Origin of the sequence: Blautia sp. An46 (assembly GCF_002161645.1) — a bacterium.
In the GTDB taxonomy this organism is placed as follows: Bacteria; Bacillota; Clostridia; order Lachnospirales; family Lachnospiraceae; genus Blautia; species Blautia ornithocaccae.
The window spans coordinates 1-87169 of record NZ_NFIF01000019.1 but is presented as its reverse complement, the minus strand read 5'-3'; the positions used below and the strand labels follow the sequence as shown (position 1 = coordinate 87169).

Genomic DNA, 87169 nt, shown 5'->3' with positions numbered 1-87169 from the left:
CTATAAACAGATAAGTAATTCGACAGCCAAAAAGCAGAAGTTCCGACAAGACAATTATACATATCTGTTTCTTATCAAAGAAGAATTTTTCCCATAGACACAGAAAATTTTACGCCCTCTTCCATAACGACAGCTTTCAATTTCAAATCCTGCATCAATGTCGCTTTTTCAGCTTTAGATTATCTATTTTTCCAATTCTGCATTAATCTCATCAATCCATCTGCTGTCTTCACTTTCAAACAGCTCCATAAACTTTCCAAAATTGCTGCTTCCGGCAACTGTATCAGTTGTTTCTAATCCGTCCACCCGGTGACGCATAATCCACTCCATGAAACTCATTAACTTTTCGTTTGATATCTGCATACTGTTCGTGAGGTTTCTTTTCTGTATCGCAAAATATAAGCACTAATTCATATGTACCATTCTGGTAACGATCCTGATATCTTGCCGGAATATTTCCATTTCCGCCTGCATTGTCAAGGGAAATTTCGTACTGATCATTCCATACGTTCATGGACTTTAATTTGTCCAGATAAGCATACTCCTCATTTCCTTCACAGATAATACATATCTTTTGCTTGTCAGAAAAAACAGGAAGCCTATTTATCATCCGTAACGCCTCCCTTTTCATTTCCCTTAATGTTTAAAAGAGAATTAATTAAATCAGGATCTGGAAGTGCCCCTAATGCTCCTTTTCTATATTTTTCCATAATATCTGTAGTATCACGCACACCCTGCTGCGCAGTAAAATCTGCCAGTGAGTACACATATACCCCTTCTTTATCTTTGTGCACAAACCAGATCTGCTCTTTTCGGAACATTTTTTTACAATCCATGAGATTTATATCATGAACAGTAAATATCATCTGTGCATTTACGTTTAGTTCATTATTAAACATTGCTACGATTGCTCTGGTCAGTTTAAAATGTATACTGCTGTCAAGTTCATCTATTACAAGAATCCTTCCCTGTTCAAGTCCTTCTATCACATACCCTGCCAGTGCAACGATTTTCTTTGTTCCGGTAGAATCAAACAGCATACTTGGAACATGGACACCTTTATAGGTAGATACAAGCCGAATTTGATCCATAATTGTCTCTGGAAGCTCCAGAACCTTCTCATCTGGCTTTTTTCCTTCATCTTCTGCCCTCAATTTAATCTGATCCATATCCACGTATTCATAATTATCCATATAAAGATCCGCATTTTTAATAAAATCAACAATCTTCTGCTGAAGCTGATCTCGATTTTTCATCAGCTTAATCGTATGCTCCATAGGAATATTATTCATATTAATGATGTCGATTTTTTCTGCAAAAGCAATAATAATCTTTTTCATCTCTTCCAGATGTTCAAATTTACTGGTATCAATCAAATAACACAGCAAATTATTTTTTGCCATTAAGGGCATCATCTGAATAGCATCTTTATCGGCGCAAAAATACTGCTCTTGTATAGAATCCTTTACCAGCCAAGATACTTCTTTTTCATTTCCATACTGATCTTTTAATAATTCAGAGAAATTTTCATAGACAAATTCTTTTTTTTCAGCATCATATTTAAAATCATATGAAAACTTCCTGCCAAATCCAAGGAAAGTCACACCCAACTCGCAGATTGAACTGTCTGTAAAAATATTCGTCATTAGTCCCGGTTTTTTATTAAGTAAAATTTGTCTGATTGCCTTTATACATTTTATAAGACAAGTTTTTCCAGCGTTATTAGGGCCATAAATCCCAGCCGTTTTCAAAATGTTAAAATTGTTTTCTTTATGCACATTCGAAGCAAACTTCCTATTTCTCATATCAGCTTTCATAGAAAAGGCAATCTGTTCATCAAAGGCAAAACAGTTCTTTGCTCTAATCTCTATAATCATAAGTATTTCCTCCGTACTACAATTTTGTCGTTCTTTATATATTATATACCATTCTTTATTTTTTATGCAACTTTTTTTCATAAAATATATATTTTGTCAATAATTGTTCTTTTTCTTATTATATATATTACAGTACATACATTGGAGTAGATTGCAAAAGTGTTCCAAAGTTGTTGCTACACTCCCGAAAGTGCAAAAAGAGAACGGCCAATCTCTCAAAATGCTTGGCCGCTCTCTTTCCAATTTTATTTATCATCTCAAACCAAATGCTTTTTCTACCAAGGTCAGTGTTTGCTCAATGCTTCTGCTTTCGTCTCTATGTATCACATGAAACCCAGAATATAAAAAACGGTCATACCGCTCTTGAGAATGAATCCTCATTAAGCTCTGCCGATAGTTTTCCAATGCCTGCTCCGGGTCAGGTTCTTCCATGGTCGGCAATAGCTCTCAGCGTTTCAATGGAAATATTGGTATCTACAAAAATCGGCTTTTCTTCTTGGCTCATATCCGATAATATTTTCAATTCTAAGGTTTCGCATTCTTTCGATGCCCCATCAATCCATGCTTCATATTCTTCTGGCGTTCTTCTGATAAAATCATGCCAATCAGTTAAATCTCGTGTATACGTCAGACAAGGAAAATCTTCTTTGCTCAATTCAGGTAATAGCTTGTCATGATAATTTTCTTCGCACGCAATTCTTGGAAAGTATCTGAAAATGGCACTTCTGGATGACCTTGTAGGCATTCTGGATATTATCCAGGTTGTGGATGCCGTGGCGGAACGGACCCGTTTTCCTTTATCTCCTTACAGCAGATTTCCCTCTTCTAAAATCCTGCGGATTTTCTCTGTCTCTTCTTCTGTAGCCGCCAGCAGAGGCTGGGCGCAAAGAGGCTCCATCTCCACTCCTCTTAAAACCATAGCCTTCTTAATGATAGGAATAAACTGAGGCGCCACGTCATAAATAGCCATAAGGCCGTCGATCTGCTGCTGACACTTCTTCATTCCCTCCAAATCATCTGCTCTTGCCGCAGCGGCATAGGCAGAGGCCACATCCGGAGCAAAGTTAGACAGACCGGCTACACAGCCGTCTCCTCCGGATAATACATTGTGACCGAAAAACTCATCAAATCCCGAATAAACCAGAAAACCCGGAAACTCTTTTTTCACTTTCTGGATAATCCCTCTGGTATGGCCCATAGTAGCTACCGTATCTTTGATTCCCACAATATTTTTATGTCTGGATACCAAAGTATAAATCAGGTCCGGCGACAGGTCATGTCCCGTCCTGTCGGGAAAATTATATAATAGCAGCGGGCCATTGACCCGGTCTGCCAAAGTGTCATAAAAATTCAGCAGAGCGCTGTCAGGAAGGCTGAAATAGTAAGGAGAGATCACCATCACCCCGTCCGCACCTTGTGCCAGTGCATAGTTGGACAGTTCCACACACTGCTCAAACTCCATATGGCAGGTTCCCACATATACGGTCACCCGATGGCTGATATGAGCTATAGCCTCTTTTATAAGCGCCTTTTTTTCTTCCATGGAAATAGCAAAAAACTCTCCGATACTGCCGAAAAGCAGGATCCCGTCCATTCCATGATCAATCAGGAAGTCATAAATTTTTTTATTGGCTTCAATATCCACATGTCCCTCTTTATCCAGCGCCGTCACTGCCGGCGTGATCCATTTTGATTTCATCTTCCTACTCCTTTTCTCTAACAGTCATAGCCGGCCCCTTCCATCGCGGAAAGAGCGTGGCTGGTATAACGCTTCAGCAGACCTTTTCTCTCTGGTCTTGGCAGTATTCCTGCTTTTCTTCTCTCCTGAAGTATCTCTTCAATCTCTTCCAGAGACTTTTCTTCTCCCCGGATTCCTACAATATCCAGGCTCCGGTTTTTTACACTGTAGGCCAGGATATCCCCGTCCTCTACAAAAGCCAGAGGACCTCCTGCCGCAGCTTCCGGAGAAACATGACCGATGGCCGCCCCTCTGGTCGCACCAGAAAACCTTCCGTCTGTAATAAGCGCCACTTCTCCATTTAACTCTTCATCGCAGACAATAGCTTCCGTAGTCATCAGCATTTCCGGCATACCGGACCCTCTCGGCCCTTCATACCGGATGATCAGCATATCTCCCGGAGCTACTTTTTTATCCACTACTGCCTGATAGGCATCTTCCTCACAGTTAAATACCCTGGCAGGGCCCTTCCGTTCCCGCATGGCTTCTGTGCAGGCTGAATATTTGATCACCGCCCCGTCCGGAGCCAGATTTCCTCTTAAGATAGCCACCGAGCCCTTTTCTCTGGCTTTTTCCACTGGGAAGATCACCTGTTCTCTCTCCAGACCGTAATTGTGGAGATAGCCCAGATTTCTCTGGAAAAAGTTTTCTTTTTCCAAGTCTTCCAGGTTTTCTCCCAGGGTCTTTCCTGTAACCGTCATCACATCCAGATGGAGCATATCCCGCAGCTCCAGCTCTACCATGGGAATTCCTCCTGCAAACCAGAATGCCTCGGTAAGGTGTTCTCCGCTGGGTGTAATATTTCCCAGATGAGGCACCTGATGATTGATCCGGTCAAAAAGTTCCGGCTCCAGAATAATTCCCAGTTCTCTGGCAATCGCCGGAAGATGGATGGTTGCATTAGTGGAACCTCCGATGGCGCTGTGAATGATCACTGCATTTTCCAGAGCCTCTCTGGTCACAATATCGCTGACCTTGATCCCCTTATCCACCAGTTCCATGATCTTGCGCCCTGCCATTCTGGCGCTTCCCAGAATATCCCGCATAGTAGCCGGCATAAGAGCCGCTCCTGGCAGGGTCAGTCCAAGAGCCTCTGCCATACACTGCATGGTGCTGGCAGTTCCCAGGAAGGTACATGCCCCACAGGAAGGGCAGCCGGTCAGTTTATAGTCCCGTACCTCCTGAGGAGTAACTGCGTCCTTCCTCTTCTGCCGCAGAGAAATATCCCCTGCCACCAGAGAGGTGGTCATATCCGGTCCCGGACGCATACTTCCTCCGGGAATAAAAATCGTAGGGATATCCAGTCTGGCCGCTGCCTTTAGCTGTGCAGGAATCGATTTGTCACAGGAGGCTGCCAGGATCATGCCGTCCCAGGGATAGACCGAACCATGGACTTCGATCATATCGCAGATAGCCTCTCTGGAAGCCAGAATATAATTCATGCCGTCATGGCCCTGAGCGCAGCCGTCACAGATATCTGTGGTATGGTACTGGGCGGGAAAACCTCCTTTTTCAAATACCCCGTACTTTGCCTGTTCCATAAGCCCCGCCAGGTGAACGCTGCCTGGATGGCTGTCTCCAAATACATCCTCCAGGAGTATCTGAGGCTTTGTAATGTCCTCTTCGTCCCAGCCTGATCCCATCTGCAAGGCGTCAAACTGGGCCCACAAAAGCCGCTGAGGCGCGCTTTTCTGTCTGTTTTTCATTTTTCCAGTCCTCACATTACCTTAAAATTTTATCTTTATTGTACTACGGAAGATCGGGTTCCTCTATACAGTTATTGCTGAATTAAAGCAAAAAACGGGACATGGAAATGCCTTCTCTTCTTTCCGGCTGTCCATGTCCCGTTATCCTGTATGCCTTATTTATTTTACCAGATAGCCGCCGTCTACAGGAATCACTGCTCCGCTGACATAGTCGCTGGCATGGGAAGCCAGAAAAATAGCGGTTCCCTTCATATCCTCGCCGGTTCCCCAGCGGCCTGCCGGAATCCTCTCTGAAATACTTTTGAACCTGGGGTTCTCCGGATCCATCAGTGCTTTGTTCATTTCTGTGGCCATATAACCCGGGGCAATGGCATTTACATTTACTCCTCTTCCCAGCCAGTCATTGGTAAGCTCTTTGGTAAGCTGAGCAACACCGCCCTTCGCCGCCGCATAGGCCGGGATGGTCTGTCCTCCAAAGAAAGAATTCATAGAGGCAATGGTAATAATTTTCCCATACCCTTTTTTCAGCATGATCTTTCCTGCTTCCTGACAAAGAATAAATATAGAAGTCAGATTGACATTAAGTACTTCATCCCATTCCTCTACTGGAAATTCCTCAGCGCTGTGACGTCTCTGTATTCCATGGGCCGTAAGGAGAATATCCACATCGCCGCCCAGCTTTTCCAGGCACTGATTAAAGACTGCATAGACTTCTTCCCTCACACCAAGGTTTCCCTTTACACCCTGGCAGTCAAAGCCTCTGTTCCTGAAGTCTTCTGCTACGTCATAAACCTTATCAGAAGTTCCGACGATCACCACCTGTGCGCCGGCTTCCAGATAGCCCTCTGCAATCCCATAGCCCAGCCCTCTGGTGCCTCCTGTGACAATAGCCTTTTTTCCTTTTATGTCAAACAGGTTCATCATTCCATGTAACCGCCCTTCATAGGAGATACAGCTTTTTCGGAGAAAATCTTCAGCACGCCTTTCTCATATTTGGCTGGTTTAGGGCTCCAGCGTTTCTTTCTCTCTTTTAATATCTCTTCAATTTCTTCCGGCGTCTTTTTCTCCCCGGCGATTCCCACGATCCGCAAGATACGTTTGGGAATGTTCACTTCGATCAGATCCCCTTCTTCCACCAGAGCAATAGGGCCTCCTGCCGCCGCCTCGGGAGAGATATGTCCGATAGCAGGGCCTTTGGAAGCTCCTGAGAATCTTCCGTCAGTAAGAAGAGCAATGGAAGCTCCCAGCTCAGCGTCAGAGGCAATGGCTTCTGTGGTATAGAACATCTCCGGCATACCGCTGCCCTTTGGTCCTTCGTAACGGATAATCACCGCATCACCTGGTTTGATCTCATGAATCAGAACTGCATGGATAGCGTCCTCTTCACAGTCAAAAGGACGGGCTTTCAGAGTCGCCTCAAACATTTCTTTAGGCACTACTGTGTGCTTCACCACGGCGCCATCAGGGCAGAGATTTCCATACAAAATGGCAATACTTCCGTCTGTTCCAAACGGCTTGTCAAAGGGACGGATCACGTCTTCTCTTTTCAGACCTACCTTTGCCAGATAAGCGTCGCACTTATCGTAAAATCCGTTTTTCTTCAAGTCCTCCAGATTTTCTCCCAAGGTCTTACCTGTAACGGTCATCACATCCAGATGAAGCATATCCTTGATCTCTTCCATGATCGTAGGAACTCCTCCTGCATAGTAGAAGAACTGTGCAGGCCATTCTCCTGCAGGACGGATATTCAGCAGGTAATGGGCTCCTCTGTGCAGTCTGTCAAAAGTATCGCCGTCAATTTCAATACCAAATTCATGGGCAATGGCCGGCAGATGGAGAAGAGAATTGGTAGAGCCGGAAATTGCTGCATGTACCATTATAGCGTTTTCAAAAGATTTCATGGTCACAATCTTGTCCGGAGTCAGGTCATGAAGAGCCAGCCATACGGCCTGTTTGCCGGCTTTTCGTGCCACTTCTCTTAAATCCGGGCTCGTGGCAGGCATCAGAGCGCTTCCCGGAAGCATCAGTCCCAGAGCTTCCGCCATGATCTGCATAGTGCTGGCCGTTCCCATGAAAGAGCATGCGCCGCAGGAAGGGCAGGCATTGTGTTTATAATAAGTCAGCTTCTCCTCTGTGATCTCTCCTCTTTCACACATAGCGCTATATTTTCCAATCTGTTCCAGGGTCAGAAGGTCCGGGCCGGCATCCATAACTCCTCCGGTCACAATGATGGAAGGAATATTGACTCTCCCCACACCCATAAGATGGGCAGGCATTCCCTTATCGCAGCTTGCAATAAACACCCCGCCGTCAAAAGGCGTAGCATTTGCATGAATTTCAATCATATTGGCGATCATATCTCTGGATGCCAGAGAGTAATTGATGCCGTCGTGTCCCTGGGCTTCTCCGTCACAGATATCAGTGGTAAAATATCTGGCTCCGTGTCCTCCGGCCTGAGCCACCCCTTTTCTGGCCTCTTCCACCAGTTCCAGCAAATGTCCGCTGCCTGGATGACTATCTCCAAAAGTGCTCTCGATCATAATCTGGGGTTTTGACAGATCCTCCAGTTTCCATCCCGTTCCCAGACGCAGCGGGTCCAGTTCCGGAGCAATTTTTCTTAGTTCCTGACTTCTCAGCTTCATAACTTTTCTCCTTTTCTTTTATCATATCAAGATCAACTGTTTCTGTATTTCATGGTTACATAACAGACATGAAAACAGTCTATGTCATAACACGTATGACGTCTTATGTTAAGAATAAACCTTTTATCCTTCTCCGTCAATAAAAGTTTCGGATTTATTCTCCCATATCTTCTCCTGTATTTTTTTCTGATTCAGGAGAAGATGTTCCTTCATAGCTTCTCTGGCCCCCTGGGAATCATGATCCTGTATAGATGTCACGATCTTCCGGTGGGTCCTTAAAGTTTCTTCCGCCAGAGAAAGCTCCGTGACTTCTATAAACAGGGAAACACCCTCCTGAATAATAGGCACTAATCTGGGCATTACATAGTTTCGGCTGATCCGGGCCAGCAGTTCATGAAACTCCATATCTTTTTTCAGATAAGATTCTCCCTGCCTGCAAAGTTTTTCGATCTGTTCCTGGATCACCTCCAGTTTCCGGATCTCTTTTTCTCCTGCTCTTTTGGCCGCCAGGGCCGCCAGTTCCGGTTCCAGGATCAGACGGACCTCACACAGATCCAGAGCCAGTCTCTCCTTATCTTCCACCAGGGCAAGGCCCAGAGGATCCTCCATCAGTCCCGGATGCTCACATACAAATGTCCCCCTTCCTCTTCTAATCTCCACGATATTTCTGGATTCCAGGATTTTCACAGCCTCCCGGATGGTTCCCCTTCCCACAGAAAGCTGCTGGGCCATATCAAATTCATTAGGCAGCTTTTCCCCTGCCTGAAGCTGGTTTTCCCGGATCAGTTTTATGATCTGTTCCGCAGCCTGCCGGGGAAGCAGCTTTTTATTGTTATTTAATGATTCAAGCATAGTCCTAACCTCTCTTGGATTCTTATCTGTATTATAGCAGGACCGAGTCTCGGATTCCAGAATTAAAATACATACCAGATACTCAAACCTTCCACAAAAGCCAGAAGGAAAATGATAAAAAAGATTCTAAAGTAATACTGGCTCTCATTCCCTTCCATCCCCGTTTTATTAACCAGGCACCACTGTTTTACCCCAGGGATCCGGCTCACAAGCAAGATTCCTGCCTGAAGAGCCGGGAAGAGAAAAACCGCCCATTTTCCCGCAAATCCGTCTGCTGTTCCGGCGCTCCAATGCACCGGTATCTGTTCCGGCAGAAAAGGGAAAGCCACCCCTGCGGCCAGGAGAGTGATTGCCCACAGGATCCAGGATTTTTTATTATTAAAAAATAACATTGCAAGATTACTCCTCTATTTCACATAAAATCCCGCACATTTCATATCGGTGTCAAAGGAAATGGTAAACATGACTTTTCCGTCTTCATAAGCCGCCAGGACCATAACTGTGGCATAAGGAGTTCCTGTGTCCCGATCTGTGATCCCCCGGACCTGGATCCTGTCAAAGTCCTGAAATTCTCCTTTATCCTTCATATAATAGTCAATATTTTCCTGAAGTTCTTCCGGATCTGTCCCATTCTGCATGACCACATTAAAGGTATCTTCCCATACTCCTTCCAGTTCCCCGGCATTGATTCTTTCTACCATTTCTTTCGCTTCTGCAATGACCTGGTCTTCCTGAAACTCATCTGAAAGAGATTCCTGACAGCCGGACAAAGCAGCCAGTGCCAGAATCCCCAAAAAGCCTGCCAGGATCTTTTTTCTCCATTTTCCTTTTGTCATAAACTTTCTCCTTTCTGCCCCTACTCCAGCCCGGACGCCGCCAGGATCTTCTCATACAGCGTTCTGGTCTCTTCCGGAGTTTTCCCATTTATCACCAGCACGCCGTCTGTTGTTTCCATCACCACAAAATCTTTACATCTGACATAGCTGTATATGGTGTACTCTCCAAACTCTTTGTTTTGAAAAGTTCCCTCATTAAGCTGCAGGCTGTTGACTCCCATACGCTTACTGCCTGTTTCAAAGTCCTCCCGGTAAGTAACGGCCTGTATTTCTGAAAGAGGCAGCTCATAGTCTGACCAGTAAGACCCCTGGATTTCCAACTGGTCATTCTGGATCACAACCTCCACATTTCCGGTAAAAAGCAGTACTGTCGAAAACACCAGAGCAGCTCCGGTAATGAGGATGGTAATGATAGTCCCTGTCTTCCGGGCCTTTTTCCTTTTTAATTCCTTTTCTGGACTTTCCTCCAGCAGGATTTCCTCTTCCGGTTTTATCCTGCAGCCCAGATTTGCATAGAGGAGAGTGGGGATCAGCCCGATAAAAACGCCTCCCATGGTCAGTGCCAGATACCAGTCCGGTATATTATCTCCCATGATCTCTGCCCCCAGGACCAGGACTGTGATCAGAGCCAGATAAATTCCTGTGGTCCTGCACAGTTTTTTCTCATTATATTTTCTCTTCTCTTTTTCTGAGGCTGTATTATACCCTGCTATGAGAAAACTACCCTTTCCCATCAGGAGCACCAGAGAAATCCCTCCTCCGATCAGGATCGTCAGCAGAATCACGATTCTATCCATCATTTACTCCGCACCTCCTCTGTTTTCCTTCTTCTCCATAACCAGTCATATGACTGCCGTATTTTTTATCCCTAGACTATATCCGTCCATCTTTTTTCGCTGTATTGGGGATAAGGATCACTGCCTGAAACCGTTTCTCCTCATCTGTAATGGTGCAGTTCCCTTCATATGGTTTTATGGCTTCACTTACGTTTTCCAGCCCCAGTCCCTGATGGCCTTCCCACTTTTCCGGGTGCCTGGACTTGGAATTTTCCACCTGGATCATGAGAAACTCTTTTTCTCTTTTTGCCAGGATCTTCAGATACTTTTCTTCCGGTTCCTTATCCCTGCCCATGGCCTCAATGGCATTATCCAGAAGATTTGCAAAGATCGTTGTAATATCGATCTCCTGTATTCTGTCCAGACAGTTCTCCTCTATATCAAGCTCCAGTCTGGCATCCCGGAGATTTTCATGGCAGAGTTTTTCATTCAGGATAATATTCAGCATCCGGTTCTCCGTATACCAGGCATGATTGTTCTGATTCAAAAGATGGAAAACTTCTTCTTTATATTTTTCTGCCACTTCTGTCTGGCCTTCCTCATAAAGCTTTCCCAGGGCCTGGATATGGTTCTTTACGTCATGAACGATCTTTCTGGACTGACGATAGCTTTCTTCCAGCTTCTGATAATGCTGGTACACCAGCATTTCCTTCTGCCGGTAAAGCCTGGACTTCTTTTCTGCCTCATTGCTCTGGACCGCTGTAATATAAAAATATACCACAAATATATTCATAAACAGAAGGAGCAATACATTTACCAGCACCAGCAGATAGCCGTTCCAGCTTGCATAGTAATCGCTTAAGGTCAGAAAAGAGAGCATCATCACCAGGGAGAGCATAGGCATGACCAGACAGATAAAAAACTGGCCTTTGCTCAGATGGCCCCTCCTGCCCCGTTTCAGGATACTGCTAAGGAACCATGCCCAGCCCCCTTGAGCCGCCCAACGGATGACTCCTGCGATCAGCTGGGCATTTCCATAGGGATTCAAAGTAGTGTTAAATCCGGAAAAGTTCAGCATATATCTGGTATAGATCTCATAGAGCAGTACCCGGGACAGGGCCCAGATCAGGACGATCCCTGCCAGATACAGCAGTCCGCTGAAAACATAATAGCCTTTGGACCGGACATTTTTCTTCCGGAGACGAAATATAAACCAGACAGAAACTCCCAGAATGGTCAGAATATCCGGCAGCCATAAACTATACAAAGTACTCCTCCCCTTTCTCTTCTTTTCTCCTGCGGCAGGTCAGGCAGCCCCCTTAAAAAGAGCTCCCGTTTTTTTCTGCCAGAAATCTTCCCAGACATTCCTTAAAAGAAACTGCCTGTTTCTGGGACAGCGGAAGGATTTCCCCGCTCATCATGTAAATATCGTAGCCTTTGATATTCCGTATCTGATCCAGGTTTACCACAAAGCTTTTATGGGGAGAAGCAAATCCATAGTCCTTCATTCTTTCCCGAAGATCACCGATCTTTCCCCGCATTTCATAGCAGCCCTTTTCCGCCGCCAGCTTAATCTGTCTTCCCCGGATCTCAAAGTAGTAAATATCTGCTGTATGGAGCCTGGTCCTTCCCTGGGAAGTCTCAAACTCCAGAACTGGACTGGGCTTCTGCTCCTCCTCCCGGTAAGCCAGGGCATCTGCCACCTGCTTGAGCACACTGGTCTTCTTCACCGGTTTGAGCAGATAGCCGAAAGCATGGACGGAGAAAGCTTTCCCTGCATATTCACTGTAGGCAGTCACATATACGATCTTTACTTTTTTATCCTTCAGCCGGATCTTTCTGGCGGTCTCTATGCCATCTATCCCTTCCATATCAATATCCAGAAACAGAAGATCATACTGTTCTGTTGACCGGAGAAGTTCTTCGCCGCTGAAATATACGTCTGTTTTCTCTATAGGTTCCGGGCACTCTTCAAGGATTTCCAGAAGGGCCTCCGAAGCTTTTTTCTCATCATCACAAATTGCTATCTTCATTTTCTGTTTCTTTCCTTTGTTTTCTTTATTATAATTGAAAATATTCTCATAACACAAGAAATCTTCCCTCAAATACAGAAAAGACTGCACAACATACAATGCAGTCTTTTCTCTTTTTTTACATCTGTTTTCTCACTACTGCGTATTCATCCTGATTCCGGTAATAGGGGCACTGATAGTACCGGTCCGACAAAATCCTCACATAGTCATCCTCGTCCATATTCATGTCGCACAGATAGGCTTCGTATTCCTCATCATAGACATAGAAGGTGCAGGTCTCACAGCTTCCCCGTTCTTTTCCCTTTTTCATGGGCCTCATTCCTCCCTGCTCTTTTTCTCCGGCTCTGTCTGCAGGATCCCGTTTCGGACTTCCTGCTTTTAGAGCTCCTCTTCAATATTTTCCAGCTCTTCCAGGATCTCTCTCTGCTCCTGGTCGAAAAGGAGTTTTTTGTTATATTTATAATAACTGTCGCAGCCATTCTCACTGATAAATTCCATGCTGTAGGGGTTGGTATTCAGTTCTGTAACAAAGACCACCAGTTCCTGTCCTTCCTGGAAAGCCAGCTCCAGGAAGTCAAAAGTATTCTGGAGCTTTTCTCCGGTGTCTTTTATCAATTCCTCACGCTCCCCGGCCTGGTTCTGGAAGGCTTCTTTAACTTTCTGGAAGATTTCTTCTTTTCCTTCTCCCCGGGCCTCTCCTTCTTTTGCCAGATCCCGGTAAATTCCCAGAAGTTTCAGGATCTCCTGTTTCAGATGTTCTTCCTCCCGTGTAAGAAGGTCTGCCTTCTTCTTTTCTTCCAGATCCTTTTCTCTCATAAAGATCCGGTCCTCTAAAGCCTGCCAGGGATGTTCTGCAGATTCCAGAGCCTTTTTCCATCCTTTCAGGACTTCAAAAAGTTCTGTGACCAGAAGGTCTTTTTCATGATAAGCTCGGCACCTTTCTCCCAGTTTTCCCATAAACAGTCCCACTACTGCAAACCGCTCGTCCATAGAAGCCAGCCGGAGCTTTTCCACGGCAAATTTTTCAAAATGTCCCGCCAGGACCTGATCCACCTGGTAATCTGTCTGATATTTTTCAAACAGCTCCAGATAATTGGCAAAATCCTTTGCCACCTTCCAATGCTGGATATACTGGCAGACTACCTCCCGGTCCGGCCTTTTTCCCAGCTTTTCATATACATACAGAAGCTGGGAAAGATCCTCCCATCCTCTGGGGGTGGCAAACATTCTCCCCTCAATACTGGTTTCCATACAGTAAAAGTTTTCTCTCCGGATATCCAGATAGGAAAGCACCGCCGGGTGGATCCCTGCCTCATAGGCATATTCTTTCCAGACTCCGAAGTCTTCCCGCACATCGATCTTCTTTACCCGGTCCAGAGTCACCACGTCAAAGTCCCGGACAGATTTATTGTACTCCGGAGGATTTCCCGCAGCCACAATGATCCAGCCGGAAGGCACCTGCTGGTTTCCGAAGGTCTTGCACTGGAGGAACTGGAGCATGGCAGGAGCCAGAGTCTCCGAAACACAGTTGATCTCATCGATAAACAGGATTCCCTCCCGGATTCCCGTAGCTTCCATTTTGTCATACACGGAAGCAATGATCTCGCTCATAGTATACTCAGTGACTGACCGGGCCTCTCCCCCGTAGCTTTTCTCTTTAATAAAAGGCAGCCCTATGGCGCTTTGCCTGGTATGGTGGGTAATGGTATAAGACACCAGATTAATGCCGCATTCTCTGGCTGCCTGCTCCATGATCTGAGTCTTTCCGATCCCCGGAGGTCCCATGAGCAGTATAGGCCGCTGCCTTATAGCCGGGATACAGTAATCCCCGTAATCGTCTTTTAAAAGATAGGCTGCCACCGTATCTTTGATCTCCTGTTTTGCTCTTTTTATATTCATTCTTCTGTCCTCTCGTTCCTCTCTAAAAGTTCTTCCTCATCCAGATACAGCTTCATGGCCCAGCAGGGCACTTCAATCTCTTCATATTCCTTCTGCATCAACAGAAAAGCCACATCATAGGGAGGCATACGCTCCGGGAAGATTCCTTTCCCGTCTGTAAAATACAAAAGCCCTTTTAGCCCCCTGAGTTCTCCTTTTCTCTGTTTTTCCTGAATGTATTGAAACACCGGACGAAAATCTGTCCCGCCCTTTCCTGCAAGCTCCAGGTTTTCCATATATTCTTTCAGTTCTTCCTGGCTGGTGATCAGCCGATCACTCTGGATCCTCTCGTCACACTGGATCACATGGATCTGCATTCTCCTGAAAAAGCATTCCTGCTCCCGGAGCACGGAATAGGTTTCTCTTAAAAATCCCCGGACCAGTTCTCCGGAACAGGACATGGAAGTGTCAATGGCAATGACAAAGTCCTGGATCTTTTTCACTTCCCGGGTCTCCTGAGGTTCCAGGAGAGGCATATTTCCGTAAAGGGACATGCCGTAGCTGTAAAAAATATAGTCAAAGCTATCCGGATCCACCATCTGCTCTTCCCGCAGCACTGCAAACTTGCTAAGAAACCGCCGATAGTCTCTGGTGTCCCGGTTTTCTGCCTTGATCTGTTCCTTCAGGCCGGCCTGGCCCCGTGCCATATCCTGGCCAAAAGTTTCCATCTCAGTCTCCATACGGTCCCGGATATCCTCCCAGTTTTTCTCCGGCCTCTGGCTGGGAGGATTTTTCCTGCCTCCCTTCCAGAGTCTGTGGTCGTCACAGTGAAACTCCCTTTCCCAAAGAAGGGCCTGCTCCTGGGAAGGCTGCATTTTCACCAGTTCTTCAAAAATCCCCTCTGCATTCAGGGTCTTCCTTTTCTTTCTGAGACTGGCATAGAGATTTCTCCGGTCTCCGGACATAGGCTTTCGCACACAATGAAGAGCCAGGCCGTCAATAATAGATTCCACACTGATATCACATGCCAGATCCCAGAGAATATCTGTCAGATCCTCTTGCCCATTTTCTCCATCTTCCCGGGAAATCCCCAGAGCCTTGGCCGCTACCTTCTTTCGGATCCTCACCTTTTTCCACAGATGGGCAAAAAGGCAGTGGAGCATCATATGGAGATAAGCCCGGTTCACTTCCCGCCGTCCCTGGCGGTACAGGCCTCCCAGATATCCGGGATCATAATAGATCCCCACGCCGTCGGTACCCAGTTCTCCATTCTGTTCTCCCATCACATATGTAAAGGCTGACAGTGCCACATCAAAGAAACGCAGATGGATATAGAGTTCATTTCTGGAAGATATAAGAATCCTGCTGCAGACATCCTCTATTCTCTTTTCCATTTCCCTGGCCATATTTTCTCTCTCCTATAGGTCAAAAGTTTTCTTTCGTTTTGCAAACAATCTCCGCTTCTCTTCCATGAGATAGCTGACCATCTCCGCTCTTCCTTTACCGGAAGCTTCCTTGATCACCTGATCCATGGCCTCCTCTGTCCACAGCTTCCGCTGTCCAAGATAAGAAAAAGCCCGGTTCCATTCTTCCTGTTCTATGTAATAAAGGCCGCATTCCAGTATATGTTCTTTCACATATTCCAGATACTCTTCTTCTGCCTGGCTGCCAAGTTCCCAGGGCCAGAGCAGTCTTCCCATAGCCATAGGCAGAAGGATCTCCGGTTTTTCATTGATCTTTGCCAGATAAAACAGCCGGTCATATCCCTGGTAATCCACTTTCTTTTCCAGAAAGCACTGGCGGTATTTGTAGCCGCAGCCATGATAATGGGTCTCCAGGATCCTGGCAGGAGTGTTCTCCACTCCTTCCTCATAATATTCCGGGAAGATCAGCTCTGCTCCCTCCCTGCTGTCCCGAAACCTGATGGAAACATAGACTTCATGGAAAGTTTCACTGACCACATCCCGGATACAGGAGGTCCCTCCCGATTCCATAAGCACATGAAGTTTCCGCAGGGCTCCGCAGCCGGTAAAAGAACCGCCCCCAATAGTTTTCACAGAATCTGTCATTTCCAAAGTCACCAGATTCCTGCATCCGTAAAAAGTATAATTTCCCAGCTCCCGGACCCCGTCGGGGATCCGGATCTCCTGGATCTCCTGAAGTTCCCTCTGCTCCTCTTTGCTCCGGCCTTCCTTCCATGGAGACCAGGCGTAAGAGGGCAGGGAAACCCTGTTCTCTTTCTTCTCACACATATGTATCCTGTCCTTTATCTGATTCTAACTCCCATACCAGTTCCAGATTGTCCTTTTCTTCCTTCTCGTTACAGCCTGTAAAAGCAGTTCCCAGAACTGCCAAAAGCAGCAGCATTATCCCAATTCTTATTTTCATCATAAATCCTTTCCGTCCTGCAGTTTTATGTGTACTTCTGCATTTCTATACGCCTCAGCATTTTGTATGCCATTGTATCTGAGTACAGTATGCATGCTTGACGGGATTTTTATACATCCCGGCTAAATTCACCTGCAAAATAGTTCGAAATAGATAGCTCGCTCTGCCGGCTGCATATTATCATGTATAAAGGGAAATGGCTGCAATCCTGCAAGCGGATCACAGCCATTTCCCCGGATAAGCTGAAAATGGGACTCGAACCCACGACCCCTTCATTACGAGTGAAGTGCTCTACCAACTGAGCTATTTCAGCAATTCTCTGCAAGAATTGATTTTACTGGATTTTTAAAGATATGTCAAGAATTTCTTTCACAAAAGAATCGCCAATGCCTTAGAATATTTGTTCTTAAGTCTTTCGGTCAGAGTGTCCCGCTGGCTTAGATGATCTTTCATATCTGCCAGCTTCACCCACCATACCTCCGGATAAATGGTCTGGGCATTTTTGATAGAGATTATGTAGTCCTCATAGGATTCTTCATTTTTCCCATGAGTGATGTAATTCATATACTTTACCAGCCTCCTGGTTTCATCCAGGGCAAGTATCTCTGCTGTTCCGCAGTCGGAGTCCTCCCACACATCATGGATCCAGGCCAGGGCAATACACCGCTCCCTCAAGTGTTCCGGTATCATGCGGTTCTGTTCTGTATACCTGGCTACTCTCTCTGAATGCTGGTAGGTTTTCTCATCAAGATACTTTTCGGCAAGTTTTTTCGCTTCCTCTATCACCCTGACCACTCCTTTTCTGAAGGACATCTTTTTATCTGATTTAACAATACCTTATATTTTCGCATTTTGCAACTTGTGATTTTCACGAATTTCACATTTTTAATCCTCTTGCTAAAATATCTGACAAAAGACATTTCGGGTTCAAATGCTGATGATGCAGCGGGAAAGGGTATGGCAGTAATATTCCTCACAACCGCCTGTAAATGGACGACTCAGATAAAAATCTTCCGGGTAAAAGATTTTTAAGCTTATAAATTGCATATAAAAAGACCATTTCTCAAAGATCCAGGCCTTAATCTAAGCCTGCATCTCAGGAAATGGTCTCTTTTTTACTAATTAGAACATCAAAATCGGCATTAGCCTATAACCTTAACTTTTTTTCACAAATTCTGCTCCGCATTTCGGACAGCGGATACTGATCTTCCCTTTTCCTCTGGGAATCCGAATCTTCTGTCTGCACTGAGGGCAGGTATAGATATGAAAGTCTTTTCTCTGTTCCTGTATGTATTTCTGTTTTCCGAAAAATCTTTTCACCTTATTTTCCAGCACCAGATACTTCTGATTTTCTGCATATCTTTTGCTGATATTTTTAGAAAACATCCGGTAATAAATCAATATCAGCAGCAGAAATTCCCATGAAGTAAGAAGGACGCTGAAATATCCGGTCCGCACAAAGAGATTAATCACTGCGCAGACCAGAAGCACGATCACCATAAATATATTCAGTCGGTCACTTCCATAGCGTCCATACATAAATCTTGAAAGCTTTTCTTTTAACTTATCCATTTTCCTGCTCTTCTTTCTCTATTTTTTCAAAGACTTCTTTTACAAATTTCCTCGCTCCCTGAAGATCCTGTTCATCAGGATGAAGCATCGCCATATCAAATTTCTGAATCATAGCCTCCACCTGCTTCTTATTGCTGGAATTCTTCATATGCTCATATTTTTCCCTTACAGTCATCGGCATCTTTCCCTGGCAGATATAGGCTCCCATATATTCATTATCATCCTCTATAAAAACCCGTATATTATCTTCGATCTTTTTATAGTAGTCTGGACTCTGGCCCATACCGCAGGTGCCGAAAAGTGCGATCCGCTTTCCCTGAAGGCTGCCCAGATAGTCCAGCACATCCATGCTGGCGCTTCCCCGGTCTGTCCAGAATCCTATGAAGTATATATCTCCCATATCATAATCTGTCTGTCCCTGAAACGGAGCAATATCTTTATTTTTTCCGGGTATTGCTTCAAAAATGGCTTTTGCCAGCTTCTCTGTGTTGCCCGTTCTGCTTTTATAGAGTACTTGTGTTCTCATTTCACTATTCCTTCCTGGTATCTGATAATTTGTCCTAAAGTATATTCTAACACCAAGTATTTCGAAAAAGTATTTCTGGAATCTTAAAAATTATAAATTCTCTATAAAGCAGAATCTGTAAAAAGCCCCTATTGTTTTATATGCACATCCATCTGAGTATATGGCAGTTCAATACCTTCTTCGTCAAATGTCAGCTTAATCTTTTCATTTAGTTTCCATCTGGTAGGCCAGTAATCATCAGATCCTACCCAGGCTCTGAGTCCAAGCACTACCCCATCTGCTGCAAGCTGATCTACAAAAACCTGGATCCCGTCATCATGTAAAATACAGGCTTCTCCATAAAGCATGTTCTCCAAGATTCCTTTTGCCTTTTTCAGATCCGAACTGTAGGAAATCTGAACTTTCAAGTCCAGCTGCCGCTTATCCTGGGCAGTTACATTTACAATACTTGCACTGGTAAGCGTTCCGTTTGGGATCGTGATCCGGCGGTTGTCTACTGTAGAAAGTGTGGTATAAAACAAATCAATCCTGACTACAGTTCCTTCCTGCTTATCTGTATTCTCAATAATATAATCTCCCACCACAAAAGGCTTTAGTGCCAGGATAATAACACCTCCGGCCAAATTGGATAGACCTCCCTGGAGGGCCAGACCAATGGCAACACCACCAGAAGCAACTAATGCAGCAATGGAAGATTCTTTCACCCCGAAGCTGGTAGCAATGGATACTACCAGCAGACAGTACAGTGCCGCCTTCACCACTGATGAAACAAACTGGGTCACTCCCGTATCCACATTTGCCTTTCGCATGGAAGCGACAATAAATCTGGTAAGTTTCTGGATCAGTTTACTGGCTATGATGTAGACTACAATAGCCAGGATCACTCTGCCCACAAAGGTTCCGATGACCGGGAGCTGCTTTTCCCAGAAAGCCCAGGTAAAATAGTGGTGAAAGAAGTCGCGGATACTTTCAAATTCCAGCGTTTCTGATAAAAAAATGTTCATAGTCTTTATGTTTCCCTTTCCTTGTTTCCTTTCGCATAGAAAGGGACTGTTGCAGAATTCCTTTTTATTTTTAAGATTTATTCTGCAAAAGCCCCTCTCCCTGTAATTCTATTTAACTATTTTTTCGTAGTTCCTCTGGACCTTGTCCCGGTTTTTTTACCAGAAGCTTTTTTCTTCTCCTGTACTTTTTTCTCCACCTCTGGTTTATATGTTTCTTCCTTACTTGTCTCTAATTTTTCCGGTTCCTTCTTGCTGGTCTCCAGTTTCTCCGGTTCCTTCTTGCTGGTCTCCAGTTTCTCCGGTTCTTTCTTGCTGTTCTCCAGCTTCTCCGGTTCCTTCTTGCTGGTCTCCAGCTTCTCCGGTTCCTTCTTATTGGTCTCTAATTTCTCCGGCTCTTTTTTCGCTGTCTGGAGTTTTTTCTGAGGTTCTTTTGGAAGAACAATTTCCTGTTCCTTCTCTGCTTTTATTCTTTCCTCTTCAATCTTCTGCTCCAGTTTCCTGCGCACTGTAGATACAGTTGTCTGTTCTTCTTTTTCTGCTTTCTTTCCGGTCCTCTTTGTCTCATTCTTTGTATAAGAGAAAATCTGTACGGAAAGGGGCGCCACATTGATTACAATAGAGTTCTTTCTCTCATCCCACTCTTCTTTCTTGGAGACCTTGACTCTCGGATTCCCTACACCTGTTCCTCCATAGACTTTTGCATCACTGTTAAAAATCTCTTTATACTTTCCAGGATAGGGAACTCCCATCTGATATTTCTCATAGGGAAGTGCAGAAAAATTACAAACCACCACCAATGTACTGTCCTTTTTCTTACCTTTTCTGATAAAGGTAAGCATGTTTTTCTCAGTCTCCATAACATTGATCCACTCAAATCCTGCTGGATCGTAGTCTTCTTCATAAAGAGCCGGCTGTTCTTTATACAACTTCAGCAGAGCTTTCATATAATCCTGCATCTGCTTGTGGTCTTTCTCCTCCAGAAGATTCCAATCCAGTTCTCTTTGTTCAGACCATTCTCTTTCCTGAGCAAATTCCTGTCCCATAAACAGCAGTTTTTTGCCGGGATGGACGATCATATAGCCAAGAGCTGCCCGAAGATTTGCCATCTTCTTCTCCTTTTCTCCTGGCATTTTATTCAGGAGAGAACATTTTCCATGAACCACTTCATCATGAGACAGACTTAAAAGGAATTTTTCACTATACGCATAAATCATGCTGAAGGTCAGCTCATCATGAGCCCCGCTTCTGTATATAGGATCTTTCTTCATATAATCAATGAAGTCGTTCATCCATCCCATGTTCCATTTATAATCAAATCCAAGGCCATCATCTTCTACATCTCCGGTAATCTTCGGCCAGGCTGTAGACTCCTCTGCTATCAGAAGCACATCTGGGTGTTTCTTCTTGAAAACAGAATTCAGATGCTTCAGAAATTCGATAGCTTCCAGATTCTCATTCCCGCCGTAAATGTTGGCTACCCATTCTCCGTCATTCTTTCCATAATCCAGATAGAGCATAGATGCCACAGCATCCATACGGATTCCGTCCGCGTGATACTTCTCTGCCCAGAACAGAGCATTGGAAATCAGGAAGTTTTTCACCTGAGGACGTCCGTAATTATAGATTAAAGTTCCCCAGTGAGGATGCATCCCCTGTCTTGGGTCCAGGTGCTCATAAAGGCAGGTGCCGTCAAAGTTGGAAAGTCCAAAAGTATCTTTTGGAAAATGAGCAGGAACCCAGTCCAGAATCACACCTATTCCCTGCTGGTGCATGTAATCCATAAAGTACATAAAATCTTCACAGCTTCCATAGCGGCTGGTAGGCGCATAATATCCTGTTACCTGATATCCCCAGGACTCGTCCAGAGGGTGTTCCATAATGGGCATCAGTTCCACATGGGTATATCCCATCTCTTTAATATAATCAGCCAGAATAGGTGCAATCTCCCTGTAATTGTAGAAAAGTCTTCCTTCCTCCTCCGGTTTTCTCCAGGAGCCCAGGTGCATCTCATATACCGCCAGAGGTTTCTTCTCATCTTGGAGCTGCTTTCTGGATTTCATCCAATCTCCGTCACTCCACTGATAACCTTTCAGATCTGTAACAACAGAAGCTGTCTTTGGCCGAAGCTCTGATTCGTTTCCATAAGGGTCTGACTTCAGATAAACCAGAGAGCCTTTTGCCTTAATTTCATATTTGTACAAAGATCCTGCCTTGACTCCGGGAATAAAGAGCTCATAAATTCCCGAAACACTGAGGCGGTTCATCTGATGCCTTCTGCCATCCCAGTGGTTGAAGTCTCCCACGACACTGACACGCATAGCATTAGGCGCCCAAACAGCAAAATAAACACCGGACACTCCATGGATAGTCATGGGATGCGCACCTAATTTTTCGTAAATATCATAACAGATTCCCGCACAGAACTGCTGCTCCTGTTCCACGGTAATCTGTTTATCAAAGGCATAGGGATCATAAAATTTCTCTACAACGCCTTCATCATACACTGCTTCATATTTATACTTGGGAATTTTATCCCCTGGGATCAGAACAGCAAAATATCCAGCCTCATCTTCCTGTTCCATCTCATATTCCTGTTTTCCCTTGGTGAGAACTACTTTCACCTGCCGGGCATCAGGAAGAAAACACTGGATCAGAATTCCCTCAGGGGTGACTCTGGGTCCCAAAAGCCTTCTTGGTTCACTTTCCTCAGAATATACAATGGCCTCAATTTCCGGCCAGTCCATCATCTCATATAATTTTTCAGACATAATGCTCCTCCTTTGTTTTATTTTATCATCAAATTTTGGGGTTGTAAAGTTTCAAACTGCCGCGGTAAAGGGGATATCTGTAAATTGTATAAATTTTATTTTTCTTCTACAAAAATGTTGTGCATTTTACACACATAAAGTATAATTAGGATAACTTCGCATATAAATTTTTCTTAACAGCGATTTTACAATCACGAACAAGGAGGTACTAATGCATGCTCGACCAAAGCTACTACGAAAAAGCCGATGAGATCATTGACTACTATGGACGGAAAGCAAGTTCTCTGATTCCCATTATGCAGGATATCCAGGGAGAATATCGTTATCTTCCCGGAGAACTTCTCACTTATGTAGCCAAGGAAATCGGCGTGACAGAGGCCAAGGCCTACAGTGTTGCAACCTTTTATGAAAACTTTTCTTTTGAGCCAAAAGGAAAATATATCATCAAGGTCTGTGACGGAACTGCCTGTCATGTGCGTAAATCTATCCCTATCCTGGAGGCCCTGCAGAAAGAGCTGGGACTGAGCCGGAAAAAGCATACCACAGACGATATGCTGTTCACTGTAGAAACTGTGTCTTGTCTGGGCGCCTGCGGACTTGCTCCTACCCTGACAGTAAATAATGAAGTCCATCCTTCCATGACGCCTGAAAAAGCTCTGGAACTGATCACAGAACTGCGAGGTGACAATGTATGATAATTGAAAACAGAGACGCTCTGTTAAAAGAGCGGGAACTTGCCCAAAAAGAAATCGATTCCTTTGACTGCCGTATTCTGGTATGTGCAGGAACCGGCTGTGTTGCTTCCGGTTCAGAAAAAATCTATGAAAAAATGAAAGAATTATGCCAGGATTTACCTGGAGTATCTGTAGAATTCCAGAAAGATGTTCCTCACATCGGTACCGTAAAGACCGGATGTCAGGGAATCTGCGAATTAGGACCATTGGTGCGTATTGAGCCTTTACACTATCAGTATGTAAAAGTAAGCGAAGAAGACTGCCTGGAAATCTTCCAGCGAACAGTGCTGAATAAAGAGCCTGTGGAGCATCTGTTCTATAAAAAAGGCGGACAGTCTTACGCCTCACCTGATGAGATTCCTTTTATCGCTAAGCAGACCAGGATTGTTTTGGAAAACTGTGGAAAATTCGATGCAGAATCTCTGGATGAATACATAGCTTCCGGTGGATATGACGCCCTGACAAAAGCTCTTTTTGATATGACTCCGGAAGATGTTCTGGAAGAAGTAGACAAGTCCAAATTAAGAGGCCGTGGAGGCGGCGGTTTTCCGGCAGGAAGAAAATGGAAACAGGTAGCTGCCCATAAAGAAGAGCCTGTGCATTACATCGTCTGTAACGGCGACGAAGGAGACCCTGGCGCATTCATGGATGGAAGCGTAATGGAAGGGGATCCCTACCGTCTCATCGAAGGTATGACCATAGGGGCCTATGCCACTGCCTGTCATGATGGCTATATCTATGTACGTGCAGAATATCCCTTATCCGTAGCCCGTTTGCGCAAGGCTATCCGCCAGGCAGAAGAAAAGGGGCTTTTGGGAGAGAATATCCTGGGAAGCGGCTTTTCCTTCCGCCTCCACATCAATCGGGGAGCCGGTGCCTTTGTATGCGGCGAAGGTTCTGCACTTACCGCCTCTATCGAAGGCGACAGAGGTATGCCCCGTGTGAAGCCTCCCAGAACTGTAGATCATGGTCTCTGGGCGAAGCCTACAGTTTTAAATAATGTTGAAACCTTTGCCAACGTGCCTGGCATTATCTTAAAAGGCGCTGACTGGTTCCGCACTATCGGAACAGAAGGCAGCCCGGGAACCAAGACCTTCTCCATTACCGGAGCTATTGAAAATACTGGTCTTATCGAAGTTCCCATGGGTACTACCCTCCGGGAGATCATCTATGATATCGGAGGAGGCATCAAAGGGGGAGGAGACTTTAAAGCTATCCAGATCGGCGGCCCCTCAGGAGGATGTCTTACCAGTGAACATCTGGATGTAGGTTTGGATTTTGACAATGTTAAGAAATACAACGCTATTATGGGTTCCGGCGGTCTGGTTGTCATGGATGAAAATACCTGTATGGTGGAAGTGGCCCGTTTCTTTATGAGCTTTACCCAGCGGGAATCCTGCGGTAAATGTGTTCCCTGCCGTGAGGGAACCAAGCGCATGCTGGAAATTCTGGAACGGATCGTAAACGGGGAAGGAAAGTTGGAAGATCTGGATACTCTGGAAGAGCTGGCTGCTATGGTCAAAAATATGGCTCTGTGCGGTCTTGGAAAGAGCGCTCCTCTTCCTGTTATCAGCACTTTAAAAACCTTCCGTAAGGAATATGAAGAACATATACTGGAACACAAATGTGCGGCAAAGAGCTGTACGGCTATGCGCAAGTACATTATTAATCCGGAATTCTGTAAAGGCTGCGGCAAATGTGCTAAGAACTGTCCTGTAGGCGCCATTTCCGGTGTGCGCAAACAGGCCTACCACATCAATCCGGATGTATGTATCAAATGTGACGCCTGCCGTGAAAACTGTGCATTTGATGCGGTATACGTTGAATATTAGGAGGGATAATTTATGGGATTTATGACAATAGACGGCAGAAAAGTTGAATTTACAGACGAGAAAAATGTCCTTTCTGTCATTCGGAATGCCGGTATCAATCTGCCTACGCTTTGCTATCATTCAGAAGTGTCCACTTTCGGCGCCTGTCGCTTGTGTACTGTAGAGGATGACAGAGGAAGAACCTTTGCCTCCTGCTCTGAGGTGCCGAGAGACGGCATGGTGATCTATACCAACTCCGGCAAAATAAAAAAATACAGAAAACTGATCGTAGAGCTGCTTCTTTCCGCCCATTGCCGTGACTGTACTACCTGTGTAAAAAGCGGCGAATGTGTGCTTCAGGACCTGGCTCACAGAATGAATATCACCACAGTTCGATTCCAGAATACCAGAGAGATCCGTCCTCTGGACACCAGTTCTCCTGCATTAGTCCGTGATCCTAATAAATGTATTCTCTGCGGTGACTGTGTCCGTGCCTGCAGCGAAATTCAGGGATTGGGTGTTTTAGGCTTTGCTTTCCGAGGCACTGATGCCATGGTTATGCCGGCCTTTAATAAGACTCTGGCTGAAACGGACTGTGTAAGCTGCGGCCAGTGCAGGGTCTACTGTCCTACAGGCGCTATCAGCGTAAAGACCCACATGGATGAAGTATGGGAGGCCATTGCCGACCCCGATACCCGGGTAGTTGCACAGGTAGCTCCTGCTGTCCGGGTAGCCGTAGGGGACGCTTTCGGACTGGACAAGGGTCACAGTGTTATGGGCAAACTGGTAGCTGTACTCCATCGTATGGGATTTGACGAGGTATATGATACAGCCTTTGCCGCTGACCTGACCATCATGGAAGAATCCAAAGAATTCCTGGAACGTCTGGGACAGGGCGACAAACTTCCTCTCTTTACCTCCTGCTGTCCGGCATGGGTAAAATTCCTCTGCGACCAGTATCCGGAATATAAAGATAATCTTTCTACCTGCCGTTCTCCTCAGGGAATGTTCTCCGCAGTTATGAAAGAATATTACAGAGGCTATGAAAAAAATCAGGGCAAAAAGACCTTTGTGGTTTCCATTATGCCCTGTACTGCAAAGAAGATGGAGATTCTCCGTCCCAACAACTTTACAAAAGGTGAGCAGGATACCGATGTGGTCATCACTACCACAGAAGTTATCCGCATGATCCGCAACTCCGGCATTGAGTTTGCTACCCTTGTGCCGGAAGCCTGTGACATGCCCTTTGGTTTCGGTTCCGGGGCTGGCGTGATCTTTGGCGTAACCGGTGGTGTTACGGAAGCTATGCTTCGCCGCTTTGCTGACAAACATGACAAGGCTACTATGGACTCTGTAGCAGAGGCCGGAGCCAGAGGCGATGAGGGAATCAAAGAATTCTCCGTTACCTACCAGGGAATTCCTCTTAATGTCTGCGTAGCCAGCGGTCTGGCTAATGCCCGGACAGTTATGGAAAATATCAAGAGTGGAAAAAAACATTATCATATCGTAGAGATCATGGCCTGCAGAAGAGGCTGTATCATGGGAGGAGGACAGCCCCCAAGAGCTGGCAACCGCACTAAATCCGCCAGAAGAGACGGCTTGTATCAGGCAGATAATGTTACCAGCATCCGGAAAGCTGATGAAAATCCGCTGATTCTTTCCCTCTATGACGGTCTGTTAAAGGGCAAAGTGCATGAACTTCTTCATGTAGACAGCTATTAAATCAAACGATAGGCAGCAGGTCTTTGAAACTGTCTGTTATAATAAAAAGGAGCGGGACTCTGGTTTCACAATCCAGAATCTCCGCCCCTTTTCTTCGTTATATCCTGTGGATAAACAGGCCGCTTCTCAGCTTCGGCTCAAACCAGGTAGACTTTGGAGGCATGAGCTTACCCTCATCTGCCACTTTCACCAGTTCTTCCATACTGGTGGGATAAAGGGTAAAGGCAGCTCCATCTGTCTGGTCTGCCTCCTGCTCCAGTTCCTGGAGGCCTCGGACCCCGCCTTCAAACCGAATTCTGGGGTCTTCCTTGGGATTATGTATTCCCAGGACCGGTTCCAGGAGATAATCCTGAAGAATCGATACATCCAGGCTTTTTACAGAATCAGAAGAACGATATTCTTCCTTTATTTTCAGATTATACCAGGATTTTCCCACATAAAGACCAAAAGTACCTTTTTTCTCAGGCTTCACCGGTGAGTCTCCGTTTTCCTTTACGAAAAAGTATTTTTCCACCTCACTTAAAAACTCTTCTCTGGTTTTTCCTGCCAAATCTTTCACCACGCGGTTATACTCAATAATACGCAGCTCATCCCAGGGAAAAAGTACACTCATGAAATAGTTAAAAGGCTCTTTTCCTGTATACATTGGATTCTTTTCTCGCTGTTTCTGGGCAATCTTTACTGCTGCCGCCGCTCTGTGATGACCGTCAGCAATGTAGATACTGTCCATTTTTCCAAAAAGCTTCTGGATTTTTTCTATCACATTTCCCTGATATATGACCCAGACTTTATGGCGCACTCCATCCTCTGCCAGGAAATTATAAGAAGGGTAGCTCCGTTTCCGTATATCCAGAAGTCTTCGAAGTTCCGGGTCAGGACGATGGGCCAGATAAATAGGCCCTGTCTGGGCCTGACATCCCTGGATATGACGGATTCGGTCCAACTCCTTTTCCGGACGGGTATTTTCGTGGCATTTGATCACATGGTTCAAATAGTCATCCACAGACACACAGGCAGCCACCCCTGTCTGAACATGTTTTCCGTTATCAAGTTCATAGATATAGTAGCATTCTTCCATGTCCTGGCATAAGTCTCCTTTATCCAGGAGTTCCCAGAGATTATCTCCGGCTTTTTTGTAGACTTCCGGACTGTACATGTCTGTCTCATCAGGAAATTCTGTTTCCGGACGGTCAACCCGCAAAAAGGACAGGGGATGTTTTTTAATCTCTTCTCTGGCTTCCTCTTTGGTCACCACATCATAGGGAAGGGCCGCGATTTCTGCCGCTTTCACTGCCTGAGGCCGAATTGCGGAAAATGGTTTTACTACTGCCATAAAAACCTCCTAATCCTTGTGAATTTTCAATTTTTCAAGGAATTTTATCGTTTTGCCGATTCTTTTACGGTTCCTCCTTATAGAACCAAACAGTGTTTTTGCTTTCTTCATCTGTTTCAGCTTTCTTTGAAAAGATGTTTTCGTTTTCATTACTACCCCGTTTTATTTTACAATACGAACTCTGTATACGCCTTTAATGTTCTTTAAGGCTTTTGCCACCTCTTTGGAAATAGGGGAGGATACGTCGATCATTGTATAAGCGTAGTCTCCCTTACTCTTATTAGTCATATTTGAAATATTCACTCCGGCATCTCCCAAAGCTTTTGCAAACTGGCTGATCATATTTGGGATATTTTTGTGATTGATCGTCACACGCCCCACATCTACACAGGCTCCTGCATCGCAGTTGGGATAGTTTACGGAATTTTTAATATTACCGTTTTCCAGATAATCCATAAGTTCCTGGACCGCCATTACAGCACAGTTGTCCTCAGACTCTTCTGTAGACGCTCCAAGATGAGGGGTCACCAGGGTGTTCGGTGTGCTGGCCACCAGAGGATTGGCAAAGTCTGTCACATATTTCTTTACTTTTCCTTCCCGGAGGGCTTCTGCAAGAGCCTCCTCATCTACCAGCAGATCTCTGGCAAAGTTCAGAAGGACCACGCCCTCCTTCATCTGAGCGATTTCGTCTCTTCCGATCATATTTCTGGTACTGTCCATAAGAGGCACATGTATGGTTATATAGTCGCAGTCACGGTAGATCATATTCACATCATTGATATGATGGATGCTCCTGGACAGGCTCCAGGCTGCATCTACAGAAATAAAGGGGTCATAGCCGTAAACTTCCATGCCAAGATGAACTGCTGCGTTGGCTACTCTCACGCCGATGGCTCCCAGGCCGATGATTCCCAGCTTTTTCCCGCTGATCTCACAGCCGGCAAATTTTTTCTTCTGCTTTTCTGCCTTCTTGGCAATATCCTCAGAAGCCTCCTGCTGTTCCAGCCACTCAATACCGCCTACAATATCTCTGGAAGCTAAAAGCATACCTGCAATGACCATTTCCTTTACGCCATTGGCGTTTGCACCGGGAGTGTTGAAAACAACTACGCCCTTTTTAGCCATTTCCTCCAGGGGGATATTGTTTACGCCTGCTCCGGCTCTGGCTACAGCTACGGTCTTATCTGCAAGCTCCAGGCTGTGCATATCTGCACTTCTTACCAAAATAGCATCTGCCTGGGCAAGTTCCTCTGTATTCTCATATTTTCCCGGAAATTTCTCCAGGCCCACCGGTGAGATGGGATTTAAGCAATGATACTGAAACATGATCATCCATTCTCCTTTTCAAAGTTCTTCATAAAGTTCACAAGGGATTCCACCCCTTCTACCGGCATAGCATTGTAAATGCTGGCTCTCATGCCGCCTACAGTCCGGTGTCCCTTCAGATTTTCAAATCCTGCTTCCTGGGCTTCTTTTACAAATTTGGCGTCCAGTTCCTTATTTCCTGTGATAAACGGTACGTTCATAAGGGATCGGTCTTCCGGCACCACTGTACCTTTAAACAGGCTGCTGGAATCCAGGAAATCATAGAGGATTTTCGCTTTTCTCTCATTGCGCTCTTTCATTGCAGAAAGGCCGCCCATTTTCTTCAGCCATTTAAATACTTTGCCGCACATATAGATACAGTAGCAGTTTGGCGTATTGTACATTGAGCCTGCGTCAGCATGGGTTTTAAAAGTCAGCATAGTAGGCGTTCCCGGCAGAACATCCTCGGTGATCAGGTCTTCCCGGATAATGGAGATTACCATGCCTGCAGGGCCGATATTTTTCTGTACTCCGCCATACAGAATGCCGTATTTGCTCACCTCTACCGGTTCGGAGAGGAAACAGGAAGATACGTCTGCTACCAGGGTTTTTCCTTTTGTATTTGGAAGCTTTTTGAACTTTGTTCCATAGATAGTATTGTTCTCACAGATATATACGTAATCCGCATCAGGACTGATGGGAAGGTCAGAACAGTCCGGTATATAAGAATATGTTTTATCTTCGGAAGATGCGATTTTATTTGCCTTTCCGTATTTCTGGGCTTCCTGCCATGCCTTTTTTGCCCACTGGCCTGTAACAATATAATCTGCCACCCGATTCTTCATAAGGTTCATGGGAATCATGGCGAACTGCTGGCTGGCTCCTCCCTGAAGAAACAGTACCTTATAATTTTCCGGAATTTCTAGCAGGTCTCTTAAGTCAGACTCAGCTTCCTGGATAATGTTTTCAAACATTTTGGAGCGGTGGCTCATCTCCATAACGGACATTCCGCATCCCCTGTAATCCAGCATCTCCTCTGCTGCTTCTTTTAAAACTTCCTCCGGCAGTACTGCCGGACCTGCTGAAAAGTTATAAACTCTGCTCACGACTCTTTCCTCCTCTTAGCTTTATTATAAAAGAATGAGGTGCCGCAGTCTCTCATGACTTGCTGCTGCGTCACCTCATATCTACGTGCTGTACTTATTCTAATCCTTTGATATATTTTTGTCAATAAAAACATCTGTCTTTTTCAGGAAGACATTAGTTGTCCGTTTTCAGATCCTCTGCATCAAAGGCGTCTTCAATGTTGGCTCCCGGTGACACCATAGGGAATACCTTATCATCACTGTCAATCACGCAGTCGATCAGAACTGTGGTGTTTAAATCAATAGCTTTGCGGATAGCGCCTGGAAGATCTTCCTTCTTTGTGACCCTTATACCTACAGCTCCCATGGCTTCTGCCAGCTTCACATAGTCTACTTTATCCTGAAGTATGGTATTGGAATACCGTTTTTCATAATAAAGAGTCTGCCACTGGCGCACCATGCCCAGGACCTGATTATTGATGATCACCTCCACCAGAGCCATATTGTTTCTGGTGGCTGTTGCCAGTTCATTCATATTCATACGGAAACATCCGTCTCCTGCCACATTAATGACTACCTTATCCGGATTTGCCATCTTGGCTCCAATAGCTGCTCCCAGGCCATATCCCATAGTGCCTAAGCCACCGGATGAAAGAAAAGTCCTTGGATTCTTAAATTTATAATACTGGGCCGCCCACATCTGGTTCTGCCCTACCTCTGTAGTGATAATGGCATCTCCCTTGGTCTGTCTGTACAGCTCTTCGATGACTGCCGGACCTGTAAGGCCCTGAGGATTATAAGTAAGAGGATATTTTGCCTTCAGGCCTTCGATTTCTTCTATCCATTCCTCATGTTTTGCCGGCTGTACCATAGGCAGAAGCTGTCTCAGCACTTCCCTGGCGTCTCCAATAATACGGCAGTCCACTAAAACATTTTTATTAATCTCTGCTCCATCCACATCAATATGGATGATCTTGGCATTCTTTGCAAAATTTTTGGCATTTCCAATTACACGGTCAGAAAATCGCACGCCTACAGCTACCAGAAGATCACATCTTGTAACGCCCAGATTGGAGGTTTTGGTTCCGTGCATCCCCAGCATACCTGTGTAGTAGGGGTCCTCTCCTGAGAAAACACCTTTCCCCATAAGGGAATCTGTCACTGGTGACTGTATCTTATAAGCCAGTTCCCGGACTTCTTCCCAGGCATTGGAAGCTACTGCCCCTCCGCCTACAAAAATATATGGCTTTTTCGCTTTATTGATCATATCTGCTGCTGTCTGAAGATCTTCCTGTGTGATTTCCTCTACAGATGGCTTCACTTCCTTTGGAACAGCAGGGATAAACTCTGTTTTATTCGCAGTCACGTCCTTGGTAATATCTACCAGAACAGGGCCTGGCCTGCCTGTTTTTGCGATTCTGAAAGCTCTTCTGAGTGTCTTAGCCAGAGCTGCCACATCTTTTACAATAAAGCTGTGTTTTGTAATGGGCATGACCACTCCTGCAATATCTACCTCCTGAAAGCTGTCTTTTCCCAACAGGGGGAGACCAACATTACAGGTAATAGCCACCAGCGGGATAGAATCCATATGGGCTGTAGCGATTCCAGTAACCAGATTGGTAGCTCCCGGACCACTGGTAGCCATGCACACGCCTACCTTTCCTGTAGAACGGGCATAGCCGTCTGCCGCATGGGCGGCTCCCTGCTCATGGGATGTCAGGACATGATGGATTTCATCCTGATGTTTGTATAATTCATCATATATATTCAGGATGGTACCTCCCGGGTAACCAAAGACCGTATCCACCCCCTGTTCTTTCAGACATTCAATAACAATTTCCGCTCCTGTAAGCTGCATAGAAATCTCCTCCCCTTTTTCTATCTTTTTGGTACCTCCAGTACAGCTCCTCTGTTTCCGCTGGTCACCATAGCTGCGTATCTTGCCAGATAGCCGGTAGTCACCTTCGGCTCTCTAGGCTGCCATTTTTCTTTTCTCTTAGCCAGTTCTTCTTCTGAAACTGCCAGTTCCAGTTTATTTTCCGGAATATTGATCCGGATCAGATCTCCTTCTTCTACCAAAGCAATGGGGCCGCCCACTGCTGCTTCCGGAGAAATATGTCCGATAGAAGCTCCTCTGGAAGCTCCTGAAAACCTTCCGTCTGTGATGAGAGCAACGGAAGAGCCCAATCCCATTCCCGCTATCGCTGAGGTTGGATTCAGCATTTCTCTCATGCCAGGGCCGCCTTTTGGTCCTTCATAGCGGATGACTACCACATCTCCAGGCACGATTTTGCCGCCTTTTATAGCGGCAATGGCGTCTTCCTCACAGTCAAAGACTCTGGCAGGACCTTCATGTACCATCATTTCCTCACATACAGCACTTTTCTTTACTACTCCTCCGTCAGGAGCCAGATTTCCTGTAAGCACAGCCAGTCCTCCGGTCTGTGTATAAGGATTGTCAACCGGGCGGATAACCTCTGGATTTCTGTTCACACATCCTTCAATATTTTCTCCTACGGTCTTTCCTGTTACTGTGATGCAGTCCAGGTTCAGCAGGTCTTTTTTTGCCAGCTCGTTCATTACTGCATAAACTCCTCCAGCCTCGTTAAGGTCCTCAATATAAGTGGGGCCTGCTGGGGCTAAGTGACAGAGATTGGGGGTCTTCTCACTGATTTGGTTAGCAAAAGTAATATCAAAATCCCAGCCGATTTCATGGGCGATAGCCGGCAGATGGAGCATACTGTTTGTAGAGCATCCCAGGGCCATATCTACCGTGAGGGCATTTAAAATAGCCTCCTTTGTCATAATATCTCTGGGACGGATATTCCTTCTGTACATTTCCATAACCTGCATACCAGCATGTTTTGCCAGTTTAATACGCTCAGAATATACAGCAGGAATGGTTCCATTTCCTTTCAGTCCCATTCCCAGGACCTCAGTCAGACAGTTCATACTGTTGGCGGTGTACATTCCGGAACAGGAACCACAGGTAGGACATACTTTGTTTTCAAATTCTTCCACTTCCTCTTCTGTCATAGTCCCTGCACTGTAAGAACCTACTGCCTCAAACATGGAAGAAAGACTTCTCTTCTGTCCGTGAACTCTTCCTGCCAGCATGGGGCCGCCGCTTACAAATACTGTTGGAACATTAATCCTGGCTGCTGCCATCAGCAGTCCGGGTACATTCTTATCACAGTTAGGCACCATGACCAAAGCGTCAAACTGATGGGCCATAGCCATAGCTTCTGTGGAATCTGCGATCAGGTCTCTGGTAACCAGAGAATATTTCATGCCGATATGGCCCATGGCAATGCCGTCGCACACAGCAATAGCCGGGAACACAATCGGAGTTCCTCCTGCCATAGCCACTCCCAGCTTCACGGCTTCTACGATTTTATCCAGGTTCATATGTCCCGGTACAATCTCATTATATGAGCTGACAATTCCCACCAGAGGCTTGGATAATTCCTCTTTTGTCAGTCCCAGTGCATTAAATAAAGAGCGGTGGGGTGCCTGCTGCATCCCTGTTTTTACGGCGTCACTTCTCATAATCTCTTTTCCTTTCTATGTATACTATATGCGTTCTGCGATCAGATCTCCCATTTCTTTTGTGCCGACCTCTTTCATGCCTTCTGACATAATATCCACCGTACGGTATCCTTCTTTCAGCACCTGCTGTACCGCTGCCTCCACAGCGTCTGCTTCTTTATCCAGGTCCAGGGAGAACCGAAGCATCATAGCCGCAGAAAGAATAGTGGCAATGGGATTTGCGATTCCTTTTCCGGCAATGTCCGGAGCAGAACCATGACTGGGCTCATAAAGGCCAAACTTTGTCTCGTTCAGGCTGGCAGAAGAAAGCATTCCAATAGAACCTGTGACCATGCTGGCTTCGTCAGATAAAATATCTCCAAACATATTCTCTGTAAGAATCACATCAAACTGTCCCGGATTATGTACAAGCTGCATAGCACAGTTGTCTACCAGCATATGCTCCAGGGTAATGTCCGGATAATCTGAAGCCACCTCTTCCACCACTTTTCTCCAGAGTCTGGAAGAATCCAGCACATTAGCCTTATCCACACTGGTAACTTTCTTTCTTCTCTTTCCTGCAATTTCAAAGGCCTTTACAGCAATTCTGCGGATTTCTTTCTCGTCGTAGGTCAGGGTGTCAACAGCTTTTCTCACCCCGTTTTCTTCTACCGTCTTTCTTTCTCCAAAATAAAGACCTCCTGTCAGTTCCCGGACAATGATCATATCAAATCCGTCTCCTATAACCTCTTCTTTCAAAGGGCAGGCGCCTTTCAGCTCCTCATATAAATAAGCAGGCCTCAGATTCGCAAAAAGATTCAGAGCCTTTCGGATAGCCAGGAGACCAGCCTCCGGTCTTTTGGAAGGTTCCAGCTTATACCAGGGAGAAGTTTTGGCATCTCCGCCGATAGACCCCATCAGCACTGCATCAGAACTTTTTGCAGTATCAATAGCTTCCTGGGTAAGAGGCACTCCACAGGCATCAATGGAAGCTCCTCCTAAAAGAACCTCTTCATAATTAAATTTATGCCCGTACTTTTCGCAGACCCTGTCTAATATTTTTTTAGCCTCGCCTACGATTTCCGGGCCAATCCCATCTCCGGGAATCAGAGCAATTTTATATTCCATAACTGATGTTCTCCTTTCCTATCCTTATCTCAATGTGCAAAGAGCCAAAGTGTAATTAGTAATATGATAATCCTTTTCTAAGTACAATTCAAGTCATAATACGATAACCAGCTATGAATTTTCGTTATGCCTTCCATTCTTTTCAGAGGATTTTCCATACATTCATACTTTTTTATCAGACTTTAGAAATCCTTTATTTTCCAGACACAGAGCCGTCACAATTATCCCCTATACTCATAAGTGTTCAGAAAGAAGACAGCGGCTGCACAGTCTGAAGCTGTTGTGGCCGCCGGGCTTCGCCAAAAAGTTCTCCTGCCTTACCGGCAGGTTTATATACAATATTTTTTCTCCTTTCTTTCCCAAATGCGGGGCTTTCCCCCTTTGGGAATTTTTTTGTGCCGTAAGGTCGGAACAGGTATCTCTTTTCTTGCTCAGCCTGCGCTCCCTTGAGTCTTACGTCTCAAGAGATGCTCGGCAAATTCGCAGAAAAGAGATACCTGTTCCTACGTTTCTGGCAATCCTATGAGCCTTATGTCTCAAGGGATGCTCGGCAAATTCGCAGAGAAAATCTCACAGACCCGGGCGCAGGCGGCGGGGGTCTGGGCGCAGCCGCCCAGGGCGCTTTCCCTCAGTTCAAAGGGGAGGCTCCTTCCTACGTGATACATGGCCTCTGCCATCTGGTCAAAGGGTATTACCTGGGTAATTCCTGCCAGAGCCTGCTGGGCACAGATCATAGCGTTAGCCGCCCCTACGGAATTTCTGTTCTGACAGGGGGCTTCTACTAAGCCTCCGATTGGGTCGCAGACCAGGCCCAGAAGATTTGCCAGAGCACCAGAAGCTGCATGGAGACACATGGCTGGGGTCCCTCCCATAACCTCTACAGCGGCAGCGGCAGCCATTGCAGAAGCTGCTCCTACCTCTGCCTGACAGCCTGCTTCGGCTCCTGCCACTGAAGCATTCCGCATAAGCAGATATCCTACTGCTCCTGCAGTATACAGACCCTTTATGATTTCTTCATCTGACAGATCATATTCCTCCTGAAGAGCCAGAAGCACCCCTGGCACTACCCCGGCGGAACCTGCCGTAGGCGCGGCTACGATAACGCCCATAGATGCGTTTACTTCCAATACAGCCATGGCATAGGTAATGGCTTTTGACATCAGGCCCCCACAGACACTTCTGCCTTTCTCCTGATATTCCTTCAGCTTTTTCGCTTCTCCTCCGATCAGGCCTCCAATGGAAGGCACTGGATCTTTTAATGGCTTTCTGGCAGACTCTTTCATGATTTCCAGAGCCTTTTTCATTTTTTCTTCTACTTCTTCCTGAGTAATGCCTGAAAAGTCTGCCTCTCTCTTTTTCATAACCTGGGAAATGGGCAGTTTTTCTTTTTCACACAGCTTTAACAATTCTGTTCCATGATTAAAATCCATTTTTCTCTCCTCCTCTAAAGCTGTACCAGCATAATGTCAGAAACCAAAGGATTTTCTTTGATCTTTTCCGGAATGTCTTCAGGTATCTTTTCATCGGATTCCACCACTGTATAGGCAGCAGCCCCCTTTTCTTCTCGAAACAGCCGCATAAAGGCAATATTCACCCCAGCTTCGCTCAGGACCTTGGTAATATGAGCCACTACTCCAGGCTTATCTGTCTGACTGACGATCAAGGTGCTGTATTCTCCTGTAAAATCCACAGAAATATTATTCAGCTTCACGATTTTAACCTTTCCCCCTCCTAAAGATTCTCCCCGGACGAAAAGCTTCTCTCCCTTTGTTCCCTCAATATCCATGTCTGCCGTATTGGGATGGATACCATCTGTCTCTTCTGAAGTTGTAAAGGTAAATGCAATCCCTGCTTTTTCTGCCAGTGAAAGAGAATCCCGTATTCTCAGATCGTCCGTCTCAAAGCCCAGCATGCCTCCCATCAAAGCCCGATCAGTGCCGTGTCCCCGATAGGTTTTTGCAAAAGAACCATAGAGGGTAAAATCTACCTTTCTGATTTCTCCGGGAAACAGCTTTCTGGCCAGAAGGGCCATAGAAGCTGCACCTGCTGTATGAGAGCTGGAAGGTCCTACCATATTTGGACCGATTACTTCAAATAAACTGATAAACGCCATAATTAACCTCCGGATATGAAAAAAGACTGCTGCATCCACATATATCAAGATATATTCCAGACTAATGTAAATGCAGCAGCCGCAAGTTTTCATTCTTATTCTTCCATTTTTTTATTCTGCTATTCCATCGCTTGCTTTTTCCACTTCTGCGATAGCGGATTTTCTCATGGGAATTCTGCAGTTTCTGTTATTTCCGAATTCAACGATCACGTCTTCCTCAGTAATATTGATCAGGACTCCATAGAAGCCGCTGGTAGTCACTACTGTATCTCCTACTTCCATAGCGGCCAGCATATTCTTTACTCTCTGCTGTTCTTTCTTCTGCGGTCTCATGATCATGAAATACATTAACAGAAAAAATACCGCAAGAGGCAATACCAGACTCAGCATTGCACCGGCACCGCCTGCTGTTGATGTTGATAATAACATGTTGCTTCCTCCTAAAACTAAATACTAAACTTTCTCTGCCCACAAATAGACACTATGGCTATCATACACAATTTTTCCTTTTTCTTCAAGTCTTTTCTGGGATTTTTCGCAAATCCCTTCAGTCCCTGGGACCTGCAGCCATACCTGCCAGCTTCTGCGCCTTATATTCCTCATATCTTCCCTGGTCCAGAGCATCCCGGATTTCTTCCATCATGGTATTATAAAAATAGAGATTGTGGAGCACACAAAGGCGCATTCCCAGCATTTCCTTTGCCTTCAGCAGGTGGCGGATATAAGCTCTGCTGTAATGCCGGCAGGCAGGACACTGACAGCCTTCCTCAATAGGCCTGGAATCCAGCTCATATTTTGCATTAAATAGATTGATTTTGCCAAAGTTTGTATACACATGGCCATGGCGTCCGTTGCGGCTGGGATATACGCAGTCAAAAAAGTCCACGCCTCTTGACACAGCTTCCAGAATATTGGCCGGCGTTCCCACACCCATGAGATAAGTTGGCTTATTTACCGGAAGATGAGGAACTACACTGTCCAGTATCCGGTACATTTCCTCATGAGTCTCTCCTACAGCCAGACCGCCTACAGCATAGCCGTCCAGATCCAGTTCTGAAATCTCATCTGCATGAGCGATACGAATGTCATCATAAACTCCTCCCTGATTAATTCCAAAGAGAAGCTGATGAGGATTCACCGTATCCTCCAGGGAATTCAGCCGGGCCATCTCTTCCTTGCACCGCTTCAGCCAACGGGTAGTACGGGCCACAGAATTTTCCACATACTTCCGGTCCGCCTTGCTGGGCGGGCACTCATCAAAGGCCATGGCAATAGTAGAGCCCAGATTGGACTGAATCTGCATACTTTCTTCCGGACCCATAAAAATCTTTCTTCCATCTACATGAGAATGGAAATAGACCCCTTCTTCTTTAATCTGTCGGAGCTTTGCCAGAGAAAAAACCTGGAATCCACCGGAATCCGTAAGAATAGGGCGGTCCCAGTTCATAAACTTATGCAGTCCTCCGAGCTGCTTCACTACCTTGTCTCCTGGTCTTACATGAAGATGATAGGTATTGGAAAGTTCCACCTGGGTCTTTATCTCATGGAGGTCCATGGTAGATACTGCTCCCTTAATAGCGGCAGCTGTTCCCACATTCATAAAGACCGGAGTTTCAATTGTTCCGTGTACGGTTTCCATCCGGGCTCTTTTAGCCCGTCCTTCCTGTTTCAATACTGTATACATAAATTCTTTCCTCTTCTTACTTTATTTTTACATCTTTTCTTTCTCTCAGAAAAAATAGTCTGTAACATTAGAGAATCTGACCAAAAATAGTCCTGTTTCTTCCTATTACCCGACCATTCTATCATATGGGCTTCTCAAAGGCAATGGCTGACAAATATTTGTAATTGTTTTTTTTCATACTTTGTCGTATAATGTACTGTGATTTTTCACAAACAATAAAAATAGGAAGAAACCCAAAAACAAAGCCAAAGCCCACGAATTGCTGCATGCTTTGAGACTGGGCTTTTAAAGTAAATTAAGAGGAGGTCTTCTGACTATGTCAGCAGATAATACAATGAAGCAAACTCTATACCCATTAGGTATCGACATTGGCTCCACCACTGTAAAAATCGCAGTATTAAACGAGCAGCATGAGCTGCTGTTTTCTGATTATGAGCGTCATTTTGCCGACATTCAAAATACTCTGGCAGAGCTGTTAGATAAGGCTTATCAGGAATTAGGTGAAATCCAGGTATCCCCTGTGATCACCGGTTCCGGAGGTCTGACCCTGGCTAATCATCTGGAGGTTCCTTTTGTTCAGGAAGTTATCGCCGTATCCACTTCTCTTCAGGAAATGGCTCCAAAAACAGATGTTGCCATTGAGCTGGGAGGCGAAGACGCCAAGATCATTTACTTTGAAGGAGGCAACGTAGAACAGCGCATGAACGGCATCTGTGCCGGCGGTACCGGTTCCTTCATCGACCAGATGGCGTCTCTCCTTCAGACAGACGCTCCAGGGCTGAACGAATATGCAAAAAATTATAAGGCCCTTTATCCCATTGCAGCCAGATGCGGTGTTTTTGCCAAAACAGATATCCAGCCCCTGATCAATGACGGAGCTACGAAAGAGGACCTGGCTGCTTCCATTTTCCAGGCAGTGGTAAATCAGACCATCAGCGGTCTTGCCTGTGGTAAACCTATTCGGGGACATGTGGCTTTTCTGGGCGGTCCCCTTCACTTCCTTTCCGAGTTAAAGGAAGCCTTTATCCGTACCTTAAAACTGGATGAGGAGCATACCATTGTTCCGGAAAATTCTCATCTGTTTGCAGCCATCGGCTCTGCTCTTAATGCAAAGCCAGAAGCTCAGGGAATTTCCGTAACTGCCATGAGAGACCGGCTGAAAGCTTCCATAAAAATGGATTTTGAGGTAAACCGTATGGAGCCTCTCTTTGCCACAGAAGAGGATTATGAAGAATTTAACCGCCGCCAGAGCCAGTACAATGTAAAGACCGGCGATCTTTCTACATATGAAGGAAACTGCTACCTGGGCATCGATGCCGGCTCTACCACAACTAAGGCAGCCGTAGTAGGGGAAGACGGAACTCTGCTTTACTCTTTTTACAGCAACAATAACGGAAGCCCTCTGGCTACCTCTATCAAGGCTATCCAGGAAATCTATTCCCAGCTTCCAAAAGGCGCCAAAATCGCTTACTCCTGTTCCACTGGATATGGAGAAGCCCTTATCAAAGCGGCTCTCATGCTGGATGAAGGAGAAGTAGAGACTGTGGCCCACTATTATGCTGCATCTTTCTTTGACCCAGAAGTAGACTGTATCCTGGACATCGGCGGTCAGGATATGAAATGTATCAAAATCAAGAATCAGACTGTAGACAGCGTACAGCTTAACGAGGCATGCTCCTCAGGCTGCGGTTCTTTCATAGAAACTTTTGCCAAATCCTTGAACTACAGCGTTCAGGACTTTGCCAAGGCTGCTCTCTTTGCTGAGCATCCCATTGACCTTGGAACCAGATGTACAGTATTTATGAACTCCAAGGTAAAACAGGCACAGAAAGAAGGAGCTTCTGTGGCAGATATCTCCGCCGGACTGGCCTATTCTGTCATTAAGAATGCTCTTTACAAAGTTATCAAGGTTTCGGATGCCTCAGAACTTGGAAAACATATTGTGGTCCAGGGCGGTACATTCTACAATGATGCCGTACTCCGCAGTTTTGAAAAAATCGCAGACTGCCATGCCATCCGTCCGGATATTGCAGGAATCATGGGAGCCTTTGGTGCCGCTCTCATCGCCAGAGAACGGTACGAACGTGGAAAAGCCACCACTATGCTCCCAATTGAAAAAATCAATACACTGGAATATAAGACTACCATGGCCAACTGTAAAGGCTGTACCAATAACTGCCGTCTGACCATTAATAAATTCTCCGGCGGACGTCAGTATATCTCCGGCAACCGATGTGAGCGGGGTATTGGAAAAGAAAAGAATAAAGACCATATTCCCAACTTATTTGAATACAAATACAAGAAACTCTTCTCCTACACGCCTCTCTCTGAGGACAAGGCCGTGAGAGGAAAAGTAGGTCTTCCAAGAGTTCTGAATATGTTTGAAAACTATCCTTTCTGGTATACCTTCTTCACAAACCTGAAGTACCAGGTAGTTTTATCTCCTACCTCTACCAGAAAAATTTATGAGCTTGGCATTGAGTCCATTCCCAGTGAATCTGAATGTTATCCGGCCAAGCTGGCCCACGGTCATGTAAGCTGGCTGATCAAGAAGGGCGTTAAATACATATTTTATCCCTGTATCCCTTACGAACGTCCGGAATTTGAAGATGCTGTAAACCATTACAACTGCCCCATTGTTACTTCTTATGCTGAAAATATAAAGAACAATGTGGATGAATTAAAAGATCCGGATATCCGGTTCCACAATCCTTTCCTGGCTCTTACCAGTGAAGAGGCGGTCACCCAGAGACTGGTGGAGGAATTCCCGGATATTCCTGAAGAAGAAGTCCGCCATGCAGCCAGAGAGGCCTGGCTGGAAATGGACCGGTGCAGAAAAGATATTATGCGCAAAGGTGAAGAGACTCTGAAATATCTGGAGGAAACAGGAAGGCGTGGTATCGTTCTGGCAGGACGTCCTTACCACATTGATCCGGAAATCCACCACGGTATCCCGGATTTGATCAATTCCTATGGACTGGCTGTGCTGACAGAGGATTCTATTTCTCATCTGGCGCCTATTGACCGCCCTCTTCGTGTCAACGACCAGTGGATGTATCATACAAGACTATATGCTGCCGCCAACTTCGTAAAGGAAAAAGAGAATCTGGACCTGATCCAGTTAAATTCTTTCGGCTGCGGTCTGGATGCAGTAACTACTGACCAGGTAAATGAAATCTTATCCGACAGCGGCAAGATTTATACCTGTTTAAAAATCGATGAAGTAAATAACCTGGGTGCAGCCCGTATCCGTATCCGCTCTCTTATTGCTGCAATCCGCAATAAGGAAAAACAGCATGAAAAGAGAGACGTTGTTCCTTCTTCCATTGAAAGAGTACCTTTCACAGAGGAAATGCGGAAGAATTACACCATCCTTTGTCCTCAGATGTCACCTATCCATTTCTCCATTCTGGAGGCTGGCTTCAGTGCCTGCGGATATAATCTGGAGGTACTTCCTAATGATAACAAAGAGGCTGTAGATGTAGGTCTGAAATACGTAAACAACGATGCCTGCTATCCTTCCCTTATGGTAGTGGGGCAGATTATGCAGGCCCTGTTATCAGGAAAATACGACTTACATAAGGTTGCCATCATCATGTCCCAGACAGGAGGAGGCTGCCGTGCTTCCAACTATATCGGCTTTATCCGCCGTGCCCTGAAAAAGGCAGACATGGACTTTATTCCTGTAATCTCTATTAACTTAAGCGGTCTGGAAGAAAATCCCGGCTTTAAGATTACGCCAAAACTGGCAATCCGTCTTGCCTACGGAGCTGTATTCGGAGATATCCTGATGAAGTGTATCTACCGCATGCGTCCCTATGAGAAGGTAAAGGGTTCTGCCAATGCCCTGCACAAAAAATGGGAAAAGAGATGCAAATTCTTCCTTTCTGGAAGACACGCCTCTTTTGCTCAGTTTAACCGTATCTGCCGGCAGATGATCCGGGAGTTCGATTCTCTGCCTATTACAGACGAGAAAAAGCCAAGAGTTGGAATCGTAGGAGAAATCCTGGTAAAATTCCTTCCTGCTGCCAACAATTATCTGGCAGAACTTCTGGAAAAGGAAGGAGCTGAACCTGTATGCCCAGACCTTATCGACTTTATGTGCTACTGCTTCTACAATCTGAACTTCAAGTCTAACTATCTGGGCTTTAAGAAAACTTTGGCAAAAGAAGGAAATCTGGGGATTGCCGCTATTGAATTTGTAAGAAGTGCAGCCAATAAAGAGTTTGCCAAGAGTAAACATTTTACCCCTTCCGCCAAGATTTCAGACCTTGCGAAAATGGCAGAGCCTATTGTATCTCTGGGCAATCAGACCGGAGAGGGTTGGTTCCTGACAGGGGAAATGATGGAACTGATCCATGGAGGCACTCCCAATATTGTGTGTATCCAGCCTTTCGGCTGCCTGCCGAACCACATTGTAGGAAAAGGCGTTATCAAGGCCATCCGCAAGGATTATCCGGAGGCCAATATCGTAGCCGTGGACTATGACCCAGGCGCCAGTGAAGTAAACCAGCTGAATCGTATCAAGCTGATGCTCTCCACGGCCTTCAAGAAATTGAGTTAAGTATCTCTAAAAAAATCCCGTGAAATCCAGGCTTTTCAGCTTTGGATGCTCACGGGATTCGTCCATCTATCTATTCAGTATATGAAGCTTTTCCCCGATTTCTGCCAGCTTTCTTCCTCCAGGAAGTCCTGCCAGGTCTTCCTCCTTTGGATTAGAGATAAGCAGATAAATCAGGAAATAAATACATGCAGCAATTCCTATGGCAGGTATAAGAGCGATCAGATTTCCTCCTGGAAGATTTCTTGTAAGGAAATACACGCCTCTGTACACCAGAAATGTTGCCGCTCCCATAGGCAAAGATGCCAGGAAAGGCATCAGATAAGCTTCTTTCCATGGGTTCCTGTAGTCCAATTCCTTCCGCATAGACATATGGTTCAGAATGCACATCACCAAAGCATAAGCGATCATTGCGATAGGGATACTGTAAATTCCAAGATTTGTAGCAAACATCAGCACTACCATGACCACAATGTCCACCACCAGAGCTGCTGCCGCATGAATCATAGGCAGATGGGCCTTCCCGATACCCTGAAGGACGCCATTGGAAATATTGGACATTCCGTTCATGATCACTGTAACAACGCCGATCATCATCAGATATCCTGCCACTCCGTCTGTTGCAGGAAACAGCAGTCTGGTAATGGGGCCTGCCAGAACAAACAAACCTACCGAACAAGGTATCGAAATAAACATGCTCAGCCAGGTTGCCTTGTTAATCTTTTCCTTGGCCTCTTTGATATTTCCTGTGGCGTATGCACCAGAAACTTCAGGCAGCATAGAAGTAGGCGCCGTACTGGCCAGCGTCAGAGGGATATTGATCAATGTCATAAAATATCCGCATTCTGCATATAAGCTTTCGATAAGACTGCTGTCCAATCCCTGCATACCTGAAATCTGGGAATAAATCCGGCTGTTCAAATAAGTATTTACATTATATAAAAAAGAGCTGAGGATAATAGGGGACACTATCAAGATGATATTCTTCATTACAGAAGAATAACTCTCATTTACAGATACTGTATCCTTCTCTATTTTCTTCCCAATAATCTTTCTGTTGACCCAGTAAACCAGAAGCATAAAGATCAGGGCCGTAGCCACTCCTGCTCCGGTTCCCATGGTAGCCCCCGCCGCACTCCAGCTTCTCAGCACGTCTGTTTCCGCATCGGCGAAGTAATTCACCATAAAGTTTGCCATGACCAGGGCCACTACTGCCACTGCGATCTGCTCAAAAATCTGTGACAGAGAAGTTGGCAGCATATTCCTGTATGCCTGGAAATATCCACGGAAAACTCCCAGAATACCAGACAGGAAAATAGTCGGTGAAAGGAACTGAAGGGCCAGTCTTGCATTGGCCATACTATCCGGTATAAGGATAGGCGCTCCTACCACACAAAAAATCGCAACTACGCCGCCTACGATCACAGCGTAAAGAAGGGCTCCTTTAAAAATCCTCTGAGCGTCTCTGTATCGTTTAAAGGCAATCCTCTCTGCCATAATCTTTGACACTGCCTGAGGGATGCTGTAAGAAGCGATCATCAGAAGGATCAGGTACACATTCTGTGCAAAACTGAAGCACCCGAAGCTCTCATTCCCAAGTGTGGCTGAAAGAGGACTTTTATAGATCAATCCGATAATCTTAGATACCAAAGCCGCCACCATAAGGAAAGAAGCATTTTTTAATAAAGTATTGTCATTTTTCTTTTCCATGTATCTTAGTTCCCCTGTCTGTTTTCTATCTGCCAGTCAATAGGCTCCAATCCGTGCTCTTTCAGGAAAGCATTGGCCTTGCTGAAATGCCGGCAGCCAAAGAATCCCCGAAAAGCAGAAAGGGGACTGGGATGAGGGGCCTCAAGGATAAGATGTCTGGGATTATTCAGCATGCTTTTTTTCATCTGAGCAGGCCTGCCCCAGAGCATAAAGACTATAGGCCTGTCCTGCTCATTCAGCACCCGGATAGCCGCATCTGTAAAGTCTTCCCAGCCAATTCCTCTGTGAGAATTGGCCTGATGAGCCCGGACAGTCAGGACTGTGTTTAACAGAAGCACTCCCTGCTGGGCCCACTTTATCAGATAACCATTATCCGGGATATAACATCCGCAATCGTCATGAAGTTCCTGATAAATATTTACCAGAGAAGGAGGAATTTCCACCTCCGGTTTCACAGAAAAGCAAAGCCCGTGGGCCTGTCCCTCATTATGATAAGGGTCCTGCCCTAAAATTACTACTTTCACCTGATCCAAAGGAGTCAGATGAAAGGCGTTAAAAATATCATCAGGGGCGGGAAAGATCCTTCTTTGCTGATATTCCTGCCCCACTTTTGTAAATAATTCTTTATAATAGGGTTTCTTAAACTCCGGCTTTAACGCCTCAAGCCATTGTCCCTGTAAAGGCGGCATATTCCATTCCTCCTAAAAAGATATCTGCTTATTTTCATCCTTTTAGTTTAACAGAATACTACCAAAAATGCAAATTTCTCCTACAGATTTTTACAATCACTCAGGGAAAATAGAGATTTCTGCCGGCCCGGCGCTTTGGAGTTCAAACCAGAATTCCACCCCATTATCATAATTCACCACACCGCACTTCTGATTCATGCTGTCCATAATGGCCTTTACAATAGACAGGCCAATCCCGCTGCCTCCATAGGCTCTGGTCCTTGCCTTGTCCACCTTATAAAACTTAATCCAGATTTTATCCAGGTCCTCCTGAGGAATAGGATCTCCTGTATTAAAAACAGATACCCTTACCAGGTTTCTCTTCTGAATAATCTTTACTTCAATTTTTTTATCATAATCCACATGATTCAGAGCATTGGATACATAGTTTGTAACAACCTCTTCAATCTTAAACTCATCTCCCCAGACATAAACCGGATCTTTCTGGACAAAACGCAGCTCTGCTTCTTTCTGGGAAGCCAGCAGCTGTGCAGAGTGGATAACGCCCTGAATCAAATCGGTAATATTAAACCTCTCCATAGTCACCTGGTCATTTCCGAATTCCAGCTGATTTAAAGTAAGAAGCTTCTTCACCATATTATTCATTTTTCCAGCCTCATCAATGATTACATCACAGTAAAATTCTCTGCTCTCAGGATCGTCATTGATGCACTCCTGAAGTCCCTCTGCGTAACCCTGGATCAAAGCGATAGGGGTTTTCAGCTCGTGGGACACATTGGATAGGAATTCTTTCCGCATTTCGTCAATCTGGGTCTTTCTTTCAATATCTTTCTGCAGCTCATTATTGGCTGTCTTTAGTTCCGAAATAGTCCGCTCCAGTTCCTCTGACATTTTATTCAGGTTATTCCCCAGAACTCCTACTTCATCCTGACTGGGACTGTCATATTTTACGTTGAAGTTCAGATTTGCCATCTCCTGAGAAAGCTCAGACAGCTTATGAAGAGGACTTGTAATTCTTCCCGAAAGGAGCAACACTACTACGGAGCTCAGGACAATCATCACACCCCCAATAGCCACATAGAACAAATTAGAAATCCTGGCACTTTCCTTCAGACTTTCTATAGGGGTAGTAATCAGAAATTCATCTCCGTTGTCCAGATTTCCATACATATTGATAGAATCTGTAATACTGGGAGTATTTACTCTTCTCTCCAAAATATAATTCTGGGAAGACCGGAGAATCTGCTGCTCTCCTTCAAGATTGAGCCGCAGACCAAAAATCAGCCGGTCTCTCATATCTTCCGCATCCTTAGCAAAAGATACGATCAAGGAAGCGTCTTCATCCAAAATGATCAGGGAAAGATTGTTTTCCAGAAGATAGTCTATAAAATCCCGGTTAGATGCCAGGCTGCTGTAGTTTTTCACATCATTGATCATATCATAAGTCTCAAAGAAACACTGCTCTCTGCTGATCGTATAAACTCTTTCCAAGAAAAAGGTATTGATCAGGATTATAACCACCAGAAACAGCGCCATCATTCCAATAAAGGTCACTGCCAGCCGGTTCCTGATGGATTTTCCCATAAAGTTCTTGATAAATTTCATGGCTTACACCTCGAATTTGTAGCCCATGCCCCAGATTGTCTTGATATACTCTCCTTTTTTCCCCATTTTGCTCCGCAATTTCTTTACGTGAGTATCGATAGTCCGGGCATCGCCGAAATAATCATAATTCCACACTGAATTGAGGATTTTTTCCCTGGACAGGGCAATGCCCTGATTTTCCATAAAGTAGGTGAGAAGTTCAAATTCTTTGTAGCTCAGCTCCATAGGCTCGCCGTCAATAGTGGCAATATGAGCGGATTTGTTGATTTCAATCCCCCCTGCCTGCAAAATATCCTCTGTACCTCTGGCGTTAGTCCTTCTCAGGATAGCTTCCACTCTGGCCACTAAAATCTTGGGGCTAAAAGGTTTTGAAATATATTCATCAACTCCCAGTTCAAAGCCTAAAAGCTCATCCCGCTCATCTCCTCTGGCAGTAAGCATGATAATCGGTACTTTAGAATTCTTTCTTATCTCTCTGCATACTTCCCAGCCATCCATTTTCGGCATCATTACATCCAGAATAACCAGAGAAATATCCTTCTCTTCATAAAAAACATCCAGAGCTTCCTCTCCGTCACCGGCCTCCAGGACGTCAAAATCCTGCTTCACCAGGAAGTCACGGACCAGTTTTCTCATTCTGCTTTCATCATCTACTACTAAAATCTTACACTTATCCATAATAAACTCCGCTCCTTTATTTAGCTATACCATAAAGCAAGGAGCCAAGCGAGCATTGAATCTCAATTTGGCGACTGCTGATGATATTAGTGTACTGGCAGTACCATAATTCATTCAATGTCATTAGTTGAATTATAGTCGCAGCAGTACACTAGCTACTATGTAGTTAGTATACCAGAGAATTTTGTCTGAAGTGTGAACTTTTTATACAACGCAATAGAAAAAAAGCCCAGCAAACACTGAGCTCTTTCCTATGGACCTGAGGGGAATCGAACCCCTGTCCGAAAGTCTATCCCTTGAAGCATCTCCCATCACAGTTATTCTTTTAATTTTCCCTTACCCCAACGCCGAATAACAGGCTTTCGGGCTCGGTAGCTTCATAAAATCTTCCCCAATCTCAAAGCTTTGAAAGTGAAGTTCCCCGCAAGGTCGATGCCAGATTCCCGGACAGCGGGTGATCCAGGGCTGACAAGCTGCAATTAGGCAGCTAACGCTACTCTATTATTGTTTGCGTTTATATTTAAGTTCCAGGTTGATACGCAGTCCCGGAGTCTGCGGATGGCTTCCTCAACTTCAAAACCCCCGTCGAAACCAGTACAAGCCCTCATATAAAAAGCTTTTCCTGTAACGCAAACCGGCAGTTTCAAGCATCCTTATCTTATAATTTTTTTTCTCCTTTGTCAAGGCGTAGCCGGTATTTTTCACGGAAGCATGAAATCAGAAAAGCATGAAATCCATGACCTTCGGACCCTGGTATCATATGATAAAGAGAGGGGATTTTTTGAAGGGAGGATTTTTTATGGCTTTAAATGGAATTGATGTTTCTCAGTATCAGGGGAATGTGGACTGGAATCAGGTGAAGGGGGCCGGTATTGCTTTTGCTATGCTCCGAGGCGGGTACGGAAAGAATAATGTGGATCCCTATTTTCATCAGAATGCCTCTGCCTGCCAGAAGCTGGGAATCCCCTTTGGCATTTACTGGTTTTCTTATGCATATAATGCCCAGATGGCAGCACAGGAAGCAGAATATTGTGCAGCTCTGGCAAAGCAATATAAAGTTACATGGCCCCTGGCCTATGACTTAGAGTATGACACTGTCCGCTATGCTGCACAGCAGGGTATAACTATCGGAAAAGCTCTCGCCACTACCATGACCGCAGCTTTCTGCGACAAGGTGAAGGCTTCCGGTTATATTCCTATGTATTATTCAAATCTGGATTATTACCGTACAATGTTTGATACAGAGCGTCTGCCCTATGACTTATGGTTCGCCCAGTACGCATCTGCCGCTTCTGTATCGGATATGGCAATGTGGCAGTATACTTCCACAGGAAGCGTTCCTGGCATTTCAGGAAACTGCGACAGGAATTATAGTTACAAAGACTACGGAAAGGGCACCGTATCACCTGAACCTGCCCCCTCTGTTCCCGATATATATACCGTTCAGTCCGGGGATACTCTCTCAGGTATTGCCCTTCGTTTTGGCACTACAGTCAGCAGTCTTGCAAAAATAAACGGAATCTCAGATCCTGACGTGATTTATCCAGGACAGGTGCTCCGTCTCAGCGGCAGCCCCGTCTCCGGCCAGACTATCTACACTGTAAAAGCAGGAGACACACTCTCAAAGATTGCCGCAGATTTTGGCACCTCTTATCAGACTCTTGCACAACTAAACGGCATCTTGAGTCCTGACCTCATTTATCCCGGTCAGAAGCTTAGTATCCCATCAGGCTCCTCGACCAGTATTTCCTACTATACCATACGTCCGGGAGACACACTCTCAGGAATCGCCCTCCGTTTTGGCACCACAGTCAGCCGCCTCCAGAGTCTGAACAATATTTCCGATCCGGATAAAATCTATGCAGGAACTAAAATCCGTATAAACTGATAAATATTTCAGCAGAGAACGAGTAGTTTATTTAATTCCCTAATAGCAAAAATCCCCAGAGACTGGATGGAACCAAATTTTCCAGTCTCTGGGGCAAGTTATGTAGCAAGGCTGAAATCCTTATGACTGGATTGCCTCTGCAATTTCTGCCATATTACTGATATTCAGATAACTGACCTGTCCTTTCTCGTCGGTCTGGGCGCTTCCCTCAATACCAATACTCTCTTCACTTTCCTCCCCACGGAGCTTAAGTTCGCCGCTGATTTCGTAGTCTCCCTGTACCTGCTGGACATCCAGATGCTCTAAAGACATTTCCCAGTTATTTTCACAGGCTTTCACAGAAATCTCATAAAATGCTGTTCCCGTCAGGTCTTCATATCCTTCTTCTGTCATATATTCCTGAAATCTTTCCTGAACCCATTGAGGAAGTTCTGCCGTAACAAGATTTTCTGAAGCAGCTTCTCCACTGTCTGGGCTTATCAGCTCTTCATACTCTGATTCTTCCAGATTTTGAAAAAGATTTTCTACTACTGCTTCCACATTTTCTGTTCCGTTGTTCATCTGCCCTTCACTGCATCCTGGAAATGCCAGACACAGGGCCGCTGCCGACAGTATTGCCAATATTTTTTTCATATTCACCGCCCCTCTCTTCTTTTCCTTTTTATATACATAATCTTCCATGAGAGAAAACCTCTCAAGTATTTACACACATTTCATTAGTTACACTATCTATACAGCCAGTATACCCTATTCCACCCTCTGTTACAATATACATGGGAGTATATTTCTTGCATTATTCCTACAGCTTTTGCTATACTGTAAATACCGGCTGTTCCTATTATATTTTTTAGAATATCCGGGTTTAGAAATAAAGGAGAAATCCGGATATGCCACCGGAAGAAAAGACAAATGCTGACACGAAAAGAATTGAAACAACGCGGAAAACACTCTCTGAAAAAACATTACCTGATTTTTACAGCCATATGCCTGATTTCCGCTTTTCTGGCCTCAGAATTCAGAGGATCCCTAAATTTTTCTACCCTTAGAAATTATGAGGAGTTTATAGATAATCCTGTATTTGAGGAATGGAGAGGCTTTCTTTTAAATATAATCCAGCAGATCAGTCCCGGGTCAATCCTGGTCACTATGTCTGCCTCTGTCAATTCCCTTGCAGTAACGGAAAAAGGCGGAATTGTTCTGCTGATCCTAACAGGCACTGTGGCCATGTTTGCATTCTGGGTGTTTATCCAGAATACCTTTGGCGTCATACTGCGGCGTATTTTTCTGGAAAGTCATACTTATGAGTCTGTTCCAATATCCAGGGTCCTGTTTCTTCTGAAAATAAAAAAATGGATGAAAGCCGCCTGGATCATGCTGGTAAAATCTGTTTTTCAGCTTCTGTGGTCTTTAACTATTATAGGAGGGATCATCAAACACTATTCCTATTTCCTGGTTCCTTACATTACTGCAGAAAATCCAGATATGACCGCCCGCCAGGCTGTCACCCTGTCCAGAAAAATGATGAAAGGCCATAAATGGGAATGTTTTGTATTTGAGCTGTCCTTCCTTGGCTGGGAGATCCTGGGCATTCTGACTCTGGGAGTCTTCAATATCCTATATACGAATCCCTATAAGACTGCTGCTTTTACAGAATATTTTGTGCAGCTGCGTCAGGAATCGAAAAAAGCCAAAATTCCAGGCACAGAGCTTCTCAATGACATTTATCTTTATGAAAAAGCTGATGCACTGCTGCTTATGGAAAAGTATGTAGATATCCTGGATATTATGGAAACACCATCTCCTCAGGAACCGGAACTTCCAGGTATCAGAGGCTTTTTTGCCAGGAATTTCGGTATTCTTTTGTTCTGGGGCAAACAGGAAAAACGCTATGAACAACTCCAGGCCCAGCATGTCCGGAATGCTGAATTATATGAGGCATTAAAAGGTACTGTGTATCCCACCCGTCTCCATCCGATTCCTGAAGAGAGTAAACGAAATCAGATTGAGTCTCTCAATTATATGCGTCAGTACAGCATCTGGTCTCTGATCCTCATTTTTCTTGGGCTTTCCTTTTTCGGCTGGCTCTGGGAGGTAACCTTCCATTTGCTCCTCAGCGGAGAATTTGCAAACCAGGGATTTCTGAATGGTCCATGGATTCCTATATATGGCAGCGCCTCTGTTTTAATCCTGACTTTACTGTACAGGCTGAGAAAAAATCCCGGCATGGAATTCCTTGCCTCCATTATTCTCTGCGGTTTTCTGGAATATATGACATCTCTGGTCCTGGAAACAATATCCGGAGGCATAAAATGGTGGGATTACAGTGAATATTTTCTGAATCTCAACGGAAGAGTCTGTGCAGAAGGGCTTCTTGTCTTCGGAGCAGGGGGGATAATCGTTGTATATGTACTGGCCCCCTTGGCAGACAATCTTCTCCATGCAGCAGACCAAAAGCTTCTGAAACTTTTTACCCTTGTCCTTCTGGTCCTGTTTTGTGTGGATGCAGCATATTCTCCCTTTCATCCTAATACAGAAACAGGCATCACAGAAACCAGTTTTTCCATTCCTATCAGAAAAGGGCTTTCCTAATAAAAAATCTGCCTTACAGCCGGTGTACTGACACCAGAGCTGTAAAGCAGATTTTTTATTATTCCATATCCAGATGACAGGATACAAAGTGTCCTGGCCGTGCCTCTCTAAGCTTCGGTGATTCTTTATGGCACTTCTCTGTGGCATATTTACACCGGTTAGCAAATGGACAGCCTGGTTTTGGATTGATCGGACTGGGTACGTCTCCGGAAAGAACACTGGCTTCTTTCTGTGCTTCCTTATCCGGATCCGGAATCGGAACAGAAGCCAACAGAGCCTGGCTGTAAGGATGGAGAGTATGCGCATAAATCTCATCACTGTCTGCCAGCTCTACAAGATTTCCAAGATACATAACTGCAATACGGTCAGAAATATATTTTACTATATTCAAGTCGTGAGCAATAAACATATAGGTAAATCCATGCTTATCCTGAAGTTCTTTCAGCAGATTGATGATCTGGCTCTGAATGGAAACGTCCAGAGCAGAAATCGGCTCGTCACAGACAATAAATTCTGGTTCTACTGCCAGAGCCCGGGCAATACCGATACGCTGACGCTGTCCGCCGGAGAACTCATGAGGGAAACGGTTGGCGTGTTCCCTGTTCAGTCCTACAGTTTCCAGAAGTTCATAGACTCTCTGGGTACGTTTTTCCTTATCGTACATTTTATGGATCTCCATACCCTCGGCAATAATGCTTCCAACCGTCATACGGGGATTCAGAGAAGCATATGGATCCTGGAAAATGATCTGAGCTTTCCGGGAATAATTGTAACGGTCCTTTGTATGCTTCATGTTTACTTCTTTTCCATCGTAAAGGATTTTCCCGCTTGTGGCAGGGTAAATTCCCATTACCACACGTCCAAGAGTAGATTTACCACATCCGGACTCGCCTACCACACCCAGAGTCTCGCCTTTATAAATATTAAGGGAAATATCATTGACTGCCACCAGAGTTCGTCCTTTTCCTACGTGGAAATGTTTGGACACATGGTCTAATGTGATGAGCTTATCCATTTACCTTTCCCTCCTTTGCTCCCGGAAAATCCGGGTGAAGTCTCCAGCAGGAAGCGGAATGTCCCTCTCCCAGCTCAAATACCGGCGGCTGATTTGCCTTGCAGATCTTCATGCAGTGTTCGCACCGGCTGGCGAATCCACAGCCCTGAGGCGGTGCATAAAGATCCGGTGGAGTACCTGGGATAGAAACCAGTTCTTCCTCTTTTTTTGTATCAATGGTAGGAAGGCTTCGCAGAAGGGCGATGGTATAAGGATGTCCCGGATTGTAGAAGATATCTCTTACGGAACCTCTTTCCACGATCTTTCCTGCATACATGACAGACACTTCATCCGCCAGATTTGCCACAACTCCCAGGTCATGGGTAATCAGGATAATGGCAGTCTTTGTCTCCTCTTTGATCTTTGCCATAAGCTGCATAATCTGGGCCTGGATGGTCACATCCAGGGCTGTGGTAGGCTCATCGGCAATAAGGAGCTGAGGATTGCAGGCCAGAGCCATAGCGATCATGGCTCTCTGCCGCATACCGCCGGAAAACTCATGGGGATACTGTTTTGCCCTCTCCTCCGGGTTAGGAATCTGCACCAGCTTCAGCAGGCGGACAGCTTCTTTTTCCGCCTCTGCCTTAGAAATCTTCTTTTTCTTTACCAGAGTCTCGGTAAGCTGCTTTCCAACCTTCATGGTAGGATTCATACAGGTCATAGGATCCTGGAAGATCATGCTTACCAACTGTCCCCTGATATTCTGCATTTCTTTCTCACTGGCAGCTACGATATCCTTGCCGCAGAGATCAATGCTTCCTTCTTTGATACGGGCAGGAGGCATAGGATTTAATTTCATGATCGTCTGGGCGGTAACACTTTTCCCACAGCCGGATTCTCCAACAATGGCCATTACCTCCCCTTTCTTAACCTCCAGGCTGACCCCGCGGACTGCGTGGACCTCTCCTGCATAAGTATCAAAGGAAACATGGAGGTTGTCTATCTTTAAGACATTATCATTTTCCATAGTTCTTTACCTCCTTAATTTCGGGTCGAATGCGTCCCGGAGCTGGTCTCCCAGCAGGTTAAAGGACAACATAGTTACACAGATGAACAGGGCTACCACTACCAACTGTGTAGGATACATCTGGAATACCTGAATGGCTGCATTGGCCATCATACCCCAGGAAGACTGAGGCGGTGCGATACCAAGTCCCAGCATAGACAGGAAAGCCTCTGTAAAAATAACATTTGGAATGTCCAGTGTGATATTGACAATGATGACACTCAACACATTTGGAACCAGATGCTTACCGATGATACGGGCGGGAGATGCACCCATGGATTTGGCTGCGATAACAAACTCCTGCTCCTTCAGGCTGACTACCTGGCCTCTTACCAGACGGGCCATACCGGTCCACCCGGTAAGTGAATAAGCTACAATGATAGTCCCCAACCCTCTGTCCATAACGGTCATCAGAAGGATAACGATGATCAGATAGGGAATACCGCTGATGATCTCCAGGATACGCATCATCACCGTATCTACTGCACCGCCGAAATATCCGGAAACACCGCCATAGATAACACCTACGAAACAATCGATCAGAGCCACGGCGATAGCGATGGTCAGAGAAATCCTGGCGCCATACCATACTCTGGCGAACACGTCGCGTCCAAGGCTGTCCGTTCCGAAAATATGCATCTGCCCTGTCACAGAATCCGGGGACATGATAGGTTTATTCTGAAACGCTACATTCTGCTGCTCATAGCCAAACGGACAGATCATGGGGAGAAAAATAGCCCCCAGAATGATCAGCGCCAGAATCGTCATACATACAATCGCTACTTTACTTTTTCTGATGCGGTTCCAGGCATCCTTCATAAAACTGATAGAAGGACGGGCAATGGCCTCCATGGAGGAAGCATCGGATCCGATCACCTCAAAGGCGTCCGCTCCGATTTTTCCGCTGACATCATAAGGAGTGTACTTTGGGGCCTGTACTGCTTGGGGTTGTTTCTTTTTTGCCATAGTGCTTTTCTACTCCTTTCTTCCTGTCAGTTTGATACGGGGATCGATCAGGCCGTAGATAATATCTACCACCAGGTTGGCCAGGATCAGGAAGGTACCGTAGAATACAGTAGTTCCTGCGATCAGCGTATAATTATTAGTCTGTACACTGGTTACAAAGTATTTTCCAAGACCTGGAATCGCAAAAATATTTTCTACAACAAAGGCTCCCGTCAGGATCGCTGCCACCAAAGGTCCCATAACCGTGATGACCGGCATGATGGCATTACGGACAGCATGCCTCCAAATAATCTGTCTCTGGCTCAGTCCTTTTGCTTTTGCTGTCTTAATATAATCCTGGCTTAATACATCCAGCATACTGGTACGCATAAGACGGCTCACGGTAGCCATGGAACCGAAGGCCAGAGCAAAGGCGGGCAGAATCTTACTGTGCCAGTCTGTCCAGCCCACAATAGCGAATACCTGAGTTCCTGTAGCCTGACCCAGCTTCAGAGCCAGGAAGTACTGAAGGATGGCACCCATAATGAAGGAAGGTACGGACACACCTACCAATGCCAGGAACATAGCGCCGCTGTCCCAGGCTGTACCTCTTTTTACTGCTGCAACGATACCCAGCAGGATACCCATGATAAATGCAAAGAGCAGTGCCCGGATGCCCAGGTCAAAAGAAACCGGGAAAGCCTCCCGGATAATATCGGTAACTTCTCTTCCGTCAGGTATGGAAATACCAAAGTCCCCCTGGAGGGCATTGCCGATGTACATCAGCAGCTGCTGGAGTACAGGTTTATCCAGACCATACTTTGCTTTCAGAGCTTCCATAACCGTATCGGGGATATCTTTTCCGCCGGTAAAAGGATCTCCCGGAAGCAGCTGCATCAGCAGGAAGGTGACGCTGGTCAGGACCAGGATCGTAATAAAGGAATAGACGATTCTCTTTAAAATGTAGCGTATCTGATTCGCCAAGATAACAGCTCCTTTCTCTTGTGTTTTCTTTTTTTACTGTTTATGTAAATCGCAAAGATCCTTTGCGATTTACATAAACAGACAGGAGCCCTGCCGGGAACATCTCTATTCCCTGGCAACGGCTCCTATCCGCTAAATCACTTTATACCTTTGTCAGCCGTATAACTTTCTATTATTCTGCTGCATCTGTAAAGTCGAATTCCTGGAATCCTGTACGTGTCATGTTCTGAACTTTATCAGATACGGCGTAAGTAACACCGCTGAAGTACAGAGGATAAATCGCAGCGTCATCATAGGTTACGATCTTTTCTGCCTGAGCCAGCATATCCTGACGGGCAACTACATCGCTTTCCTTCAGAGCATTTGCAATAAGTTCATCATACTGGGCATTGGAATATTTACCGTAGTTATTTCCGTTTGTAGTAGTGAACATATCCAGGAAAGTCATCGGGTCATTGTAGTCTGGTGACCATCCTGCATAAACCATATCGAAGTCGCCGCTGTCCATGGAAGCCAGACGGGATTTGAATGGCTGAGGTGTGATCTCAACGTCGATACCCAGAACTTCTTTCCACTGTGCCTGATAGAACTCTGCAGTTCTCTGTGCCTGTGACTGGTCGTCGCAGAGGATCGACAGATTCAGATCTTCTGCAGAAAGTCCTGTCTCCTGAAGTCCCTGTTCGAAAGCTTTCTTAGCTTCTTCTGCATTGTAGGAAACCACATCGCCTACGGCGTCACGGTATTTCTCGCCGTTAGCTCCGGCGATCGTTGTAGGTACAAGACCTGTAGCCGGTACAGAACCGTCTTTCAGGATGTCGTTGCAAAGGCTCTCTGTATTGATTGCCATACCAAGACCGCGGCGGATATTGGCATTGTCAAGGCCCTTGTCTGTTTTCTGTGTATTGAACTGAATGTACCAGTTTCCGTTGTCTACATAGCTCTCTGTTTTGATGCCAAGTGTCTCAGCCTGTGCAGTCTGGTCTGCTGTGATGTTGATACAGTCAACCTGTCCGCCCTGGAAAGCGTTCATACGTGTGTTGGCATCGTTCATCATTGTGTAGCGGATAGTTCCTGCTGCACATCTGTCCGGATCATAGAAATCAGGATTCTGTGTCAGAGTGATATGATCGTTGTGTACCCACTCAGAGATTGTATAAGCACCGTTTGTCACAATCTTATCAGCGTCGTCTCCATATACATCTGCACCGATCTCCTCATATGCTTTCTGGTTCATTGGATAATAGGAAGCAAAGGAGAACAAATGCTCAGCGTATGGAATCGGGTTTTCAAAAGTCACTTCCAGAGTGTAATCGTCAATAGCTTTAACACCCAGTTCAGAAGGATCCATAGTTCCTTCATATACTTCATTGCCGTTTAACAGGTTATCGTAAACAATGAAGGCATAGGAAGAAGCTGCTTCCTTGCTGCAGATAGTCTGATAAGAGAACACGAAATCGTGTGCCGTCACAGGCTCGCCGTTTGTCCATTTTGCGTCCTGACGGAGCTTCATGGTGTATACACGGCCGTCTTCGCTGACCTGTGTATCCTCAGCCAGGTCGGCAACCGGTGTATCGTTGGCGTCTAGTTTATACAGACCTACCATAACCTCACGGAGAATATCTCCGGAAGCAACGTCTGTTGTCAGAATACTGTTCAATTCAGGGGGTTCTGCACGAAGGTCCACTACATAAGTATCATCTTCAGCAGTTCCCGGAAAAGCTGAACTAGCTGCTTCTGTTCCATCGCTGGCTGCACTGGAATCTGAACCGGAAGTACTGCCGGAATCAGAGCTTCCACATGCGCCTAAGGACAGAACCATGGCGCTGGCTAAAGCCATTGCTAAGATTTTCTTCATTTTCATCTTAGAATTCCTCCCTTTCTGATGTCTCAATCCTGAAGTCAAAATTAGTCTTCTCCACTTCTTCGCTTTACTATAGAAAACCAAACCATACCAGTCTGCTATAGCGATTGAGCAATCCTCTTTATTATAATTGAATCTGCATTTTTGTCAACCATTTATGACGAAATTGTGTATTTTGTGTGTTTTTACCAAAGACAAATATCTTTTCTTGGCAATATAATTCATACTTCTTTTTCCAGATTTTCCACGATTTTACCTATGGTTCCGTCTGCAAAGGGAGAATCAATTCCTGCTTCCTTGAGAAGCTCTGTATGAAACTTTGAAGCGGACATCCTGCATAATTTCAAATAGCTCTCCCACGCTCTTTTATAGTCTCTGTCCATCCATGCCTTATATTCAAAGGCACAGAGCTGGGCGATCACATAATCAATGTAGTACAGGGGGAAGCTGTAAATGTGATGCTGTTTCTGCCAGAAACATCCTTTTTCAAAGAAGGGCAGTCCATCATAATCCATATGAGGTTTATAGATTTTTTCCAGATTTTTCCACACTTCTTTCCGCTCTTTCGGGCTCATTTCCGGATGATCGTATACTTCATGCTGGAATTCATCTACCATACAGCCGTAAGGCACGAACATCACCGCTTCTTCCAGATGCATTCTGGTGTAGTCCTCTGTAGTGTCTTTATCAAAGAACAGATGGTACCAGGGCTCTGTAAAGAATTCCATAGACATAGAATGGATCTCTGCTGTCTCCATACCGATATCCGCATGTTCTCTGATAGGATCTGAAGCCGCCAGATAGCCCTGGAAAGCATGGCCGCACTCATGGGTCATCACATCCACGTCGCCGCTGGTGCCGTTAAAGTTTGCAAAGATAAAAGGAGCCTTGTAATCCGGCAGATAGGTCATATACCCTCCCACTGCCTTTGTCTTTCTTCCAAAGACATCCAGCAGTTCGTTCTCCATCATAAAGTCAAAGAATTCTTTTGTTTCCGGGGAAAGCTCTTCATACATCTGCTGGCCTGCTGCCAGGATTTCTTCCGGTGTTCCCTTAGGGCTTGGGCTTCCCTCAGGGCCATATACCTGCTCATCGGAATAAGTCATATGAGAAAGCCCCAGCCGCTGCTGCCTTCTTTCATAAAGGCTTTCTGCAAAGGGAACAAAGACCTCTTTCACCTGACGGCGGAGATTTTCCACTTCTTTCCTTCCGTAGCAGTTTCTCTGCATTCGGAGATACCCCAGAGGCGTATATGTCTCAAACCCCAGTTTTTCCGCCTGGAGCGTCCGGTTCTTCACCAGTTTGTCATAGAGCTCGTCCAGTTTCTCTTCTATACTGAGGAAAAATTCATTCTGCTTTTCAAAGGCCTTTCTTCTCACTTCCCGGTCTTTGCTCTTCAAATAGGGAGTAAGAAGAGAGAGATTCAGTGTTTCTCCCTCCCATTCTATTTTGGCTCCCGCCAGCAGCTTTTCGTATTCTGTCACTAATGCGTTCTCTTCCTGCATGAGAGGAATGACCTCATCAGACACAGATTTCATGGCAATTTCGATATTTTTGAAGGCCACAGGTCCGATCTTCTCTTCCAGGACCTCCCTGTACGGGGAAGCAAACAATTCTTTCTGATAAGCCACACATAAATTGGAGTAAGCCGGGGTTTCCTGGTCGTAATAGTCCTGCTCCTCCTGATAAAATTTATCTGTGGTGTCTATGGAATGGCGGATGGAACAGAGGGTAGCCTGGGTGGACACCCGGTCTGTTAATGCATAATATTTTTTATGGATTTCAAACTGCTCCTCTCCGCTTTTGGCCTCTTTTAAGGCCTGGATCAATCCTGCAAGCTCTTCTTTTGCCTTTTCAAAATCAATCCTCTCATAAGGCATATCCTTAAATTTCATAAATTCTGACTTCCTTTCTCCAGTAGTTTTCTCCACAATATCATATAAAGACTTATAAGGCATTAATAAAGATTTTTCACCTTAAACTCTCTTTCTGCCTCCCGTCTCTGGTCTTTCTTGGCAATATCCTGGCGTTTGTCATAGAGTTTTTTACCCTTTGCCACACCAATCTCCACTTTTACAAGGCTGCCTTTAAAATATACTTTTAAAGGAACCAGGGTATAGCCCTTTTCCCGGATCTTCCCTTCGATTTTCCGGATTTCATAAGAATGAAGAAGAAGTTTTCTCACTCTCAGCGGATCTTTGTTAAATATGTTTCCCTTTTCATAGGGACTGATATGCATGCCCCAGACAAAAACTTCACCTTTTTCGATCTGGACAAAGGACTCTTTAATACTGCACCTTCCCATGCGCAGGGACTTTACCTCAGTTCCCACCAGCTCGATGCCTGCCTCATAGGTGTCTTCTATAAAATAATCATGATAAGCCTTTTTATTATTGGCGATCAGACGAATCCCTGATTCTTTGGCCATTTTCTAAACCTCCTGTTAATCTGCAAGGACAAAATCCACGGTCCGCTCCCTGGCATCTGCCTGGGCTACCCGGACCTTTACTTTCTGTCCAATGGCAAAACTTCTTTTCTTTTTTTCTCCTGTCAGCGTGTAATGGGCACTGTCATAGACATAATAGTCATCCATAAGAGAATTTACATGTACCAGACCTTCCACTGTATTAGGAAGTTCCACATAAAGTCCCCAGTCTGTCACGCCGGAGATCACACCTTCAAAAGTCTCTCCGATCTGGCTCTCCATGTATTCTGCTTTTTTCATCTTAACAGTTTCTCTCTCTGCCTCTTCAGCCCTTCTCTCCATGGCGCTGGACTGTCTGGCCACCTCATCCAGGATTTCCTCGTAATGGCTCATCTTAGCCTCTGTCATCTTTCCCCGGAGATTTTCCTTGATGATCCGGTGGATCTGAAGATCCGGATATCGGCGGATAGGAGAGGTAAAATGACAGTAATATCTGGCTGCCAGCCCGAAATGTCCTGTACACTCTGTTGTATACTTGGCCTGTTTCATGGAACGGAGGATCAGACGGGAGAAAAAGTCTTCCGAATCTTTTCCCTCCAGCTCTTTCAATATCTTCTGGACTTCTTTTGGCCGAATCTCCTCTTTGCTCTTCTTTACCTTTACTCCGGCTCTGTGTACCAGTTCCAGTACAGGTTCCATTTTTTCCATATCCGGAGTATCATGGGTCCGATATACAAAAGGAATCCCTGCCTGGGCATACTCCTGGGCAACTGTCTCATTGGCAGCCAGCATAAAGTCCTCGATGATCCTGGTAGCCACATTCTGTTCATAGGGATAAATCCTCACTGGTTTTCCATTTTCATCCAGCTCTATCTTGCTCTCCGGAAAATCAAAGTCTATGGCTCCTCTTTTCTTTCTCCGCTTTCTCAGAAGGGCAGAGAGCTCTTCCATCTGGAAAAACATGGGCAAGAATTCTCTATATCGCTCTGCCAGCTGCTGGTCCTCTTTCCGAAGGATTTTCTTTACGTCTGTGTATGTCATCCTTTCATTTACATGGATCACAGTCTCCGCAATCCCATGGGAAACCACTTTTCCCTTTTCATCAATATCCATAAGGCAGCTAAGGGCCAGACGGTCCTCCCCGGCATTTAAGGAACAGATTCCGTTGGAAAGCTTTTTGGGCAGCATGGGAATTACCCGGTCTACCAGATAAACGCTGGTTCCTCTCTTTAGGGCCTCCCGATCCAGAGCGCTGCTGTACTGGACATAATTGCTCACATCTGCAATGTGGACGCCCAGGTGGAAAAGATTTCCCTCTTTTGAAAGAGAGACTGCGTCATCCAAGTCCTTGGCGTCTTCCCCATCTATAGTGACCATAGGCACATCACGAAGGTCCAGTCTGCCATAGAAATCTCCTTCGTTAAGAGATTCTCGTATCCTCTCCGCCTGATTCAGTACCTTTTCCGGAAATTCCATGGGAAGTCCGCAGCTTTTGGCTACACTGAGCACATCAATGCCTTTCTCCTCTGAATTTCCTAAAACCTGAATGATCTTTCCTTCGGGAGATCTTTTTCTGGTCCCATAGTCCCGGATCTCCACCACTACTTTATCCTGATTCCTGGCTCCGAGAAAGTTCTCCTTCTGTATAAAAATATCCCGCAGAAATCTCTGGTTATCTGGAACTACAAAGCCGAATCCGGCAGATTCCTGAAAAGTACCTACGATTTCCCTGGTTCCTCTTTCCAGGACCTTTATCACCCGGCCTTCCCGTCTTTTTCCAGGTTTATTTTCTTTTTTCAGAGCAACCTGCACCTTATCTCCGTGAAAAGCTCCTCCTGTCTCTTCCTCAGGAATATAGATATCCTCTCCATTTTCATCCAGCAGCTCTACAAATCCAAATCCCTTTGCATGTCCCACAAATATTCCAGTAAGATACTTCTGGGCTTCTTTCTTTTTCTTCTCTTTTTTATCTCTTTTTCCTTTTTTCTCTTCTTTTTCCTGTTCCTTTTGGGAACCTCTCACTGCTTCATATTTTCCTCTTTTATTTATAGTGATCTTTCCTTCCTCCAGGAGCATATCCAGGATTTCATGAAGCTCGTCTCTCTTTCCTGCCGGCACCTGAAGGAGCACGGCCAGATCTTTGGCCCGCATGGGCTGATACTCTTTACAGCATATAAGATCATATACGATTTTTTTTCTTTTTTTAGTCTGTTGATTTTTCTTCAATTTTGCCTCCTAGGGGTATCAAACAATAGACAGCACGCCCGGCGAACTGTCTATTGTCGTGAACAAAAAGGCCGCCCCACTAAACCTCTCTCGTTTAATGCAGCAGCCTCATGCTTAAAAATTCAGATTTAATACTAAAGCCAGCACGAAAAACAAAACACCCATGATCCGTGTAGCCTTTACTAAAGCACCTTCCATGGAGCGGCCCTTGTTTTTGCCCCAGTAGGTTTCGGCCATTCCGGCGATGCTTCCAAGTCCCTGAGATTTTCCTTCCTGCATCAGAATGATCACAGTCAGTCCTATACAATCAATAACGAAAAGGATCGTTAATACAATTCTCAATATCTCCACTGTAACACCTCCTACCTGTTAAACACATCAAGTTTAACACATGCCTGGAAGGATTTCAACCGTTTTTCTCAATGTTTTTCCAGGGGCTTATATAGAGGCTGTGACTGCCCAAACGGTCTTCAATGGCCAGAAGCCGGTTATATTTTGCCGTTCGTTCTCCTCTGCAGGGAGCTCCGGTTTTAATCTGCCCTGCTCCCATGGCTACCGCTAAATCTGCAATAAAAGTATCCTCGCTCTCCCCTGAACGGTGGGAGATCACTGGATTCCACCCTGCCTTCTGTGTCATCCTCACAGCCGCCACGGCCTCTGTAAGGGTGCCGATCTGGTTTACCTTGATCAGCACTGCATTACCGGTCTTCTGACAGATACCTTTTTCTATTCTCTTTACATTGGTCACAAAAAGGTCGTCTCCCACAAGCTGTACTCTACTGCCCAGTTTCTCTGTCATCAGTTTCCATCCATTCCAGTCCTCTTCCCACAGACCGTCCTCAATAGAAACTATGGGATATTCCTCCAGAAGTTTTCCATAGTAGTCCACCATTTCCTGGGCAGTCCTCAGGATTTTTTCTCCTGTCATAGAAGATTCCCCCGGAAAGTAATATGCTTTTTCCTCTTCCAGATACAGCTCGCTTGCTGCTGCATCCATAGCAAAAGAAATATCCTTTCCCGGTTCATAGCCTGCCTCTCTGACTGCAAGGCTCATAAAGTCCAGTATCTCTCTGGCGTCTTTTACATCTGGAGCAAAGCCACCTTCGTCTCCTACTGCGGTGGACAGGTTTCGTTCCTTTAATATAGATTTCAGTTTCTGATAGGTCTCTGCACACATCTGCAGAGCCTCTTTAAAACAGCAGGCCCCTGTGGGCATGATCATAAATTCCTGGAAATCTACCGTATTGTCTGCATGTTTTCCGCCGTTTAGGATATTCATCATAGGCACAGGCATTCTGTCTGTGATACAGCCTCCCAGATACTGATACAGAGGCAGGCGGAGAGCTTTTGCAGAGGCGTCGGCCACTGCCAGGGAGACCCCCAGCATAGCATTGGCTCCCAGATGTTCCTTATTCTCTGTGCCGTCTGCCTCCAGGATCAGTCTGTCAATCTGGCTCTGGTCCAGGGCATTCTCTCCCAGAACAGCGTCAGCCAGCTTGGTATTTATATTGCTCACCGCCTTCTGTACGCCCTGACCTCCATAACGTTTTTCACCGTCCCGGAGCTCAAGAGCCTCAAATTTTCCAGTTGAAGCGCCGGAGGGCACAATTGCTTTCCCCGTATACCCGTCTTTCCCCACAACGCCTTCTCCGACTGTAACTTCCACTTCCACAGTGGGATTTCCTCTGGAGTCCAGCACTTCTCTTCCATATACTTTTCTAATTGGCAAATACCTTTCCATAGCAATACCTCCTGATCATTTTGGACTTCTTTTTTGTTTCCACGCCAGAGCCAGCAGGCATGTCTCACTGATGGTCCACAAAAATATCATCTCCATCCATTGAGCTCTGCCCTCTGCCTCCATAGTCTGTATTTTTTCCGTCTCCTGTTCATCCGGGGTATCTTCCATCCTGAGTTCCAGGGCTGACATCTGTTTTTTCTTATTGATCTGTATTTCTGTCTTATATTTTTTCTGGTCCAATGCATAATATTCCCCGGTTTTTATGTCCCAAACCAGGTATTTTCCTGGAAACTTATCTATGAACCTTCCTCTGACAGCTTTTCCAGCCAGTATTACACAGCACAGGGATAAAAGCAGCAGCAAAAATATCTTTTTGATTTCATTTTTTCTTTTTTTGCTTTTTTTCATACACAGTCCCCTTTCCCAGGGAACAAAAAGGTGCAAGCTCCCCAGAAACCGGCTGTTCTCTTTTCCCTGTTCATATTCAGTTTCTCTGTCTGCATTGATTTGGAATTTTGGCCGAATGGCCGGATTTAGAAATTATGATATCTGAAGTGTGATTTTATCTTAGCACTGCCTTCCGCAGAAAACAATACCGGAATACTTTACAAAATCCATTGAATTTTTCTCCTGGAAATTTAGTAAGTATTTTAGATGGAAAAAGGAGCCTTCACACCAAGCAAAAGTGTGAAGGCTCCAGTCCTAAACATCTTATTTTTTGATCAGTAAAGATTTTCCTGTCATTTCAGCAGGCTGCTCCATTCCCATCATCTCGATAAGAGTAGGCGCGATATCTGCCAGGCAGCCTCCTTCTCTTAATGTATAAGAAGGATCTGCATTCACCAGGATAAATGGTACAGGATTTGTTGTATGTGCAGTGAAAGGAGCTCCTGTTTCATAGTCAACAAGCTGCTCTGCGTTTCCGTGGTCTGCACAGATAAACATCTGTCCACCTACTTCTTTCACAGCTTCTACAGCTCTTCCCACACACTCGTCTACAGTCTCAATAGCTTTGATAGCTGCTGCTTCCACTCCAGTATGACCTACCATATCAGGATTTGCAAAGTTGATGATGATCACATCATATTTTTCGGACTTGATCGCTTCTACCAGTTTGTCGCATACTTCATAAGCGCTCATTTCCGGTTTCAGGTCATAGGTAGCAACTTTCGGGGATTTTACCAGGATCCTGTCTTCTCCTTCATTTGGCTCCTCAACACCGCCGTTAAAGAAGAAAGTTACATGCGCATATTTCTCTGTCTCTGCAATACGGGCCTGTTTCAGTCCGTTGGCAGCAAGAAATTCTCCAAAAGTATTCTTAATGGATACCTTGTGGAAAGCTACCTCTGTATTAGGAATTGTAGGATCATACTCTGTAAAGCATACATAGGTAAGGTCCAGTCTCTTCTCTCTCTCAAATCCTGTAAAATCATCTGCGCAGAAAGCTCTGGTGATCTCTCTTGCTCTGTCAGGACGGAAGTTAAAGAAGATAACGGAATCTTTATCCTGGATCCTTCCCACTGGCTGTCCGTCTTTTACGATCACGGTAGGAACAACAAATTCATCTGTCTTTCCTTCTTCATATGAAGCTTTTACAGCGCATACCGGGCACTCAGCCTGAATGCCTTCCCCTTTTGTAAGAGCTTTGTAAGCCAGTTCCACACGGTCCCAGCGGTTATCTCTGTCCATGGCATAGTAGCGTCCCATTACAGATGCAACCTGTCCTACGCCGATTTCTTTCATCTTATCATTTAATTCCTGGATGTAGCCTTTTCCCCCTGTAGTAGGTGTATCTCTTCCGTCCAGGAAACAGTGCACGAATACTTTCTCCAGTCCCTCTCTCTTAGCCAGTTCAAGAAGTCCGTACACATGAGTATTATGGCTGTGAACGCCGCCGTCAGAAAGGAGTCCGAAAAGGTGAAGAGACGCATTATTTTCTTTTGCGTTGCGAACTGCTTTTAACAGCGCTTCATTCTTAAAGAAATCCCCGTCCTGAATCTCTTTTGTGATCCTGGTAAGCTCCTGATATACAATACGGCCTGCGCCCATGTTCAGATGTCCTACTTCAGAATTTCCCATCTGACCTTCAGGAAGTCCTACGGCCATGCCGCTGGCATTTCCTTTTACAAATGGGCACTGAGACATCAGCTGGTCCATAACAGGTGTCTTGCCTTCGCATACAGCATTGGCCTCACAGTTATTGTTCAGACCATATCCATCCAGAATCATTAATACGGTTGGTTTTTTACTCATGACGATTTCTCCTTTATCTCAAATTTCTCTTGTTCCTTATGTCCGTTTATTATTTTAACAGAATTGCAGGATTTTTCAATAAATTTATAAGACCTTAGACAGAAATTCCCGCAGTCTTGGATTTTTCGGACAGGCAAAAAATTCCTGAGGCGGAGCGTCCTCCTGTATATTGCCTTCGTTGATAAAAAGCACCCGGCTGGCTACTTCTCTTGCAAATCCCATTTCATGAGTCACCACGACCATGGTCATGCCTGACTGGGCCAGTTCTCTCATAATTTCCAGAACCTCTCCCACCATCTCCGGGTCAAGAGCCGACGTAGGCTCGTCAAAAAGCATTACGTCTGGATTCATAGCCAGAGCCCGTGCAATGGCTATCCTTTGTTTCTGTCCCCCTGAAAGACTGCCGGGATAAGCGTCTGCTTTATCTGGAAGCCCTACTCTCTTTAAAAGCTCTTCCGCTCTCTGAGAAGCTTCTTCAGGAGTCATAAGCTTCAGAGTCACAGGAGCCAGCATGATATTTTCTTTTACTGTCTTATGGGGGAACAGATTAAACTGCTGAAATACCATTCCAATCTTCTGGCGGTGGCGGTCAATATCCACCTTCGGATCTGTAATATCTACATTCTCAAACAGTATTTTTCCCCCGGTAGGTACCTCCAGAAGATTCAGGGAACGAAGAAAGGTAGATTTTCCTGAGCCTGAGGGGCCGATAATGGCAACTACCTCTCCTTTATGTATCTCTGTACTAATACCGTCCAGAACTTTATTTTCTCCAAAATGCTTCTGAAGATTTTCTACCTTTATCAATACTTCACCTTTAGTGGTCACTTCTGCGCAGCCTCCTTTCCACCTTGCCCATGAAATAGGTCAGCAGCATTACCAGCACCAGATAGAAAATCGCTGCTGAGATCAGCGGTACAAAGGCGCTGTAAGTACGGCTCTGCACTAAAGTAGCTGCTTTTGTAATATCTATTGTGCCGATATAACCAATGATAGCCGTTTCTTTTAAAAGCACGATCATTTCATTGATCAGTGCCGGTAGGACATTTTTAAAAGCCTGGGGCATAATGACCAGTTTCATGGTCTGACCTGAACTCAGACCCAGGCTTCTGCCTGCTTCCATCTGCCCCTTGTCAATAGACATAATACCGGAGCGGACAATTTCTGCCACATAAGCCCCTGAATTGATTCCAAAGGCAATACCGCCGATAATAATATTATTCAGGGGTATACTGGCAAAAACTACAGAATAAAAAATCAGTATCTGAATCATAGACGGGGTTCCTCTGATGACTGTCAGATAAACCACACATATGGCATTCAGCAGCTTCAGTTTTCCGGTCTGCTCATGGGCAGAACGGATAAGGGCCACCAGAAATCCCAGGACCACACCGATGCACAGGGCCAGAAGGGTTACTAATATTGTGGTCTTTAATCCGTTGATCCACCACTCAGAGGCGCCGTTGTCTACAAAATACCGCTGAAACCCATGCTGGAGATTTTCCCACATAATTTCATATCCTCCTTAGTCAGATATTCTGTCATTATTTTCTTACGATAACAACCTGGGTAGCTTCTGCATAGGTATCTGTAAACTCTACGCTCTCTTCTCTCTCCGGTGTAACTGTCATACCCGCTGCGCCAAAATCTGCTTTTCCTGTATCTACAGAAGTAAGGATAGCTTCAAAAGCCATATCTTCGATTTTCAGCTCATATCCCAGTTTATCACAGATTGCCTGGGCAATATCAGCGTCGATTCCTACAATTTCATCTCCCTCTTTATACTCCCAGGGTTCAAATTCCGCATTGGTAGCCATGGTCAGAGTTCCATTGGAACGGTCCACATCTGCCGGAGACTCATAGGGATGTTCTCCAATCTCATCACCAATATAATTGCTCTGGATTTCATCCAGGGTTCCCTCTTCTTTTAACTCTGCCAGGGCCTCATTAAAGGAATCTCTCAGTTCTGTATTGCCTTTTTTCATACAGATAGCATATTCTTCTGTTTCAAAAATCCCGTCTACGATCTTAAGATCATCATTTGCCTCTACAAACTTCTGGGCAGGAAGGGAGTCGATAACCACACAGTCTACCTTTCCGTTTTTCAGAGCCTGGATAGCGTCTGCTCCCTTATTGAAACGGTTCACCTGGGAATCCTCATTTACAGCTTCTGTAGCTGCTGAGTCTCCTGTGGTCCCGATCTGGACACCAATATTAAGCTCTGCCAGATCTTCTACAGAAGCTACCTCTACAGGTTCTGAAGATGCCTGGTTTCCTCCGGAACAGCCTGCTGCAGTGAGAACCATAGCAGCGGCACAAAATGCTGCGAATACTTTTTTCTTCATCTTTTTCCTCTCCTTTTTATAATTATTCATTTCATCTTCCGGTTTTTCGGAAAACACTGAAATAATCACATGGCAATGCATATTTATTCAGTTTCATGAATTATATCAGCTTTTATAAGAAATATCAATATACCACTACCGGAGTATTTACCTCTATATTTTCATAAATGGTTCTGGCGTTCTCCAAAGGTGTATTAATGCACCCATGAGAGCCATTATAGAGATAAATGTCTCCCCCGAAGCTGCTCCTGGTTGTCAGGTCATGAATACCTACTCCACCGTTAAAGGGCATCCAGTAGTTTACAGGAGTTTCATATTCAATGGAACCGTCAGGGTTTCTGCCTACAAGAGTGGAGGGACTTGCCTTATCTTTCAGTCTCCATACTCCTCCTGAAGGAGTTCCATTTCCTGCATTGGGATTTCCCGTTACCACAGGGGTATCTACAAGAAGCGTTCCGTTTTTATAAAACCACATTCTCTGCTCACTGATGGAAATTTCCACGTAGGTTCCGTCTATATCATTGCCCCCATGCTTTTGTCCAGAATAAAGCCAGGTAGGTTCCACGGCTCCGCTCTGTCCGGCATTCAGCATATTTACCAGGGACTCTGTAGTCTTATCCTGCCACAATCTCCATCCATAATCTCCCTGAGTCAGATGCACTGTGTTTCCATTGGAAGTAACAAAATCCCTGGGCTGTCCAATGGTATTATATTTTTCAGACCAGGCAATGACTGTCTGCTTTACTGTCTCTGTGTCGAAATAATAATTTCCGTCCCCGCCCTTTTTCAGCCAGGATTTCAACTGGTCTCTTGTCACCGTCTCTGTTCCCGTTCCAAAATTCAGGCTGGCCTGGAGGCTTGTAAATTTATTCAGCTGCTCTGCCTCTTTTTTCAGATTTTCATCATCCTGGTATACTGCCGGCTTCACATAACAGTCTGTTTCTTCCAGAGAAACCTCTGTCTGTCGCTGGTCTACTGCAGATTTAATGGCTGCAAGTGTCTTTTCTTTATCCAGAGTCGTTCCCTCTACTTCCGGAATAATTTCATAGGAAGTTCCATTATCCTCCACTCTGGCGTCCTGTACAGGCGTCATGTTGGCATCCTGCATACAGGACAAGGCAGCTACTGCCTGGTTCAGACTTTCTTCATTATAAGAACTGTCTGCATTTACTGTATAATTTTTATCCCCAAAAATCTGTACAGGCCAAAGCCAGGAGTTTTGTTCTGCCTTTACCTGCTGGGCTCCGTTATCATCCTGGTAGGACAGCTGGATCGTAGTTCCATCGATAGTCTCTGTCTGCTCTCCTCTTTCTTTAATTGTCAGAGAATAGGTCTCAGCACTGTTTTTCAGAAGTTCTCTGACATATTCCGTATCCTTTCCTCCACAGTCAATACCGTTGATCATGGTCCCGGGGTAAAACTTATCCTGATAATAAACTCCTACCCCTGCATATCCTGCAAGAACCACTGCAGCTGTCAGTCCCAGACCAATTCCCAGAGCTTTTTTAGATTTCTTTTTACTCTTCTTACCGTTTCCCTTCTTCAGCTTTTTGTCAGCCTTTTTTAAAGCTTTCAGTTTCTCTTTTTTATTGTCTTTCATTTCTATTTAAACATCCTTGCCTATTTACTTTGGTATATGGAGCTGTGGCGTTAAGCCAAATCAAGAATATTTATACATTTTATTGCTCAGTCTCCGTCGCTTTGAGCCTAAGGTCTCAAAGCTATACTCGACAAATTCGCATAAAATATATAAATATTCCTGGCATATCCTTAATGCCGCAGCTCTACTTTTTTTCACAGGCCCATTCTACTCCAAAAGTCCAAAAAATAAAAGGCTTTTCTTCCTTTCTGTTGAATTTCACCAATTTTTTTACTATCATAAGAAAAGATATGAACATTTTTAAGGGAGAACTTTTTCATGAAATGGGATAATTCTTTGCTGGACATGACCAGCTGCCGGCTCTGCCCCAGGAACTGCGGTGCAGACCGTACCAAAAGAAGGGGATACTGTGGAGAAAAAGCAGTTCTAAGATGTGCCAGAGCCGCTCTCCATCACTGGGAGGAGCCCTGTATCAGCGGTACCCGTGGAAGCGGCACAGTATTCTTTTCTGGCTGTAATCTAAGATGCTGTTTCTGCCAGAACTACAAAATCAGTCAGGAAGGTACGGGAAAGGAGCTTTCGCCGGAAAATCTGGCTGACATTTTTCTCCGCCTTCAGGAACAGGGGGCTCATAACATTAATCTGGTAACTGCCGGACATTTTCTTCCGGCAGTGCTGAAAGCTCTGGAGCTTGCAAAGCCCCGTCTCCATATTCCCGTGGTTTATAACTGCGGAGGCTATGAAAAACCAGAAGTCATTGAAATTTTAAAGGATTATGTGGATATTTACCTGCCAGACCTGAAATATTTTTCCCCGGTCCTTTCCTCCAGATATTCAGGGGCCGGAGATTATTTCTCCGTAGCTTCCCAGTCAATCGCTACCATGATATCTCAGACAGGAAATCCTGTTTTCGATGAAGAGGGACTTCTGAAAAAAGGTGTGATCATCCGCCACATGGTACTGCCTGGCTCCAGGAAGGACTCTTCTGCTGTCCTTCACTGGATTAAAGACAATCTTCCGGAAGGCAGTTTCCTTCTCAGCTTATTAAGTCAGTACACGCCTTTTTACAAAAGCAGCCAATATCCGGAAATCAACCGGCGGCTCACCACCTATGAATATAACAAGGTGTTGGAAGAAGCAATTTCTCTGGGACTTACCCAGGGATTTATGCAGGAAAAAAGCAGCGCCAAAGAAGAATACACCCCTCCATTTAATCTTGAAGGGCTAGAATAAAGTGGGCAAGCCCACTTCAGCTCCCCCTTTCCTCAATCTTGAGGGGCTTGAACACTTTGTGCGCCCCCGCAATACCGCAAGGCGGTAACATACCTTATTGCGGCGTGTGCATCCCGCCCAGCGGGCTTTATATTCTATAGGGCAGTCCGGAGGACTTTCCTATAGAATATAAAGGACTGCCTCCGGAGCAGTGGGGAAATTCCTGCAGGATTTTCCCTTAACTGTCCCGGAGGCAGTTCTTTTTCAATCACTTTTATTTATTGTAGTTTACAATGGCGCCAAAGTCTGGTTTCAGAGCGGCTCCGCCTACCAGTCCGCCGTCGATATCCGGCTGAACAAATAAGTCTGGAGCTGTTTTAGCATTTACAGAACCGCCGTACTGAATACGGATAGCATCTGCAGTTGCCTGATCATATACCTCTGCGATACACTCACGGATAGCCTTGCATACTTCCTGAGCCTGTTCTGTTGTAGCAGTCTTTCCTGTACCGATAGCCCAGATAGGCTCGTAAGCGATAACTGCTTCTTTAGCCTGATCTGCTGTGATTCCCTGGAATCCAACTTTTACCTGCTGACGGATAAAGTCCATGGTCACGCCCTGCTCTCTCTGCTCCAGTGTCTCGCCGCAGCACATGATAGGTGTTAAACCATGCTCAAAAGCTTTCAGCATTTTTTTGTTAATATCTTCGTTTGTCTCACCGAAGTATTCTCTTCTTTCAGAGTGGCCCAGGATCACATATTTTACTCCTGCATCTACTAACATGTTTGGAGAAATCTCACCTGTATAAGCGCCTTTTTCTTCAAAGTACATATTTTCAGCGCCAACCTGGATATTAGTTCCCTTTACAGCTTCCACTACAGGAACAATGTCAATAGCTGGTACGCAGAAAACTACGTCTACTTCTTCGTTTGCAACTAATGGTTTTAAAGTGTTTACTAATTCCACTGCCTCGCTGGGAGTCATGTTCATCTTCCAGTTTCCGGCAATAATTTTTTTCCTTGCCATGGGAATTACCTTCTTTCTTATTCTTTATAACTTGCAGGTGCAGACGGAGGGGTATGTTCACCTTACTAAGTTCGGACTGCGTCCTATGGACTTGCCTCACTAAGTGCGGTGAACTAAGTGCGCACTAAGCTCTGTCTGCGCCTGCGGCTTGCCAATCGCTAAGTGCTTACTTATCATTTGCAGCTGCTACGCCGGGGAGTTCTTTGCCTTCCAGGAATTCCAGGGAAGCGCCGCCGCCGGTGGAGATGTGGGTCATCTTGTCGCCATATCCTAAGATGTTTACTGCTGCTGCAGAATCACCGCCGCCGATAATGGTGGTAGCATCTGTTTCAGCCAAAGCTTTTGCAACGGCTTCTGTACCATGAGCAAAGTTTGGCATTTCAAAGCATCCCATTGGTCCGTTCCATACAACAGTCTTGGCATCTTTTACAGCTTCGCAGAACAGCTTCTCTGTTTCTGGTCCGATATCCATGCCTTCCCATCCGTCAGGGATCTGACCGGTAGGCACTACCTGGATATTGCAGTCATTAGAGAAAGCATCACCGATTCTGTTATCTACAGGAAGAAGCAGTTTCACACCTTTCTCTGCTGCTTTTTTCTTCATATCCAACGCATACTGTAAGTAATCATCTTCACAAAGAGATACACCGATCTTACCGCCTTCTGCTTTAGAGAAAGTATAGGCCATACCGCCTCCGATGATCAGAGTATCTACCTTATCCAGCAGGTTATTGATAACAGAAATCTTACTGGAAACTTTCGCACCGCCCAGGATTGCAACAAATGGTCTCTCAGGATTGTTTACAGCATTTCCCAGGAAGTCGATTTCTTTCTGCATCAGATATCCAACTACTGCGGTATCTACATATTTTGTAACACCTACATTTGAGCAGTGTGCTCTGTGGGCTGTACCAAAAGCATCATTTACAAATACATCGCAAAGGGAAGCCAGTTCTTTAGAGAATTCATCTCCGTTCTTTGTCTCCTCTGCACGATAACGGGTGTTCTCCAAAAGGATTACATCTCCGTCTTTCATGGCCTCTACAGCAGCTTTTGCATTAGGACCTACAACTTCCGGATCAGCAGCAAACTTTACTTCCTGTCCCAGCAGTTCAGTCAGACGTTTTGCAACAGGAGCCAGGGATAATTCCGGTTTCGGTTCTCCCTTTGGCTTTCCTAAATGAGAGCAGAGAATAATCTTCCCGCCGTCAGCGATCAATTTTTTAATAGTAGGAAGTGCAGCTACCAGACGGTTCTCATCTGTGATCTTTCCATCCTGAAGAGGTACGTTAAAGTCACAGCGCACCAGCACTCTTTTTCCTTTTACGTTGATATCATCTACTGATTTTTTATTAAGCATTGGAAATGCCTCCTTTTCTTTATATAGCCGAAAAGGGCCCGGTCCATACCGTAGTAGACCGGACCCTTAAATGAGCCTTTATAATACTTTCAGCAGCAAATTATTATTTGTTTAATAATTTACCGAAGTATTTGATTGTTCTAACCATCTGGCTTGTGTAGGAGTTCTCGTTGTCATACCATGATACAACCTGAACTTCTGTTGTTCCGTTGTCCAGAGGCAGAACCATTGTCTGTGTAGCATCGAACAGAGAACCATATCTCATACCAACGATATCGCTGGATACGATTTCATCTTCGTTGTATCCGAAGGACTCTGTAGCTGCTGCTTTCATAGCGTCATTGATCTGCTCTTTTGTAACGTTTCCTTTAACAACTGCTGTTAAGATTGTTGTGGAACCTGTAGGAGTAGGAACACGCTGTGCAGCACCGATCAGTTTTCCGTTTAATTCAGGAATAACTAAGCCGATAGCTTTTGCAGCACCTGTGCTGTTTGGAACGATATTAACTGCTGCAGCACGGGATCTTCTCAGATCGCCTTTTCTCTGTGGTCCATCCAGAGTCATCTGGTCGCCTGTGTAAGCGTGGATTGTACACATAATACCGGACTGGATCTCAGCTAAGTCATTTAATGCTTTAGCCATAGGTGCCAGGCAGTTTGTTGTACAGGAAGCTGCTGAAATGATGTTATCATTTTCTGTTAATGTTTCATGGTTTACATTGTAAACGATAGTTGGCAGGTCATTTCCAGCTGGTGCAGAAATAACAACTTTCTTAGCGCCGGCATCGATATGAGCCTGTGCTTTTGCCTTAGATGTATAGAAGCCTGTACACTCCAGAACAACGTCTACACCGATTTCTCCCCAAGGAAGTTCAGCGGCATTAGCCATTGCATAAATTTTGATTTCTTTTCCGTCTACAGTGATAGAATCTTCGCCAGCTGTAACTTTATCAGCTAACTCATATCTTCCCTGTGTAGAGTCATATTTCAGTAAGTGAGCTAACATTTTGGGAGATGTTAAATCGTTGATTGCTACGATTTCAAATCCTTCTGCTCCAAACATCTGTCTGAATGCAAGACGTCCGATACGTCCAAAACCATTGATTGCTACTTTTACTGCCATGATTTTCATTCCTCCTAAAAGTGATTGATTTTCTGTGAGTTCTTTAACTGTTGTAAGCTACATTGTTAAAGAAACATCAACCTTGTCCATATTGTACTCGTTTTTGTCCAAAAATTCAAGCCTAATTTCATATTTCCTAAGCGTTTTAACTCTAATTTAACCTCTTTCCTCTTGCTAGAGCCCTAAAATTTCCCTTATAATGCTTATATTAAGTAAAAAACATCTACAAAAAGGAGTTGCTTTTATGTATTGTGATTATCATCTTCATTCTTCTTTCTCCGGGGACAGTGAAGTTCCTATGGAAGAAATGATACAAAAAGGAATCCAGCTGGGCCTTCCCGCCATGTGCTTTACAGAGCATCTGGACCCTGATTTCCCCGAAGGGGATTATTCCTTTGACCTGGATCTTCCTGCCTATGAAAAAAAGCTGAGAGAGCTGAAAGAAAAATACCGGGACCGTATCCAAATTTATTTTGGCATGGAAATGGGGCTGCAGCCCCATCTGACAAAGGTAATCCCAGAGATTGCATCCTCTGCTTCCTTTGACTTTCTGATCGGTTCCACCCATGTAGCAGATCACATGGATCCTTATGACCGGACATTTTTTGAAGAAAGGAGCGAATATCAGGCTTATCACCGCTATTTTGAAGTGCTCCTGGAAAATCTGAAGACTTTTTCCTGCTTTGACACCTGCGGCCATATCGATTATGTTGTACGCTACGGTCCAAATCAGAACCAGGATTATACCTACGAAAAATATCAGGATATCCTGGACGCCATTCTGAAAACGCTCATAGAAAAACAGATAGGGCTGGAATGCAACACCGCAGGCTTCAAATATGGCCTGGGACATCCCAACCCTACAGAAAAGGTACTGGCACGCTACCGGGAGCTGGGAGGAGAAATCCTGACACTTGGCTCTGACGCCCATGCTCCAGAACATATTGCCTATAATTTCAAGGAAACCGGCGAGCTCTTAAAAGCCTGTGGTTTCCGATACTATACTATCTTTAAAGAAAGAAAGCCAGAGTTCTTAAAGCTCTAGTGCAGGCCCTAATATAATGCCGCCGCCAGCTACATACTCTCCCCGGTACAGGACTACAGCCTGTCCCGGGGTTACAGCTCTCTGGGGCTCCAGAAAGTCTACCTGCACTCTGCCATTTTCCAGTTTTTTTAGGGTACAGGGGGCCCCTGGATGATTATATCGGATCTTACCAGAAAGGATTTCCCCTTCTTTAATCTCTTCCATTGCCATGTAATTCATCCGGTCACAGACCAGGCTTTTCACAAAGAGCTCTTCATTTTCCCCTATGACCACCTCATTTGTTTCTGGCCGAATTTCTGTAACAAACACCGGATGCCCCATAGAAAGATTCAGTCCCTTTCTCTGACCAATCGTATAATGGATAATTCCTTTATGTTCCCCGATAACAGTCCCGTCTTTTTTCACATAATTTCCCCGAAGGATTTTTTGTCCTGTACTTTTTTCGATAAAACCCGCATAGTCATTATCCGGCACAAAACAGATTTCCTGACTATCTTTTTTATGTGCTACAGGAATTCCCGCTTCTGCGGCAATCTGACGTATTTTCTCTTTTGTATACGCCCCAACAGGCATCAGAGTATGAGCAAGCTGTTCCTGAGTAAGATTATATAAAGCGTAGGTCTGGTCTTTTCTGGCAGTCACCGAATTACGAATGGCATAACGTCCGTTTTCCAGCTGTTCTACTCTTGCATAATGTCCTGTAGCAATATAATCTGCTCCTATATCCAGACTCCGCTTCAGAAGGGCCTCCCATTTCACATAACGGTTACAGGCAATACAGGGATTTGGCGTTCTTCCCTCCTGGTATTCCTTTATAAAATAGTCGATGACATTTTCCTTAAACTCTTTCCTGAAATTCATCACATAATAAGGGATTTCCAGCTTCGCCGCCACTCTTCTGGCATCGTCCACAGCGCTGAGGCCGCAGCAGCCCCCGTTTTCTTCCTGAAATTCAGGCTCTTCTTCCTGCCAGATCTGCATGGTGACTCCAATGACCTCATATCCCTGCTTCTTCAGCAGATAGGCTGCCACTGAAGAATCTACTCCTCCTGACAGACCTACTACCACTTTCTTCTTTTCCATCAGTACTCTTCCTCTTCTTCCTCTTCGCCTTCATGGATATCAGACTTTGGTTTAGAAAGTCCTTCGATTTTAATCCCATTCTTTTCTGCATAGTCCCACAGAGCTGCATGAATGGCTTCTTCTGCCAGCAGAGAACAGTGGACTTTTACTGGAGGCAGGCCGTCTAAAGCTTCCATTACTGCTTTATTAGTAACCTGAAGGGCCTCCTGTATGGTTTTTCCTTTTACCAGTTCTGTAGCCATGCTGCTGGTGGCTACGGCTGCGCCGCAGCCGAAAGTCTTAAATTTACAGTCACGGATAATCTGATTTTCATCAATATCCAGGTAAATTCTCATAATATCTCCACATTTTGCATTTCCTACTGTTCCTACTCCGCTGGGATTTTCAATCTCTCCTACATTTCTGGGATTCTGAAAATGATCCATAACTTTTTCACTGTACATTATTCCTTCCTCCATTTTTCTTTTATGAACTTTTTTATTTATTTTCCGCTTTTTCCTGTTTTCTTATAAAGTCTTCATATAAGGGAGACAGATTTCTCAGTTTCGCCACAATCTCTTTAATCTGCTCCAAGGTATAATCTAAGTCCTCTTTAGTGGTGTCTGCTCCCAGAGTCAGTCTCAGGGAACCATGGGCAATCTCATGAGGCAGTCCAATAGCCAGAAGTACATGGGAAGGATCTAATGACCCTGAGGTACAGGCAGAACCGCTGGAACCTGCAATTCCCTTCATGTCCAGCATGATCAGGAGTGATTCACCTTCAATAAACCGGAAGCTGAAATTGGCATTATTGGGAAGACGTTTTACCGGGTCTCCGTTCAGGCGTACATAAGGCACTTCCTCTAAAACCCGGCGGATAAAGTAGTCTCTCAGCTCCTTCTCCTTCTTTGTCCTCTCTTCCATGGTCTCAGCTGCCATCCGTGCCGCTACCCCATATCCTACGATTCCCGGAACATTCTCTGTGCCGGCTCTTCTCTTTCTCTCCTGAGCTCCGCCGTGTACGAAAGAACGTATCTTTACCCCCTTCCGGATGTAGAGACAGCCAATCCCTTTGGGGCCGTTGATCTTATGAGCGCTGGAGCTTAACATATCAATATTCATTTCATCTACATCTATAGGCACCTGGCCAAAGGCCTGGACAGCGTCTGTGTGAAAAAGAATCCCATGCTCTCTGGCAATCATTCCGATTTCCTTTACTGGCTCAATGGTACCGATCTCATTATTTGCAAACATAATGGTAATCAGTATGGTCTCCGGGCTAATGGCTTTCTGAAGCTGCTCCAGATCTACCAGTCCATTCTCATCTACATCCAGATAAGTGACCCGGGCGCCCTGTTTTTCCAGATATTGACAGGTGTGAAGGACTGCATGATGCTCGATCTTGGTAGTGATAATATGATTTCCTTTATTCTTATAAGCTTCATAAGCTGCCTTTATGGCCCAGTTATCCGCTTCAGAACCCCCTCCGGTAAAATAGATTTCTTCTGTCTTTGCCCCGATAACCCGGGCAATTTCTTCCCTGGCATTAGTGATAGCTTCTTTGCTTCTCTGTCCCAGCTCATAAATACTGGAAGGGTTTCCATAACTCTCTGTAAAATAAGGGAGCATGGCGTCCACTACTTCCTGAGCGGTTCTTGTAGTTGCTGCGTTATCTAAATAAATCCTTGTCTTCATAGCTTTCCTCTCCTATTTTCACATTTTTCAAAGAGTTCAGATATATGACTGAACTGCTACATATCAGATCCGGTTTTTTCCTGGATGCGGCGGCTTTCTTCCACCAACTGGCTGATCATAATAGAATCTACGGTCTCCTGAATGCTTTTATTCACTTTCTCCCAGACATATCTGGCTACACAAAGGTCCTGCCCCAGGCAGTTGGCGTTATTCTCGTCTCCGCAGGAAACCGCCTCAATACTGCCTTCTAAAGCCCTGAGAACATCCCCCACGGAAATCTCCTGGGCAGGTTTTGCCAGCCTGTAGCCTCCCTGGGCTCCCCGGACGCTGGTCACAAGACCTGCTTTTTTCAGTTTCCTTACCAGCTGTTCCAGGTAACTGTCTGAAATCATCTGTCTGGCAGAAATACTCTGGATGGAAACGGCTTCTTTCTCACCATACAGTGCCAGGTCAATAAGGGCCCGCAGTCCATATCTGCCTTTTGTAGATAGCTTCACTGTTATCGCCCCTTCTTAATTCCGACTATTTTACTCGGATTTCTATTCTGGATGTAGAATATCACCTTTAGCATGTTCTGTCAAGGAGAATTTTGGAATATATTATGGAAAAAGCAAAAGGAAATCTTATGGAAAATAAACACGTGCTTCTGAAAGGAACTCTCCTTCTCACAGGAGCAGGATTTATCACCAAAATCATCGGCTTTATCTATAGAATATTCCTCTCTCAGACAATTGGTGCAGAGGGCATGGGAATCTACCAGCTTATCTTCCCTATCCACACCCTCTGCTTCGCCCTGTCTGTAGGCGGGATACAGACGGCCATCTCCCGCTTTACCGCTGCCAGGGCAGCCTTAAAAGACGAACAGGGCGCCAGGGACATTTTTGTTCTCTCAGGAGCCCTTTCCACAGCCATTGCCCTGGTAGTTTCTGCGGTTCTTTATCAGAATGCTTCCTGGTTTGCCCTTCATATTCTTCTGGAAGAAAGATGCGCTCCTCTGCTCCGGCTCATGGCTTTTTCTATTCCCATGGGCACTCTTCATTCCTGTGTAAACGGTTACTACTTTGCCCGAAAAAAACTGGTCATTCCTGCTGCTGCCCAGCTTCTGGAACAGAGTGCCAGAGTCGGTGTTTCCTATGGCATCTTTCTCATTCTGACGGAACAGAATGTGCCGGTAACTCCTATGCTGGCTGTGGCAGGCTTACTGGGAGGCGAGCTGGTTTCCATGATCTTTTCTCTCCTGGTAATCCTCTGGGATTATCAAAAGCATGGCTACCGTCTGAGGAGTCTCCGCTCTCCTGTAAAAGACCTAAAAGAAATACTGGCCCTGGCCTTTCCTCTGACCTGCAGCCGGCTTCTTGTAAATGTCCTTCACAGCATAGAGTCTGTACTGATTCCTGGTCATCTGCGGCTTTTCGGTATGGACAGCGGCTCTGCTCTGTCTGTTTATGGCGTCCTCACTGGTATGGCCCTTCCTCTTATTCTTTTTCCTTCCGCCATAACCAATGCCGTATCTACAGTCCTTCTTCCCTCTGTGGCAGAGAATCAGGCCGTAGGCAATCGAAAGGCCATACGCAGAGCTATCCTTCTCTCCGTAAAATATTGCCTTATTTTAGGATTCTTATCCACAGCTTTTTTCTTTTTTGCAGGAGATTTCCTGGGACTGATTCTTTTTAAAAATGAATTTGCAGCCACATTTATCAAAACCCTGTCCTTTATCTGTCCCTGCCTCTACCTTTCCGGTACTTTAAGCGGGATTCTAAACGGCCTGGGAGCTGCTAACCAGTCCTTTATCCTGAACACTCTGGGACTGGGTGTCCGGATCGCCTTTGTCTTTTTTGTCATTCCCGAATATGGCATCCTGGGATATCTATGGGGACTTATTGTCAGCGAAATCCTCGTCACAGGGCTTTCTCTCTGCTTTTTAAGGGAATACTTTTCCTGACTGCTGAGAAAAAGTATCGACAACCGGGATTTCTTGTATTATAATTTTTCTGTTAGAGAGACTAAGTAAAATATTTATAAAAATACAAAGGAGAATACTATGAGTTTTAAATTTGTCAGACAGCTGCCTTCTCCGGACCAGGTCAAGGAACAGACCCCTATGTCCGAAGAAATGAAAAAAATAAAGGAGCAGAGAGACCGTCTGATCCAGGATGTGATCACCGGCGATTCTGATAAGTTTCTGGTAATCGTAGGACCCTGTTCAGCGGATAATGAAGATTCTGTATGTGAATATACAAACCGCCTGGCAAAAGTCCAGGAAAAAGTAGCGGACCGTCTGGTCCTGGTTCCCCGGATCTATACCAACAAGCCCCGGACAACAGGAGAAGGATATAAAGGCATGCTCCATCAGCCGGACCCTGAGGCCCAGCCAGATGTTATGGCAGGAATTTTAGCCATCCGTCACATGCATATGCGTTCCATGGAAGAAACCGGCCTGACCTCTGCTGATGAAATGCTTTATCCCGACAACTGGCATTATCTTTCCGACTTGCTCTCCTATGTGGCCATTGGCGCCCGTTCTGTGGAGAATCAGGAGCATCGCCTTATGGTCAGCGGCCTGGATATTCCTGCTGGAATGAAGAATCCCACCAGCGGTGACTTTTCTGTTATGCTGAACTCCGTCGTAGCAGCCCAGGGAGGCCATGACTTTATTTCCAGAGGCTGGGAAGTAAAGACAGAGGGAAATCCCCTTACTCACACCATTTTAAGAGGCGCTGTAAACAAACATGGAAATACCATTCCCAATTATCACTATGAGGATCTCCAGCTTCTTCTGGAAATGTATGAAAAAAGAGATCTGAAAAATCCGGCAGTCATCATTGATGCCAATCATTCCAATTCCGGTAAAAAGTATGAACAGCAGATCCGTATTGTCAAAGAAGTCCTCCACAGCCGTCTGGTGTCCCCGGACATCCAGAAACTGGTCAAAGGCGTCATGATTGAAAGCTATCTGGTAGAGGGCAGTCAAAAAATCGGCCCCGACCATGTATATGGAAAATCCATTACCGATCCCTGCCTTGGCTGGGAAGATACAGAAAAGCTTCTTTACACCATTGCGGAGCTGTGTTAAATTTCCTCAGAGCAAAAAGACTTTCCCTGAACTTTGTGGGAAAGTCTTTCTATTTTCTGGGATGCGCTTTCATGTAAACATCCCGGATTTTATGGATATTCATATTCATATAAATCTGTGTAGTGGAAATATCAGAATGGCCCATCATTTCCTGTACGCTCTTCAGGTCTGCTCCGTTCTGTACAAGATGTGCCGCAAAAGAATGCCGAAGGGTATGAGGTGTGATATCTTGCTGGATTCCTGCCGAAGCAGCGTATCCTTTCAAAACCTTCCAGAATCCCTGCCGGCTCATAGATTTTCCTGAACAGTTTAAAAAGAGATAGTCACTTTCCTGTTCTCCCAGAAGTATTTTCCGAGCACCCTCCATGTAATGCTCCACTGCCTGTTTTGCCGTAGTTCCAAAAGGAATCACCCGTTCTCTTTCTCCGCTGCTGCAAGTCAGATAGCCTAATTTTAAATTTATATCTTTTACCTTCAGGCTGATCAGCTCACTCACCCTGATACCAGTGGCATACAGCAGTTCCAGCATTGCCCGGTCTCTGATCCCCTTAGCCGTATTTTCTTTGGGCTGTTTAAGGAGCAGTTCCACTTCCTCCACCGAAAGAATGTCCGGCAGTTTCTTTTCAATCTTCGGCGCTTTCAGCTTCTCTGCAGGATTTTCCTTCCACCTGTATTTCTGCGTCAAAAACTGAAAAAATGCACGGATAGACGCGATGCTTCTGGATATTGAAGAAGCCGCAAAATTTTTCCGCTCCATATAAAGGACATAAGAATTCAAAACCGTGGAAGTTATCTGTTCCGCGGTTTCGAATCCCCCTTCTGTTAAATACTTTTCTAACTTTTTCAAATCACGCTCGTATGAAACTTCTGTATTTTTTGAAGTGCCCCTGGTTTTATGTAAATAATCAATAAATTCTTGTATCTCGCACTTCATTCTTTCTTTTCCCTTCTGTAAACATAGTTCGATTATATATCAAGACTTGGTAAAAAATCAAACCCTAAATTTAACAAAAACCTTTATGTTAACAGATATTTTGACATTTTCCACAAGATATCGAAACCCCTCTTTTCATTTCCCACTACATGTGGTAAAGAACCATTTGTAAATTTTTTGTGAACTCAAAGAATTTTTTCTAAAATCCAGGCAAGAATTTTTTGATTGACATAACTTTCTGTCCAGATTCCCAGCAAAAGGAGAACCCCTGCCATGGACATAAAGAAAAAATAGGACTTATAGTCCTCCCGATAGCGCTTTTGTCCTGAAAGAGATTTCCTGCTCATCTGCATGATAGAAAAGAAATAGAGGAGCCATCCTGGAATATAGAAAAGGATCTGAGGAACCATACAGAGGATTCCTGCCCCCATCCCTTTAAGTCCCCATTCCGTCAAAAAAAGAGCGGCAAGATTTCCTCCCAAAAATCCTGCCCACAACAGACCTCCTGCTGCAAAAAATGTTCCCAGAACAGTAACTCCGCACACAGCTCCTACAAAGAAAAAACTTCCCCTTTGAAAAAGGAGCTCTTGAAACAGCATGCTTTCTTCCCAGTCAGGATGCTTATTTAGATATATGGGAAGCAGTCCCGTCTGATACCCCGTCTTTCCCAGAAAAAGAGCCGCTGTCAGAACTCCTGCCCCAAATCCTGCCAAATACAGCAAAAGAAACAGCCGCAGATTTTTTTTCATTCATTTCACCCTATACAGTTTATGTCTTTGGACCTGAAAATAGTCTCTGAATTAGAAAAAGACCCTTACTTTCGTAAGAGTCTCTCTCTATTAGATTCAAAGTCGACTTTATTTTGCGTAATCCACTACTCGTGACTCGCGAATTACATTTACCTTTATCTGGCCCGGATATTCCAGCTCAGCTTCAATCTGCTTGGAAATATCTCTTGCCAGGAGTACCATATCGCTGTCGCTGACATGCTCAGGTACAACCATAACACGAATTTCTCTTCCTGCCTGAATAGCAAAAGATTTGTCCACTCCTTTGAAAGAGTTTGTAATATCTTCTAACTGTTTTAATCTGTTGGTATAAGTTTCTAAAGTTTCTCTTCTTGCTCCGGGCCTTGCCGCTGAAATTGCATCGGCAGCCTGGACCAGACATGCGATCAGGGATGCAGGCTCTACGTCTCCGTGGTGAGCCTCTACCGCATTGATGACTGTCTGGGATTCTTTATATTTTCTACATAAGTCAGCACCAATCTGAATGTGGGATCCTTCCACTTCATGGTCGATGGATTTTCCGATGTCATGGAGCAGTCCTGCTCGTTTTGCCATACGTATATCCGTTCCGACTTCTCCTGCCAAAAGGCCGGCAAGCTGGGCCACTTCAATAGAATGTTTCAAAGCATTTTGACCGTAGCTTGAACGGAACTTCATACGTCCAAGAAGTCTGATCAGTTCGGGATGGATTCCGTGTACCCCAACTTCCAATGCTGCGGCTTCTCCTTCTTCCCGCATCATGGTCTCGACTTCTTTCTGTGCTTTTTCAACCATTTCCTCAATTCTGGCCGGATGGATACGGCCATCTACAATCAATTTTTCCAAAGCGATTCTGGCTACTTCTCTGCGGATTGGATCAAATCCGGAAAGCACCACTGCCTCCGGCGTATCATCAATGATCAGATCCACTCCCGTCAGAGTTTCCAGGGTTCTGATATTACGGCCTTCACGACCAATGATCCTTCCCTTCATCTCATCGCTTGGAAGCTGTACAACAGAAATTGTAGCTTCTGCCACATGGTCTGCTGCACATTTCTGTATAGCAGTTACTACATATTCTTTTGCCTTTTTGTCTGCGTCTTCTCTTGCCCTGCTCTCCAATTCCTTGTAAAGCTTGGCGGTGTCAATTTTCACTTCATCTTCAACAGTTTTCAACAAATAATCTTTTGCTTGTTCGGAGGTAAGACCTGAAATTCTTTCCAGTTCCTGTATTCTCTGTCCCTGCAGTTCGTCGACTTTTTTCTCTTTTTTCCTTAAATCTGCTTCCTTTGCTGCATATTCGGCTTCTCTTTTTTCCAGGGCATCTGCCTTTTTATCGAGAGCCTCTTCCTTTGACAAAACACGCTTTTCATACTTCTGAAGCTCGTTTCTTCTCTCCTTTGTCTCCTTCTCCAGTTCATTCTTGGTACGAAGGTTTTCTTCTTTTGCTTCCAGGAGAGCTTCGCGCTTCTTTGTTTCAGCAGTCTTCAATGCTTCATCTATAATGTTTCTTGCTTTCACTTCTGCGGTTCCGATAGTCTCTGCGTCTTTCTCTGTCTTTTTCTTAACAGAAATATTGGCAGTAACAGGAACTGCGATCAGCAATGTAACAGCTACAGCAACGATTGCAATGATTACATTGATTGCCACAGGAGCACCTCCTTATTAAGTTTTCATTGTACGAATACAACAGTATAATTTTATACTGATTTCACAAAAAAGTCAACATAAAACCAAGAAATAGAATGGAGGTCTATGTATATTTTATACAAGGGAACCCTATGTCAGGTTCCCTTCATCATCTTCCGAAAATTCTCTCAATACAGAGAGGATATCTGAAGTAGAAAATCCCCGGCGAAGGAGAAATCCCGTCTTTCAGTTTTAACACCATAATACTTTAAGAGTGATCCTTTTCCTGAATTCTTACAGTCAGCATATTTGCTGGCTTTTTTTATTTTTTTAAAACTTGACAAAATATTTTTTTACCTCTTTACTAAATGGTGTTATGGTGTTATAATGAGGAGAGGTGATTTTATGGCTTACTTTTTAAAAAAATCCAATCTGAATAAAGGCACTTATCTTCAAATTTATGAAAGCTTTTATGACCCACGCAAGAAAAATACCGCGCACCGTTCTTATAAAGCCCTTGGTTACGTCCACGAACTTCAGGAGAAAGGAATCGAGGACCCGGTTGCTTTCTTCAAAGATGAGGTTGCCCGATTAAATCAACAGCTGGCAGCGCAACGGCAAAACGAGAAAGATTTGCAGATCTCCGAGGAAACTCCTGAAAAACTCCTGGGCTACTTTCCTCTCAAAAATCTCAATGAATCTCTGGACGTAAAGAAATATATTGATCTTATGCAGACTGCTACGGATTTCAAGTTTAATGTGTTTTCCCTCCTGTCTTCCCTGATCTATTCCAGAGCGGTCTGCCCCTGTTCAAAAGCGAAAACTTTTGACGAAGTACTTCCGAAGTTGTATGAACCTGTCAGATTTTCCCTGAACCAGCTGTATGCAGGATTAGAGTATCTCGGCTCCGAATATGAAAAGATTATCGAGATCTATAACCATCAGATCAACAGGAAATATCCTTTCGATACTTCTCATACGTATTTCGACTGTACAAACTTTTACTTTGAGATCGACAGAGAGGATGATTTCCGCCGGAAGGG

The 87169-nt window shown here is 45.0% G+C and carries 74 protein-coding genes, 1 tRNA gene, 1 other RNA gene and 1 pseudogene; 11 read left to right on the top strand and 66 right to left on the bottom strand.

Going from position 1 to position 87169, the window contains the following annotated elements; genetic code table 11:
• Window positions 1–283: 283 nt before the first annotated feature.
• The 24 genes from B5G00_RS14590 to glgB form a co-directional block, all read right to left on the bottom strand.
• Window positions 284–610 carry a hypothetical protein gene (locus B5G00_RS14590; RefSeq protein WP_242971375.1) on the bottom strand — a complete coding sequence of 109 codons (327 nt, stop codon included), beginning with the start codon at window positions 608–610 and terminating at the stop codon, window positions 284–286.
• Entirely contained in the window at window positions 600–1877 is a 1278-nt protein-coding gene (locus B5G00_RS14585) for an AAA family ATPase (protein WP_087274022.1), read from the bottom strand. The genes B5G00_RS14590 and B5G00_RS14585 overlap by 11 nt, the downstream gene beginning before the upstream one ends.
• A gap of 418 nt (window positions 1878–2295) precedes the next feature.
• A complete protein-coding gene (locus B5G00_RS14580) occupies window positions 2296–2622 on the bottom strand; it encodes a hypothetical protein (protein ID WP_087274020.1) in 327 nt (108 codons plus the stop codon).
• Between the two features lie 60 nt (window positions 2623–2682).
• Window positions 2683–3576, bottom strand: a complete 894-nt coding sequence (locus tag B5G00_RS14575) for a dihydrodipicolinate synthase family protein (protein WP_087274018.1) — start codon at window positions 3574–3576, stop codon at window positions 2683–2685.
• A 17-nt stretch (window positions 3577–3593) separates the two neighbouring features.
• The gene (gene ilvD, locus B5G00_RS14570) at window positions 3594–5321 is read right to left on the bottom strand and encodes a dihydroxy-acid dehydratase (RefSeq protein ID WP_087274016.1); all 1728 of its coding nucleotides are present in this window, start codon (window positions 5319–5321) and stop codon (window positions 3594–3596) included.
• A 159-nt stretch (window positions 5322–5480) separates the two neighbouring features.
• Window positions 5481–6242 carry an SDR family oxidoreductase gene (locus tag B5G00_RS14565; RefSeq protein WP_087274035.1) on the bottom strand — a complete coding sequence of 254 codons (762 nt, stop codon included), beginning with the start codon at window positions 6240–6242 and terminating at the stop codon, window positions 5481–5483.
• A complete protein-coding gene (gene ilvD / locus B5G00_RS14560) occupies window positions 6242–7963 on the bottom strand; it encodes a dihydroxy-acid dehydratase (RefSeq protein ID WP_087274014.1) in 1722 nt (573 codons plus the stop codon). Before ilvD (B5G00_RS14560) ends, B5G00_RS14565 begins: the two co-directional genes overlap by 1 nt.
• A 123-nt stretch (window positions 7964–8086) precedes the next feature.
• Entirely contained in the window at window positions 8087–8815 is a 729-nt protein-coding gene (locus B5G00_RS14555) for a FadR/GntR family transcriptional regulator (protein ID WP_087274011.1), read from the bottom strand.
• A 62-nt stretch (window positions 8816–8877) separates the two neighbouring features.
• Window positions 8878–9207, bottom strand: a complete 330-nt coding sequence (locus B5G00_RS14550; protein ID WP_087274009.1) for a DUF1648 domain-containing protein — start codon at window positions 9205–9207, stop codon at window positions 8878–8880.
• 15 nt (window positions 9208–9222) lie between these two features.
• The gene (locus tag B5G00_RS14545) at window positions 9223–9651 is read right to left on the bottom strand and encodes a DUF3887 domain-containing protein (RefSeq protein ID WP_087274006.1); all 429 of its coding nucleotides are present in this window, start codon (window positions 9649–9651) and stop codon (window positions 9223–9225) included.
• Window positions 9652–9671: 20 nt separating this feature from the next.
• Window positions 9672–10451: a DUF3784 domain-containing protein gene (locus tag B5G00_RS14540; RefSeq protein WP_087274004.1), complete on the bottom strand. Its 780-nt coding sequence runs from the start codon at window positions 10449–10451 to the stop codon at window positions 9672–9674.
• 73 nt (window positions 10452–10524) lie between these two features.
• Entirely contained in the window at window positions 10525–11694 is a 1170-nt protein-coding gene (locus B5G00_RS14535; protein ID WP_087274002.1) for a sensor histidine kinase, read from the bottom strand.
• 52 nt (window positions 11695–11746) lie between these two features.
• Window positions 11747–12460 carry a LytR/AlgR family response regulator transcription factor gene (locus B5G00_RS14530; RefSeq protein WP_087274033.1) on the bottom strand — a complete coding sequence of 238 codons (714 nt, stop codon included), beginning with the start codon at window positions 12458–12460 and terminating at the stop codon, window positions 11747–11749.
• A 118-nt stretch (window positions 12461–12578) separates the two neighbouring features.
• The gene (locus B5G00_RS14525) at window positions 12579–12770 is read right to left on the bottom strand and encodes a DUF6472 family protein (RefSeq protein ID WP_087274000.1); all 192 of its coding nucleotides are present in this window, start codon (window positions 12768–12770) and stop codon (window positions 12579–12581) included.
• Window positions 12771–12838: 68 nt separating this feature from the next.
• Window positions 12839–14359 carry an AAA family ATPase gene (locus B5G00_RS14520; protein ID WP_087273998.1) on the bottom strand — a complete coding sequence of 507 codons (1521 nt, stop codon included), beginning with the start codon at window positions 14357–14359 and terminating at the stop codon, window positions 12839–12841.
• The gene (locus B5G00_RS14515) at window positions 14356–15744 is read right to left on the bottom strand and encodes a vWA domain-containing protein (RefSeq protein ID WP_087273996.1); all 1389 of its coding nucleotides are present in this window, start codon (window positions 15742–15744) and stop codon (window positions 14356–14358) included. The genes B5G00_RS14520 and B5G00_RS14515 overlap by 4 nt, the downstream gene beginning before the upstream one ends.
• 12 nt (window positions 15745–15756) lie before the next feature.
• Window positions 15757–16590 carry a leucine-rich repeat protein gene (locus tag B5G00_RS14510; RefSeq protein ID WP_087273994.1) on the bottom strand — a complete coding sequence of 278 codons (834 nt, stop codon included), beginning with the start codon at window positions 16588–16590 and terminating at the stop codon, window positions 15757–15759.
• Window positions 16583–16729 (bottom strand): hypothetical protein, encoded by a 147-nt coding sequence (locus B5G00_RS18915; protein WP_162613513.1) that lies wholly within the window; start codon window positions 16727–16729, stop codon window positions 16583–16585. The genes B5G00_RS14510 and B5G00_RS18915 overlap by 8 nt, the downstream gene beginning before the upstream one ends.
• A gap of 237 nt (window positions 16730–16966) precedes the next feature.
• Window positions 16967–17039: transfer RNA gene (locus B5G00_RS14505), tRNA-Thr, on the bottom strand.
• A 56-nt stretch (window positions 17040–17095) separates the two neighbouring features.
• On the bottom strand, window positions 17096–17512 hold the full coding sequence (locus B5G00_RS14500; RefSeq protein ID WP_143276483.1) for a hypothetical protein: 417 nt from the start codon (window positions 17510–17512) through the stop codon (window positions 17096–17098).
• A gap of 369 nt (window positions 17513–17881) precedes the next feature.
• Window positions 17882–18298, bottom strand: coding sequence for a hypothetical protein (locus B5G00_RS14495; protein WP_087273990.1), 417 nt, complete (start codon window positions 18296–18298; stop codon window positions 17882–17884).
• Window positions 18291–18824 carry a flavodoxin family protein BilS gene (gene bilS / locus B5G00_RS14490; RefSeq protein ID WP_087273988.1) on the bottom strand — a complete coding sequence of 178 codons (534 nt, stop codon included), beginning with the start codon at window positions 18822–18824 and terminating at the stop codon, window positions 18291–18293. The genes B5G00_RS14495 and bilS overlap by 8 nt, the downstream gene beginning before the upstream one ends.
• A 128-nt stretch (window positions 18825–18952) precedes the next feature.
• Window positions 18953–19828: a mechanosensitive ion channel family protein gene (locus tag B5G00_RS14485; RefSeq protein WP_087273984.1), complete on the bottom strand. Its 876-nt coding sequence runs from the start codon at window positions 19826–19828 to the stop codon at window positions 18953–18955.
• Between the two features lie 116 nt (window positions 19829–19944).
• Window positions 19945–22596, bottom strand: coding sequence for a 1,4-alpha-glucan branching protein GlgB (gene glgB / locus B5G00_RS14480; protein WP_087273983.1), 2652 nt, complete (start codon window positions 22594–22596; stop codon window positions 19945–19947).
• A 215-nt stretch (window positions 22597–22811) separates the two neighbouring features.
• Here glgB and B5G00_RS14475 point away from each other — a divergent pair, with 215 nt between their 5' ends.
• From B5G00_RS14475 to B5G00_RS14465, 3 genes are read left to right on the top strand one after another with little or no spacing between them, the layout of a single operon-like run.
• Entirely contained in the window at window positions 22812–23291 is a 480-nt protein-coding gene (locus B5G00_RS14475) for a complex I 24 kDa subunit family protein (RefSeq protein WP_087273981.1), read from the top strand.
• Entirely contained in the window at window positions 23288–25162 is a 1875-nt protein-coding gene (locus tag B5G00_RS14470; RefSeq protein WP_087273979.1) for an NADH-ubiquinone oxidoreductase-F iron-sulfur binding region domain-containing protein, read from the top strand. The genes B5G00_RS14475 and B5G00_RS14470 overlap by 4 nt, the downstream gene beginning before the upstream one ends.
• Window positions 25163–25174: 12 nt before the next feature.
• Window positions 25175–26863, top strand: a complete 1689-nt coding sequence (locus B5G00_RS14465; RefSeq protein ID WP_087273976.1) for a [FeFe] hydrogenase, group A — start codon at window positions 25175–25177, stop codon at window positions 26861–26863.
• Between the two features lie 97 nt (window positions 26864–26960).
• Here B5G00_RS14465 and B5G00_RS14460 read toward each other — a convergent pair whose 3' ends face one another.
• The 10 genes from B5G00_RS14460 to tgt form a co-directional block, all read right to left on the bottom strand.
• Entirely contained in the window at window positions 26961–28196 is a 1236-nt protein-coding gene (locus tag B5G00_RS14460) for a DUF1015 domain-containing protein (protein ID WP_087273974.1), read from the bottom strand.
• 162 nt (window positions 28197–28358) lie between these two features.
• On the bottom strand, window positions 28359–29522 hold the full coding sequence (locus B5G00_RS14455; protein ID WP_087273972.1) for a phosphoglycerate dehydrogenase: 1164 nt from the start codon (window positions 29520–29522) through the stop codon (window positions 28359–28361).
• A 2-nt stretch (window positions 29523–29524) separates the two neighbouring features.
• Window positions 29525–30607, bottom strand: a complete 1083-nt coding sequence (gene serC / locus B5G00_RS14450) for a 3-phosphoserine/phosphohydroxythreonine transaminase (protein WP_087273970.1) — start codon at window positions 30605–30607, stop codon at window positions 29525–29527.
• Window positions 30608–30761: 154 nt separating this feature from the next.
• Window positions 30762–32444: a biosynthetic-type acetolactate synthase large subunit gene (ilvB, locus tag B5G00_RS14445; protein ID WP_087273968.1), complete on the bottom strand. Its 1683-nt coding sequence runs from the start codon at window positions 32442–32444 to the stop codon at window positions 30762–30764.
• Between the two features lie 20 nt (window positions 32445–32464).
• The gene (ilvD, locus tag B5G00_RS14440; protein WP_087273966.1) at window positions 32465–34135 is read right to left on the bottom strand and encodes a dihydroxy-acid dehydratase; all 1671 of its coding nucleotides are present in this window, start codon (window positions 34133–34135) and stop codon (window positions 32465–32467) included.
• 24 nt (window positions 34136–34159) lie between these two features.
• Window positions 34160–35242 (bottom strand): 3-isopropylmalate dehydrogenase, encoded by a 1083-nt coding sequence (gene leuB / locus B5G00_RS14435; RefSeq protein ID WP_087273965.1) that lies wholly within the window; start codon window positions 35240–35242, stop codon window positions 34160–34162.
• Between the two features lie 536 nt (window positions 35243–35778).
• Window positions 35779–36672 (bottom strand): L-serine ammonia-lyase, iron-sulfur-dependent, subunit alpha, encoded by an 894-nt coding sequence (gene sdaAA / locus B5G00_RS14430; protein ID WP_087273963.1) that lies wholly within the window; start codon window positions 36670–36672, stop codon window positions 35779–35781.
• Between the two features lie 14 nt (window positions 36673–36686).
• Window positions 36687–37355, bottom strand: a complete 669-nt coding sequence (gene sdaAB, locus B5G00_RS14425; protein WP_087274031.1) for an L-serine ammonia-lyase, iron-sulfur-dependent subunit beta — start codon at window positions 37353–37355, stop codon at window positions 36687–36689.
• Window positions 37356–37466: 111 nt separating this feature from the next.
• Complete coding sequence (yajC, locus tag B5G00_RS14420; RefSeq protein WP_442856347.1) at window positions 37467–37745, bottom strand: preprotein translocase subunit YajC; 279 nt, start codon at window positions 37743–37745, stop codon at window positions 37467–37469.
• A 157-nt stretch (window positions 37746–37902) separates the two neighbouring features.
• Entirely contained in the window at window positions 37903–39039 is a 1137-nt protein-coding gene (tgt, locus tag B5G00_RS14415; protein WP_087273959.1) for a tRNA guanosine(34) transglycosylase Tgt, read from the bottom strand.
• Between the two features lie 316 nt (window positions 39040–39355).
• Between tgt and B5G00_RS14410 the strand changes: the two genes are divergently transcribed.
• Window positions 39356–43603, top strand: a complete 4248-nt coding sequence (locus B5G00_RS14410) for a 2-hydroxyacyl-CoA dehydratase (RefSeq protein ID WP_087273957.1) — start codon at window positions 39356–39358, stop codon at window positions 43601–43603.
• A 66-nt stretch (window positions 43604–43669) separates the two neighbouring features.
• Here the strand turns inward: B5G00_RS14410 and B5G00_RS14405 are convergent, their stop codons facing one another.
• The 5 genes from B5G00_RS14405 to ssrA all read right to left on the bottom strand — a co-directional run bounded on the left by B5G00_RS14405 (window position 43670) and on the right by ssrA (window position 48886).
• Complete coding sequence (locus B5G00_RS14405; protein ID WP_087273955.1) at window positions 43670–45310, bottom strand: putative polysaccharide biosynthesis protein; 1641 nt, start codon at window positions 45308–45310, stop codon at window positions 43670–43672.
• A 5-nt stretch (window positions 45311–45315) separates the two neighbouring features.
• The gene (gene ung / locus B5G00_RS14400; protein ID WP_087273952.1) at window positions 45316–45999 is read right to left on the bottom strand and encodes a uracil-DNA glycosylase; all 684 of its coding nucleotides are present in this window, start codon (window positions 45997–45999) and stop codon (window positions 45316–45318) included.
• Window positions 46000–46095: 96 nt separating this feature from the next.
• Window positions 46096–47604 (bottom strand): sensor histidine kinase, encoded by a 1509-nt coding sequence (locus B5G00_RS14395; RefSeq protein WP_242971374.1) that lies wholly within the window; start codon window positions 47602–47604, stop codon window positions 46096–46098.
• 3 nt (window positions 47605–47607) lie between these two features.
• Window positions 47608–48282 (bottom strand): response regulator transcription factor, encoded by a 675-nt coding sequence (locus B5G00_RS14390; RefSeq protein ID WP_087273950.1) that lies wholly within the window; start codon window positions 48280–48282, stop codon window positions 47608–47610.
• A gap of 251 nt (window positions 48283–48533) precedes the next feature.
• Window positions 48534–48886: a transfer-messenger RNA gene (ssrA, locus tag B5G00_RS14385) on the bottom strand.
• A gap of 195 nt (window positions 48887–49081) precedes the next feature.
• Here ssrA and B5G00_RS14380 point away from each other — a divergent pair.
• Window positions 49082–50170 carry a LysM peptidoglycan-binding domain-containing protein gene (locus B5G00_RS14380; protein WP_242971373.1) on the top strand — a complete coding sequence of 363 codons (1089 nt, stop codon included), beginning with the start codon at window positions 49082–49084 and terminating at the stop codon, window positions 50168–50170.
• A gap of 120 nt (window positions 50171–50290) precedes the next feature.
• Here B5G00_RS14380 and B5G00_RS14375 read toward each other — a convergent pair whose 3' ends face one another.
• Entirely contained in the window at window positions 50291–50851 is a 561-nt protein-coding gene (locus B5G00_RS14375; RefSeq protein WP_087273946.1) for a hypothetical protein, read from the bottom strand.
• Window positions 50852–51079: 228 nt separating this feature from the next.
• On the opposite strand from B5G00_RS14375, the gene B5G00_RS14370 reads away from it, so the two are divergent.
• Window positions 51080–52759, top strand: coding sequence for a DUF975 family protein (locus B5G00_RS14370; protein WP_087273944.1), 1680 nt, complete (start codon window positions 51080–51082; stop codon window positions 52757–52759).
• 58 nt (window positions 52760–52817) lie between these two features.
• Here B5G00_RS14370 and B5G00_RS14365 read toward each other — a convergent pair whose 3' ends face one another.
• From B5G00_RS14365 to B5G00_RS14290, 16 genes are all read right to left on the bottom strand, one after another.
• Window positions 52818–53774 (bottom strand): ABC transporter ATP-binding protein, encoded by a 957-nt coding sequence (locus B5G00_RS14365; protein WP_087273943.1) that lies wholly within the window; start codon window positions 53772–53774, stop codon window positions 52818–52820.
• Window positions 53767–54780 carry an ABC transporter ATP-binding protein gene (locus tag B5G00_RS14360; protein ID WP_087273941.1) on the bottom strand — a complete coding sequence of 338 codons (1014 nt, stop codon included), beginning with the start codon at window positions 54778–54780 and terminating at the stop codon, window positions 53767–53769. The genes B5G00_RS14365 and B5G00_RS14360 overlap by 8 nt, the downstream gene beginning before the upstream one ends.
• Before the next feature lie 6 nt (window positions 54781–54786).
• On the bottom strand, window positions 54787–55785 hold the full coding sequence (locus B5G00_RS14355) for an ABC transporter permease (RefSeq protein WP_087273939.1): 999 nt from the start codon (window positions 55783–55785) through the stop codon (window positions 54787–54789).
• A gap of 9 nt (window positions 55786–55794) precedes the next feature.
• Window positions 55795–56748, bottom strand: a complete 954-nt coding sequence (locus tag B5G00_RS14350; protein ID WP_206423802.1) for an ABC transporter permease — start codon at window positions 56746–56748, stop codon at window positions 55795–55797.
• Between the two features lie 172 nt (window positions 56749–56920).
• A complete protein-coding gene (locus B5G00_RS14345; RefSeq protein ID WP_087273937.1) occupies window positions 56921–58609 on the bottom strand; it encodes a peptide ABC transporter substrate-binding protein in 1689 nt (562 codons plus the stop codon).
• Between the two features lie 221 nt (window positions 58610–58830).
• Window positions 58831–60504, bottom strand: coding sequence for a M3 family oligoendopeptidase (locus B5G00_RS14340; RefSeq protein ID WP_087274027.1), 1674 nt, complete (start codon window positions 60502–60504; stop codon window positions 58831–58833).
• Between the two features lie 62 nt (window positions 60505–60566).
• Complete coding sequence (gene smpB / locus B5G00_RS14335) at window positions 60567–61037, bottom strand: SsrA-binding protein SmpB (RefSeq protein WP_087273935.1); 471 nt, start codon at window positions 61035–61037, stop codon at window positions 60567–60569.
• Window positions 61038–61052: 15 nt separating this feature from the next.
• Window positions 61053–63260, bottom strand: a complete 2208-nt coding sequence (rnr, locus tag B5G00_RS14330; protein WP_087273933.1) for a ribonuclease R — start codon at window positions 63258–63260, stop codon at window positions 61053–61055.
• 114 nt (window positions 63261–63374) lie between these two features.
• A complete protein-coding gene (gene secG, locus B5G00_RS14325) occupies window positions 63375–63611 on the bottom strand; it encodes a preprotein translocase subunit SecG (RefSeq protein ID WP_087273931.1) in 237 nt (78 codons plus the stop codon).
• Window positions 63612–63666: 55 nt separating this feature from the next.
• The gene (gene eno, locus B5G00_RS14320; protein ID WP_087273929.1) at window positions 63667–65001 is read right to left on the bottom strand and encodes a phosphopyruvate hydratase; all 1335 of its coding nucleotides are present in this window, start codon (window positions 64999–65001) and stop codon (window positions 63667–63669) included.
• Window positions 65002–65016: 15 nt separating this feature from the next.
• Window positions 65017–65409: a hypothetical protein gene (locus B5G00_RS14315; RefSeq protein ID WP_087273927.1), complete on the bottom strand. Its 393-nt coding sequence runs from the start codon at window positions 65407–65409 to the stop codon at window positions 65017–65019.
• A 303-nt stretch (window positions 65410–65712) separates the two neighbouring features.
• The gene (gpmI, locus tag B5G00_RS14310; RefSeq protein WP_087273924.1) at window positions 65713–67254 is read right to left on the bottom strand and encodes a 2,3-bisphosphoglycerate-independent phosphoglycerate mutase; all 1542 of its coding nucleotides are present in this window, start codon (window positions 67252–67254) and stop codon (window positions 65713–65715) included.
• Between the two features lie 84 nt (window positions 67255–67338).
• A complete protein-coding gene (locus B5G00_RS14305) occupies window positions 67339–68082 on the bottom strand; it encodes an amino acid ABC transporter ATP-binding protein (RefSeq protein ID WP_087273922.1) in 744 nt (247 codons plus the stop codon).
• Window positions 68072–68764: an amino acid ABC transporter permease gene (locus B5G00_RS14300; protein ID WP_087273919.1), complete on the bottom strand. Its 693-nt coding sequence runs from the start codon at window positions 68762–68764 to the stop codon at window positions 68072–68074. The genes B5G00_RS14305 and B5G00_RS14300 overlap by 11 nt, the downstream gene beginning before the upstream one ends.
• Before the next feature lie 34 nt (window positions 68765–68798).
• Window positions 68799–69599 (bottom strand): transporter substrate-binding domain-containing protein, encoded by an 801-nt coding sequence (locus B5G00_RS14295; protein WP_087274025.1) that lies wholly within the window; start codon window positions 69597–69599, stop codon window positions 68799–68801.
• 124 nt (window positions 69600–69723) lie between these two features.
• Entirely contained in the window at window positions 69724–71199 is a 1476-nt protein-coding gene (locus B5G00_RS14290; RefSeq protein WP_242971372.1) for a L,D-transpeptidase family protein, read from the bottom strand.
• A gap of 318 nt (window positions 71200–71517) precedes the next feature.
• On the opposite strand from B5G00_RS14290, the gene B5G00_RS14285 reads away from it, so the two are divergent.
• Window positions 71518–72432 carry a radical SAM protein gene (locus tag B5G00_RS14285; protein ID WP_087273914.1) on the top strand — a complete coding sequence of 305 codons (915 nt, stop codon included), beginning with the start codon at window positions 71518–71520 and terminating at the stop codon, window positions 72430–72432.
• Window positions 72433–72685: 253 nt separating this feature from the next.
• On the opposite strand, the gene tpiA is transcribed toward B5G00_RS14285, so the two are convergent.
• The 3 genes from tpiA to gap form a co-directional block, all read right to left on the bottom strand.
• Entirely contained in the window at window positions 72686–73438 is a 753-nt protein-coding gene (tpiA, locus tag B5G00_RS14280; protein ID WP_087273911.1) for a triose-phosphate isomerase, read from the bottom strand.
• A gap of 166 nt (window positions 73439–73604) precedes the next feature.
• A complete protein-coding gene (locus B5G00_RS14275) occupies window positions 73605–74798 on the bottom strand; it encodes a phosphoglycerate kinase (protein WP_087273909.1) in 1194 nt (397 codons plus the stop codon).
• A 103-nt stretch (window positions 74799–74901) separates the two neighbouring features.
• The gene (gene gap / locus B5G00_RS14270) at window positions 74902–75921 is read right to left on the bottom strand and encodes a type I glyceraldehyde-3-phosphate dehydrogenase (protein ID WP_087273907.1); all 1020 of its coding nucleotides are present in this window, start codon (window positions 75919–75921) and stop codon (window positions 74902–74904) included.
• 244 nt (window positions 75922–76165) lie between these two features.
• Between gap and B5G00_RS14265 the strand changes: the two genes are divergently transcribed.
• Window positions 76166–76966 carry a histidinol-phosphatase HisJ family protein gene (locus B5G00_RS14265; RefSeq protein ID WP_087273905.1) on the top strand — a complete coding sequence of 267 codons (801 nt, stop codon included), beginning with the start codon at window positions 76166–76168 and terminating at the stop codon, window positions 76964–76966.
• Here the strand turns inward: B5G00_RS14265 and mnmA are convergent.
• The 4 genes from mnmA to B5G00_RS14245 are packed head-to-tail and all read right to left on the bottom strand — an operon-like array spanning window position 76955 to window position 80220.
• Window positions 76955–78049 (bottom strand): tRNA 2-thiouridine(34) synthase MnmA, encoded by a 1095-nt coding sequence (mnmA, locus tag B5G00_RS14260; RefSeq protein WP_087273902.1) that lies wholly within the window; start codon window positions 78047–78049, stop codon window positions 76955–76957. The genes B5G00_RS14265 and mnmA overlap by 12 nt on opposite strands.
• Window positions 78049–78492, bottom strand: a complete 444-nt coding sequence (gene nifU, locus B5G00_RS14255; RefSeq protein WP_087273899.1) for a Fe-S cluster assembly scaffold protein NifU — start codon at window positions 78490–78492, stop codon at window positions 78049–78051. Before nifU ends, mnmA begins: the two co-directional genes overlap by 1 nt.
• A gap of 34 nt (window positions 78493–78526) precedes the next feature.
• On the bottom strand, window positions 78527–79723 hold the full coding sequence (nifS, locus tag B5G00_RS14250) for a cysteine desulfurase NifS (RefSeq protein WP_087273897.1): 1197 nt from the start codon (window positions 79721–79723) through the stop codon (window positions 78527–78529).
• 56 nt (window positions 79724–79779) lie between these two features.
• The gene (locus B5G00_RS14245; RefSeq protein WP_087273895.1) at window positions 79780–80220 is read right to left on the bottom strand and encodes an RrF2 family transcriptional regulator; all 441 of its coding nucleotides are present in this window, start codon (window positions 80218–80220) and stop codon (window positions 79780–79782) included.
• Between the two features lie 128 nt (window positions 80221–80348).
• Between B5G00_RS14245 and B5G00_RS14240 the strand changes: the two genes are divergently transcribed.
• Window positions 80349–81665 carry a polysaccharide biosynthesis protein gene (locus tag B5G00_RS14240; protein WP_087274024.1) on the top strand — a complete coding sequence of 439 codons (1317 nt, stop codon included), beginning with the start codon at window positions 80349–80351 and terminating at the stop codon, window positions 81663–81665.
• 72 nt (window positions 81666–81737) lie between these two features.
• Window positions 81738–82796: a 3-deoxy-7-phosphoheptulonate synthase gene (locus B5G00_RS14235; protein ID WP_275532377.1), complete on the top strand. Its 1059-nt coding sequence runs from the start codon at window positions 81738–81740 to the stop codon at window positions 82794–82796.
• A 49-nt stretch (window positions 82797–82845) separates the two neighbouring features.
• Here the strand turns inward: B5G00_RS14235 and xerD are convergent, their stop codons facing one another.
• The 3 genes from xerD to rny all read right to left on the bottom strand — a co-directional run bounded on the left by xerD (window position 82846) and on the right by rny (window position 86102).
• The gene (xerD, locus tag B5G00_RS14230; protein ID WP_087273890.1) at window positions 82846–83730 is read right to left on the bottom strand and encodes a site-specific tyrosine recombinase XerD; all 885 of its coding nucleotides are present in this window, start codon (window positions 83728–83730) and stop codon (window positions 82846–82848) included.
• A gap of 185 nt (window positions 83731–83915) precedes the next feature.
• Window positions 83916–84479, bottom strand: coding sequence for a stage II sporulation protein M (locus B5G00_RS14225; protein ID WP_087273888.1), 564 nt, complete (start codon window positions 84477–84479; stop codon window positions 83916–83918).
• Between the two features lie 108 nt (window positions 84480–84587).
• Complete coding sequence (gene rny / locus B5G00_RS14220) at window positions 84588–86102, bottom strand: ribonuclease Y (protein WP_242971376.1); 1515 nt, start codon at window positions 86100–86102, stop codon at window positions 84588–84590.
• A 429-nt stretch (window positions 86103–86531) separates the two neighbouring features.
• Here rny and B5G00_RS14215 point away from each other — a divergent pair.
• Window positions 86532–87169: pseudogene (locus B5G00_RS14215) on the top strand (IS1634 family transposase); the annotation flags it as partial.

Excerpts from the sequence above, each read along its gene's own strand:
- B5G00_RS18915 (WP_162613513.1), bottom strand. The coding sequence starts at position 16,729 with ATGATGAAAATAAGAATTGGGATAATGCTGCTGCTTTTGGCAGTTCTG.
- gap (WP_087273907.1), bottom strand. The coding sequence starts at position 75,921 with ATGGCAGTAAAAGTAGCAATCAATGGTTTTGGACGTATCGGACGTCTT.
- ilvB (WP_087273968.1), bottom strand. The coding sequence starts at position 32,444 with ATGCAGCTTACAGGAGCGGAAATTGTTATTGAATGTCTGAAAGAACAG.
- B5G00_RS14240 (WP_087274024.1), top strand. The coding sequence starts at position 80,349 with ATGGAAAATAAACACGTGCTTCTGAAAGGAACTCTCCTTCTCACAGGA.
- B5G00_RS14470 (WP_087273979.1), top strand. The coding sequence starts at position 23,288 with ATGATAATTGAAAACAGAGACGCTCTGTTAAAAGAGCGGGAACTTGCC.
- B5G00_RS14555 (WP_087274011.1), bottom strand. The coding sequence starts at position 8,815 with ATGCTTGAATCATTAAATAACAATAAAAAGCTGCTTCCCCGGCAGGCT.
- B5G00_RS14545 (WP_087274006.1), bottom strand. The coding sequence starts at position 9,651 with ATGACAAAAGGAAAATGGAGAAAAAAGATCCTGGCAGGCTTTTTGGGG.
- eno (WP_087273929.1), bottom strand. The coding sequence starts at position 65,001 with ATGGAAAGGTATTTGCCAATTAGAAAAGTATATGGAAGAGAAGTGCTG.
- leuB (WP_087273965.1), bottom strand. The coding sequence starts at position 35,242 with ATGGAATATAAAATTGCTCTGATTCCCGGAGATGGGATTGGCCCGGAA.
- B5G00_RS14290 (WP_242971372.1), bottom strand. The coding sequence starts at position 71,199 with ATGAAAGACAATAAAAAAGAGAAACTGAAAGCTTTAAAAAAGGCTGAC.
- B5G00_RS14365 (WP_087273943.1), bottom strand. The coding sequence starts at position 53,774 with ATGGATAAGCTCATCACATTAGACCATGTGTCCAAACATTTCCACGTA.
- B5G00_RS14495 (WP_087273990.1), bottom strand. The coding sequence starts at position 18,298 with ATGGATAAGTTAAAAGAAAAGCTTTCAAGATTTATGTATGGACGCTAT.
- B5G00_RS14395 (WP_242971374.1), bottom strand. The coding sequence starts at position 47,604 with ATGAAATTTATCAAGAACTTTATGGGAAAATCCATCAGGAACCGGCTG.
- ilvD (WP_087273966.1), bottom strand. The coding sequence starts at position 34,135 with ATGAGAAGTGACGCCGTAAAAACAGGGATGCAGCAGGCACCCCACCGC.
- nifS (WP_087273897.1), bottom strand. The coding sequence starts at position 79,723 with ATGAAGACAAGGATTTATTTAGATAACGCAGCAACTACAAGAACCGCT.
- B5G00_RS14575 (WP_087274018.1), bottom strand. The coding sequence starts at position 3,576 with ATGAAATCAAAATGGATCACGCCGGCAGTGACGGCGCTGGATAAAGAG.
- B5G00_RS14295 (WP_087274025.1), bottom strand. The coding sequence starts at position 69,599 with ATGAAGAAAAAAGTATTCGCAGCATTTTGTGCCGCTGCTATGGTTCTC.
- ung (WP_087273952.1), bottom strand. The coding sequence starts at position 45,999 with ATGCCGCCTTTACAGGGACAATGGCTTGAGGCGTTAAAGCCGGAGTTT.
- B5G00_RS14460 (WP_087273974.1), bottom strand. The coding sequence starts at position 28,196 with ATGGCAGTAGTAAAACCATTTTCCGCAATTCGGCCTCAGGCAGTGAAA.
- B5G00_RS14355 (WP_087273939.1), bottom strand. The coding sequence starts at position 55,785 with ATGGCAAAAAAGAAACAACCCCAAGCAGTACAGGCCCCAAAGTACACT.
- nifU (WP_087273899.1), bottom strand. The coding sequence starts at position 78,492 with ATGTACAGTGAAAAAGTTATGGATCATTTTCAGAATCCCAGAAATGTA.
- B5G00_RS14410 (WP_087273957.1), top strand. The coding sequence starts at position 39,356 with ATGTCAGCAGATAATACAATGAAGCAAACTCTATACCCATTAGGTATC.
- B5G00_RS14530 (WP_087274033.1), bottom strand. The coding sequence starts at position 12,460 with ATGAAGATAGCAATTTGTGATGATGAGAAAAAAGCTTCGGAGGCCCTT.
- yajC (WP_442856347.1), bottom strand. The coding sequence starts at position 37,745 with ATGCTGAGTCTGGTATTGCCTCTTGCGGTATTTTTTCTGTTAATGTAT.
- sdaAA (WP_087273963.1), bottom strand. The coding sequence starts at position 36,672 with ATGGATTTTAATCATGGAACAGAATTGTTAAAGCTGTGTGAAAAAGAA.
- B5G00_RS14565 (WP_087274035.1), bottom strand. The coding sequence starts at position 6,242 with ATGAACCTGTTTGACATAAAAGGAAAAAAGGCTATTGTCACAGGAGGC.
- B5G00_RS14515 (WP_087273996.1), bottom strand. The coding sequence starts at position 15,744 with ATGGCCAGGGAAATGGAAAAGAGAATAGAGGATGTCTGCAGCAGGATT.
- sdaAB (WP_087274031.1), bottom strand. The coding sequence starts at position 37,355 with ATGGCGTTTATCAGTTTATTTGAAGTAATCGGTCCAAATATGGTAGGA.
- tpiA (WP_087273911.1), bottom strand. The coding sequence starts at position 73,438 with ATGGCAAGGAAAAAAATTATTGCCGGAAACTGGAAGATGAACATGACT.
- B5G00_RS14360 (WP_087273941.1), bottom strand. The coding sequence starts at position 54,780 with ATGGAAAATGATAATGTCTTAAAGATAGACAACCTCCATGTTTCCTTT.
- B5G00_RS14300 (WP_087273919.1), bottom strand. The coding sequence starts at position 68,764 with ATGTGGGAAAATCTCCAGCATGGGTTTCAGCGGTATTTTGTAGACAAC.
- B5G00_RS14455 (WP_087273972.1), bottom strand. The coding sequence starts at position 29,522 with ATGTTTCAGTATCATTGCTTAAATCCCATCTCACCGGTGGGCCTGGAG.
- B5G00_RS14285 (WP_087273914.1), top strand. The coding sequence starts at position 71,518 with ATGAAATGGGATAATTCTTTGCTGGACATGACCAGCTGCCGGCTCTGC.
- B5G00_RS14540 (WP_087274004.1), bottom strand. The coding sequence starts at position 10,451 with ATGATGGATAGAATCGTGATTCTGCTGACGATCCTGATCGGAGGAGGG.
- xerD (WP_087273890.1), bottom strand. The coding sequence starts at position 83,730 with ATGAAGTGCGAGATACAAGAATTTATTGATTATTTACATAAAACCAGG.
- ilvD (WP_087274016.1), bottom strand. The coding sequence starts at position 5,321 with ATGAAAAACAGACAGAAAAGCGCGCCTCAGCGGCTTTTGTGGGCCCAG.
- gpmI (WP_087273924.1), bottom strand. The coding sequence starts at position 67,254 with ATGAGTAAAAAACCAACCGTATTAATGATTCTGGATGGATATGGTCTG.
- B5G00_RS14340 (WP_087274027.1), bottom strand. The coding sequence starts at position 60,504 with ATGAAATTTAAGGATATGCCTTATGAGAGGATTGATTTTGAAAAGGCA.
- B5G00_RS14465 (WP_087273976.1), top strand. The coding sequence starts at position 25,175 with ATGGGATTTATGACAATAGACGGCAGAAAAGTTGAATTTACAGACGAG.
- B5G00_RS14315 (WP_087273927.1), bottom strand. The coding sequence starts at position 65,409 with ATGAAAAAAAGCAAAAAAAGAAAAAATGAAATCAAAAAGATATTTTTG.
- mnmA (WP_087273902.1), bottom strand. The coding sequence starts at position 78,049 with ATGGAAAAGAAGAAAGTGGTAGTAGGTCTGTCAGGAGGAGTAGATTCT.
- B5G00_RS14405 (WP_087273955.1), bottom strand. The coding sequence starts at position 45,310 with ATGGAAAAGAAAAATGACAATACTTTATTAAAAAATGCTTCTTTCCTT.
- tgt (WP_087273959.1), bottom strand. The coding sequence starts at position 39,039 with ATGTATACAGTATTGAAACAGGAAGGACGGGCTAAAAGAGCCCGGATG.
- B5G00_RS14525 (WP_087274000.1), bottom strand. The coding sequence starts at position 12,770 with ATGAAAAAGGGAAAAGAACGGGGAAGCTGTGAGACCTGCACCTTCTAT.
- B5G00_RS14550 (WP_087274009.1), bottom strand. The coding sequence starts at position 9,207 with ATGTTATTTTTTAATAATAAAAAATCCTGGATCCTGTGGGCAATCACT.
- B5G00_RS14380 (WP_242971373.1), top strand. The coding sequence starts at position 49,082 with ATGGCTTTAAATGGAATTGATGTTTCTCAGTATCAGGGGAATGTGGAC.
- glgB (WP_087273983.1), bottom strand. The coding sequence starts at position 22,596 with ATGTCTGAAAAATTATATGAGATGATGGACTGGCCGGAAATTGAGGCC.
- B5G00_RS14510 (WP_087273994.1), bottom strand. The coding sequence starts at position 16,590 with ATGTGTGAGAAGAAAGAGAACAGGGTTTCCCTGCCCTCTTACGCCTGG.
- B5G00_RS14225 (WP_087273888.1), bottom strand. The coding sequence starts at position 84,479 with ATGAAAAAAAATCTGCGGCTGTTTCTTTTGCTGTATTTGGCAGGATTT.
- B5G00_RS14485 (WP_087273984.1), bottom strand. The coding sequence starts at position 19,828 with ATGAACATTTTTTTATCAGAAACGCTGGAATTTGAAAGTATCCGCGAC.
- ilvD (WP_087274014.1), bottom strand. The coding sequence starts at position 7,963 with ATGAAGCTGAGAAGTCAGGAACTAAGAAAAATTGCTCCGGAACTGGAC.
- B5G00_RS14475 (WP_087273981.1), top strand. The coding sequence starts at position 22,812 with ATGCTCGACCAAAGCTACTACGAAAAAGCCGATGAGATCATTGACTAC.
- B5G00_RS14520 (WP_087273998.1), bottom strand. The coding sequence starts at position 14,359 with ATGAATATAAAAAGAGCAAAACAGGAGATCAAAGATACGGTGGCAGCC.
- B5G00_RS14345 (WP_087273937.1), bottom strand. The coding sequence starts at position 58,609 with ATGAAAATGAAGAAAATCTTAGCAATGGCTTTAGCCAGCGCCATGGTT.
- B5G00_RS14265 (WP_087273905.1), top strand. The coding sequence starts at position 76,166 with ATGTATTGTGATTATCATCTTCATTCTTCTTTCTCCGGGGACAGTGAA.
- smpB (WP_087273935.1), bottom strand. The coding sequence starts at position 61,037 with ATGGCCAAAGAATCAGGGATTCGTCTGATCGCCAATAATAAAAAGGCT.
- B5G00_RS14390 (WP_087273950.1), bottom strand. The coding sequence starts at position 48,282 with ATGGATAAGTGTAAGATTTTAGTAGTAGATGATGAAAGCAGAATGAGA.
- B5G00_RS14370 (WP_087273944.1), top strand. The coding sequence starts at position 51,080 with ATGCTGACACGAAAAGAATTGAAACAACGCGGAAAACACTCTCTGAAA.
- B5G00_RS14580 (WP_087274020.1), bottom strand. The coding sequence starts at position 2,622 with ATGCCTACAAGGTCATCCAGAAGTGCCATTTTCAGATACTTTCCAAGA.
- B5G00_RS14375 (WP_087273946.1), bottom strand. The coding sequence starts at position 50,851 with ATGGAAGATTATGTATATAAAAAGGAAAAGAAGAGAGGGGCGGTGAAT.
- B5G00_RS14275 (WP_087273909.1), bottom strand. The coding sequence starts at position 74,798 with ATGCTTAATAAAAAATCAGTAGATGATATCAACGTAAAAGGAAAAAGA.
- B5G00_RS14590 (WP_242971375.1), bottom strand. The coding sequence starts at position 610 with ATGATAAATAGGCTTCCTGTTTTTTCTGACAAGCAAAAGATATGTATT.
- B5G00_RS14585 (WP_087274022.1), bottom strand. The coding sequence starts at position 1,877 with ATGATTATAGAGATTAGAGCAAAGAACTGTTTTGCCTTTGATGAACAG.
- bilS (WP_087273988.1), bottom strand. The coding sequence starts at position 18,824 with ATGAGAACACAAGTACTCTATAAAAGCAGAACGGGCAACACAGAGAAG.